Source organism: Francisella sciaenopsi (assembly GCF_045862875.1).
Classification (GTDB): Bacteria; Pseudomonadota; Gammaproteobacteria; order Francisellales; family Francisellaceae; genus Francisella; species Francisella sciaenopsi.
This window is the reverse complement of record NZ_BTHG01000005.1, coordinates 57,672-173,014: the sequence shown is the minus strand read 5'-3', so window position 1 is coordinate 173,014 and position 115,343 is coordinate 57,672. Positions and strand designations below refer to the sequence as shown.

Sequence of the window (115,343 nt, the reverse complement as noted above, 5' to 3'; positions counted from 1 at the left end):
ATAATAATATTTTTTATGGTAACAGCTCAAGAGCATGTTAATTATATGTGCAGCCACACTTCCCATGAAGTATAAATAAAATATAATTAAGCTCCTGGAAACTTATATTCATCATTTATTGCACTTGATTGCATAGTTATTAGCTCATTCGTTAACTCTTCTGTTATTGCAAAAACTGCATTCACAGAGGATGTAGTAAAATTATCTAATAACTCTTGTGCTTTAATCGGATTTTTTTTATAGATATCAATATAAGCTTGTTCAAAAATCTTTTGTTGATCTTGGATTTGTTTATTCAACAAGTCAAATCTCTCTTTAATAATTGGTGCATATTTAGGAAAGTTGAGCATTCCCATCATTTGAAGTTTTCTAAATTTCCAATATGCTGATATATTATCGGCTTTATTATTACCTATTTGATACTCCAATGGTATCTTAGCTCCTTGATAAAATGGTACATAGATACTCAGAGCACTCATTCCTAAACTCAAATACTCTACATTAGCTATAGGTAATGGTAATCCTTTTCTTAAAGATAAGATATGAGATTGCTGTGTACGATATACAGATATCGGTCTATCTGTTACTGTAGGGTTTTGTAGCTCATAAGGATCATATTCAGTCCCTTGAAAATGATTTTCTAAAGCATCTTCAATATTTGTTATAGATATCTTATTTTTGGGAGTCAGAAGTGTCGGAAAACTATTATCCTCATATTTTTTATTTTTTTCTGAAGGAGTAAATAGTTCTTGCAAGTATTTAACCCTAGGGTAATTATATCCAGCATCACTATTGTCATCCTTGCTATAAATTTTTCTAAAATTGAATTTGCCACTATCATATAGACCATTATCTTTTGCAAAAGATACTAAGTTTGCAGAACTCAAAACATTTTGCTTATCATTCAGATTTATAGTACCAATTCTACTTTGATTAGCTGATACAAAATATTTATCATCAGGAATCTTAACAGCAACCCACTCATGCCCTCCTGCATTTTCCATATACCAAGCTTCATCTTTATCTGCAAAAGCAACTCCAAAGCCCTCTGCAGCGCCATACTTCTCAATAATAGAACCTAATAACTCAACACCTTGTTTAGCTGAATTTATTTGAGGTAATATTATAGTTGTAATAGCCTCTTCTGATATTCCATCCTCAACATATGGATCAATCTCTAGAACCTTTGTATTGCTGAAAATGGTTTCTGTCGCCGAAATAGAAACTCCTAGGTCATTAAACCCAGACTCTTCATAACCTCTATTATCAGTTTGCCAATCAGGGAGACCTGAATAGCCAAGTAGATTATTAGGCATTTTATATTGAAACTTATTCTCTGGCTCTTCAAAATTCTGATAAATATAGCCTTGTGTTTTGGGAGGATGATATATAAATCTCACAGCAGCACTATCAGAAGGACCATCTACATTACGTGCTATTAAGATTGACCCATCTTTTGAAGCACCCTTACCAACAATAATCGTGGTGCATGAAAAACTTTGTATTGTGCTAAACATAGCAATTAAGGTTATAGAAATTTTTTTCAAATTCATTTTTAATACCATTGTTATAGATCTAATAATTTGAATCAAATTTTAACACATTATATGATTTTTTAATTTTTATGATAAAGAAATAGTTTTAGATATCTGATAATAATTAAAATGGTATATCATCATCAAAATTTGATGAATTAATCTCAGCAAAATCTGGCATTTTATCCTGCTTTGGTGCAGGCTGTTGATTATGTTGAGCGAAATTATTAGGCTGCTGATTAAAATTCGGGCTTGGATTATTTTGATAGTTTGAACTTCCCTGAGAATTACCTCCGGCAACAAACTGGAAGTTACTAGCAACAACTTCCGTTGTATATTGCATATTACCATTTTTGTCTTGCCATTTGTTAGTACGAAGTCTACCTTCTATAAAAAGTTGTGTACCTTTATTTGCATATCTTTGAATTGCCTCTGCAGACTTACCAAAAACAACTACTCTATGCCACTCTGTAGTTATATTTTCACCCATACCATCATTAGTAGCGATACTTAATGTTGCTACAGTAGTACCATTTTGCGTAGTTCTAACTTCTGGATCATTACCCAATCTACCTAACAAAATAACCTTATTAACTGTTCCTTTGGCCATTTCTAACTCCTATATTTTTAAACTTTCTAATACTAAATCTTACAGTAAAAAAGTTTGAGAATAAAACTTATCTACTTAAATTTCCCCACTAATTGCAAAATTTATCTCATCAAAATTAAAGCCGTTATATAAAAGATAATTAACTGCTTTTTGCTTTAACTTCAAATCTGATTGTAACTTATCTAAATCTTTATATTTTTTCTGCAAACACTTCTGACAGAGCTCAAACCAATCTATCTCTACCCCATGCAAAAAGCACTCCACTAATTCTTGTGGTAAGCCTTTTTGGTAAACAGCTGTATTTACAATTCTTCGCTTGCCTCGATATTTAGAAATTTCACTCATTATAAATACTCGTGCAAATCTCTCATCAGATAGCCATTTATGCTTCTCAAACTCATTCAAAAGTGTAACTATTTCGTCATTTGAAATATTCTCACGGTCTGTAAGTTTATCAAAAAGTTGTTTACGTGAATAATCTTGTTTAGCTAGTAGATATAATAGATAATTTTTTTCTTTAGATAAGCTCATCTTGAGTAGCTTGTTCTGAAGCTTGCTTTGATTTAGACTGCTTTGATTTAGATTCTGGTTGTACTTGCTCTTGTACAGCATATTTCTGAGGCAATAGAAGTTGCAATAACGCTTTTTCTATCTCATCACGCTCAAGAGTGTTTTCTTTTAGGTACTCTTTTGACTTTTCTTTACCTTGGCCAATTTTTTTACCTTTATAACTATACCAAGCCCCAGACTTCTCTATAATCTCATGTTTAGCACCAAGATCTATAAGTTCTGCCTCAAGAGATATTCCCTCTCCATAAATAAGTTCAAACTCTGCTTGCTTGAACGGAGGTGCTACTTTGTTTTTGACAATCTTAACTTTTATCTCATTACCACTAACATCAACACCATCTTTAATTGCACCACCTTTTCTAACTTCTAACCTTACAGAAGCATAGAATTTAAGAGCATTACCACCAGTAGTAGTTTCAGGATTACCAAACATTACTCCAATCTTCATACGTATTTGGTTAATAAACATTACCAAAGTATTTGAGCGTTTGATATTTGCTGTTAATTTTCTAAGAGCTTGTGACATAAGTCTTGCTTGAAGACCCATATGAGAATCACCCATATCACCTTCAATCTCCGCTTTAGGTGTAAGTGCAGCAACAGAGTCTATGACAACAATATCAACACCTCCTGAACGGACTAACATATCTGCAATCTCTAACGCTTGCTCACCAGTATCTGGTTGAGAAACTATTAGATTATCGACATCCACCCCCAAAAGTTTAGCGTATTTAGGGTCTAATGCATGCTCTGCATCAACAAATGCTGCTGTACCACCTTGCTTTTGACATTGAGCAATTGCTAAAAGAGTAAGAGTTGTCTTACCTGATGACTCATGTCCATATATTTCAATAATACGTCCCTTAGGGTATCCACCTATCCCTAATGCGACATCAAGAGCAATAATCCCTGAAGGAATAACATCTATATCATGAGCAGTTTCTTGGTCACCTAATCTCATGATAGAGCCTTTACCAAACTGCTTCTCAATTTGAGAGAGAGCAGATTCTAGAGCTTTTTCTTTACTCATAACTAACTAAAACTCCTATAAATCTTAGTGTTGCTTACCATCTACTGACTTTTCTAAAGAGTCTTGGTACATAGCATCAAAATTCACAGCTGATAGACACAATTGAGGAAAGCCTCCACTACTAACTAAGTCAGAAATTGCTTCGCGTGCATAATGATATAAAATGTTTGGACAGAACGCTTTTTTTGCATGCTCAATTTGAGCTTCTTGCATATTTGATACTGTAAAAATTCCAGCTTGCTTTACTTCTGCCTCGAAGGCAACTACACCCTCATTTTCAACCTTGACTTCAAGAGTTAGAACACTTTCATAAGTGTTTTCTTCAGGAAGGTCAATAGCTTCTATTTTTAAATCAGTATGTAGCTCTGGCTTCCATGCTGTAGTCCATATCTTATCTGAGTTAGGGATAGAGAAAGACATATCTTTCACATAAACTTTCTGAATTTGAAATTGAGGTTGTGCTTGCTGATCCATTCTATGATCCTTAATAATTTTTATAATTTTCTTATTTTGATAATGATTTAACAGGGTAACTTGCTTGTAACCATGCTGCTAAACCACCTTTTAGTACAAAAACTTGTTCAAAACCTTCTTTACGCAACGCTTGCATCGCTTTTTCTGGATTATCACCGTATATAACTATAGGTTTAGATTTATACTTAGCTAGCTTATTCTGTTTTTGAGCTATCTCTTCTAGCTTAATATTGTGTGCTCCGATAATATGCGCTTTAGCAAAATTTTCTTGATCTCTAGTATCTAGATATACTCCCTTACCTCTATTAACAGTGATCACAGCATCTGCCACTGACAAAGTATATTGAGCTTTCTTAGTTTGAGTAAGCTCAAAGACTATATAAATAGCTAATAATAATATAAACGACAAGCAAAACATTAAGTTCTGCGATACAAAATAGCCCAAATTTTCCATGATTTAAATTTTCTTTTTTTAATTAATTATTTATATCTAAGCTAAGATTATACATAGCTTTATAGTTAAAAAAAAGCGACTTTTAAATGTTAACAAGTTTAAAAGAGTTTTAGAAAAAAGATATTGAGTTTTAATTTGTAGAATCGAAATTATTGCATTTTAGCAATAACGTCTTTAGTAACATCGATACTATCAACGTTATACAAACTCATTTCAGCAGGTAAAATAGCATCTAATTGCTTATCTTTAGCTACTTGAGCAGAAGCTTTAGTTAAAGCATCTTTGAATGCATCAGCATCATCAGAAGCCATCTTCTGAACTTGATTCATTAGATCTTGATATTCTCTCATTGCTTTTTCAAGATCTGCTTGAGCTTGCTGCTTATCCTGAGCTTCTACTTTATCAGCTGCTTGAGCATCTTTAGTATCCCCTTTAGCATCGTCTGCTTGAACATCGTCTCTTTCTTCAGTATAAGCATTAACTTTTTGCTGTAAAGCTGTGATGTTTTGCTTAAGCTGATCCATCTGTGGCTTAAGTTTCTTCTCATCTGCAGTAACTTTTGCCTTACCTAGAGGTGAAGTCTCGAATATATCTTGAACGTTAGCGAAACCTACACCACCAGCCATAGCAGTAGTTGCAGATACCATTAGACCACCAGCAATCATTGCACCTAATATAGTCTTTTTCATAATTTCCATTCCTTAGTTATGTTTAGTTTAGAAACTTAGTTTAATATCGATTATAATCATGGTTATTATATGTTTCAACACTTAATGTATTTATTTTAGACTAAAACTTGTTTCCGAAAGCGCTTTATAGTAAACACTATTACCAAGCTTATTTGACACTGCTGTCAAAAAATCTAATGGCTGCGTGTAATCGACGATATCTAAATTATTAAACTTATCACGCTTAAGTTGATTAACCGAAGCAAAACCATCAATTAGTCCCATCCTTTCTGCTTGAATACCACTAAAAGGCTCTCCTGAGAATGTTGTATCCATAGCTTTATCTTTCAATCTGTCACCTCTTGATTGCTCAATAGCCGCTATAAACACTTGATGCGTTTCATCTAAGAGCTTATTAAATTGTGCTGTTTGCCCTGGTCTTTCTGGAGAAAAAGGATCTAGAAAGTCCTTATTAGAGCCTGATGTGTATGTTCTACGTTCTATACCTAGTTTATCCATAAGCCCAGTAAAGCCAAAACCACTTCCTATAACACCTATTGAACCAACAATTGTCATTTTATTAGCATAGATATCTTTTGCACCAGCGGCAATATAGTATCCTCCGCTAGCACAAACATCTGTACATACAGCATACATAGGGATATTTGGATATTTTTTCTGCAAATATCTCATATGAGAATATATCTCATCAGATTGTACAGGTGAACCTCCAGGGCTATTTATCTCAACAATCACACCTTTAACTGCCTTGCTGGCATAAGCATCATCCAAACTTTTATTAATTCTTTCTGCATTTGCTTCTGCATCTTCGGCTATTACACCATCAACTTTGACTAACCCTATGTGTGATGTAAGCTCCTTTGATGAACTAAATAAGCCAGGGATAATTATGACTAAGACAATTAAGATAATTATAGATCTAGTAAAAAATTTCCAACGTCTCTTACTTTTAATATCCTTTAGATAAGCTTGAGCTAGCTTTTCTAATGTTTCTTTGGAAATGTTATTTTCCATTTTATCTCCATATTTGTTAATATTTTCTCAACAATTTTAAATCTATTTATAATAAAATTACACTGTTTAAATTTAAGGGTAACTAAAATGTCAACATCACTCGAAACCAAAGCAAAAAAACTAGGCCTAGATAATATTGAAAAACACATATTCCTATGTTGTGATCAAGAAAGACAAAAATGTTGTGCTGGTGATGTCTCATTAAAGTCATGGGAATACCTAAAAAAGAGACTCCAAGAGCTAAAATTATCACAAAATGGTCATATTTATAGATCAAAGACATACTGTCTAAGAGTTTGTCAAAATGGTCCAATAGCAGTAGTACAGCCTGATAATGTTTGGTATCACTCATGTACTCCAGAAGTTTTAGAAAAAATCATTCAAAAACATCTAATTGGTGGCAAAATAGTTAAGAAATACGCTTTTGCAAAAAGAGAATCTTAAAATACCAAATTCCTCTTTTGACAACACATTGCACAAAAATCTCTCTAAAATAACTTCTTAATTTAAGTTATCTTTTTTTAAAAAATATAGTTATCAAATTATTGCTATACCTATAAACAAAGGATATGCTGAAAGTGATTTTAAAATTTATTTTAACTAAAAGAGGGATTTATGAGTAAGAATATTAATGGTAAAAAAATTTTCGATACCGCTAAAGATACTACTAATGTAGCTGAATATGTAGTATCAAGATTAGTCGATTTAGGAATAGATCATTCATTCTCAGTACCTGGTGATTTTGCATTTGCATTAGATCACGCACTTATCAATAATCCAAAACTTAATAATATCGTAAATGCTAATGAGCTTAATGCTAGCTATGCTGCAGATGGTTTTGCCAGAGTTAATGGAGCTGCTATCTTATGTACTACTTATGCTGTTGGTGAGTTAAGTGCATTAAATGGAGTTATGGGCTCAAAAGCAGAGAACTTAGTTGTTTTTCACCTGGTTGGTAGCCCAAATGATGCAGCGGTTGGAAAGAAAAAGCAAGTTCACCATACATTAGGTGATGGCGTTTTTGGAAACTTTTTTGATCTATCAGCCTCCGCAGCTTGTGTTTCAGCTGTTATTACTCCAGAAAATGCTCGCAGAGAAATGAATAGAGTCATCGCAGAGGCATTCAAGTATCGTAAACCAGCTTATATAAGTGTATCTTTAGATGGTGGAAATCGCCCTGTAACAGATATAACACCTGATAATATAGATTGTAGTTACCTAAAGAGTGATTCATATCAGCTTGAATTAGCTGTGAATTTAGTATTAGAGCGTTTAAGTAAGGCTAAGAAAATTGTAGCTATTCCTGCTGTAAAATTAGATAGATTTGGGGTGACTGAGAAGGCTATTAAACTTATAGAAAAGTTAAACATACCTTTTGCTATTATGCCTCATGATAAAAGCGTTATATCTGAAGCTCATCCTAACTACGTAGGTTTTTATGCAGGTTTACTATCAGATCCAAATACTGCTGAGATAGTTGAAGGAGCAGACCTTGTAATTAATTTGGGCGATGCTTTATGGTCGGATTTTAATACATCTGGATTTACTAATAATTTAGATCTTAATAAAGTATTAAATTTAGGACCTTTATTTGTTGAGGATAAAAAGAATTACCTGGCAGATGTTTATCTATCAGAGTTATTAGATGTTTTGTTACAAAAAGTAGAAAGTATAGATTATCATCCTGATTCTTCTAGAATGAAGATACAAGATTTACCAATAACAAAAGAAAATCTAACTTTAAGAGTATTTTATAATCAAGTTTTAAAATTCTTAAAAAGTACGGACAGCCTTGTAGTAGAAACTGGTTCTTCATCGCTTAATATGCCGAAGCTACCATTACCAGAAGGTGTGAAGTATTATAATCAAACTTTATGGGGTTCTATTGGATGGGCTACTCCTGCTGCTTTTGGGGTAGCACTAGCTAATCCAGATTCTAGAACTATATTGATAACAGGTGAAGGATCACATCAGCTTACACTTAATGAGTTAGGAGTGATGGGAAGATATAAAGTAAATCCTATTATTTTATGTATAAATAATGATGGGTTTATGGTTGAAAGAGCATTAGAAATAGATCCTGATCCAAGCTATGATGACCTTGCTCAGCTAAACTATAAAGATTTGCCTAAAGCCTTTGGGTGTAACGATTGGTTAACAGTAAAAGTTAAAACAGGTGAAGAATTAGCTGAAGCACTTAAAAAAGCTAGAGAGCATACAAGTGGCGTTTATATAGAGGTCATCACTGGGAAATATGACTATTCTGATACATTAGAATTCTTTAATAAGCATCTTAAAGAAATGTATGGTTAAAACTAACTATTATTTCTTCATTCACTTCTTTTCTAAACGAAACTCTCTTTATAAAGTTAGTCTAACCTAAATGAATCATTGAATTAAAAAATATTTTAGCCAATATACCCCTACTAAAATTATTAGATTTAATTTTGTACTAGTAACTAATAATATCTACCTCACTAACGATAGAGTTATTCAATGAATCTACAACTTTAGATTTACAAGTTAATGACCTAACGATTAAATCAGCTATTAAAAAAACTATTTGAAATTAATCTTAGTGTAATGTCCTAGTTGATTATAACTCTTAACTTCGCATATTTTATTTAAAAACTTTATTACTATATAAAGTTTTTAAATGTTATAATTTCAAAATAATCTTCAGGGCAGGGCGAAATTCCCTACCGGCGGTAACTGTCTAATCACAGAAGCCCGCGAGCGCTTTTTAGATACTAAAAAGGTCTAGCAGATTTGGTGTAACTCCAAAGCCGACAGTATAGTCTGGATGAAAGAAGGTTGAAGAAATTCAAAAGCGGAACCTGGTAATAGCAACTCCTCTTGTAGCGGGTTTTGCATATTATCATGTTTCGACTATCCCTGCCCTAAATGTAACTAAAGATTTTAGATGGGCAAATGAAAAATATTGAAAACTACTATATGCAACAAGCACTCACTCTAGCAAATAGAGGTAGGCTATCAGTATCACCAAATCCTATGGTTGGATGCATAATAGTAAAGAATGGAGCCATTATTTCAGAAGGTTGGCATGAAGCTGTAGGAGAAGCTCATGCAGAGATTCATGCACTGAAAAAAGCTGGAGACAAAACAAAAGGCGCTACTGCATATGTAACTTTAGAGCCATGTTGCCACCATGGAAGGACTCCGCCCTGTACAGATGCATTAATTAAAGCGGGCATACAAAAAGTAGTAGTCGCAACACTTGATCCTAATCCTTTAGTTGCTGGTAAAGGCATACAAAAACTCAAAGATGCTGGAATAGAAGTCAAAGTTGGAGTCTTAGAAAAACAAGCTCAAGAACAAAATAAAATATTTTTCCACTACCAAAAAACTCAAAGACCTTTTGTCTATGCAAAATGGGCAATGTCTCTTGATGGCAAAATAGCTGTAAATGGTAATGATTCAAAAAAAATCAGCTCTAAAGAAGCATTTGTAGATACTCACCAACTACGTAATATCTGTGATGCGATATTAATTGGAAAGCAAACTCTAATTGATGATAACCCAGGTCTTGATGTAAGAATACAGCTAGGCAAAAAGAAACACCCTGTTAGATTTATTATTTCTAATAATCTTTCCGAAATAGATAATAGTTGGAAAGTTCTAAATCAAAATCATGCAAAAACTATTTTTATATGTTCAAAAATTTCTGCTCAAGTTGCCAACGAACTAGATAATATTGGTATCGAGTACTGGCTACTACCAACATCCAAAGGACAAGTGTGTTTAGATAGCCTTCTAAACAAGATGGGGCAAACTGGGATAACAAGCCTTTTGGTTGAAGGTGGTAAAAAGACTCTAGAAAATTTTATAAATCAAAAACTAATTAATGAATTTGCAACATATTTATCACCTGTTGTAATATCAGGATGCAATCCTAAAGAGAAACTCATATTTCAAGACGTATCTTTTTTAGGCGAAGATTTACTAATAAACTCATATTTTAAGGAAACTACTAATGTTTAGTGGCATTGTCCAAGAACTAGGGACAGTAGAAGGTATAATAGATAAAGATAATATAAAAACTTTTTGTATAAAGTTTAACAATAGTATAAATTGCAATATTGGTGATAGCGTTGCTATTAATGGTACTTGCCTTACAGTAACTGAGATTAATAAACAAAATTCAACAGCTAATTTTGATGCTGTTCCAGAAACTTTACAAAAAACTAATCTTAATATTCTAGTAAAAAATCAGTTAGTGAATACTGAGCTTGCTATGCGCTATGGCGATCATGTCGGTGGACATATGGTACAAGGTCATATTGATGAAACTGGACAAATTATAAGCATAACAAATGTCGATGGGGCATGGCTAGTTGAAATTTCAGCATCTAAAGAATTACTTAAATATCTAGTCACAAAAGGATTTGTGACTATAGATGGTATGAGCATAACTGTAATCGATACATTTGAAGACTCATTTACAGTAACTTTAATACCACATACTATTGAGGTCACTATTGCAAAGAACTATACTAAGGGCTCTATTGTGAATCTTGAAGCTGATGCAACGGGTAAGTATATCTACAAATATATACAAGGATTTAAAGAAAATGTTTAAGCAAATAAAAGAAAATATTGAAAATGCAATACAAGCTCTCAAGCAAGGTAAGCCTGTGGTTGTACTTGATGATTACGATAGAGAAAATGAGGGAGACTTAATTCTCCCAGGTGAGAAAGCTACAGAAGCCAATATTGCTTTTATGCTTGAATATACAAGTGGTATTGTTTGCTTAGCAATGGATTCAAAAAAAGCAAAAAAATTAAATCTGACACCAATGGTAGCAGCTGATCAAAACAATAGCACGTTTACAACTCCATTTACTATAACGATAGAAGCTAAAGAAGGTGTAACTACGGGAGTATCTGCGAAAGATAGAGCACATACAATACAAGTAGCCTCAAAAGCTAATGCAAAAGCTGAGGAGTTAGCTAGACCAGGACATATATTTCCGCTTATAGCAAATGATAAAGGTGTACTTGGTAGAAATGGTCATACTGAAGCAACTGTGGACCTTATGAGGCTAAGTAGTTTCAATAGCGCTGGTGTTCTATGTGAGCTGATGAACAAAGATGGCACGATGATGAAAGCTCCTGAATTAGAAGCATTTGCCAAAAAGTATAACCTACCTCTTTTAACTATTGCTGAACTTTATCAGTACCGTTTAGCAACTGAAATTTTTGTCACAAAAATGGCAAGCTCTACAATACCATTTAAAAAGATTGGTGAATTAGAAATGAGCGTCTACAAAGATAATTTTAGTGATGATGAAGTTGTTGTTTTATCTAAGCCTTACACTGGCAATAATCCTCTGGTTAGAATGCACTCATCTTGCATAACAGGGGATATTTTTGGATCACTACGTTGTGACTGCCAAGATCAGCTACATAAAGGAATCGAAATGATTAGTGAAGAGGGAGGTTTTTTTATATACCTTGATCAAGAAGGTAGAGGTATAGGCCTGACGAATAAGCTCAAAGCATATAATCTACAGATGAATGAGAATATGGATACTATTGAAGCAAATTTAGCTCTTGGATTACCTGCAGATGCTAGAAAATATGATTTAGCCGTACAAGTTCTAAAATATAATCATGTAGATCAGTGTAGATTGATATCAAATAATCCTGAAAAATTAGCGGCTCTTAGAAATGTCAATATACACGCCGAGCCTGTATATTGTGAAGCATTTGTAAACTCACATAACAGAAACTACTTAATAACCAAGAAAAATAAAGCAAAACATACAATCAAAGGAATATAGAGCATGAGAAAACTAGCTATTGTCGTAAGTGAATTTAACTCATTAATAACAGATAAAATGCTCGAAGGAGCCCTAGAAGAAGCATATGCTCAAGGTCTAAAAGATAGTCAAATATATATCAAAAAAGTTCCTGGTGCAGTAGAGCTGCCTTATGCTGCCAAACTATTAGCAGAGACTAACCAAATTGACGCTGTTGTACTTCTTGGTTGTGTGATTAGAGGTGAGACAGACCACTATGATTATGTTTGTGACCAAGTAAGCTATGGCACGCAAAGAGTTATGCATGAGTATAATCTTCCTGTGATTTTTGGTATATTGACTACACACAATAAAGAACAAGCATTAGAAAGAGTTGGTGGTAAAAAGGGTCACAAAGGTAAATACTGTGTCCAAGCTGCTCTGACTATGGCAAAAATGAAAAAAGATATATTAGAACAAGGAGTATAAAATATGTCTTTAGAGATTCTAAAATATCCTCATCCTATACTCAAAGAAATTGCGCAAGACGTCTTACTAGAAGAAATCAATGATGATTTTCGAGCAACAATAGCTGAAATGACTGAGTTAATGATAGAAGCAAATGGTGTGGGATTAGCTGCAATACAAGTTGGTATCAAAAAGAGATTTTTCATAATGTATGACAGCTTAGAGAGTGAGACTCCTGAGATAACTACAATCATCAATCCTAAGATAATCGACCAAAGTGGTAAGATTGTTGATGAAGAAGGCTGTTTATCATTTCCTGGAGTTTCTGCTAAAGTAAATAGAGCAACTAAAGTTAAAATCAAAGCGCTTAATGAATTTGGTGAAGAGATTGAAGTTGAAAAAGATGGATTCTTAGCCAGATGCATCCAACATGAAATAGATCATCTTGATGGTGTTACTTTTTTTGATCATCTTGGTTCGCTTAAGCGAAAAATGATTGAGAAAAAATATAAAAAATTGATGCAAGAAAATGCCAATGCTTAATTTTTAGTATTTTCCTATAATCAAGGCTTTACTTTTCAGCGTCACTAAGCAAGAATTATGTCTTGAAACTGTTGTTAAATCATGGAATTTAAAATATGCGTAAAATACTCAGTAAAATATCACTATTACTATTAATTTTAGCTGTTGCCTCATGTGGAATGCTATCTAATGACCAGTTCGTTTATCTAGGTCATGGCGATAACACCCCTGATTATCAATTATATTATGATAAAACTAGAAAACTTTTCGTTCTAATAGATAAGAGAAATGGCTGTTTCCAAAAAGATGGTACAGGAACATGTCTTGCGTTTGATCTAAAACAAACTAGAGAGTTTAGAGAAAGAGTGCTTGCTAAAATGATTGAAATCGATCTTAGACTAGCCAAGGATAATTATGGTGATCAAGCTATGGCAGAACTTCAAAAGGCAGGTATTACAACTGTTAGTAAACCAATAAAAACTGAGAATGTATATGCAACTCCTGTCAGACAAATAGTGTTAGATAGAAAACAACAATATCACCTAGTTAGAAAGGACTATAAAATAGACGCCGATCTTGTTGCGATGCTAATAACAGATAGTAACGGCAGAAAACGTATCAAAGTAGCATATACCATTAATTTCCCAGAGCTAGAGAAGGAGTACAACACTTCGCTTAGACCTTATATTATTGATCCTGAATATCTATACACACACATGACTATTGATACCGTTCATGAAGCTCAGTTTATGCAGAGAGACGTTCTGAAAAGTCAAAAAGATGTTAAAAAAGAAGTTGGAGTTTATTTGAATGATGTAGTTGATACTACTACTAGCAAATCTAGCTATACGCACCAAGAGATCTCTAGTGATGCTGCAACATTAGATCATGAGTTAATTACAAAAGCAGATCAGGATCAAGATGCTGATGATATTATCGCTAATAGTGGTAGTTCTTTAGAGACAGCTACAAGTGGTAGCTCTGTCGCTAGCCCAACTCAAGAAAAACAAGGTGACATCACAAACACTCAAAAAACAACTCTGGCAAGTGACAACAATTAATAACAAATATTAATAGAAATCTAAATAATTATACCCCCTCCTAAACAAACATCATTGTCATAAAAGACCACAGATTGCCCAGGAGTGATTGCTCTTTGTGGTTCATCAAAAACCACATTAACAGAACCATCATGATTTACATCTACGCTACAAGTCTGATCTTTTTGTCTATAGCGAACTTTAGCACTACATCTAAAACTATCTGCTGGAGTTTTACCTGCTACCCAGCTAAGATCTATAGCTTGTAATGTATCTTTGAATAGCATTGGGTGATCATGACCCTGAACAGCAATCAAAACATTGTTTTCTAAGTCTTTTTTGGCTGCAAACCATGGTATTTCAGGACGATTTTTTACACCACCAATACCAAGACCCTGTCTTTGTCCAATCGTATAGTACATAAGCCCATCATGCATACCAATTTTGATACCATTTTCATCATGTATCTCTCCTTTTTGAGCTGGCAAAAATTTCGATAAAAAATCTTTAAACTTACGCTCGCCTATGAAACATATCCCAGTACTATCTTTCTTATCGAATGTTACTAGGTTATTCTCTTTGGCTATCTCACGTACTCTAGATTTTTCAATATCACCAATAGGAAACATCGTCTGTTTTAACTGCTCTTGACCAAGCGTATATAAGAAGTATGTCTGATCCTTACTATCATCAAGACCTTTGACTAACTGTACCGAACCATCATCATCCACTCTAATACGAGCATAATGCCCTGTAGCAATATAATCGCCCCCTAATAGGTGTACATAGCTCAAAAAAGCTTTAAACTTAATCTCTTTATTGCATAAGATATCTGGATTAGGTGTTCTACCAGCTTTATATTCTGTTAGAAAGTGTTCAAAAACATTATCCCAATATTCTGCAGCAAAGTTTATTTTCTTAAAAGGTATACCGATAGAATCACAGACTGCTTGAGCATCAGCAATATCTTGTTCCGCTGAGCAAAACTCATCGGTATCATCTTCTTCCCAGTTTTTCATAAATACACCAGTTACATCATAGCCTTGCTGTTTTAAAAGCAGAGCTGAAACAGATGAATCTACTCCTCCTGAAATCCCTACTATTATTTTTTTATTTTGCATATTTTAAATATCTATACCCTTTTGTAGTCACAGCACAACGTGCTGTCTTACGGTAGAATTAATATAAGCTAACAGATCAAAGATCTGTTACTACAAATAGTAATAACTATAAATATTACTTCTTCAAAACTGATAAGAAAGCCTCTTGAGGAATCTCAACAGAACCTATATTTTTCATTCTCTTTTTACCCTCTTTTTGCTTCTCTAGCAGTTTTTTCTTACGCGAAACATCACCACCATAGCATTTTGCTAAAACATTCTTACGCAATGCTTTAACTGTACTTCTTGCAACAATAGTTCCACCTATAGCTGCTTGAATAGCAACTTCAAACATTTGTCTTGGGATTAGTTCTTTAAGACGCTCAACCAGTTCTCTACCTTTATACTTAGCTTGATCTTTATGCACAATACTTGCTAGAGCATCAACTTTATCGCCATTGATAAGCACATCTAAACGAACCATATCTGCCGCTTCATAGCGAATTAACTCGTAGTCTAAAGATCCGTAACCTTTTGTAACAGATTTAAGGGTATCAAAAAAGTCCGACACCACTTCAATCATAGGTAAATCATAAGTTATAGAAACTTGACTACCAACATAGTTAAGGTCAACCTGTACACCTCTTTTCTCAACACATATTGTAATTACACTACCAACATAATCTTTTGGTACAAGAATATTTGCTCTTACAATTGGCTCTTGTATCTCTGCTATTGCACCTGGTTCTGGCAATTTTGATGGGTTATCAACATCTATAGTCTCACCATCTTTTTTGATAGCCTTATAAACAACTGTCGGAGCTGAAGTAATTAAATCAAGGTTATACTCTCTCTCTAATCTTTCTTGGATAATCTCCATATGTAGCATACCTAAGAAACCACATCTAAAGCCAAAACCTAGAGCTTGCGAAACTTCTGGCTCGAAAAATAATGAGGCATCATTTAAACTTAGCTTATCTAAAGCTTCTCTAAAATCAGGATAATCATCGGAGCTTATAGTAAACATCCCTGCATAAACTTGTGGCTGGACTTTTTTAAATCCAGGAACAGGCTTATCAGTTGGATTATGCGTATGAGTTAGAGTATCACCTACAGGAGCTCCATGAATATCCTTAATACCCGCGACAATAAAACCAACCTCACCTGCTTTTAAATGATCTAGGTCTTTCATCTTCGGTGTAAATACCCCAACTCTATCAACTTGATATGAAATCCCCGTTGACATAACCTTGAATTTCTCACCTTTTTTGAGAGTACCATTTTTGATTCTTACAAGAGAAACAACTCCAAGATAATTATCAAACCATGAGTCTATTATTAAAGCTTGTAGTTTTGCATTAACATCACCCTCTGGCGCTGGAACTTTAGCAACAATCGTTTCTAAAACATCCTCAACACCTATACCTGTTTTAGCACTACATGTAGTTGCTCCAGTGGCATCGATACCAATAATTTCTTCAATCTCTTCTGCGACTCTATCAGGCTCTGCAGATGGTAAATCAATTTTATTTAAAATTGGTATCACCTCTAGATTCTGATCAATAGCAGTATAACAATTAGCCACTGTCTGAGCTTCGACACCTTGCGCGGCATCTACAACCAGCAGAGCACCCTCACAAGCTGCTAATGAACGCGATACCTCATAAGAGAAATCCACATGTCCAGGAGTGTCAATAAAATTAAGCTGATATGTTTGACCATCTCTAGCCACATAATCTAAAGTTACAGACTGTGCCTTGATTGTGATTCCACGCTCTCTTTCTATATCCATTGAGTCTAAGACTTGCTCTTTCATTTCACGCTCACTAAGACCATTACACACCTGTATAAATCTATCTGACAAAGTCGACTTACCATGGTCAATATGTGCAATTATCGAAAAGTTTCTAATGTTTTTCATAATATTTAAGCTCTTTTTGCTACTAAAAAGTAATTTTTTATTTAATAAATCTAGATACCTATTATGCTATAAAATGAGTCTAAAATGTAGTGATTGCGATATTTAAATAATGAAATATTCATTAATAATATTACAAATTCTGTTGACAAAAATGTACAATATATGCAAAATACTTTAGCTATTAAATTTATATATTTGTGTTTCTCACGTATCCCCCTAGAGAAGCCTAAGGTTATAAAAAGTTAAAAAATTAAAACTGGAGAATTAAATTGGCTAACTCAAAACAAGCAAAAAAGAGAATTATTCAAGCTGAAAGAAATCGTCAACATAACGTTGCGCGTCGTTCTATGATGAGAACTTTCCTAAAGAAAGCTGCTTATGCGATCGAGAAAGGTGATGTTGAAGCTGCTAAAGAGAACTTCGCAAAAGTAGTTCCTATTTTAGACAAATACGCTTCTAAAGGTCTAATCCACAAGAACAAGGCTGCTAGACATAAGTCTCGTTTAAGTGCTAAAATCAAAGCTCTTTCTACAGCTGCTTAATTATTTCTTTTTTATCAAGTTTCTTCTATAATATATATTCCTTTCACTTGTGTTATTATTTTCTATACTAACAGAAGATTGGTTATTTTATGCCTACAATTAAAATTCACTATACAGATAATATTAAAATCTCGGATAAATTAGATGACTTTTGTAGAGACCTACACTCTACACTTGTTGAAGTTATTAATACAGATATACATACATGTAGAACTCTTATATACCCATGTAAGAATTATTTAATTGGTAATGATTTAAGTAATTTTGATGCTTTTATTCAAATTGAGGCAAACATTCTTCCTGGTAGAAGCTCAGTGCTACGAAAAAAATTAGGACAAATTCTATTGAATGATTTGAAATCTTTATGTAATGATTCTGATGTGTCTATAGATTATCGTGTAATCGTAAATGAAACCAATACTGAGTTTTATTTTGGTTTAGAATAATAATTAAAACACAGGTTCATCAGTTGGTGGAGCGTAGTTACCAGATATACCTATTAGCCTATCTTGGTTATTAAAGGTGAGTATAAGCTTTGACTCACTAAAATCAGTATCTGTCATGTGTTTTTTATATGTATTTATATAAATGTACTGGTTTGGATTAAAAGTATCGATAATATCTGGCGAACCTAATATATAAACAACCTCGCCTTTAGTCATATTAGGCTTGATATCAAAAAGTTTTTTATTCTTGATCTCTTTACCTTGAGGTACAGGCGCTGTATAAGGCTCAATAAAAACTCCACAAGCAGATAGGCTTAGGAAAAATGAAACAATACACAAATTCTTTAATACAGATTTCAATATCATTATAATTAATCTTCTAAGCCTACGAATAATTTCTGATCTATAATATCACACAAGCAATGAATTATAAGGAAATGATTCTCTTGAATATTTGCTACATTATCAGAAGGAACTCTTAACTCGATATCGTCTGGATTATACATAGTTTGTAACCTACCACCATTTGCACCGGTTAATGCTACAACTTTCATGTCTAGATCATGAGCTTCTTCAACAGCATTTATAATATTCTGTGAATCACCATTAGCTGAGATTACCAATAAGATATCATCCTCATTACCTAGCGCCGCTACTTGTTTAGAAAAAACATGAGCAAAACCATAGTGATCTCCAATAGCTGTAATAGTTGCAACATCAGCTGTTAATGCTATCGCAGGAAGAGGAGGCCTCTCCATGTCAAAATGATTCAAAAGTTTAGATGTGAAATGCTGGGCTATAGCAGCTGAACCGCCATTGCCACACACCAAGATCTTACCACCGTTTTCTAGGCAAGATACCATAGCTTTTGCAGCCTGTGCAATAGCTGGAGGCAGCACATTAGCTGTTTCAATTTTTGCTTGGATGCTACTTTCAAAATAACTATTAATCTTATCTAAAGAAGTCATGACTTTCACTGAGCTTATCTATTAAAGAAAATTTTACTATATTAGATTTTTGATAGCTAGAGAATAGCTACAATTTTATTTTTTATGCAGACTTCGAGACAGTTGCGAAAATCAATAACAGACAAACTAATGGTAATACCAAACAAATTAATATAAAGCTCCACATATATGCAAGAGGAATATATCCCATAATTGTAACACCTATCACAGCAGTTAACATATTTACAAAATTCATTGCGCTAGAAGCATTTGCTCGACATTCTATGGCATTAGATGCTAAATGAGATGCAGCTGGGTAAATAAAGTTAGCGACAAAATACATCAATGTTGCTAACCCAAAAAACACAATTGGTGTAACAGCTCCCAAAAAATATAGTAGAGCAAGCAATATAAACAACACAATAAGTACTATTAGAGCAATTATAAGTATACTTTCACTAGTGTATTTATTAATAATTCTAGCAACCATAAAAGAGCCTACTAAAATACCCACTATAGTCATAGTATTCCATAAACCATATTGAGCACTACTAAAACCAAACATTTGATGTGTAATAAATGGGCTAGCTGTAGAATAACAGTAACTAAACACTGTCATAACACCAATGGTAAGAGCAAAAATTATCAATTTTTTATTGCTAAGAGCATCACTATAGCCCTTTAAAATATTAGTAATATTTAGTATATAACCGAGATCTTTATTATTTTGATACATAAAGCTACAACCTAACATAACCAATCCATGGATAAGCAATACATAAAAACAATAATTCCAATTAGTATAAGTACTAATTACTCCTCCAATTAAGACAGCTAAACTTACAGATAATGCAAAAGATATCGTTGCAAAAGATAATGCTATCTTAGCCCTACTAGACTCAACAGAATTATTTAATATGATAAAGGTACAAACCAAACCCGCAGAGGATCCTATTGCCGTTATAAACCTACCCACTAGTAATATAGACATTGATAATATATATCCACCAAACAAACATATTATGATACCAACTATATTTATTAGAAGACCTATCCTTAGAGTATTAACATCTCCATAACGCTTAGCTAATGGACCATATATTATCTGGCCCATTACATAGCCGACTAAAAATATACTTACTAACCACTCAACCGTTCCAGCAGCTAAGTCTAGTTGTGTAGCAATATAAGGTAAAGCAGGATTTATAATTACCGCCGATGCACTTGCGATACTTATATAACTAAGCAAGAGTATGACTTTATAGTTTTTCATAACCAATCCTTTTTTATTAAAAAATTTAACTACGACTATAGTAAATCAAAAAATATATTTTACAATATAATCACCAGTAAACTTATGTTTAGTAAAATTTGACAATTAAGAATAAGAAAAATATACCCATCAATTTTTTTGAAATATTTTATAAGTTGGTAACTTATGGAAGCTTTACAAATACCGCGAATGCTCTTGGCATAACAAAAGCTGCTGTAAGTCATACTATTAAACAGTTAGAAAAAGAACTCAAAGTTGATCTACTCATTAGAACAACCCGTAGACTTTCTTTGACACATGAAGGTAAGCTCTTATTTGAATATTGTAAAACACTGCAAAATGAAATTGAAAACATTCGTGATTTAGCAGAATCTTTTCATAGCGAACCATCAGGCACCCTAAAAATAAATACTTCCTCATTTTTTGCTAAGAGTGTTCTAATAGGTCTTATCAAAGAATACTCTGAGAGATTTAGTAAGGTTAAAATTGAAGTAAATATTGAAGAGAGAATGCCTAACTTTAAGACTCAAGAAACGGATATAACTCTAGGTGTTAATTGGACTCCTCCTGAAGATATTATTGCTCGTAAAATAGCTACAACAAGATATGTATTATGTGCAAGCCCTATATATTTACAACTTAATGGCATCCCTTCTAGCCTATCTGATTTAACAAACCATAAATATATTCCCCATAAATCTAGAACAACTGCACTTGTAAATATTAAAAAAAACAAGGTAAATCCTCAAATACTACCTTCTGATTTATCTGCAAATAACATGGAGTTTATGAAAGAGTGTGTCTTAAATGATCTTGGAATCGCTCAGTTTCATGAATATATTGTAAAAGATGAAATACAAAATGGTAAACTTGTTGAACTACTCAAAGATGAATTTTTGGATCATCAAGATATTTATATTTACTATCCTAAAAATAAATTTGTTCAGCCCAAAGTTAAAGAATTTGTAAATTTAGTAGTATCAAAACAAATACTATAATACGAATTAATCTTATTTTCTAATACCAAAAAGGCTACTCCCAATCCTAACATCTGTACTGCAATACTGTATAGCTAATTTATAATCAGCACTCATTCCCATTGACAGTCTCGATAATTTTAACTCATTAGCTAAACTAGCATTAATAATGTCAAAAAATACCTTCATTTTTGCAAAGCTCTTTTCTGGAGAGTTTGATTTTGCAGGTATACACATTAGTCCAACCACCTTTAGATTACTGAATTTTTTCGCTTTAACTATAACTTCAATAACATCATCTAACTGAGTTGATTTAAAACCAGATTTATTAAAATCATCATCTATATTTATCTGTAAAAAAACATCTATATGCTTATTTTCATTAATAGCGGCTTTACTTATTTTCTCAAGATGCTCTATTTTCTCTACACTTTGAATCGAATCAGCATACCTGACAATATGCTTTATTTTACGTGATTGCAGTGAACCAATAAAGTGCCATTTTAGATCTGGTAATTGCTGAGCCTTCTGCTCTAACTCTTGAAAATAATTTTCGCCAAAATCTAACTGTCCAAGACTTGCTAAATATTCTATTTTCTCGATAGACTGATACTTACTTACAGCTAGTAATCTAGCTCTTGAATCTATATTTTTGATGATATTAGTATATGAGTTTTTAATAAATTCTTTATCAATCATTATTTTTTTCTCATTACAATAAGGTTTCTCTCAGCATCCAAAAAAGGAACTTTTATACTATGCTTTTCAATATCCAACGGCAAAGATACTAAGTTCTGCTCTTCTAGATCCGGACCTTTCATAGCTAACATTTGATTATCTCTAGTTAAGAAATGCTTACACAATTCATAAAATGTATCAACTGAGCTAAATGCACGTGAAATAATATTATCAAAACTCCCATCTAAGTTTTCAATGCGTATATTTAATGGATTAATATTATCCAAGCCCAAGCTTTTTTTGACATTTTTGAGAAACATGATTTTTTTGCCAACACTATCAACCAGAGTAAACTGATGTTGCGGATATAGTATCGCCAAAACCACTCCTGGTAATCCTCCTCCAGTACCAACATCGACCGTTGAGCTACCTTTGATATACTTGGCTACAGCGAGACTATCGAATAAGTGCTTAACTAACATATCATCAATCTTCTTAATAGCAGTCATATTATAAACCTTATTCCACTTCTCAAGAAGTTTTAAATACTCTAGCCATTGCTCAATCTGCTCTTCTGTTGCTAGAATATCGAGCTCAACCAAAGCTTGCCTAATTTTATCCTTCATACTATCCATTTTGTAGAAATAACAATCTTATCGGCTATAATAAATATATTATAAGCTTTAAATGGTAGAGTTGGGATTTAAAATTCCAGTTTTTTATACAATCTAATATGTTTTTATCAAGAAAATTTGGCGCAGCAATGATTATATCCGGCACATGTATTGGTGCTGGGATGTTAGCAATTCCTGCAACTGTAGCGAGCTGTGGCTTTTTTATAGGTTCTATTTTAATTATTTGTATCTGGGCTTTGATGACTTTTACGGCTCTAATATTGGCAGAAGTTAACCTAAAAATGGAAGATGGCGCTAATTTTGTAGAAATGACAAAACAAACCTTAGGTCCTGTTGGTGTTGGTATAGTTTGGATTTGTTATATCTTATTGCTGTATTCTCTAGTAGCTGCATATACTGTCGGTGGCGGATATTTAATTTCAACAACCCTAGGAAGTCTAGGCTTTAATATTTCAGAAAAACTCACTGGGATTATTTTTATATTGATACTAGGTGTGTTTATATACGTTAGTACAAGACTAGTTGATCATGTAAACAAAATTATGTTTACAGGCAAGCTTTTAGCATTTTTACTACTAGTTGCGGTTCTTATCCCACATATTTCTGTTGATCATCTAAGTTATCAGATCAAAAATCCTAATTTTATTTGGGCAGCATTTCCCATACTTCTAACTTCATTTGGATTTCATCATATAATCCCTACGTTGAGAACCTATGTAGGATCAAATAGAAGATCTCTACGCCAAGCTATTATAATTGGTAGCACAATACCGTTGATAGTTTATCTATTATGGATTTTTGCTACCCTTGGTTCACTTCCTGTTGCAACACCTACTGGCATTCTAGGTAAGCAATCTGGTGAAATCACATCCGTTATTATTGATCACTTCAGTACTAGCTCTGGATATATCTCGACAATATCTTTTTTATTTGGCTTCTTTGCCTTAGCAACATCTTTTCTTGGAGTTGCGTTAGGACTTTTTGATTTTAATAGAAATACTTACAGAATAGCTGAGAATTTACACAAACATAAAATCCTTGCCTTTGTGATAACATTCTTACCAGCTTATATCTATGCAATCGCTTATCCAGACGGCTTTAAAACCGCTCTTGGCTATGCAAGTATTTTTGTTGCTGTACTTCAGGTTGCTTTACCTGTTATGATGCTATGGGTTATAAACTATCGTAAGCAAAAAGCTCTAGCTAGTTCTTCTATAATAGCTATATTAATCGTGCTTATTGCAATTGCAATTATCGCTCTACAGATTCTGAGCTCTTTTAATTTGCTACCAACGTTAAACTAAAGACTATGATTTTTAACCTTCATATTATAGGTTAGTAGAATCACGATACCTACAAAAATTGGTAATATAACTGAAGGGAAAAGCATCAAAGTAAAATACTCTCCTGTAATCTCAACCCAAATAACACCTACAGCATTGCCGACCACGAACATTGTCATACATACAGCAAAAAATGGTATTTTCCATAAATTATCTGTTTTGCCTCGTAAAGCCCTACCAATTTCAATACCCAAGTCAGTAGTTGTACCTGTCATATGAGTTGTTCGAGCAAAACCTCCAAAAAACAGCGTAGTGAAACTATTCTGCATACCCATTGCCATAGCCAAAAATAAATCATCAATAACACGATGATTACTAAAGATATCTATCAGTAATGTACCTGTAAGCATTACTGCACTTTGTAGGACTAGTGTCTTAGTATGATCCTCTGAGATAACATAAGCATCAGTTTTCATAATGACACCATTTATAGCCGCGCCAACTATAAAGCCAAAAACGAGTATCGCAACCTTGTACATAAATACCCAGTCAGATCCAGCAATACTATGTCCTAAAATCCTCAAGTTACCAGACATAACCGCCACACTGGCACCAAAAGAGTTGTAAAGAACTATACTGTCAATCCAGCCAGAATTAAAAATCAATATAACTGTAATAAAATAAGTGAAAGCCATTTTCTTCGTAAACACTTTCTTATCTCCTTTTCTAGTGCTTAGGAACTATTATATAGCTTTGATAGTAAAAATCATTTTTTAATTTTCTTTTCTTCGACACTCTTTGGGGTAGCTTGAAAACCTTGAGGTTTCGAACTAAGAGTTTTAGCTAAAGAAACTTTTTTTGCAAATACTTGCGCTAATTTCATATTTACCCTCCTTTTTTATTAAAACTACTATTTTATCCAGACTCAAAAATAGAGAGTTTGATAATATACAAATAAGACTATTATTTGTCAAGCTCTTATCAGCTTAACTTGGTTAATAAGTTTGACTTTGTAAGAACAAAAAAATAAAGTATTATCCACATAGATACGAATCTAAATTTGTAACGGTCAGAATTTATGCAAACATTACAAGCTATTAAAAATCGTAAATGCGTTAGAGAATTTCTTGATATTCCTATAGATAAAAAGATATTAGAAAAGCTTTTTGAGGCCGTAAGATGGACACCATCAAGTAAAAACACCCAACCATGGAAAATTGCTATAGTAAGCGGTGAAAAGAAGAAAGACTTGATGAATAAGATACTCTCTGCATGCGATAATCGCGAACCTCCAAGGATGGAGTATGGGTATGATGGTAATAGTCCATTAGAAGGAGAACTCAAAGAACGTGCTGTTAAATGTGGCCATGATTTATACAATGCTCTAGGTATCGCTAGAGAGGATAAAGAAAGACGTATCGAACAATGGAAAAAAAACTATTTATCATTTGATTCACCTTCAGCTATATTTATATTTAAACATCCGGATACAGGGATTAGTGGCTATATGGACTGCGGAATGCTTATCCAATCAATATTATTAGCTGCTATTGACCTAGGACTTGCCACATGTCCACAAGCATCTTTAGGACACTATCCAGATATAGTCAAAAAAGAACTACAAGGATTTGATGATTATACTTTACTATGCGGTATAGCAATTGGTTATGAAGATACTAGCGCAGCCGTAAATAACTATCGTACGGAAAGAGAATCTCCCGAAAGTTTTGTCACCTCCTTTTAATACTTCTGTAATACTACTCATAGTGATATTATAACTATAACCTTATTATTAATTTTTTATACATAAGATGAGTGGTATTAACAAAGATATAATAGAAGCAACGCGTTACTTTCTTAAATTAGTGGAATTAGGGTCTTATAGTTCTGTTAAAAAATATTATTCTGTAGAATTAAACACTATAAAGAATAAAATAGATGCTCTAGAAAAATACCTTGATCTAAAATTAATTCGAAATGTACAAAATCGTATATCTCCAACTAGTGATGGGATGAAATATTTTCATTCTTGTAACAAACTGGTTACAGATCTAGAGAATACTATTCATAATGTTAAACAAAGTGGTTTTAGACAACGTCAATCTATCAAGGTTCTTGGTACTCCACTATTTATCAAGATAATAATTGATCTAGCATTGCCACAGATACAACAAATTAACAATGATGCATTTAACTTTGCTTTAGATAGCTATCAAGCAGATAATATTAATGGTAGTCAGTTTCAATTTGACTCTTACAATGTTATACAGATATTTAATAAACATCTTGAGTTTCTTGATTTAGATGATTGGATAGTTTGTACATCTGTAGATGCTGTAAAATTACCTGCATACTTATACGGAAATAAAGAGTTTGTAAAAGATCTACATAATAATCCAGAGAAGGTTCTTGAAGCTCCTCTAGTATTTAACAGATATGACTTTTCTCAAGGTACAAATGAATTTAAGCATGATAATAAAAGCTACAAATTTAATCTTGATAAAATTAAGTTTACAGTTGATAACGAGATCCAAAAAGCTAACTTATTGATGAGTGAAAATACTATTGGCTTTATGCCAAAATTTTATTATGATGCTGTCCTTAAGGAATGTGAAGATGTTGTCAAAATAGAGGGCTTTGAAATAGATTTTCCTTTAGAGTCTCATTTGATACTTATATACAAGCACTCTAAATATAAAGACGAGCTTCTAAAAATTGTTAGAGAAGGTATCAAAAAAATACAAGTCCAATATCAGTAGATTTTAAGCTTTTCTACTACGAATGATATAATGCTCTGTAATTGCTACTGTTGCATGAATAAATATTACAGCTAACCCAATATATGCAAAAACTTCATGGATTTCTTTGAGCCTAACTATACTATCTCTTGAGAGTACATCTGTAATAGCTGGTAAACCAAAAGGAATAACATAGGTTCCTTTTGCACTTATCAAACACCAACCTAATATTGGCATAATAATTAACCAAAAATATAAAAATGAGTGTACTAAATTAGCTACTACAGCCCTAAATCTATTATACTCAAGTCGTTGTCCTATAAATGGAAAACTTACAAATTTTCTGATAGCTAACCTTAAAATAGTGATAAACAGAACCAAAAAACCAATATATAAGTGAGATGTTTTCATAACATCATGAAATACAGAGTGTTTACCCAATATACTTCTAAACTCTATTGATAAAAAAGCTAGAAATATCAAGATAACCGTGGTCCAATGAAGATAAACCATAAACTTATTGATCTTTGTTTGCATTTAAGTATTAGGTAGTAAGTTTAATTGCTTTGAATTATAGGCTTTTTATTTATTAAAAAAAGATATTTATAGTAATTAGCTCTTAGAAAGATCCAAAAATTTTAAAAAGAATCATGTATATAACACTAGTGACAACTATACAAGCAGGGATTGTCAAAATCCAAGCTGTTGCCATTTTTCTAACAACTTTCCAATTCACACCAGCATCGGCATATCCTGCACCCATAATAGAACCTGATGCCACTTGAGTAGTACTGACTGGCAAACCGATATGTGAAGCTCCCAAAACCAATATACCTGAGCTTAGTTCTGCAGAAACAGCGTTAACAGGCTCTAGTTTTGATAACTTTGCACTTAGAGTCTTAATTATCTTTTTACCTCCTGATAGCGTTCCTAAGCCCATCGCAACACCACATAAGATAATAACCCAATTAGGAACCTGCGTAGTTTGTACAATCCCTGCGCTCAATAATGCTAGAGTTATTATAGACATGGTTTTCTGAGCATCGTTAGAACCATGAGAAAAAGACAATAAGCTAGTAGATAGTACCTGCATTTCTCTTATGTATTTATTTGTAGTTCTAACCATAAAAAATCGCATGAAAATATTCAGCAAAATAATACATATTATCAAAGCTAAAAAGAATGCCATAATAGGTGAACTTATCATTGGAATCAATACTTTATGAACTACAGTAACATAATTAACATCCTGATAACTTGCGCTAATAATCACCGCACCAACCAATGATCCTATCAAAGCATGTGATGAACTTGATGGAATACCAAAGCTCCAAGTAAAGAAGTTCCAGCTAATTGCACCAAGTAATGCTGATATTAGAACAATATCAGTAACAACACTTGTATCAACTAAACCTTTTGATATTGTTGCAGCAACAGCTGTTCCAAAAAAAGCACCTAAAAAATTAAAAAATGCTGCTAGTCCAATTGCTTGATAAGGTGTTAATGATTTTGTTGCAATTGGTGTTGCAACCACATTTGCTGCATCATGAAAACCATTTGTAAACTCAAAAAACAATGCTATTACGATGATGGCTATAAGCACTGATGTAATCATCTTTATATTTACCCTTGTTCGTTAGACTTCTTTTACATACAATCTCATAATTGACTCTGCTACAGACGTACATGTAGATATAGCACTTTCTATAGCTTTATAAATATCTTTAACTTTCATGATAAATATTATATCTCCCTCATCATAATGAGAGAATTTCTTAAGCGCATGGCCTAACTCTTCAAGCACATTTTCATCCAATGCTGTAATTCTAATATAAAAATTTTTAAGTTCTTTATTATCGCCACTAACAAAAGCTTTCATCATATCATCAAGTACTTTTGTCATTTTACGTAATGTCTCAACACTATTAGCTAAATATATATTTACATTACCGCGCTCTTCTTCCATCAATATCTGCATATATCTATGAATTTTGACAATTCTTCTATTTAATTTTAGAAGTAAAGTAGTAATGTTGTGTAGTTCCACCCTATCCACAGGAGTTACAAAATAGCGAGCTAGCTCATGGTCCATTTTGTTAGCTACTTCAACAGTTACAGTTCTTGTCAATCTTAGCTCTTCTGATAGCTCAGATATCGTTAAGTTATCTTCCTCTTTAACAAGTTTGTCAAGAATTCTAGCGGAGTCTTCTACAGCCTCAGTCGCTTCTATCATCAAATCAAAAAAAATCTTATCCTGACTAGGAATCAAACTTTTAACAAGTTTACGTAGCATTTATATAATCTCCCTAACTACTTATTCAATATTTATTTTAACACTCAAAGTCTACAACAAAAAAATAAAGAATAGCAACAAGAAATCACTTTAAAAAATATATCTAAAAAAGCATTGCTTTTGCGGCAGCCCTAAAATATAATGTCGAACCCTTGATTCTAAAAGCCAAGCTTTTTTTATAAAAAAAGCTAATACTCTATAATAAATATGCAAAAAAATAAATACTTTATTTATTAAACTTTTGTACAACTCTAATAATAAAAATTCAGATAAATAATCATAATCCAAACAATTAGCTCTATTACAAAAGATACAAAAACCAAAGCTGAACCTGCATCTTTAGCTTTCTTTGCTAGTATGTGATAGTCAGTTGTAACTAAATCAACTACTCTTTCAATAGCACTATTTATAATCTCTGCATAAATTGGCAACATTGATACAATCTGTAAAATAAACTTTGAAACTATACTAAAAGGCAATACCCAAATAGTCACTGTCAAAATTATAAAAAGAAGTAACTGCAGACGAAAAGATCTTTCACTTTTGAAAATATCTACTAAGCCACTTAGTGCATATGAAGTATTTTTAAAAAGTGTATATTTAGGCTTATTTAACATCTAATCTACCCACTATCTCCATAGTTTACAAAAATATTTAGCCTTGGACTATATACTACTGTCTTGATATTCATAAGTCCTAAGAATGAGTCAAAAACATTATCTTAAAGTGTCTTCTCTCTCAGCTTCTTTAACTAAACAAGCTTTATCAAGCTTATTATCTTTTAAGAAGTCTTTAGAGAACTACATAATCCATTGCTATCATATATTTAGTAGTAACTTCTTTGCTATCTAAAGTATCAATAACTTTTGATAATATACAGTCAATATACAGTATAGTATTATCCGTAAGTATTTACTAATTTTTCTCTACTACAAGCATTTATATCACCCTGATCACATGTTGGAGTAAACTGTTTGAACTCTGTAGGATAACGCTGATAATAAGTTGGTCCATGGCTCCCAACTAAATGTAAAACAATTACCTTACTTTTACCATCATCATTTTTTGCAAGATTCTCTTTTAGCTCTTTTAGTAATACTGAGTCATAACAGAATCCACCAGCACTATTACCTTTACAGTCACTAGTATTTATATAGATATTTTCTATTCGCTTACATACTCCGGTATATCTACAATCATATCCATTATTATACCAAGTAACATCTAGACCTGCTTTTTTCATGATATCTAATACATCTCTAGCAGTAACTTGTCTTGCATTGTAGTCAACTCTTAGCATATTAGATAGCATACAAGGTACAGATAATGCTGTATAAGTGCCACATGATGCTACATCTTGTAATGCAATAACTCCAAGATCTTTAGTGTAAGAGTTTGTATCTCTATCATATCCATTATACTGATAATTCTGCATTCTCGCTGTCTCGCCTAAGACAAATACCATTAGATTTAGTTTATCGGCATTTCTAACTTCTTTTGCACCATCACCAATTGGCTGGTACGGTAAAGGCGGAATAAACTTCTCTGCAATAATTGCTGAAGAAATACCCACATATATTATTGGATTTGGATAGTCACCTAACTCATTATGATTTCTAAAGAATAGAAAAGTAGTTTTTACATTTGTAATTAAAATCATTACAACTAATATTAAAGTCCATATGATATTAGCAATTCTAATCAAAGCACTCTTACTAAACTTTGGATATATTATTTTCGCTCTAAGAAGTATAGCTATCGGCAAAACATCCAAAAATATAAAACTAGCAATACTTCCAATAGATAAATAGGATGGTGCCTCATGAGTATTTGTATCAAAAATACTCTCAACCACACCATAAGTAAAAGTAATTCCAACATCTCAGAGTAAAAAACAATTGCTCTAATTACAATTAGAATAATCATTAGTGGTTTAAATATATAGTGAAAGTTAATCAGATTAAAAATCAGAAAAAAAGCTATGAAACAAACTGCAAAACAGCTAATACAAACTATAAGCTAAATGTACTATCTTGAGCAACATCTTGGAAAAATTTTATAATAAGTGGGATATTATATACATAGCCCAAAAGAATACTTAGAATAACTGTAGCTTTATAAACTCGTACTTGCTTCGGGAATATTTTTTTATCACGAGCACAATACCTTACATTTTTTGATTTCTCTGAGAATAATATACTTAATTACAAAGCATTTAAAGAGTAGTAATATCAGCTGATATTTTGATTGAGAAGTCTTTTAAGTATAAAGTTCTCTTCATAAGCCTCTTCTAGCAAAACTAACTTAAACCTTATTTTAGATCCTGGTATATATTGTGATAATTTATTAATATCTGCTTCAATAACATTTGCAATCCGTGGATATCCCCCTACTGTTTGTCGGTGTCGTAACAACACTATCGGACCACTTGGAGCTAGCTGTACTGTACCATCCGTCACAGGTTGAGAGATCATTTCAATTTTTTGTGTATCAAGAGAAGCTCCCTCTAAAGGTAACCCCATCTGACTTGAGTTTGTTGAAATAGTCCAGGTATTTTCAAAAAAAACACTATCTTTTAAAATATCATACTCAGGTCCTTTGATTACTCTTATGAAACTATGACGATAATTTTGGTTTATATAACCTTCCAATCCTGATGATCTCTGTTTGCCAATCAACTCAATGGTTTGTGATTGTTTTTTTACTGCAAAAACTATTGTGCGAAAACCTTTCTTTGAACCTTTGAACTCTAACTTTTGTCCTCTATTAAGCTCAAAGACTTGATTATAATTTACACATAAATTTTCATCGATAAAAGTATCTTGATAGCTAGCCCCACACAGATAAATCAATATATCATCAACTGCCACAATCTCGGTGGGATAAATCATTTCAGTAGCTTGAAAATCTGTAGGCTTGTTAAAGATATTATAAGCTGTCATAAAGCTTAATTGATCTTGAGCACCTTTGGGAGATACTCCTTTGTCTTGGTTGCCACACTCTCGCAATGAAACAGCAAAAAACAATCCTCCTTTAGTCGAAAAGATATTCTCCATAACTTTAGTCTCTACTCTTATGTAATTGCTGTGCTAATTCTAAAGCTATCTTACTATCAGAATGTATACATATAGTTTGTGACTCAAACAAAATATTTTGATCATCTATAGTAATAAATCCTTGTTTAAGCTGATTATATTGCTTAATTGCCTCTACCACATCATGAATCTCTGCATTTGGCTGACCTCGTGGTATTAGCATAGGATTATTAATACTATCTAGCATATACCCTCTCTCTGCAAAGCTTTCTTTAATAGTTTTTATACTCTTTTCTTTAGCATACTCTGCAACTATACCAAAAGGACTAACCACCAACTCTTTGATATCATTCTTAAGACACCATTCAACAAAGATTTTTGCTAGCTCGTGATTAACATTTAGCTCATTATATAATGCTCCATGCGGTTTAATAGCTTTAATCTCTCCATCAAAAAGTGCAAACTGCTCATCAAAAGACGAACATAAAGTATCATAATCAATGTCTATAACTTTTCTACCAAAGTTTTCCCTATCAGGGTAGGAAATATGTGCTGTAATTTTGACATTGCAATCTCGGCATAGCTTCACATAATAATCAACACTTTCTTTATTACCCGCATGACCGCCACAAGCGATATTTGCAATATCTATATATCCGACTAACTTATCATCAATAGGATGAGCAACGCCTCTCTCTCCTAAGTCACAATTTATCAAAAGCATCACTTCTCCCTAAAAATTATCTTATCACCAGCACTAAAGTTAGAAAAATCTCTAAAATCAGATGCTCCTATAATATTCCAACCACTCGGCGACTGCTCAGGAAAAATTGTTGTTTGAGAGCCCCCAATTGCAACAGACCCCGCAGCTATTCTATTTCGTGGAGTCGCTAAACGAGGCACACTTAAACTTTTATCAAGGCCAAGTAAGTATGGGAAATATGGTTTAAAGCCTAACATCGCAATATGATATTCAACTTGAGTATGTCTTTTGATAATCTCAGCAATATCTAACTCTAACACTTGCGATACTTTAGATAAGTCTTCACCATTATAATCTACGTCTATATAATGAGTTTTTGAATCTATAGCTTCATTGAGATCTATAGATTCAATTCTAGCTAAAATAGTATTTTGTAAATAATCAATATCCATATAGTCAAAATGAAAAGCTATTGAATTATAAGTCGGAACAATATCATAGATACTATATTTATGACAAAAAGCTCTATCTCTAATAAAAGACTTATAGATATTTAAAATTTTGAGATTATCATCTAATGATAATTTATTACTGATATTGTAAATAAAACAGTTTTCACTCAAAAAATAATAATTCATTAGCAACTACCTTAAAGAAACTCTTTGAGTACTAGTTATTGTTTATTATAGACTTTTTAAGATTTTCTGGCTCAAATTTATATAGCGTTATCAAACCAACAATCGCACTTATACAAATCATACCCACAGCCATATAATCAGATATAGAGTAAGCTAAGAAGAAACATAAGAATGGCAATAAACCACCAAACACCCCAAAACCAATATTATAAGCTAAAGCAAATCCAGTATAACGAATCTCTCTAGGCAAACATTCTGTAAACAACACCATAATATTGCCATAGAATATTCCAAATATTGCTCCCATAGTCACAAAGAAGACAATCAATAAATCACTATTAGCCTTATATAGCGCATACATTGGTAATGACAATATAAGCATCAAAACAAGACCAAATGCAGTAATCGTTTTTATTTTAAAATACTTAGTAAGTCTAGCAGCAATATTACATGTAATAATAAACATGATAATACTAATAGTTGTCAATACTGCGACATTAACATCCGTATGACCTAATATTTTCTTAATAATATTCGGTAGGATTGTAATCTGGAAATAAGCAACAACAGCACCAGGAAAGCATAATAAAATCATATATATTAAGCTTTTATAATTTTTGAGTATTACTTTTGTTAAACTCACATTTGATTTTTCAGGTTCTTTTTCATCACCACTATGCTTGATAAAGAATGATAGTACAACAAGTATAATCGCTATCCCAAAAAGTATTCTCCAGCCACCATTTGCCATAGTCTCATCTGGAATTAGGTACCTAATAACTTGAAAAGTTACGATCGCTAACAATATTCCGCCAAAAGCACTAGTTATAACATTTACACCAGCTTTAGCCTTACCAAATAATGTTGACTCTGCCTCAACAAGAATAACAACTGAACCACTATACTGTCCGCCTATTGCTATACCTTGCAAAACTCTAAAAGCAACTAATAGTAAAGGAGCCAAAATACCTATAGTTGCATACGATGGTAACAATGCCATTCCAACAGTAGGAACCCCCATAAAAAATGCCGCTAATGCCAAAGCAGTAGAGCGACTTTTTTTATCTCCGATATAGCCAAATATTATACCACCAAGAGGTCTCGCTAAAAATCCTGCAGCAAATGCCCCGAAGGCAGCTAAGAACTTTATAAAATGATCACCTGGGAAAAATGCTGCACCAATATATGCTGCGCAGAATGAATATACAGTAAACTCATACCACTCTGCTGAGCTTGCTAAAAGCACTAATAGTTTTTTCATAAAAATAATATTATTTTTTACATGATTCTTTAATTTAAGTATATTTTTCAAAAAAAATACACTTTTTTGAGTCTTTTTATGAATTTTTTTAGAATTTAACTGTAACGAAAAAAAGAGAAAATAGTAATTATTTAAGTCTAACTACTAAAACATCGACATTAGCTTCATGCAAGATGCTATTTGCTGTAGAGCCTAAGAAAAATCTACCAATAGCACTTCTTCTGTGACTTCCCACAACGATCAAGTCATTTTTATTCTCAGCTGCTTTTTCTAATAAACTATTAGCGATACCACCTATCATTACTGACTTCTCTCCAGTGATACCATTTTTCTCAGCAAATTTCTCTATTGCATGTTCAACTTTCTCAGTTTCATACGTCATTAGCGAAATGCTATCATTAGGTATAACAAAAGCAGTATCAATCTTTGAACCATAAAGTTTTGCTATATCTTTTGCTTTTTCAACCACTACACATGAGTCATTTTCAAGATCAGTAGGTACAAGCAATCTTTGATAGTTATGCGCTTTACTTGCTTCTTTTTCATTCTCACTAACTCTCACAGTTAGCACATCACATTTTGCTTTATGTAGAACAGCATTCGCCACTGAACCTAGAAGTAAATTTATACCATGAGTTGCATGAGAACCTAAAACGATCACATCACAGTCACTCTCTTCAGCATAATCAACAATCTCAACAGCCGGATTACCAACCAGTACTTCGTGTTCAACATTGATATCTGAAATCTTAGCTACAAGCTTATCTAGAGCTTCTTTTGCTTCTTGCTCTATCGAATGCTGAAAATCAACTATAGATGGTGCAAATGGAGCTACACAATCAATAACTGTAACAACCTTTAAAACTTCTGTATTGTTCTTTTTAGCGAAATCTACCGCAGAGTTAATAACGATGTCTGCATTTTCATAAACATTCACAGCTAATAAAACTTTTTTGTATGCCATTAGGATTCTCCAAATTTGTTCTTCCTTCAATTTCCATTATAACAAACAAAAATAAAAAATCATTTAATTACGCATCAAATCTTGGTTTTATAAACAGCTTTAAAATAATGCCAAATTTCATTTGTTAAAGGCTTTTCTAACTCAAAGATATACTCAACAAACTTTTTTTCAGCAATTATTTCTTTAGCAACTAGACACTTAGCAACTATACCAAGATAAATATAACTATTATCTTTATTTACTCGTGCAAAAACATAGCTTTTATATTGATTTTGACTAAGTGCCTTTTCTAAACGATCATCAAGAGTCTTACCTTTTTTTGAGTAATACGAAAAAGTCTGTTTTGAGAGAAACTTATTATCATATATATCAAATTTTTTATTCTCATCAAATGTCATAAACAGTAGTACTTTATCTTCAAAAGATCTATATCCAGCAAGATTAACCCCTCCATTGGCATAATCTTGATTAAATAGATGAGCAATCTCTTTTTTAGAATATTTTGCGTATAACGATAGTCCATGAGACTTATTTAGACTATATTTTTCAAAAAAAACTTTTTTATTATAGTCTATTAAATCTTTAACTTGCTCATACAAAAATCTACTCTCATCAATAACATCTGATATCAATAGCTTAATCTCTTGCCCATCTACAGATATTAGAGGCTCATAATCTGCTCTACCTGCATTTACTGTGAATATTCTCAAAGACAAATGCTCTAGTGCATTTGCAAAACTTATAATATCAAAATCAACTAAACTATCACGTAACACTGCTTCTAAACAAGTTTTACTCATAGTTTTAGATTTCAAAAGCTCCTCTAAAGTTAAAATCTCATAAAGCCTTTTTGCTGGAGTAAACTCTTTAGAAATAAATTTTAGAATATTGTATTGTCGTTGATCTAAACTCACCACATCTTCTTTAAAAGCTTGCAAAATATCGTAGTAAGTATCTTTAGTAGATAAAATAACCTCTGGTGAGATAAAGTTATACTGCTGAAACTCTACTAATCTAGGAATTCTGCCTAGTTCCTTCTTTAACTGAACATAATCTTTTTTTATATTCTTTAGTTGTGAGAAGTTTGTCCTTTGGATATTTTTATAGATTATTTCCTTAGCAATATTACTAAAGGTAATTGTGCTTTCACCAGCTAAATAGTTATTTGGTGAAACTACAAACTTTTTAAGCTCGTCCTTGTCATAACTATTATCTCCACTTAATGCCACAGGAATAAGAAAATTGTTGTTATAATTTGCAATAAAATCAAGAATCACAACAAAGTCTTTAGATTTATACTTACGCAGTCCACGCCCTAATTGCTGTATATAGACTATAGCGCTTTGAGTAGGTCTTAGAAGGATAACCTGATTAACACATGGAATATCAATACCCTCATTAAAAATATCAACTGTAACAATAATCTCAAGTAACCTACTCTCAAGCTCACTGATAGTTTCTTGCCTTACACGCTCTGAGTCTTGACTTGATAAAGCTTTAGCCTTGATACCTCTTTGACTAAGCTTAGTCGCAAGTTGTACTGCCTCATCAACATTACTAACAAACATTAAAGCTGATCGCGATTTGCCACTATAACCATAGAAACTAGCTTTATCAATAATATGCTCAACTCGTTGGTCACTAATTAATTTAGAAAAATCCTTCGCAAAAACCTGTTCTGATTCTAAATAAAAATCCTCTATAGCAAAATAGTGAAATGGACAAAGAAAATTATACTCTAACGCCTGATGAAGCCTAATTTCATAAGCAATGTTATAATCAAAAAGCTTGAAGATATCAGCATTATCACTCCGCTCTGGAGTAGCAGTCATCCCAAGTAAAAATTTTGGCTTAAAGTGTGATAAAACTTTTTTATAACTTTGTGCTTCTGCATGATGAACTTCATCAACTATAATATAGTCAAACTCATTTGTCTCAAAACTTGCTAATGTTTTAGGGTTTTTTAGCGTTTGCACCGTAGCAAATAGATAATCTGCAGGATCTTTAACTTCTCCTGTATACAGACCAAGTGTCTTATCTCTTATTACTTTTTCAAAAGTCTCTTTTGCCTTTATTGCAATATTTGTACGATGCACTATAAATAAACATCTTTTCGGCTTTACTTTTGCCACATCAAAAGCACTTAAAAAAGTTTTTCCAGTCCCAGTAGCGCTAATTATTAATGCTTTATTTTTGCCTTGCTGTCTTAATCGATCTAAATTCTCAAGTGCATCTTGTTGAACCTTATTAGGAGATATTTTAGTCTCTATAAACCTATAGGTAGCAATACTACTACTTATTTGTTGATGTATTTGGCTATATTCCTGAATAATATCCCTCGCATATTTGGCTTTAGCAAAAAGATAATCAAACTCTGCTAAAACTTGCTCCGTTGTTGAGTCATTATTAGAAGTTTCAAAAAGCAGATTCCATTCGTTATTTACTGTAAGTGCTGACTGAGTAAGGTTTGAGCTACCTAGAATTATTCGCCAACTATCCTTATTACGAAAAAAGAAACCTTTGGCATGAAAATTATCATCACTAAGAACTTTTAACTCGATATTATTAAATTCCATGAGCTTCTCAAGAGCTTTAGGTTCTGTAAAATTTAGATAACATCCTGTTAAGATTTTTCCCTTTACTCCTTGAGTATTTAATTGACGTAAAGTCTCTAAAATGCAAATGACTCCACCTAAAGTCACAAAAGCAACACTTATAACAAACTCTTCACAACCTTCAAGTTGACTAATAATTTCAGTAAGTATCTTAGAACTTTTAGAATTTGTAAGAAATCGCTTTGTATCGTGAGGCATTTATAGTTACATTTTTACAGGTACAGTTGAATCGAGATTTCTTTGACCATTTTGACTTTTACCCCAACAATATAGATTATTTGTATCTTTTTCAATACCACAGGTATAGGTAGTTGCCATGCTTAATCTACTAAACTCGATATCCGTCTTAACTTTTTGAGGCTTATCAAAAAGACCTTTCTCACCATTACCAACTTCACCACTACTACCATCACCCCAACAGTATGCATGACCTTCTTCATCTAATGCGCACGCATAGTGAGCTTTTGTATATACTTTCTTGAAGTTAATACTATTATCTATATCTACTCTTAAAGGCTTTTTGACTTTTTTGGCATTAGTATCACTACCTAATTGTCCTCTTTTATTACTACCCCAGCAATAGACATCTTTTTTATCATCAAGCGCACAATTAAAATCATCGCCTTTACTTACATCTTTAACATCTTTTAACTTCTTGTAGTGTCGCGATATTTTTTTTGCTGCATCTTTATCGGTATGCTTAGAGCTAGTATTTATATTATAATTTCCACACTTTAACTCCCCAGCGCCATCAAATCTACAGTTGTAACTATTAGAGTCATCTTTAGAGAATTTATTGTTATACTTCTGTATTTTTCCATCATCTCTATAGTTATTATTTTCATATGCAAAACTACTATCAGTTGAATGATCATAGTCTCCAAAAAAAGATTGCGTAAACGTACTATTAGCAAAAGCCATGCACAAAAATGACATCAAAACTGTCGAAATAACAATTCTCTTCATAAATAAATTTTAATTTAAAGCTACTAATATAATATTAAGTAATAATCAAATAAAATACTAGTGATTACGCTTTAGGTGGAAATGTTTTTTGCTCACAATAGCGAAGAAAACCAAAGAATCTCTCTTCTTTTGTGTAATTATCTCTATCAACATAAGGCCTTGTTATCAGTATCGGGTAACAACCTGCTATCAAACAAGCAAGACATCCGGTTAACAACCTATCATCAACAAGTGCTAACTCACTAGGCAGGCAACCAAGCAGATTAATTATTTTTTCTAGACCATCTGGATATGGTTTTTTTGCAACACCTGATATAAATCTTATCTTAGGGAATTTTTTTTTAAAGTACTCTAGTCGCTCTTGAGTAGGTTTATTAGAAAGAATGAAAACTCTATCTTCTGAAAAACTAGTAACAAATTTTGTAAGCCAACCCATAACTTCAGGATGCATCTCAGCCTTACCATGACTTGCCAGAACTCCATCGAAATCTAGAGCAAGATATTTTACTTGATTCTTGGTCAGCATCTCTGGAGTTAAATTTATTATAGTCTCTAAATGATTAGTATCAGATAACCTTAGAGCTTTTCGATACTTAAACATCTTCCCTATAGTATAAAACGCGCGCTGTAGCATAATATTTTATTTTTATAGTTTTATATTTATAGTATAGCAACAAAACAATCTATTAGCACAAATGTGTTTTTGAATTTATGCTAACTAAAATTCTCAAAAAATTATATATCCCTCTAATTTGTCTACTAAGCATATCTTTGGGTATCAGCTCACAAATAGTAAATACAAACTCTCAAAGCTACTACAATAACGCTGTAATTTTTGCAAAAGAACTCAAAGATAAAAATATCTGTGGTACGGATGAAAAATACTCTTTAGAGGACTTCTATAAAGGTCTAAAAGATAAAATAAATAATCAAGATAACTTTTTCCTAAAAAAACATGATAATAAAAAAATTAGCTTCTCGATAGGATATAAAACCGGAATGAGTAGCCTTAAGAAAGGCTTTCTTTTTAGTCCAAATCCAACCAAACTATACAACCCAAAAATAGTTTTAGCTGGGATTTCTGATCATTACAGTAATACTACACCTAAATTTAAGCTCATAGAAAGCACTAAACTTAGAGAAATTCTCAATAGTGATTCTCAGACTCTTCCTAAAGATATTAGCGCTGATCAGTTTAACTATAGTTTAGGTTTTAATTTATTTGAAATACCAAAAAACTATAGTTCATCAAATATTGTAGACAAAAAATCTTTCATTGAAGGTATGAAAGCAGGTCTAAACAATGAGAAATATAATCTTTCAAAGCAACAAGTAGCTGAATTTAGTTACATCATGGGCACTTTCTATAGCAATAACCTAGAGAGAGAACAAGATAAAAATGCTTTTTTAGAGGGATTTGAGAGTGAACTACCCAAACAACCACAGAAGTTCGAAAAGTTTGAAGCCTAGAAAGTAACTATTAAATATCTTTTTTGACGGCCAAAGCCCTCTCATAAATGTCATTTTTTTTCGCTCCTGTGAGCTTAACCACTAACTTAACTGCTTTTTTAACTGGCATATCGTCGAGCAAATCTTTTAGTAAATCATCAATATCAACATTTAGGTTACTCTGATCACTAATATCATTGGCATTATTACAGTCAATAACAACAACAAACTCTCCTCTTATAATGTCGGGATTACTTTTAAAAAAATCACAGACCTCTTCCACAGAACCAGCAACAAATTTCTCAAACTGCTTTGTAAGCTCCTTGGCAACAACAATATTGTTATGAGGCATAATCTCTAACAAATCATCTAAAAGATATGTAATTCTATGTACAGATTCATATATTATTACTGTTGCATTTGCCAGTTGCAGGTCACGAATTTGCTGTTGTCTTTTAGCCTGTTTCGCTGATAAAAATCCTTTAAACAGAAAACTATCCGAAGGTAAGCCCGCCGCAGATAATGCCGTTATTAATGCACTAACACCTGGTACAGGTACAACCTTATATCCACCGTTACGTAAGCTTGCAACTATCTTATAACCTGGATCTGAAATTAATGGTGTCCCTGCATCACTTACCAAAGCTATGCTATTATCGTTGCCTAAAAGCTCTTTGACATACTCAACTCGTGACTCCTCATTAAAATCATGACATGAGATCAACTTCTGATCACCACGAATATTGAGATTCGTCAATAGCTTGGCAGTCATACGCGTATCCTCTGCTAGAATCACATCCGCACTACTTAGAATACTCACAGCTCTATAGGTTATATCTTGCAAATTCCCAATAGGCGTTGCTACGACATAAAGAGTTCCTTTTTCTATACTATTCACCTATCATACCCACCAAATTTGTAATATCTCCGGCTCCTTGAATTAACACAACCGTATTATCATCCACAAGTTTCTCTAAAAAATAGAGCACATGATCAAAACTATCGGCCAAAAGTGCTTGGGGAATATTTTTGATAAGATCTTGACTCTCAGCCCCTTGTATAACATGTTCTCCTGCTGAATATGTAGGAAGTATTATTAGCTGGTCCGCTAAGGATAATGCCTTTGGCCAATCTATAAGCAAGTCTCTATTGCGTGTGTATCTATGTGGCTGAAAGACATGTATTATTTTTTTATTAGGATACTTATCTCTAACAGCTCCAAGACTGCTTGTAACTTCTACAGGATGATGCCCATAGTCATCAATAACAGAGATTCTATGACTTGATATCTGCTTATCATAAATATCAAACCTTCTTGCAACACCTTTTACAGTAGCTAGTGCATTATAGATATCTTCATATCCAAAACCCAAGTCCAAACACGCTACTACACATGCTGTAGCATTTTGAACATTATATTTACCAGGTAATTCTAATTCAAAATCATACTTGCCCGATTTGTACTCAACAGTGAAAGTAGTTAAATTATCACTCACTCTATAATTATATATTCGAGCATCTGAATTTATCGCAAAACCATAAGATACAATATTTCCTACTACTCGCGAACGATATTTTTCTAGCAAATCATTACAACCATGATCATCAACGCACAAATATATATTTTCGATACTCTCTTTCATCAAAAAATTTGCAAAGTTCTCAAGTAAATTGTCATAGCTATTTTTATATGTCGACATGTGATCAAGATCAATATTCGTAACTATTGCAACATTTGGATTTAAATATAAAAATGAAGCATCACTTTCATCTGCTTCTATAACCAATTTATCTGTGCCATTTACCTGAATATTTGAGTCAGTATATTTGACCACACCACCAACAACAAAACTACTAGTTGTATCAAGCTTACATAACAATGTCGCTAAAATACTTGATGTTGTAGTCTTACCATGAGTTCCCGTGACTGCAACACTATATCTAAAATCTTTCATTAATAATGCTAGAAACATAGCTCTTTGTAAGCTCTGCACTCCCAAAACACGCGCTTTTGATAACAAAGGATGGTTATCAAGTATAGCACTTGAGTACACTACCATATCGTAATCTGAAACATCAACACTATTAGGACTGGAGAATATTGAAATACCCAAAGACTCTAGTTTAATAGTTAATTTATTTGGAATACTATCATAACCAGCAACATCAGCACCAAGTCTTTTAGCTGCAATAGCTAACGCCGAGACACCAATACCGCCAACACCAAGGAACAATATTTTTTTCTTCAATCTAACTCTCAGAAGCAGTTATGCTAGTAGCTACTATTTATGAATATTTTAGCACAACGACTATTTTAGTCATAATCCTCGCCAATACTTAAATACTGCAAGACTAAGCTCTTTTAACATCCCTTTACCATCTGCAGCCTCAATACCATTATCTTTGCACCATTTTGTAAAAATAGTCCCACCATCTGAACTATACATTAAATCATAAGCAAATGCGCTTTTATTGAAGTTTGTTTTTTTTAAAGGAAGTAATTCACCATAAATACTTGATGATGTTGAATTAATCACGATATCAAATGACTCTTTGATATTATCAAAATCAATCACATTTATTTTAGCTTCTGATTTGAATAAATCTCTTATCACATCTGCTTTTGATTTAGTTCTATTAGTAATACTTACAGATAATGGTGACTCTTTAATAACCGCAGCAACAACCGCTTTAGCAGCTCCTCCAGCTCCTACTACAAGAACTTTTTTAACCCTAAAATCTATTTTATAGTTATTCTTGATATCATTAACTATACCCAAACCATCATAGTTTAGAGCTATCATTTTACGATCATCAGTAAAAACAACATTGCTAGCAGCTTTAACAGCCTTGGCAGTATCATCGGCATCATCTGCCAATTCATATACTTTTTCTTTATGCGGAACAGTTACACTTAACCCTTTAATTTGAGAATTATCACGGAACTCCTGAATCTTTGTCTCTAAATCTTCTGGATTAACTTCAATAGCTGTAAAAAGTATATCTTGATTGTATTGCTCTGCTAATTCCATTTGAATTTTAGGAGATAAGCTATGCTTAACCGGATAACCGATTACGTGATATAAATCTATCATACAACAAAAAACTATTTATAAAATTTATCGAAATTATACCATAGTAACTATCATTAGCTTGAATACTGAAATGAAAATAAATATTATAGAAGAACATAATTAAATATACTTATTATCAAAAATGAAAAGAATATCTATGCTGCTTGTCTGTGGTTTCTGCTTTGCTAATAGTTTTGGTGCAAACATAACTGATACTAACTCAACAAACTCAGTAGTAAGTGGATCTACAATAATAATGAACTCTGCAACTGATACAAAAAAAAGTAGCACTACACCTATGCCAATGAACGCAACACCTTCTCCTTTAAGTAAAGAAGCTAAAGAAGGTACTATACCAGCTATAGATCAACCAAAGCAACAAGAGCAACTAGTCGGCTCAAACTCAGCAACTTGGACACCAGCATACTTAAGTGTTAAAAAATTCAAAAAGTGCTTGGCTGTTGAAAACTATAGAGGCTGGCAAGGCTACTGCCTACCGTCTGAGAAACCTAAAAAATGTCCTGATGAATCTTGGGATCAATTGTCAGAAATGAACCTAATACCCTGCACCAACCCTAGCAATTAGTATTTGACTAATCTAGGTTTTTTCTATAGAATACCGAAACTATTTCTGTAATGTATTAAATAAAGATTAGAATTTTAAAGAGGAAACTAAAATGAAAAGAACATTCCAACCTTCAAACTTAAAAAGAAAAAGAACTCATGGCTTCCGTGCTCGTATGAAGACACTAAGCGGAAGAAAAGTTATTAGAAACAGAAGAGCTAAAGGTAGAGCTAAGCTTGCAGCGTAATTTTTGCTTAACAAAGCAAAATATACTAGATAAAAGTGAGATTAAGCAAGCCTTTGACAATGTAGATACAAAACTTGGAACTCTGCATTTCACATTCCTTTTAAGTCATAGAACTCATAAAGAACCTGGCATGTGTGCAATCTTACCCAAAAAAAGCATTAAGAAAGCTACTAAAAGAAATCTTTGTAGAAGAATTATTAAAGAATCTTTTCGCTTACACAAAGATCTCTTAGAACACAAAAGCTTGATAGTTTTAAGTAAAAAAACAGCATCTCAAGCTACTAAGGAAGAATTGTGGCAATCGATAAAAAATTTAGAAAATTTTTTAAGAGAATTACACTAGCTCCTTTTATAGCTATAATCAATCTATATCGCTATTGTATAAGTCCCTTTATACCTGCTAGATGCAGATATTATCCTACTTGTTCAGAATATGCTCTAGAAGCTCTAAAAACTCATGGTATACTAAAGGGATTATATTTAAGTACCCGTAGGCTCTTGAGATGTCATCCATTTGCAAAAAGAGACTACTACGATCCGGTTCCTTGTAAAAATAAAAAGGTTAATAATAAACAATGAAAGCTAATCATATAAGAATACTACTGTTAGTCACGATAGCTATAATGCTTATCTCATTGATGGGTAGATGGGAGCAAACTTTCCCATCAAACAGCAGTCAATCACAAACGACTCAGACTCAACAAGATAATAGTCACTATAATAGTGATACTCCTGCTACAACAAATGTATCAACATCTGATGCAAAAGCATCACTAACGAAAACCACAAGTTTCTCAAAATATGATGATGCTAAAAGCGTGACTATTAATACAGATGTATTCAAAAATCTTAAGATCAGCTTACTTGATGGTGCTATCATATCTGCATCATTAGAGGATTATAGTGTAAGTCTTGATGATAAGACACCAATGGCTTTACTTACTGACGAACAAGGTTCAGAATATATTGCCAAAAGCACAATTGTTATCAACAAAAAGCCTGTTGATGTCAATTTTGAAAGCCAAGGAATCAAAAAAGAAAATGGTAAACAGGTACTAACTCTTACTGGAAGTGTTGATGGTCTAGAAATAACTAGAACATACACTTTTGATGATGCTAAATACAATATTTCTGTATCTCAGAATATTAAAAACACCACATCAGAGCCTGTAAATGTTATTATTGATGATTCATTAGCAAGGGACTTTAATCCAGCTGGTGATAGCTTTAGTCTATTAAATGCTCACAGTTACACTTTTACTGGTGTTGCTTACTCTACAGCTAATGATTCTTTCAGAAAAGAATCTTTCAAAGATATTTCAAAGACTAACGGTCAACCTACAGTTATAAATAGCCAAGGCCTAGGTTGGGTTGCATTTATACAGCATTACTTCGTAAGTGCTTGGATTCCACAATCAAATGACTCAAAAATATACTATAAAAATCTAAACAATGATGTCTTTGAAGCTGGGGCTTACACTGGATTTTCGATCGCATCTGGTCAATCAGAAAATATAAATTCAGTACTATATAGCGGACCAATCATCAAAGCTAACTTAGTAGATTTAGCTCCTAATCTAGAAAAAACTCTAGATTACGGAATGTTATCATTTTTCTCAGAAATAATCTTCTGGGTGATGAATCAAATACATTCACTTGTAGGTAACTGGGGCTTAGCAATTATTCTAGTTACTTGCTTAATCAAACTTATATTCTACCCTCTTTCTGCTAAGAGTTATCGCTCTATGGCAAAAATGAGAATGCTACAACCTAGAATCAAACGCTTACAAGAAACATATAAAGATGATCGTCAAGCTCTAGGCAAGAAAATGATGGAGATGTATAAAGAAGAGAAGGTGAACCCTCTAAGTGGTTGTTTACCTATGCTTATACAGATTCCTATTTTCATTTCACTATACTGGGTATTACTTGAATCTGTAGAGTTAAGACAAGCTCCATTTATCTTCTGGATTCATGACTTATCAATGAAGGATCCTTACTTTGTATTACCTATACTTATGGGTATATCAATGTTCTTACAGCAAAAATTATCTCCAGCACCTGCAGATCCTATGCAAGCGAAGATAATGATGTTCTTACCTGTGATATTTACATTCTTATTTGCTTCATTCCCATCTGGTCTAGTACTATACTGGTTAACTAACAACGTAATTAGTATCTTACAACAATGGATTATCACAAGACACTACCAAGCTACTCATAAAAAATAATATGGATAAATCTCTACTTAAACCAAAATATTGGGGTTTATGGGTTGTAATCTGGACAGCTAAAATTTTAGTAAATATACTCCCGTATAAGATACTAATGCATCTTGCTGTAGGTATCGGATTTTTGATGAAACCACTAATGAAAAGACGTCTAGAGATCACAAAGATAAATCTTAAAATAGCTTTCCCAAATAAATCAGATCGAGAGATAGAAAACCTTACAAAAGAATGTTATAAATCTGCAAGCATGGCTGGATTTGAGAGTCTAATATCATGGTTTATGACAGATAAAAATTTTCAAAAAATTCCTGTAGATACTTCAGAATTTGAAACATTTATGGAGGTTCATAACAATAAAAATAAAACATTGTTAGCTTTAGGGTTTCATTTTCATTGTTTAGAAATAGCAGGTAGATACTGCGGTAGTAATTTAAAAAAAATATCTATCATGTATCAAAAACATAAAAATCCTTTAATGGAGCATATAATAACTTCTTCACGAAAAAAGCACATTGATGTATGTTTCCAGCGTAAAAATATTGTATCGGCAATTAAAAGTTTAAAAAAAGGTTATACATTATGGTATGCTCCAGACCAAGATTTTAAAGAACATTCTGTTTTCGCTCCTTTTTTCAATAAAAAATGCTCTACTTTAACAGTAACTCCATGGCTTGCTAAAAAAACAGGTGCAACAGTCATTCCGTTATTTTATGTTAGAAAAAATGATTTATCTGGGTATAAACTTATTTCAGGTGAGCCCGTGGAATTTACTGGAGATGAGTACAACGATGCAGCGCTAACAAATAAAACTCTAGAAAAGTTTATATTAAGATATCCTGAACAGTATTTATGGCAACACCGTCGTTATAAGACAAGACCACCAGGAGAAGAAAAGATTTATTAATGTTTATGATTAAAAAAGTGTATGTTAAAATAGATTTAACATTTTAATTTAAAGATACTAATGAAAAATAACAAGCTTGAACCTAAAAACTGGGGCATTTGGGTTATCGTAGGGATAATGAATTTTGGCTCCAAGTTACCGCTTTTTACTCATAAGTATATAGTGCTTGCTATTGGTATTATTATTAAGCCGTTCTTAAAAAGTAGAAATCGAATCGCAAGAGAGAATCTTAAAATCGCCTTTCCTGAAAAATCTAACAAAGAAATTAATAAACTAGTTAATAAAAGTTATTACTCAATGGTTTTATCAGGAGCTGAAACTACAGCTGCTTGGTTTTTATCAAAAAAAAGGTTCAATAAAATAAAATTTGAATGGGAAGGAGATTCATTAGGTATATTCAAAAAATATCATAAAAATCCAAATACAAATGTTATCTTCTTAGGGTTTCACTTTCATTGTATCGAAATAGTTGGTCGTTATGTTGCTGAGAATCACCCTCCTCTAACTGTTATGTATCAGAAAAACAACAATGAGCTTCTTGAAGAATTAATTAAAAAATATCGTGAAAAAAACATATATAGATGTCTTGATAGTAAAAATTTAATAAGTGTTATAAAAAGTATAAAAAGGGGGTACTCAATGTGGTATGCGCCTGATCAGGATTTCGGCTTAGAAAGCACTGGTCTTGAGAATTCAGTATTCGCTCCTTTTTTTGGAACTCTGTGCTCAACATTAACAGTAACTCCATGGTTAGCTGAAAAAACAAATTCGATAGTGTTACCTGTCTATTATGTTAGAGAAAAATGTCTAAAAAAGTATAAAATAGTTTTCGGAGAGCCACTAGAGTTCACAGGGGATGCGTATAAAGATGCAGAGATGACAAATAAATTCCTTGAAGATGCTATAAGAAAATATCCAGAGCAATATTTGTGGCAGCATCGTCGTTATAGAACTAGACCAAATGGCGAACCTCAAATATATTAAGAGTACCATTAGTATGCTAGCAGATAAGAAAAATGGATTTTCGTTAGTTGAATTAATGGTTGTGATTGCAATAATAGCAATTCTCGCCTCTATAGGCCTACCAATGTATAACAACTATATACTAAGAAATCACCGAACAGAAGCAACATCTGAACTGCTTTCAGCAGCAAGTGCCGCGGATAATTTTGAGATCCGTTTTGGCTCATTTCCTTCTGGTAGTAGCATAAATAACTTCTATCATGAGAATACTGCAAATAATTACTATCTACTTTCATATTGTTCTGGGGAACCTGAATGTCCTGATGTAAGCTATGTAATAACAGCAACAGCACAGAACTCACAAACAGCTGATACCCCGTGTAGAAATATAGAGCTTGAAGTTGATGGTGGTATCGTAAATAAAACTCCCACCGAATGTTGGAATTAAAATATTACATCAAACTAAATAAGGATTAAAAATGGCTAGTTATAGTACAAATGAGTTTAAAGGTGGCTTAAAGATTCTAATTGATGGTAACCCAATGGTTATTGTTGAGAACGAGTTTGTAAAGCCAGGAAAGGGACAAGCATTTAATAGAGTTAAATTAAAAAACCTATTAAATGACAGAGTAGTTGAAAAAACTTTTAAATCTGGAGAATCTGTTGAGGCTGCTGATGTTGAAGAATTAAATGCTGTTTACTCTTACTTTGATGGGGATAGCTATGTTTTTATGCATCCAGAAACTTTTGAGCAATATATGGTTTCTCAAGAAGCTCTTGGTGAAACAAAGAAATGGCTCAAAGACCAAGATGAATATCAGATAATACTATTCAATGGGCAACCTATTTCAATAGTTGCTCCTAACTTTGTTAATCTTGAAATTGTTGAAACAGATCCAGGTCTTAAAGGTGATACAGCAGGTACAGGTGGTAAACCAGCAACATTATCAACAGGTGCTGTAGTACGCGTACCTCTTTTTGTACAAACTGGGGAAATTATAAAAGTTGATACTAGAACTTCAACTTATGTATCTAGAGTAAAGGATTAGGCACATGCAATCTACAGATAATCTAGTCTGGATTGATCTTGAGATGACAGGTTTAGATGTTGATAGTTGTAGAATTATTGAAATAGCTGCAATTATCACAGATAAAAATCTAAATATAATTGCTGAAGCTGAACCAATTGCAATTCATCAGCCTGATGAAATTTTAAACTCAATGAATGAATGGTGTATAAAAGTTCACGGTGAAACTGGTCTAACTCAAAAAGTCAAAGATAGTAAAACCTCTTTGAAGCAAGCTGAGCAAAAAATTCTTGAGTTTATAAAAGAGTATGTACCATTCCAAAGTTCTCCTTTATGTGGTAACTCGATATGGCAGGATAGAAGATTCTTAGCAAAATATATGCCTGATATTGATAACTATTGTCATTACAGAATGCTTGATGTTACAAGCTTGAAGCTTCTCAATGAGTATTGGGGTGATGGCGAAAGTTTCTATAAAAAATCTACACATAAAGCTCTAGATGATATACGTGAGTCTATAAATGAATTAAAATTCTATAGACAAAAACTTCTGTTCAAATAAATTGCCTTTGTTACAAACATCTCAAAAAACTCTAACAATAAGTGATAGTAATTATCATTATCTAAACTAGATGTATATTTTATGTTGTGCTATGATAAATACACCCCTTTCTAGATGAGATGGTTTATCTAATAAAAATGAGGAATAAAAATATGAATAAGAAATTAGCAATACTTAGTATAACTATTAGTATCTTAGCCTGTAGTTTCTCATATGCAAATCTAAAACAACGTCAATCAACTCATAACAGTAGAGCTGATGCAAAACAATCTGCTTACCGTATGCCAACAAGTCAAAGATTAGACTCTCCTCGAAGCAGCACTTCTCCTACTTCTAGTGTTGGACCTGAGGATATGGTTATATCTAAATTACATGCAAGAGGATAGCCTAAACCATTTTTAGTAATGGTAATATTACAAATCTATAGATATACTGAAACTTCTAAACTAAAAGTATTCATATTACTTCCATCATAAAACTTTTGATATGCCCACTCTGGACCAAATATAACATCTTCATCGAAATATGCACTTTGTGCTGAAAATATCAGCTGCTTCTGAATACCATACATAGATAGTCCATCTTGAATAGGATTTCCAGATATCAACATTGGAATTGCAGCAGCATTATAAGTTTGCCCATATGACACACCAAAATTTGTACTTCGCCCTCTAAACATCAAGCTATAATTAAATGCAGTATACCAAGCACCTGTATAAACATTATTGCCTGTAGCATTAAAATCAAAAACGTCTGTCGATGTTGCCCATCCCGTATTAAATTGAAAAATCCCACCATATAACTCATATGCAAGGGTTGTATCTATGTTATAAACACCTATAACTTTATCAGGCGCAATTAAAGATATGTTTCTATTATCTGCTCCATTTAAGTTATATACGTATCCAGTATTAAAACCTAATGTTATATCTTTTGTTAAAGAATCAGCATAAAAAAGTCCCGCTGAAAAGTCTGCTTTTTTTTCATCACTTCCAAATACAGCCACACTTAAATTTAACGCTTGAGTTTTATAATTTAAAGATATATTAGAGGTCTTTCCAACACTAAGATAGTTAGCAATACTTGCAGTTGAGGGTCCTCCACCACCAAATGAGGAAACGCTAAGCTGACTACGTCCTGCTGTCACAAAAAAAGGAGAAAAGGTTGGGTTACCAAAAATAACAAATGCATTATTGAGAGAAAACTCTTCATCCTCTCCAGAGCTAATATCATATGATGCTGTAACGTAGTCTCCAATATTTGCTAGTATATGAAGAGCAGCATCCATCAAATAGATATTCTGCCCAGTATTAGAAAAATTTGAAATACGTTCATTCTCAAAATTTACTCTTTTAATACTATCTCCAAACCAAGTCTGTGCATTAAAAGTGATTAATCCTCCAAAAAATATCTCATACTCATCAAACTTATCTCTTTGACCAATAACAGTACTCGCAAATAAATTTGATGGAATTTGTCCAATAGGAATACTATTATTCCCAGAATAAGATCCTATAAATGCAGCTTGACCTTGACTTGTTATAACAGGAGCTTCTCCAACATTAATCCCTTTTCTTGTATCAAAAACACCCTCCAATGATTTTTCTTCTGAACTTATTTCTTTACTACTTAAATTTAGAGTATCTATTGAACTTTGTTCATAATTATAATTACTTCTAACTAAAAGTTTCTCTTTTGCTTCATCATCCATTAATACTTTTGATGAATATGTGGAGAAAGATGATTTTTTTTGCATGCTTTTCTGTTTCTCTAAATTACTTATTTCAGACTGTAAACTTTTTATTTGCTCCTGTAGTTGTAATATGGAATCTAAAGTGATTTTTTTTGTATCTGCATGTAAGTAATTAAAACTAGATATGAATAGAATATATAAGACTGTACCTTTAAAAATACCCTTCACATTAATTACCTTATTAAGAAATTTAATTATTTTTATTGCTTAAAATAAATCTTGATATGTTGATTCAACAAATGGACTTCTCCCTTGCTCCTAAAAGAAATACATTTATTAAATTTAGAAAATTTTCTGCAACTCTTCTTATTAAGTAATTATGCTTCTTACATAAGCTAAACTTAAATCTATAGTATTGATACTACTTATAAATTTACTTGATAAACCTATATCATTTTTTATTACAAAGGTTTAATTATATTTTTTCGTAAAAATTTATTTTTATATTTTTTTAAAATTTATTATCCATAATTTCTATTAATTATGTTAAGATCACAACTAGGTATGCTCGAGAGTATGCTTAGTTTCAAATTAATTTTATGAAAAACTTGAGAGGAGTTTTTATGTCGAAGTTTGTCTATGCCTTCAGTGAAGGTAATAAATCTATGCGTGATTTGTTAGGTGGTAAAGGAGCTAATCTTAGTGAAATGCTTAACAGTGGATTGCCTGTACCAGACGGTTTTACAGTAACTACAGAAGCATGCCTGAAATACTATGATGATCGTCAAAACCTAAACGATCAAGTTAAAGAGCAAATTTTTGCAAATGTTGCAGATTTAGAAAAAAGAACTGGCAAAACTTTTGGTGGTGGAAGTAATCCGCTACTTGTATCTGTGCGTTCTGGTGCTAGAGTTTCTATGCCAGGTATGATGGATACAGTTCTAAACCTTGGTCTAAATGATGAAGTTGCAAGAGCGATGGTAGCAAAGACAAATAATGAGCAATTCGTTTACGACAGCTATAGAAGATTCATAATGATGTTTGCAGATGTTGTTATGGACTGTGAGAAAAAACCTTTCGATAAAATACTCGATGATAAAAAAGAAAAAAGAAATGTCAAAAATGACTGTGATCTAAGTGCTCAAGACTACAAAGATATTGTTGCCGAATATAAGAAAATCTACAAAAATCTAGTTGGTAAAGAATTCCCAACAAACCCTGTTGAGCAACTTTTAGCAGCTGTCGAAGCTGTATTTAGATCATGGAATGCTGAAAGAGCAATCATATATAGAGAAATCAATAATATCTCGAATAACTGGGGTACAGCTGTTAATGTCCAAGAAATGGTTTACGGTAACTCTGGTAATAATTCTGGCACAGGTGTTGCTTTTACAAGAAACCCTTCTACTGGTGAGAATGAACTTTTTGGTGAATACCTAATTAATGCCCAAGGTGAGGATGTAGTTGCAGGAACAAGAACACCTGCACATATCTCAACTTTGAAAGATAAAATGCCAGAAGTTTTTAATGATTTTGTAAAAATTGCTAAAAACTTAGAAAAAGTATACAAAGATATGCAAGATATGGAGTTTACTATCGAGGATGGTAAGCTTTTCATGTTACAAACAAGAAATGGTAAAAGAACTGCAAAAGCAGCTTTGAAAATAGCTGTTGATATGGCTAAAGAAGGTCTAATCACAAATCAAGAAGCTGTGATGATGGTTGAGCCTCATTTATTAGAGCAATTATTACATCCTAAATTTGATGAGAAAGCTCTAGCTTCTAAGCGCCCTCTTGGTTCTGCATTAGGTGCTTCACCAGGTGCTGCAAGTGGTAGAATATATTTTGATGTTGAATCACTGCTAGCTGCAAAAGCTCGTGGTGAAGAAAAAACGATCCTAGTAAGAATCGAAACATCTCCTGAAGATATAGCGGGTATGAATGCTTGTCATGGTATCTTAACTCTACGTGGTGGTATGACATCTCACGCTGCTGTAGTAGCTCGTGGCATGGGTAAATGTTGTGTATCTGGACTAGAGACAGCAAGAATCGACGAAGATAAAAAAACTATTACATTCGAGAGAGGTCAAGTATTCTCTGAAGGTGATTATTTATCACTTGATGGGACAAAGGGTACTGTATACAGAGGTATTATCAAAACTGTTGATCCTGAAGTTACTCAAGACTTTGAAGAGTTTATGAAGTTCGTTGATAACGTGCGTAAACTTCGTGTAAGATGTAATGCTGATACTTATAAAGATGCATCTATTGCAAGAGCATTTGGTGCTGAAGGTATTGGCTTATGCCGTACAGAGCATATGTTCTTTGAAGAAGATCGTATATCTTATGTTAGACAAATGATCCTAGCTAAAGATAAAAAAGAAAGACAAAGAGCTTTAGACAAGCTACTTCCTGTACAGCAACAAGATTTTGAAGAGCTTTTTGAAGCTATGGATAATTTAGCTGTGACTATCAGATTTATAGATCCTCCTTTACATGAGTTTTTACCTCATGAAACTGATGAGATTGATGATTTGGCTCGTGAGTTCAATATTAGCTATAGTGAGTTGGAAGCTCGTATAGAAGCTCTAAGCGAGATGAACCCTATGATGGGGCATAGAGGTTGTAGACTTGCTGTAACATATCCAGAAATCATCGAAATGCAAACTAAAGCTATCATTTATGCCGCGATATCAAGTAAACGTATGGGAATTGAAGTTAAACCTGAGCTTATGATTCCACTAGTTAGTACTCTTGGTGAGTTTAAATTACTAAGTGGTATTGTTAGAGAAGTTGCTGATACAATTCTTAAGCGTGAAAAAATCGACATTGACTATAAAGTCGGTGTAATGCTAGAAACTCCACGTGGTGCTATTGGTGCTGGTATGCTTGCTGAAGCTGGTAGTGAGTTCTTCTCATTTGGTACAAATGACTTAACTCAGATGACTTTTGGTTTCAGTAGAGACGATGCTAACAAGTTTATTAAAGACTATCTTGAGAAAGGTATTTTAAGCTTTGATCCATTTGCTAGACTAGATCCTAAAGGTGTAGGTAAACTGATGGAAATCGCTAAAGAAGGTGTCAAAGCTGTTAACCCTAATGCTAAAATGGGTATATGTGGTGAGCATGGTGGTGAACCATATTCTGTTGGTTTCTGTCATGACTTAGATCTTGATTATGTATCTTGTTCTCCTTTTAGAGTTCCTATAGCAAGACTATCTGCTGCTCAAGCAAAAATTTATGCTGACCGTAGATAATTAACTATCTTTTAAATTCTTCTCTTTCAAAAAATTTCACTAGTAAAGCTAAATCAAGGTTTACTCTAAAATATTATATGGCTACAATAACTGTATTGAGTTTTATATAGTGATATTTTAAATGAAATATCCTTTAATCAAAAGCTAAGGGAAAATGCATAAAAAAGTAGATTCATGTATGCAGATACGAAGACAAAAAGGGAATAATTTCTCTACTGTCGAAGCATTCGGCAGTGGTAGTTTAGCCACTGCTATGTTTTCTCAAAAAATCAAGTCTCAAAGTAATTCTTCTCAAGCACTCCTCTCCCTCAGCACAAAACTCCTCTGTCTATAATTTTAGACATTGTTGCATAAAAATATATTTTAAATAATTACAAAATATCGAGGGTCAATATGATAGATAAAATTTGGAAAAATGGCGAGATAATCTCCTATGAAGATGCAAAAGTTGGTATAAACACTCATTCTTTGCACTACGGTTCATCTGTATTTGAAGGCATACGAGCTTATGATACTCCTAATGGTGTAGGTGTCTTGAAGCTAAAAGAACATATGCAAAGATTCATGTACTCGATGAATGTACTAGGTATGACATGCAAATATACTCTTGATGAGCTATGTCAAGCTGTATTAGATACTGTCAAAGCTAGCGGCAAAAAATCTTGCTATATAAGACCTTTAGCATATTTTGCTGAGGGAGGAGTTAGTGTTTTACCTGCGAAAGACCATCCTGTTGATATTACTATCTATTGTATTGATATGGGTAAATATATGGCTGCTGATAAAGTAGATATCAAAGTTAGTAAATATATTAGAATTCATCCACGCTCTACTGTCTGTGATGCAAAAATTGGTGGTCACTATGTCAATAGTATATTAGCTTCTAGGGAAACTCTTGGTACACATTATCATGAGTCTCTACTTCTAGATGCTGATGGCAATGTGGCTGAAGGTGCAGCAATGAATGTCTTTTTTATAAAAGATAATGAAGTTATAACAACTCCTTTGGGAACTATATTAGATGGGATAACTCGCAAGCTTATAATCCAAATTGCTAAAGATCTAGGTTATAAAATCACAGAACGCTTATTTAAAGTTGATGAGCTAATAAATGCAGATGAAGTGTTTTTCTGTGGAACTGCTGCTGAAATCACCCCTGTGGCAAGTATTGATGACAACAAATTAAGACGCTCAGATTACACGATAACAAAACAAATAAAAGAAGTGTTTGAGAAGTTAAAACAAGGACAAGTTTACAAGGAAGCTCTAACTTATATATAAGGAGTCCACTATGGATAAGCAAAAAATTTATATTTTTGATACAACTCTTAGAGATGGGCAACAGTCTCCTGGAGCTGGTATGTCTTTTGAAGATAATATTGCGTATGCAGATCTTGCAGATAAGCTAAATATCGATGTCCTAGAAGCAGGCTTCCCTTCAGCAAGTAATACAGATTTTGAAATAGTAAATACTATCTCAAAAAGAATGGCTGAGAAAAATTCTAATATGGTTGTTGCTGGACTATGTCAACTTAGAAAAAACCAAGTTGAAATTACTATGGATGCATTACGTCCATCATTGGCAATAGGTAAAGCTAGAGTACATATGTATTTGCCTGTAGATCCAAATCTAGCTCAAGCTAGTCTTGGTAGCAAAAATGATAACGAGCAAAATATCAAAAATGTTTATGAGTTAATTAAACTAGCTAGTGATCAAGGCTTTGAAGTAGAGTTTAGTGCAGAAGGATATTCAAGACTAGGCGATACTTTTGACTATGTTACTGATGTTTTTAGAGCTGCGGTATCTGCTGGAGTTACAGTTATCAACTGTCCTGATACTATTGGTGGCGCATGTGAACGTGAAAATGATAACTACTTTGTCAAAAATATGACTAAACATGCTGAAATCATCAAAAAAGAATTCCCTAATAAAAATATAATTTGGTCAGCGCACTGTCATAATGATTTGGGATTAGCTTTAGAGAACTCAATGAACGCTGTATTTGATGGTCCCGCAACACAAGTAGAGGGCTGTATCAATGGTGTTGGTGAAAGAGCTGGTAACGCATCATTAGAGCAGTGTGTAATGTTTATAAACCTTTTTGGTAAACAAAAGGATTGTCATTATTATAATGATATTAATATTGCTAATTTTAAAACTATTTCAGATTTTATTGGCAAGAGAATGTTATCAAGACAACCTCACCACCCTATCACAGGTCTAAACTCAGCACGACACACTTCTGGTGGGCATACAAATGCTATATTGAATAATCCTTTAGCATATCAGCCATTCCATCCAGAATCTGTAGGTAATGAAATTAGCTTTATTTTTGGTCCATTATCAGGTGGTAATCATGCCAAGAAAATTATCGAAGAGAATGGTTATATTTGTGATGATAAAGAAAAAGCAGCTATCGCTCAGCAGATAAAAGATATTTATCATGAGCGTAGAAAAGGCATCACCGATGAAGAGCTAATACAAGCTTATAAACAGATTAAATCGCCAATTAACGTATCAGCTATAGATTATGGTAAATCTAATGGTGAAACCTATGTTGAGCTTAAAGGAAGGTTCTTTGGTAATACCGACTATAGAATTACAGATCGTGGCGAAAACTCTGCTCTTTCAGCATTACTAAAAGGTATTCAAGAATATATCCCAGAAGTAAATATTTCAGATTACTTCTCTAGATCATTAAAAGATGCTGGAATTAACTCTAAATCTGAAACAACTATTATAATCAAAACAGGTGAAAATAGTCCTGTTGTTGAAGGGATTGCTGTAGATCAAGATATTGAGATATCTTCACTTAAAGCATTAATAACAGCAACTAATAGACTATATATAGAAACAAACTATAGGAAATAAAATGGCAAAAAATATTATTGATAAAATCTGGGATGCTCATGTTGTAAAACAAATACCTGATTTTCCAGATATTTTATATATAGATAGAATGCTTATGCATGAGGTAACTTCTGCACAAGCCTTCGATAGAATTAGAGAACTAAATATCCCTATAAATAATCCGAAATCAATAATTGCGACTGTAGATCATAGCATCTCAACATCACCTATCAATCGTCTGGAAATGAAGGATAAAGTCGCTCAAGCTCAAGTAGAAAAGCTACGTAGTAATGTTAAAGAGTTTGGTATTGATTTTTATGATTTTGAAAGCCAACACCAAGGAATTGTCCATGTCATAGGCCCTGAACTTGGCTTCACACTACCTGCCTCAACTCTTGTGTGTGGAGATTCTCATACATCTACGCATGGTGCATTTGGAGCTTTAGCATTCGGTGTCGGAACATCTGAAGTTGGACACGTACTCGCTACTAACTGTATTTTGCAATACAGACCTAAGACAATGAAAGTAGAGTTTGTTGGTAAGCCTTCAAAGTCAGCTACAGCTAAAGATATTATCATGAAGCTAATCTCTAATATTGGTATTGGTGGTGCTGGTGGTTATGTCATCGAGTATGTCGGTCAAGCGATCAAAGATATGACTATGGAAGAGCGTATGACGCTATGCAATATGTCGATAGAATGTGGTGCAAGAGCTGGTTTAGTTTCTCCTGATGAGAAAACTTTTAGCTATCTAAAAGGTAAAAAATATGCGCCTCAAGGCAATGATTTTGACAAGTCTGTAGAATATTGGAATAGCTTCATCAGTGATGAAAATGCTCACTATGACAAAACTATCAAGGTCGACATTGAAGGACTTGAGCCAATGGTTACATGGGGAATAAACCCTCAACATGCTATCAGTATCTCAGCTAAGATTCCAAGCTTGAAGGATATACCTACTCATCAACACAAGCTAGCTCAACAAGCTTATGATTATACTAAATTTAATGCCGATGAAAATATCTTTGGTAAAGAGATTCAATGGGCATTTGTTGGTAGTTGTACCAATGGCCGCATTGAAGATATGCGTGCTGTAGCTAATGTTCTAAAAGGCAGACAAGTTGCTAAAAATGTAACTATGTATATAGTTCCCGGCTCAGAACAAGTGCGAAATATCGCCATAGCCGAGGGTCTAGATAAGATCTTTACTGATGCTGGTGCTGAATTCAGAATGCCTGGTTGCTCAATGTGCTTGGCAATGAATGATGATAAAGTTCCTGAAGGTCAAAGGTGTATTAGTACTTCAAATAGAAACTTCATCGGTCGTCAAGGTAAAGGAAGTATAACCCATCTTGCTTCACCACAAACAGTTGCTGCTAGTGCTGTTATGGGTAAGATTTGCAGTGTTGATAAACTATAAGGAGTCGTAAGAAATGCAAGCTTTTAAAAAACTAACATCTAGCGCAATTCCTTTATGGCTAAGCGATATTGATACAGATATGATTATTCCTGCTAACTTTCTAACTCAAACGACGAAAGATGGTTATGGTAAAAGTTTATTCCATAACTTAAAGGAAAAAGATAGTAGTTTTGTTTTTAATAACCCTGACTACACTAATTCTGAAATATTAATTGCTGGAGATAATTTTGGCTGTGGTTCATCAAGAGAGCATGCTGTTTGGGCGCTAACTCAAGCGGGTATCAAAGTTATAATTGCACCATCATTTTCTGACATATTCTTCAATAATGCTGCTAAAAATGGCTTATTGTTAATCTCATTAGACAAAGATACTGTCAAAGAATTATGTGATAAGGCAGAAGATCCAAAATTTAGTATGACTGTTGATCTACAAGAACAAACGGTAAATGTTGATGGCAGTATTTATAGTTTTGATTACGATCCTTTCCGTAAAGATTGCCTGATTAGAGGACTTGATGACATGACTTACCTTATTGAGCATCTAGATATAATCAAACAATTTGAACAATCACAAAGAGGCTAAAATGGAAAAAAATATTGCTATATTGGCAGGTGATGGAATCGGACCTGAAGTAATGGAATCAGCAATCAAAGTTCTTAATGCTATTGCTAAAGAATACAATCATAAATTTAGCTACACAGAGGCTCTTGTTGGTGGTGCAGCTTATGATAAGTATAAGAGTCACTGTCCAGAAGAAACATTAGAGATATGTAAAAACTCTGATGCAATACTTTTTGGCTCTGTTGGTGGGCCTGTTGAAGCTCAAAATGAAGAAAAATGGCAAGGCTGTGAGGCTAATAGTATTCTAGCTCTTAGAAAACACTTTGGTTTTAATATAAACATCCGCCCTAGCCAAATATTCCCAGCTCTTAAAGAAGCTTGTCCATTAAAAGATAGTCGTATTGCAAATGGTGCAGATATTGAAATCTTTAGAGAGCTATCTAGAGATATTTATTTTGGTGAGCATAGAACTTTTACAGATGAGAATGGCGTAAGATGTGCGACTGATATTGCTGAGTATGATGAACATACGATTAGAAATATTGTCGTACAAGCATTTGAAAGAGCCACTCAACGCTCAAATAGACTTACATCTGTAGATAAGGCTAATGTCTTAGATACATCTCGACTATGGAGAAATATTGTCAATGAAGTAGCTAAAGATTATCCAAGTGTAAAAGTTAATCATATGTATGTTGATAATTGTGCGATGCAAATGGTACTTAATCCTAGTCAATTTGATGTAATGGTTACTGGTAACCTTTTCGGTGATATTATTTCTGATTTAGCATCTGTATTACCAGGCTCTATTGGCTTAGTACCATCTATAAGCCTAAACAAAGATGGCTTTGGACTATATGAGCCTTCTGGTGGTTCTGCTTATGATATCAAAGGTCAGGGTAAAGCTAATCCAATTGCGCAGATCTTGTCTGCCTCTTTGATGCTTTCTTATTCATTTGGATTGGTAACAGAGGCAGAAACCATTGCAAGTGCTATCAATAAGACTCTTGAAGATGGCTTTAGAACTTCAGATATATACACTCAAGGAACTAATTTAGCTTCTACAATAGAGTTTACTGATGAGATTATAAATAGACTATAAAACTCTTATTATATTATCCTAAAGAAATGTTATTCTTCTTGGCTATACTAGTAGCTAGTCTAGCTACCAAAGCATATACTATACCTAAAATAATAGTTATTACACCTAACCATAAAAAGTAATTTTGATAGATATTTAAACTCATAATAGGATCAATTTTACCTTCTGGCATAGCTACAAGCTGACCTAGTTTACCAGATAATGCGCCGCCAAAAGCTAATGCAAGCATAAAAAAGCCCATGCCTAACGTAACTATCTCTTTTCTAAAATAAATCGCTATCAAAGAAAAACCTAAAGCAGCAACCAACAACTCTGCTAATGCTCCAAAGAAAAAATAGATAATCATCCAATTACCATCAATAAAACCATTTTTCTGCGTTAGCATAATCACTAAATATAATGTTAATGGAGCTATTCCAGCTATCACGGTACCTATAGAATATTTATAAGGGATTGATAAATGACTCACACTCTTCTTATAAAGTATTGCCAAAATAGGACTTAGAACAACTAACCAAAAAGAGTCTAGTGCCGCATAAGTTGCTGGAGAAACATTAAATCCAATCAGATTAAGATTTACATTATGGTCAGCAAACAAAACTAGTGTAGAAAACATTTGGTTATAAATAATAAAATAGATAACTGCTTCAATTACTAAAATCACACCTATTATCTGTAGTATTTTTTCTTTTTTACTCGAAGTATTCTTTGCATCATTCAGCATGTACAAAAAAGTTAATAAACATACAACTATTATCAAATACAGAGATATATCTGTCATCTGAAATAAAGCATAGCAAATAGCTATTTGTAATAAACATAGCAATGAGACTAAGGCTTTAGTTTTATTGGTTATTTTTTTATTCGCTGGTTCAATATCTTTTAATAATCTTGCACGCCAAGCATAATTTGATAGTGCTAAAATCATACCTATAACACAAATTATAAAAGCATATGAATAACTAGTATATTTTGCAATAATAGGAGTAAATGCTATTGCTAAAAAACTCCCAATATTTACTCCCATATAATAAAGTGTAAATGCTGAATGCGATTGTGCAGGATTATCATTAAAAATCTTTGAAATTAAAGCTGTTGGAGCAGGTTTAAATAAACCATTACCAACAATAATTAATGATAAAGCCCAACTGATATGCTTAAGATCATTAGACATTGCTAACACAACATAACCTAATAACAGTAATATCGCACCAATAACTAGAGCATTTTTTATGCCGATAACTTTATCAGATATATATCCACCTATGGTTGGCGTAATATAAATTAATGAAGCAAATATCCCAAAAATTAGATATCCTTGTGACTCACTAATATTACTAGCTGTTATAAAAAGCATAAATAAAGCTTGGAAGCTATAAAAAGCATATCTCTCCCATAACTCTATAAACCACAATACCGAAAACTGCCTTACCTTTATATCTTTTATCAAAATCAATTCTCTTTACTAAATTTATAACAATATAATCTATAATAGATTGTGCAAAATAGTAAGCCTAATTTTGTTTTAATGATTATAAATTGACTATAGATATGTAGTCACTTAAACTTTTCTTATATACCTCTTTACTGTTTTGAAAATGCTTATAACAAAACTCGATGAAAATTCTTTTAGCCTGAATGTCAAAACTAACTGTGTAATATCTTTTGACTATAACACCAATCAGCATGGGCAATTTAAGCTCTATCACAATGATATAGTTGTAGAATGTCATCCAATCCAAACTACCATATTAAAAACTAAGTATTATCATATTGAGTGGTTACTAGAAGCTCATAAAGAATATATCTTAAAGATTGTTTGCGATACTCAAAATGTAAGTATACAAAATGGTTGGCTATATGATGATTCTTTGCTTGAGCAAGGAGGTATCTGCTTTAGTCTGAAACATGGTAAATGGCAGTCATATTATTCTCATGATAATTCAAATATAAGAAATACTGAACGTCTACAATATCACTTTACTGCAAAAGAAGCTTGGTTAAACGATCCTAATGGATTAGTTTACTTCAATGGTAAATATCACATGTTTTATCAGCACTACCCTTATGGTAAGCATACGGCAATGCTACACTGGGGACATGCTGTATCTGAAGATATGGTACACTGGCAACATCTACCTATTGCTATTTACCCACAAAACGATCTTGATGATAGATATATTGGTGGCGCCTTCTCAGGAAGTGCTACAGTTGTCAATAATGAGCTTTTTCTAACTTATACAGAGCATTTTGAAGATTTAGACAACACTCCAAATGTTTTTATAGAAAAACAAAATCTCATCAAAAGCAAAGATGCTATTCACTTCTCAAAACCAAAAACTGTAATAAATCATAAGCCAGATTTTTGTTCTTATGATTTTAGAGATACTAAAGTGTGGTTTGATGAAAATTTTGACTGTTATTACCTAGTTATTGGTACCTATGCAAGTGGATACCCAAGCGTTGTACTGTATAGATCTGATGATGCTGAAAACTGGATTTATCATAGTATCTTATTTCAAGAAAAAACTCTCTCAGGTAGAACATTAGAGTGTCCAGATCTATTTTACCTTGATGGTAAATATGTTCTTATTTTGTCAATATTTGAAACCAAAGATAAAAAAGATTTTAATTATCAATCGTATTACTATATTGGTGATTTTAATGGTAAACACTTTATCCCAGAGACTCCTCTTAGATATATAGATTCAGCAAAGGAGTTTTATGCTCCACAAACTTTCGAAGCTAATGGTAATAGGTATGCAATAGGCTGGATGAACTGTTGGGAAGATTTTAAAAATCGAGCAAAAGAAGATTCTGCAGGCGCTATGAGCTTAATGAGACAGCTTAAAATAAACAAAGATAAGCTTTTATCTTATCCCGTAAATAATTATAAAAACCTTAGAAATAAAACTATAGAAATTAGAAACTTCGATCAAGATATTACTTTGCCCTCAAATCTAATAGAACTAAATTTAGATTTTAACTCTAAAGAGCAATGGCAACTAAATCTTCTAAAAACCAATCAAAATCATGTCTTTAATATTAGCTATCAAAATAATCAATTAACTGTAAAAAACAACTCCTCGCATGTTATAACTGAAGCTTCTATAGCAGATATATCATCTCAAAATGTAAGTATGGATATTTTCTTAGATACAACTAGTATAGAGCTTTTTGTTAATAAAGGTGAAGAGTCTATTACGATGAGATTTGATCCGTCTAATATAATAGAAAATACATTACAGATAAGTGTAGCTAATAAAAGTGATATAACTGTCAAGCTACATGAGCTTAGTTCAATATGGGAATAAAAAAACAGAGAGTATAGTAATGGCATCAATTAACACAAGTAATCAAGTATCTACTTTTATAGTCCCAGAAAACTTAAAAATAAAAGCCGTAACTATTTGTTTTATAGCTGCTTTTATTACTGGTGGTTTTGGAGCTATATTAGGACTAGTATCACCTCAAATTTCTAGTCATTATCATGTAAATGTATCACATATTGTCTATATTGATGTGTTGAATATATTAGGTCTCTTGATAGGTAACGCCTTAAGCTCAAAAACAATGAGTTCTCTAGGCTGTAGAAATACATTATTAATCGCTTTAGTAATAGGTCTTATCGCTCAATTTACTATAGCAGCTGGATTCCCTTTATATATCTATGCTTTGTGTGCTCTTTTAAATGGTACTTGTGTAGGCTTTTTAGTTCCTGCTGTTAGTCAGACTATTCATGCAGCATACGCTAAAAGTGGTAAGAGTGAATCACGCTTAAATGTTCTAAATTTCTTCTTTGGCGCAGGATCTGCATTTGTACCTTTTATTGGTGGTCATATTGTTGAACACTTCTCATGGCGTGCAGTATTTATAGGTATGGGATGCTTATACTTAGTCTTATTAGTAATTATTTTTTTGACTAAATTTGAAGATAAAAGTTCTATCGAAATAGATAATATAGACAATCAGCTCAAACCATCTAAACCAAAACTTCTAAATCTTAGTGTAGTGTTGATTGCGTTAGCGATAATGATTTATGTATACATCGAATATATTGTTTCATATTGGTTCTCACCATATTTACAAGAAGCTAAGCATCTAAAAGTCACAGATGTCGGTCTTATTATTGGCTTATTTTGGGGTATTATTGCCATTTCAAGACTGATTGTAGGACTATTCGTACTCACAAGAATTAAGCCTGCTGTTTATATTATGATAAGTTCATTTATTACCCTAATAGGATTTATAATATTCTTGATTGCTGAGAGTCTTTATGGGTTTATATTAGGTGGTGTAGTGTTAGGGTTTGGATGTGCGGCGATGTTCCCTACACTTTTGGGCTATGGTATAAATAATGCTAATTACTCAAGTCCTAAAATATCTTCTTTCTTGATAATGTCTGGTTCTATCGGCGCTTCAATCTGCTTGTTTATTTCTGGATTCTTAGGTCAACATATAGACAAACAGGTTCCCATTATACTTGGACCAATTTTATGTGTGATTATTATAGTTATAATTTTTATGGTATATATAAGAAAGTCTACTTCTCAACAAAATAGAACGTAAAAGGTTTCTCTTGAGGTTTTATTTTATCTATTAATTGTACATTTTGGCATTTCTTATATATCACAGTATAGCCTAGTGTTTTAATATCATTATCTATATAAGCATATTCACCACCACAACCAGGGAAAACCATAACCATAGAACCTTTAGAATCTAACTTATACCATTGTCTTACAAACTTAGGATGCTCTCTCATAAAGACAGTCAAATAAAGTCCATAATCCCAACTTCCTGATGCATACTCTGGGTAAGCTAAGTGATTATCTTTAATTAAATTATCGGCTACTACGGCAATATCATTCCCAATATTATTATGCTCTATCTTATTATTTGTGAAAGTACTGATATTAAATGCAATAAAATAAATTAAATTCACAATCAAACCAAGTACTACTACTTTATATAGAGAAATATTTGAGACTTTTAGTCTAAATAATATGTATATAGCAGGAATAAATAATGTTGTTGCACACACTAACCATTCTGTTGGTAAGGTCCCGTTGAACATCTCTAATAAACAAAAGATTATATATGGAACTATTCCTATATAAATTATAGCTTTTTGGTTATTGGATAGTTTAGAGTGTATTCTTATTATATTTTTTCTAAAAGCTAAATATATAAGAATAACTATAGCAACAGCAAAGTTAAGTAGCTGAAATATACTATCAAATAAGCCATTAAATATATTAAAGAGCATACTAGAATTAGGTTCTGCAACTCTAGCTGCTGCATAATGTATAGTGATAAAGTTAAGCTCATACAAAGAAACCATACCTGGTATTAGTAATACAAAACCAAATACAGCTGATAACAAAATATTCTTAGTGTAACAAGCTTTATAATTAAATATTAAATATGCCAGCATTGCTACTGCTACTATAGCTATTTGAAACTTAGCATACACTGCTAAAGCAACTATTAAAGCCGTTAAAAGCCAATAGATAGTTCTATTTGTATTTATAGCTTTTATAAAGTAATAAGCACTTGCCGTCCAAAATGGTAGCAGTATTATATTTTGATTATATTGAAGAAAAAATTCTCCCATATAAAAAAAGCTTAATAATGATAGTAGCGTGACAAAGATAGCTTCTTTATGCTCAGAATATAGCCTCATTATCTTGTATACATAGAGCCAAGTAACTACTATACAGATAGATGTTGCTAGTAGATTCGCTAATAATGGCGAAAAAAGTAATATAAATGGTTTTAGGAACAATGCTCCTAAACCAGGATGCTTATCATACATTAAACTTGGATGCATACCCCACATAATATTTTCTACAGTGTCAGGAGAAATACTATTAGGAGAGTGAATCAAAAGAGTTAGCCCATCCCATATCAAAAGATACAAAATGACAAAAAGAACTAGAGGAAATATTTTTTTCATTTAGAGATTTTATTTAACAAATATTTTTGTAAGAGTATACAGATGTTTTTGATACAATTTAAGGATTGATTTAACAAAAACAATATATTGATATGCTTAGTATCATACAAAGAGTAAACTGTGCAAATGTAGTAGTTGATGGTCAAAAAGTTGCTGATATAAATAAAGGTATCTTAGCACTAGTATGTGTTGAGAAAGAAGACACCCACCAAAACTTCGAAAAAATGGCTGATAAAATCATCAAGTATCGTATATTTGAAGATGATGCAGGCAAGATGAACTTATCTCTAGCAGATATTGATGGAGAGATAATTCTTGTACCACAATTCACACTTGCTGCTGATACAAAAAAAGGTAATAGGCCAAGCTTTAGTAGCGGTTGTCCTCCGGAAATAGCAAAAGAAAAATTCAAAGAATTTGAAGGCATATTTAAGAATAAACATGATAAAGTCCAAACTGGAATATTTGGTGCTGATATGAAAGTATCTCTGACAAATGATGGGCCTGTAACTTTTAGTTTTAAGGTATAAAATGCAAAAAAGAATTTGTATAATTGGTGGTAGTGGTGAAATGGGTCAAATGACTCAAAACATCTTTGGTAAATTTTTACCTGAATATACTCTAACTATTTTCGGTCATAGTGATTGGCAAAATCCTGAGCAAAAACTTGCTAATCAAGACATTGTAATACTATCTGTACCAATATATATGACGGATGAAATCATTAAAAAGACTATTCCTTATCTTTCTAAAGGGACAATATTAGCTGACTATACCAGTATTAAAAAAGATCCTCTAGATAGTATGTTAGCTAACTATGATGGACCTGTTGTTGGTCTACATCCTATTTTTGGCCCAACTATTAGCTCTCCTGACAATCAAGTAATTGTAGTATGTGATGGTAAGCAACAGGATAAGTATCAATATTTTATCGATGATCTAGCAAGAATTGGCTTTAGTATTGAGAAAATGACTGCCGAAGAGCATGATGAAGCTATGACTTTTATCCAAGGAATTGAGCATTTTAGTGTGTATTGTCTAGGACTATTTCTTAAGCACAAAAATGTTGATATTCAAAAAATGTTAAAACTAGCTAGCCCAGTATATAAGATGGAACTCAACATTGTTGGTAGACTTTTTAGCCAAGGTCCAGGATTATATGCTGATATTATTATGTCAGATAAGCAAAGACAACAAACTATCGCGGAGTTCGCTGAATTTGTAAGCTCTAATGCTGAGAAAGTATCTGATGGTGATAAACAAACATTTATCGAAAACTTCAAAGCAGTTAAAGAATGGATGGGAGATTTCGCACCACAATCATATAAGAATACAGATAAACTATTACTTAAAAAGAAAGGTTATTAATCTCTTTAACTAATTTTTTACCTTTAATTGGATTAAACATTATAGAGCTTAGCGATAAATGATCCGCTCCAGCTTCGATATATTTTTTAGCATCTTCAACAGTATAAATACCTCCACCACCAATTATAGTAATGCTATCGCCAAACTCTTCTCTAGCTTTTTTGATAGCTGGCAAACTATACTCATGTAATGGATAACCTGAGATACCACCCTTAGCTGTAGGTATAGTATTACACAAATGAAAAGTTGTAATACCTACTGCAAGGTATTCTCTAATCTTAGCATTATGATCTACAGTTGGTGGCATCTTGATACTGATATTTCTATCTTCAAATAAAGATGCTAATTCAGCTGGAAAATCAACAATACTAGCATTAGGACAACCTATATTTATCTCAATATTTTTATGGTTTGCAAACTTTGATAACTTTAATGTCTCTGCAAAACTATACCAGTCTGACATCTCTAATGCTGCTAGAGATATTATATCCTGAGCTCTTTTGGGTGGGTTTGCATTTGCTAATCCTGGATTACGTAAACCAATCTTATTACGCCAAGCGTTTTTTTCTACTTTACGAATAGTTTTTATCGCTTGCTTGATAAGTCCCCAACGTCTATTAACTGTAAAAGAACCATAAACATTCGAAGTTTCTGTAAATTTAAGATATTTGCCAAACGGTGGCGAAATTATTATTCTTTTAAGATCTTGATTTTGCATCTTAACACTCAAACTCTTTTAACTTCTCAACAATATCATCAGCACGAAGTAGAGGTCTACCTACGATAATGTAGTCAACACCTAGCTCTTTAGCCTTTTTAGGTGTCAAAGCATTAAAGTGATCATCACTTAAGTCACTCTCGAGTCTCACACCAGGTACATATAATTTAATTTTATCCCCAAATTTAGCTCTAACATCTGCAACTAAATGTGGATGACATATAAAGTTTTCCACACCTAAATTCACACATCTTTCAAATTTAGCTAGGCTATCTGCTTTATCAAAGTTAGCATCACTACTAAGAGTAATCACAGCTAATGGTATTGCTTGAGTATCTGCTGTAAGTGCTGCTTTGACCATTTCATCACTAGCAGTACCATGAAATGTGAAGTATTTAAAATTTGGAATAGCTTTTGAGTAGTTTTCTATTGCGGTTTTAACTGTATTAGGAATATCGTGTAACTTAAAATCCAAAAAAATATCTTTATCGCCAACTAATTGATGAATTTCTTTAAAGGATAGCGTTGAACACAGAATATGACCAATTTTAACACAGTCAACATACTTTGAAACAGTGGCTGTTTTCTCTAAATCAGACTTAGAGATACCATCTGCTGAGAACATTATTTTCATTAAGTTTCTCAAATGATTAATCGATGTTGAAACTATATATTAGTTTAATTTATGGAGATAGTAAACTATATTTTTAGCTTCTCATTTTGATCTATGTCAAATTATGATAACTGTGTCTAATAGTCTTTGGTTGATTTAGTTTTTTCCAATTTTTAACTTTATATTTTTGAAAAATTTTTAACTCAAGATCTAACTTACTTTTTATAAAATCCTTAAAATTATGTATTATTAGATTATATAGATAATTATTTTTATCTATATATCTCATTATAGAAGCATAAAAGGTAGGTTTATTATGGCTTTAAAAGTAGTTATTTCTCATAGAACTCAATATAAGTACGATAAGAAAATTTCATTATCTCCTCATATAATAAGATTAAGACCTGCTCCACATAGCAGAACACCAATAGAATCTTATTCACTCAAGATTAAGCCAGAGAATCATTTTATTAACTGGCAACAAGATCCATTTGGAAACTATTTAGCTAGATTAGTCTTCCCTGAACGAACTGATGAGTTTAGTATTGATGTTGAAATTATTGCTGACATGATTACTATTAATCCTTTTGATTTTTTTGTTGAAGAAGGAGCAAAGGACTATCCTTTTCAATACAAAAAAGATTTGAAAAAAGAGTTAGCACCATATCTGGAGTTAGAAGATGACTCAAAAGAGTTAAGAGACTTCGTCGCTTCTATAGATAAATCTAAAAAACCCATAATAGACTTCTTAGTAGAGATAAATCAGAAAATATATAACACGCTTAACTATACTATCCGACTTGAACCAGGTGTTCAGACTCCTAAAGAAACTCTTGATAAAAAACTAGGAAGTTGTAGAGACTTCTCTTGGCTATTTGTACAAGTTTTAAGACATCTTGGTCTTGCAGCAAGATTCGTATCAGGCTATTTGGTACAATTAAAAGCTGATGTTGAGTCATTAGATGGGCCTAATGGACCAGAAGAAGATTTTACAGACTTGCATGCTTGGACGGAGGTTTATGTACCTGGAGCTGGCTGGATTGGTCTTGATTCTACTAGTGGGCTTTTTGCTGGAGAGGGTCATATACCTCTAGCTTGTACTCCTCACTATAATAGTGCTCATGCTATTGAAGGTGCTACTGATGTCTGTGAAACAGAATTTTTCTACGAGAACAAGGTCACAAGAATATTTGAGTCTCCAAGAGTTACCAAACCATATACAGAAAAGCAATGGCAAGATATTTATAACTTAGGATTTAAAGTTGATAGAGATCTAGTTGAAAATGATGTCCGACTAACAATGGGTGGGGAACCAACTTTTGTATCTATAGATGACATGGAGTCAGCTCAATGGAATACAGAAGCTGATGGACCACATAAAAGGGTGTTAGCTAATAAGCTATCTAGAAAATTATTATCATCTACAACTAATGGTGGATTGTTACATCATGCTCAGGGTAAATGGTATCCTGGTGAACCTCTTCCAAGATGGCAGACTACTGTTTATTGGAGAAAAGACGGTAATCCTGTATGGAAAAATCCTGAATTATTGGCAGATATGAATAAATCATATCCATACAAAACTGCTGATGCTAAAAGATTCTTATCTACACTATCATTGGTTTTAGGAGTTAGTGATCAGAATATCGTAGCTGCTTATGAAGATCCTATCTACTACATAATGAAAGAGGCTGAGCTTCCAATAGATGTTGATCCGATGAAATATAATCTCAAAGATCCTTTAGAAAGACGCACTATAGCTGAGAAGTTAAGCCTTGGATTAGATGAAGAAGTGGGTTATGCATTACCTTTAGATTTCGGTAAAACAAAATGGATAAGCTCTAAATGGGAATTTAGAAGAGGAAACCTGTTCTTGCTAGCAGGTAACTCTCCTCTTGGCTTTAGACTTCCTTTAGACTCATTAATTCTTAAGCCACATGTCGAGATTGAGAAATCTGTCGAAACGGATTTATTTGCATCATATCCTAACCTTGGCGACTATATAACGCCAGTTGAGCAAAGAGCAAAAGAGATTAACTCAAATACGACACCTCATAACACTTATAGTGCATTTGTAAGAACTGCTATTTCTACAGAAATTAGAAATAATAAGCTATGTATATTCTTACCACCTATAAATGATACTGAAGTATTCTTAGATCTAATAGCTTCTATAGAAGCAACGGCTAAAAAGCTAAATATGGCTGTTATTATAGAAGGTTATGAGCCTCCTCAAGATAATAGAACAGATAGAATAAAAGTAACCCCTGACCCAGGTGTTATCGAAGTAAATATCCAACCAGCACACTCATGGAAAGAGCTAAGTGATAATATACTTGGATTATATGAAGATGCTAGACAGTGTAGACTTGGCACTGAGAAGTTTGCTATTGATGGCAAGCACACTGGTACTGGTGGTGGTAACCATGTTACTCTAGGTGCTGCTAAGCCAAGTGACTCACCACTATTAAGAAGACCTAATTTGCTTAGAAGTTTGATAACTTTTTGGCAACATCATCCTGGTTTATCATACCTATTTAGTGGCGCATTTATTGGTCCTACTTCTCAAGCACCAAGAGTTGATGAGGGAAGACTAGAAAATCTATACGAATTAGAAATAGCATTCTCACAAATACCAGATGATGATACAAATGTACCATTCTGGTTGGTTGATAGATTATTTAGACATATGCTGACTGATATTACTGGTAACACACACAGAAGTGAGTTCTGTATCGACAAACTTTACTCTCCAGATAGTAGCTCAGGCAGACTAGGTATTTTAGAGCTTAGAGCATTTGATATGCCTCCTCACTCTCAGATGGCGCTACTACAAATGCTATTAGTAAGAGCATTGGTCTCTTGTTTTTGGAAAAAACCATACAAGCATGACCTAGTACGTTGGGGGACAAGACTACATGATAAATTCTTATTAGAGCATTATGTAAAAGAAGATATTAGAGAAGTTGTACAGTTCCTAAATGATGAAGGCTATGAGTTTAAACTTGAATGGTTTGATCCATTCTTTGAATTTAGATTCCCTCTATACGGTATGACTACTATCAACAATATGCACTGCGAAATAAGAGCTGCGATAGAACCATGGCATGTATTAGGTGAAGAATCTAGCTCTCAAGGAACTGCAAGATATGTTGACTCTTCTGTAGAGAGATTACAGCTAAAAATCCAAAACTTTAACGATGAAAGATATGCAGTAGCATGTAATGGTGTACAAATTCCATTATCAAAGACAAATATCGAGGGCGAGTATGTCAGTGGTCTTCGATATAAAGCGTGGCAACCTTGGTCAGCATTACATCCAACTATTGGCGTTGATACTCCATTAACTTTTGATATCGTTGATAAATGGAATAATAGATCTATAGGCGGCTTTAACTACTTTGTTTCTCATCCAGGTGGAAGAAGTTATGAGACATTCCCTGTTAACTCATACGAAGCTGAATCACGTAGAATTAATAGATACTGGGATTTCAATCATTCACAAGGCGATCTTGTTGAAAATGATCTTGTTGTATCAGCTACTGGTAATACTGCTTACAGTAATGAGACTAATAGAGTTATTGTAGATAAAAAAGGTAGCTCTAAGCAGTTTAACTACCATCAAATGCCTAAGAATAAAGAATATCCATTTACTCTGGATTTAAGACAAAAGTGGATAAAAAATAACTAATATCTTAAGATTTTTTCTTTTAAATTATTCAAATCAACTTATTGAGCTTTTAATACTTTGCAAACTATTTGCTAGTAATCTTATATAGTTTGGATCTTGAGGGATACCTTTGATATTTTGTTTTTTTACAAGCTTACCAAGCTTTTTAGTTAAGTCTTTATCTTTATTAATTTCATTGATATTTTGACTTATCGCTGGATAGAGTTGCTCATCAACTTTTTTAATCTTATCTCGATATATAGATAGACAATCTGAGCTTTGTTGCTCGAGCTGTTGCTGAGTTGCATTTTTTGCATAATAATCTTCTATTTGTTTAGATAAATCCATTTGTAATTGGATAAAAATCAGAAACGAGTTGGGCTCTAAGTGATTCTTTTTTGCTAAAGCTTGAGCATTTTGTAGTACTCTAAGCTCTTGATCTGCATCATATAGAGGACTATTAAGCTTATGCTTACAGACTCCTACACCCTGCATTAATGCAGCTCTTTCTACCAAAAGATTAAGTGACTTTTCAACTGAAGCATAAGAGGCTCCTACCATAACAGCAAGTAGCGCTATTATTTTGAGTAATTTAGTCATATTTAAACCTTATTTTATTTATGTTTTGCACAATTATAACAACTTAACCTTACAAAACTTTAACTCTTAGATAACCATATTGTGATTTATAATGATAAGTATAGATATCTTTTACAGCAATTCCTAAGGAGTGTGAGGTATGTTAAAAAAATCTTTATCGGTACTATCCGCTTTAGCATTATCATCTTGTAGCATAGTTGGAATCAATAATACTCCTCAAGCTAAATATACAAATATTAAAAAAGATGATAATTTTTATGTTAGAGTTTATGCTCCTCTTACTGAAGCTCAAGTAACTGTCGAAGACTCTGACTATAAATCTGCTGTCAACAAAGGTTTTGGCTACTTGTTTAGATACATAACTGGTGCAAACATTGCTAAACAAGATATACAAATGACCGCTCCTGTCAAAATAGAACAATCTTCACAAAAAATTCAGATGACAGCTCCAGTAATGATAGCTGGAGACGATAAATCATGGACTATAGCTTTTGTATTACCGGCTCAATATACTCTACAAAATGCTCCAAAACCAACTAGTGATAAAATCAAATTGGTTGAGAAACCTGAAACTAAAATGGCGGTAATTACATTTAGTGGTTTCCTAGACAAAGACTCTATAGATAGCAATACTACTAAACTTAAAACATGGATAAAAGCCAACAATTACGAGATAGTCGGTCAACCTGAGGCAGCTGGGTATAATCCGCCATGGACAATACCATTTTTACGTACTAATGAAATTATGATACCGATAAAATAACATCTCTATTTCAAATATCAAAACATGATTTCAATAAAGCTTTAACCTTATCTAATCCTAGCTCATTCATCAAATCAATATTTCTTTGAGGTATATCATCAGGATTTGGATAGTTTGCTATTACTCTCTCAAGAGACTCTTCACGAATCAAGTGCAACATCGGATAAGGCGAACGGTTTGTATAATTCTCAACATCATTTAAGTCTACCCCTTCAAACTGATAGTCAGGATGAAAACTTGCTATCTGATAAACTCCTTCTAATGACATATCAATCAAAAGGTTATCTGTATCATATAGAAAGTCATTGTAGTCGTAGAAGTCTTGTAAAATATACGGATGAATAACTAAAGTTGTCTCAATATTCGTGTCACTCTCTAATTGCTCTAGTTCTGTCTGTACTTCTGCTAATAATTGATCTGTATTTGTTGCTTCTGAGACAAAATAACGAACTCTATTTTTAACAACTTCACGCTTAGCGAATGGGCAAAGATTCATTCCGACAACAAATGTCTTGACCCAATTTTGTGTAGCAGTAATTATTTGCTGTTTACCCATGTCCAATATCAATAATAAGATTTACTTACCATTATACTCTTTTGTCATAATAAGTTTGTATATAAAAATCTCTTCAGTAAGTTACATAGCTTAATTTCTGCTAAAATAAAGTTACAAATATATAACTAGCAACTAGAAGAAATATGGAAAAAGTAAACTTCACATCTCATGGATGTAATATATCAGCACAGCTATACAAGCCTGAAAACTTTGATCAAAATAGTAAATATCCTGCGATAGTTTTATGTCATGGTTTTGCCGGTTTCAAGGAAGTATTACTACCTGCGTATGCAGAAGCTTTTGCAAAGGCTGGATATGTTGTACTTAACTTTGACTATAGAGGTTTTGGCGAGAGCGAAGGCGAAAGAGGTCGACTAGTACCAAAACTACAAATCGAAGATATTCATTCTGCGATTAATTATATAGCTGGTCTTGATTTTGTTGACTCTAATAAGATCGGGCTTTGGGGTACTTCTTATGGTGGTGCTAATGCTATCACAGCAGCTGCACAAAATGACCTTGTCAAATGTTTATCAGTTCAGCTGACTTTTGCTAATGGTGAGAGAGTAATAACAGGTAATATGTCTGATGAAGAAAAAGAAAAATTCATTGGCATGATAGATAAAATGCTAGCTAAGAAAGAAAAAACTGGCAAAGAAATGATGGTGCCATTACATAAGGTACTAACAGATGAGCAATCTAAAGGCTTCTATGAAAGATATAGTAAAGAGTATGATGCTTTTGATATTAAGATTCCATTTCTGACAGTTAATGAAACTATGTCGCATAAACCTGAGAACTATATTGGCGATCTAAAAATCCCTGTACTAATAGTTGCCTCTGATACTGACTCTGTAAATCCAGTTGAAGAGTCGCATATTTTATATGAAAAAGCTAATGAACCAAAAGAGCTAATGATTCTAGAGGGTATTAGTCATTATGAATGTTATGAGGGCGAACCTCTACAAAAGATATTAGCTAAGCAAATTGCTTGGTTTGATGAGTATGTAAAATAACTCGTTTTGTCACTCTACGACTAGATCGTAGAATCTAATTCTTATTTTCAGTTTAAACTCTCAAGTGGATCCTATGGTCAAGCCATAGGATGACTAAAAACTACCCCGTCTTGCTTCGCAAGCCACCCCTTCAATATTTGAAGGGGAATCAGCACATTAGCGGTTAGTAGTGTCAAAAGCAAATGATTAGAAAATAAAACTGTTTAAACGAAGTGAGTTTTTTATTTTCCATTTGATTTTGACTACGATAGCGTAGTGCTAGGCAGTTTTGCATACTTTTTCTGCCATGAAAAAAGTATGTCGCTATAACTTACGCAGTAAGTAGCGAAATATTTTATAAATCGTTGTTTGATCTCTTAATTTCAAAACCTTTAGGTTCTAAATATTTATTTAACTTATTAAAGTATCTATCATTTTCTTTAGTGTTGACTATCGGTAATAATTCTTTTCCTACTTTACTAAGTTGTACTCCATAGATTTTTAAATTACTATCTACATTATCTTTTTTATCTAAAATATAATTACTCAAACAACTAGTTATACTACAGTCTATATCCGTAGCTTCTGCTGAGTAACGAAACTCTCTCCAACAATTATAATCTGATGTTATAAGTCCATATTCTTCTAATAAATTTAGATCAGTAAATCCTAGTCCAAAATTAATTAATGAATTATTACCCGCTGTTCCATCTAGGGAGCAAACTTTAGCATCAATTATTTCCTTATCAACCCTAAATACAAGACAACATGAACATAGTCTATTAAACAAGTTAGCTATAGCTTTATCTAGTTCTTCTAATATTTTTAATGCCTTAATAGAAAAAGAGCCCGGAGTTTCAGCTTCTCTTGCTAATATCTCTGACCACATTTTTTGCATTTCTTCGCTAGATATATCCTCTGAAATCCTAGTAAATTTATTAAACCATTCTTGATCAATATCTAAAATTTTATTTGGATCAGCATTATTATCTTTTAGTTTATGGCAAGCTTCATAAAAACATACTAACCTATTATACTTTCTAGCAGCTAAAATGGGATCTTCTTGTCCATCCATTACTTCTTTAGCTAATTGGCTTTTATATGTTTTTTTATTATAAACATCTAATTTTTTAATACTGTTAGCTATACCATCATATATTTTAAGCTGAAGATTTTTACAGATTGGATTTTTAACTTTAATATCAAAACTCATGATTAAACTCTAAGCACTGTCCTCTTTGATCACTCACAACCTTACCTTTATGATATTTCACTACACCATTTACAATTGTTGTCTGGACTTTTGATTGGAAAGTAACACCATCAAATGGAGTCCAACCACATTTATAATGACAGCATTCATCTGTCACAGTATGTGGATCATTAAGATCTACTAATACTAGATCGGCATGATACCCTTCACGGATAAAACCACGATCTTTTACTTTGTAGACAATTGCTGGAGCATGAGCTGTCTTTTGTACGACCTGCTCAAGAGTTAAGAAACCATTGTGATAATGCTCTAATACTGAGATAAGAGCCTGCTCAACAAGTGGCAAGCCTGCCGGAGCTTTGAAATAAGTACCTTGTTTCTCTTCCCAAGTATGAGGTGCGTGATCTGTAGCAATCACATCGATAGTGTCATTAGCAACACATTCAAGAAGCTTCAAACGATCGCTCTCTTCTTTGATTGCTGGGTTACATTTGATACGTGAACCCTTATCAGCATAATCTTTACGTGAGAAGAATAAATGATGAGCACAAACTTCCGCAGTGATTCTCTTTTCCTCAAGAGGAATAGTATTATCAAAATGTACCATCTCTTCAGCTGTAGTTAGATGTAGCACATGTAATCTTGAGTTATATTTCTTTGCTAAACCAACTGCAAGCTCAGATGATTTAAAACATGCCTCACGCGAGCGAATCTCTGGATGTAAGTCAAAAGGTACATTTTCACCATATTTCTCACGTGCCTTATTTTCATTCTCAGTAATTATTGGTGTATCTTCACAGTGCGTCACGATAAGTAACGGACTATCTTTGAAAAAGCCTTCTAAAGTCTCAGGATTATTCACTAGCATATTACCAGTTGAAGCACCCATAAAGATCTTAATAGCACAAGCATCATTTGGCTTTAGTCGTTTTAGTTCTTCGACATTATCATTTGTCGCACCTAGATAAAAAGCATAGTTTGCATGTGATCTAGCTGCAGCACGCTCTTTTTTCTCATCTAAACGCTCTACAACTGTAGTAGCGGGATTCACATTTGGCATCTCCATATATGATGTAATTCCACCCATTACAGCAGCACGAGATTCTGACTCAATATCTCCCTTATGCATAAGACCAGGCTCTCTAAAATGTACCTGATCATCTATCATACCTGGTAGTAGATGAAGACCTGTCGCATCTATAATTTTATCTGCTGATTTGTCTATATTTGCGGCAACTTGAGAGATCTTGCCATTCTCTACTAAAACATCAGATTTAAATGTTTTGCCTTCATTTACAACTGTAGCATTTTTGATAAGTAAACTTTGTTTTGACATTTTTTCCTCCTTTATAATCTATCAAAATTATAAAGAACCATAGTATAAATCGCCATATTTAAAAGTAATATTTATCTAATCGTTCATGTTAATATGTCTAATAGGTTAATCACTACCAATTAGAGATAGTATGAATAAAGTTGAGCCTAATAATAATCAATACTGGTTAGATAGATGGCAAAATAATGATGTCGATTTTTGTCAAGAAGCTCCTAATGAATTCTTGGTTAAACACTTTTCTAGATTAAATATAAACAGCTCTTCAGTATGTCTGGTGCCAATGTGTGGCTGTAGTATAGATATGCTGTACTTTTTGTCTAAGGATGTTAAAGTAGTCGGTATCGAACTTTCAGAAAAAGCTGTTTTAGCATTTTTTAGCCAAAATAATATCAAATATAAAATTACCGAAGAGAGTGACTATAAGTGTTACAAAGGTAATGATATTGAGATATATGTAACAGATATTTTTAACTTACCTAAAATAATCAAAAATTTACTAACTTTTGATATTTGGTACGACCGAGGTGCTTATATTGCTTTGCCAGAAGATATAAGAACTAGATACGCAAAGATGATGCTACAAGTATGCTCTAAGAATACTCAAGTACTCCTATTGGTAATGGAGCATGACAAAAAATCTCGGACTCCTCCATATAGTGTTACTCAAGCTGAGCTAATAAAGAACTTCTCTCCAAATATTGAATTTGAGCTAATTGATAGTAAGCCAAGAGAATGTATTCCTGACTATAGAAAGGCCGAAGGAATGACAGAGCAATATTACACCGCTTATTTAAAAAAATGAAAACCATGATGAATTAGATTTTTCTGGCTTTTGGGTGAATTTATCGTTGATGTTTTGCATATATTTATTTAGAACATCTAGTGTACAACTGCCATCCTCATCCATAATTGGTAATTTAACATATTCACCATCATATCTAAGTTTAACTTTGTAAGTATCGCCATCTTTGAAAAGCTCAAACTGTAGATTGCTTGCATAGCCTGGTGCTTCTTGTAGAGGTACTCCTAGAGCTCCCATAACCTCCAAAAGAGTCAAATCATGACCTGAGTAATAAGTCATTTTATATTTAGATTTACCATCAGCAGCATTATTTAAATCTTCAATTATTCTATTAGTAAGTTCACCGCCCATAATATAGGCAACTTTTTGTGATTTGAACTGTTGTGCTAAACCCCAATCTGTAAGAGCAATTATCTGATTAGCATCTTCTTGAGATAATCCTTTTGGTAGAGGTTTACCATGCGCTTTGGCAACTATCAAAACATCTCCTACTGTAATAACATCATTTAAACCTGATATTTTATTACCTAATATTTGCTGCCATTTTGCAAAGTTAGGTTCTGCTTCTTTAGTCTTATCTTGCCATACTTTAGAGTTATAGATATATTCTCTCAACACAGCTAGATACTGCTCATAAGGAAACTGTATAAGCTTAGATTCAGCTGATAAAGTCATAATTGGAATCGGTTGAAAACCTCCATTAATAGCATACTGTCCGTTATCTAAAGCTGGACCAGTACCTGCTGGATATAGCCCCATTAATAAACTTTGCGCACTCTCTACAGTGCGATTAGTATGGCTAGATAATACAAAAATACTCTGATTTTGATATTCAGTAGAAAGTAATTTAAAGTTTTTGATATATCTTTGTCTTAGCTGACTACCTAGATTAAACTCTTGATTCATACCAATCGGAGTAAGCTCAGACAGTCCTGTTCCCCAATCATATTCAGCATTTTTAATATTTGCAAAAGGCGCTCTATCACCATGGCGTGTAATCATCGATACAAAAACTAGCTTACCCTCTGAGTAACCTAGTGGTATTAACAAAAATAGTAATGTGAAAGTCGCAATAATTTTTTTCATAACTTTGTTGAGAAGTCTTTTTAAATAATTCACATATATTAACATTTTAAAAAATGAAAACTATGATTTTATAGGTTGATACAATTATTTGTCAGATCGACTTAGATAAATTGTTGCATATCAGAATATCTTATATATAAAATCAAAATAACATATTTTTATTTATAACAAAACTCTGTAATAATAGTCACATCTTAATACAGAACATATTTTAAAAGGTAATTAGAAATGAAAAAAGCAGTCTTAGTAATCACAATTAGTTTAGCAACTTTAAATTTTGGTTTTAGCTTATATCAAGTTGGTGGTACGAACTCTAGCTCTTTCCCACCTCCTGTTATGCAATTAGCATAGTTTTTTACACTAAATTTCCCAAAAACTCTCCTACAAATATCTAGCACAAGCATAAACCAAATATCACAATTCCTACAGCAGATATTTAAATGTGCATTTCTATAATAGGTGTTTTTAAACTATGAAAGTGAAAAATCAAAAGAGATAAAAATTAATTGTAGTATAAAAATAGCTTTAAAACTAGACCAAAATCAACTTTAGTCAAAACTTGAGAAAACAGCCTTTACATATAGGTCTCGAATGCCTACAATACTTTCAATTTGCCTATTAACTTTGTAAAAAGTAATGACAGAAAAGTTTTTCAAATATTTTTTCTTCCAATTCAATTCATCACAAAAAGGTTGTTTTTATTATGATATTAGCTAACGATATGACTAATGCTATATTGGTTTTCCCAGATGGTACATACTATCTTGGTAGATCAATAGGAGTTCGTGGTTGGACAGACGGCGAAATTTGTTTCAATACATCAATGACAGGTTATCAAGAAACTCTTACAGACCCTTCTTATGCTGGTCAGATAATCACATTTACATTCCCTCACATAGGTAATGTAGGTATCAATAACGAAGATAACGAATCACTAGGTGTATTTGCTAAGGGTCTAATTGTTAGAGAAAATCTAACTAGCCCATCAAACTTTAGATCAAAAAAACATATAGATACATGGCTAAAAAATAGAAATATAGTAGGTATCTGTGGTGTTGATACGCGTGCTATAGTACGTAAAGTGCGTAAAGAAGGTGCGGTAAGAGTTGCTATACTTTCAGTCAAACCAGGTGAGTTTCTAGATGCAAACTATGTCAGATCGCGTATCAAAAACAAATCAAACCTAAATGGTAGAGACCTTGCAATCAGTGTAACTACAAATAGAGAATATGATTGGAATGAGCATACATTCTCACTAGGCCAACAAGTATACAAACAACAAGAAAGCTATAAGTATAGTGTTGTAGTTATCGATTATGGCGTCAAATACAATATTCTGAGAAACCTAGTAGATGCTGGTTTTAAGGTAACTGTAGTACCTGCTGATAGTACTTATGAAGATATTATGAAACACAATCCTGATGGGGTGTTTTTATCAAATGGTCCTGGAGATCCATTTGCTACTTCTGATTACACTATGCCTGTAATCAAAAAACTTCTAGAAGTTAAGATGCCAATATTTGGTATCTGTTTAGGTAACCAACTATTAGCTCTAGCTGCCGGCCTAAAAACTAAAAAAATGCACAAAGGTCATCGTGGTGTAAACCAACCAGTACTCGATGCTGATACTAAGAAAGTTCTTATCACCAGCCAAAACCATGGTTTCGTGGTATGTGATGATGTAGTACCAGATAATATTGAGATTCATATGAGCTCACTATTTGATGGCACAGTTGAGGGATTGAGATTCAAAGACAGACCAGCTTTTGCGGTACAGTATCACCCAGAGAGCTCACCTGGTCCGCATGACTGTAAATATCTATTTAATGAATTTGCCGAGATGATAGCAGATAGTGAAAAAGGGAATTAATAAAATGCCAAAAAGAACAGATATAAAAAGTATTTTAGTTTTAGGTGCTGGTCCAATTGTTATTGGTCAAGCATGTGAGTTTGATTACTCAGGGACTCAAGCATGTAAGGTCTTAAAAGAAGATGGTTACACCGTCTATCTAGTAAACTCAAATCCTGCGACAATCATGACAGATCCTACAACGGCAGATAAGATCTTCATCGAACCGATTACAGTCGAGAGTGTTGGCAAAATCATAGCTAGAGAAAAACCAGATGCAATCTTACCTACAGTAGGTGGTCAGACAGCGCTTAATTGCGCTCTAGAATTAGATAAAGCTGGTATCCTAGAAAAATATAATGTCGAAATGCTTGGAGCAAAAGCTGACTCTATCGATAAAGCAGAAAATAGAGAAAGATTTAACAAAGCTATGGCAAAAATTGGTCTTGAAGTACCTAGAAACGTTGTAGTACAAACTATGGAGCAAGCTTATAAAGCTCTAGAAGATATCGGTTTACCAGCTATTATCAGACCATCATTTACACTTGGTGGTAGTGGTGGTGGTATCGCTTATACAAAAGAAGAATTTGAAAAAATTGTCAAAAATGGTCTAAGCCTATCGCCAACAAATGAAGTACTAATAGATGAGTCAATATTAGGTTGGAAAGAGTATGAAATGGAAGTCATCCGTGATAAAGCTGATAATTCTATTATTATATGCTCAATTGAAAACATTGACCCAATGGGTATCCATACTGGTGATAGTATCACAGTAGCACCAGCACTTACTTTGACAGATAAAGAATACCAAATCATGCGTGATGCTTCTATCGCTGTACTTAGAGAGATAGGTGTCGAAACAGGTGGCTCAAATGTACAATTTGCAGTAAACCCAGAGACTGGAAAGCTTGTTGTAATCGAGATGAACCCAAGAGTATCTAGATCATCAGCATTAGCATCAAAAGCTACTGGTTATCCTATTGCAAAAGTTGCAGCAAGATTAGCGGTTGGTTATACACTTGATGAAATTGATAACGATATAACAAAAGTTACTCCAGCATCATTTGAGCCAACTATTGACTATATCGTTACCAAAATTCCTAGATTTACATTTGAGAAATTCCCTACTACACCGTCAAACTTATCTTCACAGATGAAGTCTGTTGGTGAAGCTATGGCAATTGGTAGATCTTTCACAGAAAGTTTACAAAAAGCTCTTGTATCACTTGAAACTGGTTTAACAGGTCTTGATCAAGTTGAAATAGCAGGTGTAAGTGAATCAAATACTAAACAAGAAAACCAAGCAGCTATCTTAAAATCATTAGAAGAGTTATCTCCTATGAGAATACTAAGAGTAGCTCAGGCTCTTAGATACGGTATATCTCAACAAGAAATTTATAATGCTTGTAAAATAGACCCTTGGTTTATTGAGCAAATCGCTATCATAGTAGATGCTGAAGAGAAACTTAAAAAAACAGGTCTACCAAATAGCAAAGAAGAATTCTCTATTTATAAAAATCTAGGATTCTCTGATGCAAAAATTGCTGAACTTGTTGGCAGAACTGAAAGATATATTAGAAACTTTAGATTTGGTAAAGAAATCTACCCTACTTTTAAAAGAGTAGATACTTGTGCTGCTGAGTTTGACTCTAAATCATCTTATTTATATTCAACTTATGAGCACTATAGCTACGAAGAAATCGTTCGCGACTGTGAATCAGAAATATCTGATAAGAAAAAAGTTATAATTCTCGGTGGTGGACCTAACCGTATTGGTCAAGGTATTGAGTTTGATTATGCTTGTGTTCATGCTGCTAAATCTCTCAAAGAAGAAGGTATCGAAACTATCATGATTAACTGTAACCCTGAGACAGTTTCTACAGATTACGATACTTCTGATAAATTATACTTTGAACCATTGATGGCTGAAAATGTTCTTGATATTATCAAAAATGAAATGCGTAAAGGCGAAGTGCTAGGTGTAATTGTACAGTTTGGTGGTCAAACTCCTTTGAAACTTGTATCAGCTCTTCATGAAAACAACATCCCTATACTAGGTACAGATCCAGATAAAATTGATCTAGCAGAAGATAGAGAAAGATTCAAAGAACTACTAGATATAGTTGGGTTGAAACAACCTCTAAATACTATTGCCTATACAATTAATGAACTTAAGAAAAAAATTGTAAATGTTGGCTACCCTGTTGTTGTAAGACCTTCTAATGTATTAGGTGGCAGAGCAATGGAGATTGTTCATTCAAAAGAAGAACTTGATGCATATATTAAGACTAATGCTAAATGTATTCTTGAAGGTCCTATTTTGATTGACAAATTCCTAGAAAATGCAACTGAACTAGATGTCGATGCTTTAGCTGATGGTGGTGATCGCGTATTTGTTGCGGGTATTATGGAGCATATTGAAGAGGCAGGTATTCACTCTGGAGATTCGGCTTGTTCTATCCCTACTCGCTCATTATCAGATGAACAAATCGAAGAGGTTAAGCAGGCAACTATCAAGTTAGCTAGAGAGCTAAATGTCATAGGTCTAATGAATGTCCAATTTGCATATCAAAATGGTGAGCTATATGTAATCGAGGTAAACCCTAGAGCATCAAGAACTGTACCATTTGTAGCCAAAGCTACTGGTAATAGTATCGCAAATATCGCTACTAAGCTTATGCTTGGTAAGAAGCTATCTGAATTTATCTTAAACAACCCTATACCTAGACATTTCTCTGTCAAAGAGGCAGTATTCCCATTTGGCAGATTTGCTGATGTAGACTGCTATTTAGGCCCTGAAATGAAATCTACAGGTGAGGCAATGGGTATGGATAGATCTTTTGGAGTAGCATTCTATAAGGCTCAAGAAATGTCTTTTAATAAACTACCATTAAAGGGCAATATTCTAATATCTGTAAGTGATGCTGATAAACCAAAAATAATAGGACCTGTTAAAGAGCTGATAGAACTAGAATTTAACATCTTTGCGACAAAAGGTACTGAGCGCTTCTTAAAAGAAAATGATATTGAGTGTAAGCTTTTTGATAAGGCTTCAGATAATATCGGCAATAATCAAGTACACAGTACTGTCAAAGCTATTGAAGCAGGCGAAGTCGATCTGCTTGTTAATACATCAATTAGACAAGAACTAAACATCAGTTTAGCTCTAAGAAGAGCTGCTATTATGAGTAGAGTTTCTTATGTTACAACAATTGGTGCTTTTGAAGCTTTTGTTACCGCTGTTAGAGATATGCGCAAAATCAATAATGATTTTGATGTTAAAACTGTTAAAGAGTGGATTAATAGTTAAAGTGTGTCATCCTATGGCTTGACCATAGGATCGATTGCTTTTTTAAAAACTACCACGTCAGTCTTCGACTGTCACCCCTTCGTACCAAAGGGGAATAATCTTCTGGAGTATCAAAATGCTATCATTTCAAAAGCTTCTGCGAGGCGATCAAATTACCAAAGATGATTTATATAAACTATTTCATCAAGCTGATATTTATAAAGATAAACTAACCCATTCAGAACCTATCAGAGATTTAGAAGGCAAAATATTAGCATCTCTTTTCTTTGAACCAAGCACTAGAACTAGATTCTCTTTTGAGTCTGCTATGAATAGACTTGGTGGCAAAGTTATATCACTAGAAAATGGTGCTTCTAGCTCTACTCAAAAAGGTGAAACTCTTGATGACACAGGTAGAATGATGGATCAGTATGCAGATATTATAGTGATGCGCCATCCTAAACCACACAGTGTTGAAGAGTTCTCAAAATATGTCAGCTCTCCTGTGATAAATGCTGGCGATGGCGAGAATGAACATCCTACCCAGTCATTAGTTGATTTATACACTATCTACTCTGAGAAAGGCTCTCTTGATAACCTAAAAATTGGATTTTTAGGAGATCTAAAATATGGTCGTACAGTTCATTCATTAACCAACATTCTAGCTAAATATAATGCTACATTTAAATTCATATCTTCAAAAGAACTACAAATCCCAGAGAAACTTAGAGATTTTGTTGAGAAAAATGGCAATTCTTTCACAGAATTAGAGCAAGTAAATTGTGATGCCTTAGAAGATTTAGATGTACTATATGTAACTCGTGTTCAAAGAGAGAGATTTCCAAATGAAGAGAGTTATTTAGAAAATAAAGATTTATGCTACTTAGATAGAAAGCATATTTCCACTACTAGTAACTTTATAATCCTTCATCCTCTACCTAGAGTTGATGAGATGGATAGATCTATAGATGAACTTGAGTGTGCAAAATACTTTGAGCAAATCAAATATAGTGTTCCTATCAGAATGTCTCTATTATCATTACTTCTAAAATCACAAAACTAAATTTAATTAAATATTTATCACTTTGTTTTTTGACAATCTCTTCTTTTTACATTAAATTTTATTAATTATTTTTGAACATGACTTATAGATTGTTAATTATTAGCTTTCTGTAAGTTTTTTTATTTTTAACTAGATATTTACTATGAAAAGAAATGAAGACTTTATGTGGTCTCTTAGCCTCTTTGGTACGGCTATTGGGGCTGGCATACTTTTTTTACCGATTCAAACAGGAATTTCAGGAATTATACCAATACTTATAGTATTAGTTTTTATTTTTCCAATGGTGTTTTTGTCACATCGTGCATTATGTAGATTTGTTATATCTAACCCAAATACTGATTCTGATATTACCGTAGTCGCCGATGACTATTTTGGTAAATTTGGTGGTATTATTTTTAATATTTTATATCTATTTGCTATATTGCCTATACTATTAGTTTATAGCGTTGGTATTACAAATACTCTAGCTAGTTTTTTCAAATATCAGCTTCACTATGATATACAAAATAGATTCCTTTTAAGCTTTTTCACGATACTTTCGTTAATCTTTATAATTAACTTTGGTCAGAAACTAATTATTCGCGTGATGAGCTTTTTGGTTTTCCCATTTATCATAGCATTATTAGTGCTTTCACTATGGATGATTCCATACTGGAATATTAATATTTTACGCAATAGCTTTGAATATAATCATACTTTTTCGGGTGTTTTATTAGCTATTTGGATAATCATGCCAATACTAATATTCTCATTTAATCACTCGCCAATTATTTCATCGTTAGCTGTTTATTCAAAAACAAAATATAAACAAGATGCTGATAAAAAAGCATCGAGAATTATTGCTTTTAGTAATATTCTAATGATTGTTACCGTAGTCATATTTGTATTTAGTTCAATGCTAACTCTGTCTCCTGATGACTTAATAGCCGCAAAAGAAGAGAATGTTTCTATATTATCGTATCTAGCAAGCCATTTTGATGACTACTCCCTAGATTATATAGCTCCATTAGTTGCTATAGTAGCTATGAGCAAGTCTTTTTTTGGTCATTATTTAGGCTCAAAAGAAGGTATAGACGGTATAGTTTGCAAAATCTCAAAAAACTCAATCAGTCAAAAAACTATAAAACCAATTACACTATCTATAGTATTTTTGTCATGTTGGTTAGTTGCTTACTTAAACCCAAATATATTAGATATGATATCTAGTATTGGAGGTCTTGTTTTAGCTGTAATACTATTTATTATGCCTATCTATAGCATTTATAAAATCAAATATCTAAAGCAATATAAAAATCTACTTGCTGATAGTTTCATACTTTTTGTTGGTATTGTTGCATTATCTTCAGCTATCTATGTTTTATTTTAGAATCATACTTAAGATTTGACATTTATCATAATAAAGTATAAATTGTATCCACCCAAATGGGGGCGAATATGGTTTCGACATGAATGTCAAAATCTAAGGTGCATGTCGAGGAAGTACCGTAACCTCGTTAATAACAGTACAAATGCCAATAATAACTGGCAACAAAAAAGCAAACCGCGTAGCGGCTAACGACAGCAACTTTGCTGCTGTTGCTAAAGCTGCCTAGTCTAGCTTAATAACCTAGAGACGCACGGATATGATAGTCTTTCTTATGACACTATCTTTACATCCGTTCATATTCCGCATAAGACGGTCTTTGCTTTTTGTCTGGGAGTTAAGGCTGTATTTAACAGACTCGCTAACTATTACCCTGGCTAATTGGGGAGTAGTCAAGCTAAACTCAAATAGATTAGCCTAAACATGTAGATCCAAGGATAGAGAGTTTGTGGACGCGGGTTCAAGTCCCGCCGCCTCCACCAGTTATATTCAATTTTTTTGAGTAGTAATTTTTAAATAGTTATTATTTAAATATAGGAACTCAGGTATAGATTTTAATGAAAAATATATTAACTTTTGCTCTCATTATTACATTATTAGGCAGCTGTACTTTAATAAATGATAGAAATGTAACTTCTAGCACAACTCCTCTTGTACAGAGACAACAAAGTTCATTACTTACTAATAAAACCCAAGGTAACAAACCATTTTTTGATTCTCTCAAGTATGCCTAACTACTAACTTTGTCATTAAAAAGTTGCTGTGATTGATTAGATACCTTTTGTTTATTTTCACTACTACTTTGTTCTGTATTCTGATTTGCATTTTCAATATTTTGTCGCATAAGCTCTAAATTTTTAGCGTATATTGAATTAAATGACAATATGACGATAAGAGTAATCAAAAATTTTTTCATATTGGTTATCCTTTTTATAAAACTGTTAAATAATAACTCTAACCAAGAAAATATAAACATGCAACTGATATTTTTTACAATAAAAAGTTTATTCTTTTTGAAAATATTTTATAGAATAGTCATCAATTATTAATTTAAGATATTTATAAAAATGATTAAAAAATATTCTTTACTATTTGCTATAGGACTTATTTGGGGCTCACAATTTATCTTTCAAAAAGAAGCTATTGAACATTTCCCTCCAATTTTGATTGCTTTTGCTAGATCATTTATTGGTTGTTTGATTCTTTGTTTTGTTTGTTATTTTTTAGGTTTAAAATCTAAATCATTCAAAAAAGATTTTGCTATTTACTCCTTAATTGCTTTTCTTGAAGCTACAATGCCTTTTATGCTAATACCATGGGGTCAAAAATTCACTAGTCCATCCATTACCGCTATTTTGACAGGGACAGTACCATTTTTTGTTGTTTTACTCGGACCATTAGTAGTTAACTCTAGAATAACTTTTGCTAATATTTTAAGTATTTCAGTCGGATTTATTGGTTTATTAGTATTATTTTATCCAAATTTAGTAGCTGATAATCATTCAATAAATATATATGGGATATTAGCAATACTATTAGCAACTACATCCTTTGCTCTAGCTTTATTACTTTTAAGTAAATCTTGTTTCCACGATAATCCTATTATTGTTTCAAGAAATATTCTTATTGCTTCAACCTTACAGTTATCTATCTTATTGATTATATTTAAACCAAGCTATGCTAGCATTCATTCTTCTACTTTTGCACTATCTTCTTTAGTATATTTAGGTATATTTTGTGCTGGTATTGTATATTTTCTTTATGCTTCTTTGATAAAAGTTGCAGGTCCAGTTTTTACCTCTTTTACTAACTATTTAGTACCTTTGTTTGGAGTTATCTTTGGTATATTAATCAACCATGATCCTTCTAACATAACTGTTTGGATATCTTTAATCATCATCCTATCTGCTGTTAGTCTTAACTACATAACTAAACACTAATCATTATTTATCATTTATTATTTTCTATGCTAGATCTCTACTTCTTTGATAAAATATAAATGCCATTAAAAATCTTAGGAGAATAGAAATGAAATGTCCATTTAAAGAAAATGATTCTTGCTGTAAGCAATTTTGGTTTTGTGCGTTAGCTGTTTTTTTAACAGTTTTAGGAGTTGCTGTCGCTTTGAAAATTATAACGCTGATTTTATGTATATTTCCTGGTTCTGTACACGAAAATACATGGCTTGTAGTTATATCTATCGTTTTAGTATTATTTGCCGCTAAATACCATAAAAAAGGCTGTGGTTCTAAATGTGACTGTCCTTGTAACAAAAATCAGGCTAATAAATGTTGTGATTCAAATAAAGAAAATTCTGCTGAATAAACCTTTGGGAATCTATTTTTTATAACTAATTATTCTATTTATGTCTTATAATATTTATATATTCAAATTCTTTTTTCTAAAATTTTTCAATGCAATATTTAGAACAAAACTGTAAATTAACATTAAGTGAGAGTTTAGAAGAATATAATAAAAATTATTCTTTTTTAAACTCAAATGATGGTCATGATGAAGCTAGCAAATGGTTTAGAAATCATGATATCACACATATTTTATTTGGGACCGTTCCTTTTGAGATTAGAGGTGAAGCTATAAATGATACTTGGACTTTAGTAGGTACTAATGTCACACTCAAGGGTTACAAAAAATTTTTTAATTTTGTTGATTATAAAACTGTTATAAATAGTTATCTCAAAAAATATAAATATAAGTTTATTGTCTACTTAGCAATGATTAAACATATTCCAGTATATTTATTAACAGTGTTTAGGGCTTATAGAATGTCAAAAAAATGGGATTGGTATAATTATGACAAATATCTAAATACTCCTCTATCAGACATAAGAAAAGAGTTTAATATAAAGGTAATAAAACCTTAGTTTTAAAACCATTTTAATTTCTTAAACAAATATACTTGTAATATTACAATAAATAACAAGATAGCTAAAAATATCCAAAAAGCATATTCATTTTGTGATCCTGGTATTCCAGCAACATTTATTCCTAATAATCCTGTTAAAAAACTTAAAGGCAAAAATATAGCAGCAATAATAGATAGAAAATACATTTTTTTATTAAGTTTATCACTTAATGTATTACTGATTTGATCTTTTACTACTTGTAATCGATCACGTGCTTCATCTAAATCCTCTACGTACCTCATTACATAATTATATATTTCAACTAAATAGCGTTTATGTGAGTTCGATAACCAACTTAAATTACTTAAACGTAATTGCTCAATTACATCTCTTTGTGGAACTATATACCGCCTAAAAATTATTGTCTGTTTTCGTAAATCTGCTATAGATTCTCTTAGGTCTATATCAATTATATCTACACTTTGCTCTTCTATATCTATGAGTTTATCATCAATATCAGCTAAGATAGACTCCATACGAATCGATAATTTTGCTACTAATACAGATATAAAATCAGCTGAATTTTTAGGACCTGTCTTATCTTCAAAGCTTTTTTTAATATCATCAAATAAATTTAAAGATCTAAATCGTGTACTAATTATACGATTTTTATCCATCCATAATCTTATTGAAATCATATCTTCCGGAGACTCATTTTTATTAGGATTCATTCCTCTTAAAATAATTAACATACCATCATTTATCTGCGTAAATCTAGGTCTTGTTTCTTCAGCAAGCAGCGCATCGGTAATAAAAGGATCTAAAGAATATAATTCTTTATTTAACCATTCTCTACTCTGAGGATTTTTAGCATCTAAATGCGTCCAAATAATTTTTTGATTTGTATTATTTAGTTGATTTGTATGTGGTTCTAATAAAGCTGCTCCACCTTGACCATCTAAAGCATAAGAAAACAAAATATGATCCATAGTTGTACATAAAATATATTAACTCTACATATTATAAATTTTAGCAGTATAAATTGGTGTCTATAAAGATATATTAACTTTTTGATAAGTAACTTTTTTGATTTATCAATAAAACGTATAAAACAGCAGATATAACTACAAATACTAGCGTAAATAAGTTATAAGAGGATATATTTTCATATATATACCCAAATACTAATTCAGATACTAAATATGCAAAAATAACCCATGATGAAGCAAATGCTTTTGTGATTTTAGAAAAATCTCCTTTGCTATCTATATATGCATATATTACGAAAAATACTATATGTAGAACTAGAGCAACTGCTAAATTAAGCACTCCTGCAATCATCAACAAATATGTCAAAAACATATATACTAAAAAGGCAATAGTTCTAGAAAAAGGTAGATAACTCAAAGGTAAAGGATCTGCTTTGTTAGCTTTAATTTTTGCGTATGCAATAGGTAGAGCTATGCATGATACTAATATAAAAGTCGTTGTTAAAGAAGCTATCATCTGCCAGTTTCTAAAGAAAAATATCAAAATCAAAGAGCAGATAAATGAAAAAATTAATGAAGTACGCGAAACGTTTACACCCTCAGTTACTCTAGCAAAATAACCAGGCATTTGTTTTGCCTTTGACATTTCATTTAACATACGAGTACTAGCGCCTAGATAGATAATACCTGTTCCTGATGGACTAATTAGAGCATCTGCATAAAGTACCAAAGCTAAAGCATTTAAACCTAATATTCCTGTTAATTGAGCTAAAGGAGATTCAAAATTTAAGCCACCCCAACCATTTTCTAGCATTTTTTCAGGTACACCACCAATAAATGATATTTGTAATAATAGGTATATGAATAATACTATCAATACACTACTAACTAATGCTATTGGAATATTTTTTCTAGGATTATCTAGCTCTGCTGAGAAACTAGCTGCCATCTGAAATCCAAAAAATGAGTAAAATATACCACAAGTAACAATAGCATTAAAAATACCACTAACTCCATCTGGCATAAAACGAACATTTTCACCACCAAAGTTACTTGAATGAAATGCTGCTATCATTATTATCACAGATGTGGCTATGGGTATGATTATCTTCAGAGATGTTAGTGAATTATTAATTTTTGATAGAGATTTGATACCCCAATAATTTATCAAAGTATACAGTAACATAAACACTGCGACTACTAAAACTCCTACAAAAGTAAGTTCACCATTACTAAATACATAAGGAGTAATTGGCTCATATATAGAAGAAATATATTGTGTGGTAGCCATAGCTTCTGAAGGTACAATTATAAGCCCTAGCATCCAGTTTGATAATCCTGTTACAAAACCAAAATGCTGATTATGCGATATAGTTACTAATCGCGTAAATAATCCATTTGTAGGATATTTGACAGCTAGTTCTGATAATAAGAAAGCCATTAAAAGAACTACAAAAGCTCCTATAATCCATGAGAAAATTGATGAAGCTCCAGTTGCTTGTGAGGCATAATAAGAAGCATATAACCATCCACTACCAAGCATAGTACCTACACTTAATGCTATAGCAGTAAATAGGCTTGGTTTTTTTGTATTTTTCATATTTTTATTTCACCTATTTTTTAAGATTTGTATTCAAAAACAAATATATTATTCTTAATAAATAAATTTTAATCAATAAAATTATTTTGTGATGCGATAGGAGAAAAATTAAGAAGATTACTAAAATATTAGATTTTCATTGGCATAATAATAAATAAACTATTATCTTTTTCATCTTTAACTAAAGCACTCATATTAGGATTATCAAGATAAATAGTCATAGTTTCTTCACTTAAAACATTAATAATGTCTAGAAGATATTTGTAATTAAAACATATTTCCATATCATTATCATTATATTGAACTTCTACTTTATCCTCTGCCTTCTCATTATCAGGGTTATTTGCAGATAAAAGCACTTGTCCTTGAGATATATTTAAACGTACACCTTTGTATTTATCATTAGCTAGTATAGATGTTCTTAATAATGAATTTTTCAAAACTTGTTTATCTACAGCAAGAAGCTTAGTGTTATTTTTAGGGATTACTTTTTGATAATCTGGATAACGTCCATCTATAAGTTTTGATATAAATGCATAATTACCAAATTCTGCTTTAAGATAGTTCTTACCTAAACATATTTTGATATTTTCTTCTGTTTTGCCAACTATCTTTTTAAGCTCTAAAATAGCCTTTTTAGGAATTATTGACTGCGAATCACTATCTAAAACTTTACTATCTATTATAGCTTCTGTAATAGACATTCTGTGTCCATCTGTAGATACTGCTCTTAGTAAATTTGAATTAATTTCCCAAAACATCCCATTTAAGAAATATCTAGTATCATCATTAGCCATAGAAAAATCTACTTTTGATATTATATGATGAAAGTCTTGTTGAGAAAGATCAAAGCTCGCTTGCTCATTAATATTACTGTCAATTAAAGGATAATTATCAGCATTTAGCGATATAAGGTTAAATGTACTATTATTAGAAATAATTGTAACTTTATTATCATCGATTCTAAAATCGATCATAGAGTTATCATTTAAACTTCTAACAATGTTGTATATTTTGTCAGCATTTAACGCTAACTTTATGTTTGTATTACAACTAACAGCTATACTACATGATATCTCTGTATCAAGATCCGAAGCTGTAATTTTAAGATTATTGTTATCTATATCAAACAATATGCATGATAATAAAGGCATTGTACTTTTACTATTAGCCACTGATAACATTGACTGTAAAGGCTTTAGTAAGTCATCTCTATTTAGTACAAAATTCATTTTTAAAAACCCCTTTGATAATAGTTCCTATTTTTATTTAACGAGAAATCTTGTCTAAAAGCAACTCATAATCATCAGATATTGAAGTATTGCTTTGTCTTAATTTAGTTATAGCTTTGACAGCGTGCATGACAGTAGTGTGATCTCTACCTCCAAAGGCATTACCTATTTCTGGTAAGCTATGTGATGTCAGCTCACGTGCTAAACTCATTGCTATTTGTCTTGGTCTAGCTATATTTCTACTTCTTTGATTAGAAGTTAAGTCTTTTACCCTTATTCTATAAAAATCAGCGACAACTTTTTGGATATTATCTATTTTTACTTTCTTTTCTTGTATTTTTATAACATCTCTTAAACAAGCTTGCGCTACTTCTATAGTAGGATCTTTATGATTAAACTTAGAGGTTGTTAGTACTCTATTTAAAGCGCCCTCCAACTCTCTAACATTTGTACGTACATTTTCAGCAATAAAAGCTGCTGTTTCATTAGGTAATTTTTGTCCTAAATCATGTGCTTTTTTGAGCAAAATAGCTATTCTAGTTTCTAAATCTGGCATATCTACAGAAACTGTTAGACCATATCCAAAGCGTGATACTAATCTTTCTTCCAAACCTTCTATTTCATTTGGATACTTATCACTAGTCAAGATAATCTGCTTACCATTTTCATACAAAGCATTAAACGTATGGAAAAACTCTTGAGCTGTACCTTCTTTACCTGCAATAAATTGAATATCATCTATAAGAAGAATATCTGCAGATCTATACACTCTTTGAAACTCATCTTGATCTTGTAATCTAATTGAATTTACATAATCTTTAATAAATTGTTCAGAGTTTGTGTATATTATTCGAGCATTTGGATTAACTTCTCTAGCATGATTACCAATAGCCTGCATCAAGTGAGTTTTACCAAGTCCGCTACCACCGTATATAAATAATGGATTGTGCAATTTACCAGGATTAATAGATACTTGCATAGCCGCTGCTCTAGCTATTTTATTTGCATCACCAACGACAAAACTATCAAAAACATATTTTTCTTTTAATGGTAAACCAAAAGAATACTCCTGATCATCTTTATCTGTGATAAGCATAGCTTCATCAAAACCAAACAACTCTTGAGAAGCCGTTTTTTTAGAAGATGTTTTTTTTTGATTCTTCTTAGGTTCTTGATTTAGACTTATTTCTTCAGAATCATCTTTTATTTCAACATTTTTCTGATTAAAAAAGTTTGCTTGTGGCCCAACCGAAGCTACTCCCGAAGCTTTTTCTCCAGAAAACTTTTTATTAGAATATTCTATAAGCAAATCACCATTATGAAACTCTTCTATTGTAGATGAAATAAGATCTCCATACTTAGATTTTATATGTTTTTTAAAATATTCATTATTACAATAAATTGTGAATAAGTTACTATTTTGCTCTACATGAATAGGTTTAATCCACGTTTTATATTCAAACGTAGAAAGGTTTTTTTTTATCTTTTTTAAACACTTATCCCATGTAGTCATAATGAAAAAACGTCCCAATAACCTTTAGTTTAAAAGGATAGCCAATAATTGGCATAACAAATTAATTGAATGTGTAAGATTTTATTGCAATAAAAAAAAATAAGCAAACATAATTACTTAAGCCTGTGGATAATTATGTTAATTAATTTGTTTATTTTTTAAGAAGAAGCTTGTTAAATAACTTATTCACAAATATGTTGATACTTCTGTTGATAAATTTGATAATTATTTATCCACATTTTTGTCCAGATCATTTAATCCACTTTTTTACATACTTATACATTCTTTTTAAACCACTTTAATTCTTTGATTTATCTAGCTTTTAGCGAGTTATCAACAGGAAAATATCCACATAATAAATAATAATATAAAGAAAAAGAAATTAAGTTATATATAAATAAGTAAAAGAAAAATAATCAAAAATATAAAAAAAAATTTTTTTCTTTATAATTGATGTTAATAAAATAAAAAATACTTTTTCTAATGTCATCAAATACAGAAATATTTTTAAACATAAATAAATATGAACAAAGAATAGCTATAAAAGAAAATAATATACTCAAAGAAATTCTAATTGAAAGAGATAACCAAAAAAGAATAGTTGGAAATATTTATAAAGGTAAAATCATAAGAGTACTTCCTGGTATGCAAGCAGCCTTTGTAGATATTGGACTAGAAAAAGCTGGTTTTTTACATTTATCAGAAGTTATACCTTTAGAAAGGGATGATGATGAATCTGATGAAAATTTTAAAATTAATAAACTAAATACTGAAGATATCAATAAATGGTTACGTGAAGGTCAAGAAGTATTGGTTCAAGTAGTCAAAGAAAGTATTGGCAATAAAGGTGTAAAACTAACTTCACACTTATCTGTATCATCTCGTTTTTTAGTTTTTTTACCTGATCTAGATCATATTGGTATATCTCTTAAAATAAACAAAGAAGAAGAAAAACAAAGATTATTAGATTCAATTAAAAAAATTACCCAAAGTGAAAATCCTCGTGGATATATTTTAAGGACTGCTGCAGAGGGTGCTAGTTATGAAGAGTTAGAAAATGATATCAAATTTTTGAATAATTTATGGCAAGATATTTTGGATATTTCTAGCACTATAATCAAACCAGGAGTTGTTTATGAAGATTTTAGTTTGATAATAAAAACAATTAATATTTTTGCTAATGATAATCCTGATAAAATCCATGTTGATGATATAGATTCATATAAAGAAATTTGCCAATTTGCTGATAAATATATTCCTGGTTTAAGAGATAAAATAGAACTTTATCAAAAACATAATATTTTTGAAGAATATGATATTGATGTTGAAATAAATAAAGCTTTGGATAAAACAGTATATCTCAAATCAGGTGGTTATTTGGTTATTGAGCAAACTGAAGCAATGATAACTATTGATATAAACACAGGTGGTTTTATAGGAACAAAAAATCTAGAAGAAACTATATTTAAGACAAATCTAGAAGCTACAAAAGAGATAGCAAGGCAACTAAGATTGAGAAATTTAGGTGGCATAATAATCATAGATTTCATAGATATGATGGATGAGTCACACAAAAATCAAGTTTTAGAGGCTTTAAAGAAGGAATTAGAGCTTGATAAGGCTAAGACTAGTGTAAGTGATATTTCAGAGCTAGGATTGGTTGAAATGACACGTAAAAGGGTACATGAGAGTTTATTAAGGACATTATGCCAACCATGTGAACATTGTAATGGTAAAGGAAGTGTCAAAACACTACAAACAATTTGTTATGACATCTTTAGAGAGATTAAGTCAGAATCAAAAAATTATCCAAATTATAATAATTTCTTACTAATGTCTTCGAAAAAAATTATTGATTATATAGAAAAAGAAGAATCTATATGGTTAGCAGAGCTAGAATTAGAAATTGAAAAAAATATATATTTAAAAGCTGAAAGTAACCATATATACAATCAATATGACATAATTCCATTAAATTAAAAGAAATTTACAAAACATTGTTGACAGCTTAATAAAAAGAGCTATAATACATACTCATAGTCGCCGACTTAGCTCAATAGGTAGAGCAACTGACTTGTAATCAGTAGGTCGCCAGTTCGATTCCGGCAGTCGGCACCATAAATACGGAGTGGTAGTTCAGTTGGTTAGAATACCTGCCTGTCACGCAGGGGGTCGCGGGTTCGAGTCCCGTCCATTCCGCCATATTCTCATTAAGGTCTAGTTCTTAAAACTCAGTTTTCCCCTTTTTACTTCTGATATCTTGATCTAGACCTTAATTTTTTACTTTTTCTTTTAAAATAAATGAATAAATAAGACAGTTTATTTAATCAGTATGCACCATAAAAAAAGTAGTCATCCTTCTGCTTGATATGGGGATCTTTTAAATATTGTAGAGATTCCTATCTTCGTGAGAATGACTTGATATTAAATCAGTGGTCTTTAAATCTATGTGTCTAAAAGTTATTTAAATAGATTCAACGATTTTTAGTATTTAATGTTTTTCTTTATAGAAGAAGATAAGTTGTTATATTTTATGTAATGGTATACCATTACATAAATACATTAAAAATTATGCTTATATGAGTTCAATTAATGGATGGCAACAATTTATAAATATCTTATCTGAAACTTCAGATCCTCAAGATATTAATATTATTTGTGATTTTTTGTTAACTAAAGAAGAAAAAGAACAATTAAGTAAAAGGGTATTATTAACCAAAGAACTGATAAAAAAAACTAAATCACAAAGAGAAATATCTAAAGAAATAGGTATAAGTATTTGTACAGTTACAAGGTGTTCTAATGCTCTAAAAGATTGCTCTACAAGAGTAAAAGAAATATTCTCTGATAATAAAAAAGGTGATTAAATGTCAGTAAAAGAGCCAGAAAAATTTTTAGCTTCGCATATCTATAATTTAGATTATCAAGAAGATTTAAATAGATGTTTTGCTAATTTATGTACTAACAAAAAAAATACTATATTGTTAGAATCAGCAGAAATAGATACAAAAGATAAACTCAAAAGTATTTTGGTACTAAATAGTGCCTTGCGTATAGCCTGTATTGAAAACAAAATTTTTATGAAACCATTATCCAAAAATGGCGAATATGCTCTAAAAGAGATACAAAAAAACATCAAAGATGATATTGAATATATATATGATAATAAACAATTAATATTAACTTTTAAATCAATAAAAGATTATCAACTCAATGAACATCAAAAATTAAAAAAACAGTCAGTTTTTGATGCTTTAAGAATTATAAAAGATAGTTTTGAAATATATAATGAATTCAGTATTTTTTTGGCTGGTTTATTTGCTTATGATGTAGTTGGTAGTTTTGAAGAAATAGGTCAAGTAAAGCGTAAGAATAAATGTCCAGATTATGTATTTTATCTTGCAGATACAATACTTGTAAGTGATCATCAAGAAAAAAATACATTTATACAAGTTAATAGTTTTGGACATAAAACAATAGCAGATCTAGAGGATAGTATTGCTGTAATTAAGCAAAATATAAATAATGATATAGAATTAAAAGTTGAAAAATTTAGCAACTTAGAACCTAAAGAATCAATAAATGATAGGGATTTTTGTAGTGTAGTAGATAAACTAAAATCACATATTATAGATGGTGATATATTCCAAGTTGTACCTTCACGAAGTTTCTTTTTGCCATGTCAAAATTCTTTGGAAGTTTATAAAGAGCTTAAGCGTACAAACCCTAGTCCATATATGTTTTATATGCAAGATGAAGATTTTATTATCTTTGGAGCATCGCCAGAAAGTGCCTTAAAATATCAAAAATCTACAAATCAAGTAGAGATATATCCTATAGCAGGCACACGCAGAAGAGCAAAAAATTCAGATGGTAGTATTAATACAGATTTAGATAGTAGGATTGAGTTAGAGCTTAGATTAGATGCTAAAGAAAATGCGGAACATATGATGTTAGTAGATTTGGCTCGTAATGATGTTGCAAGAATATCAAAAACTGGTACTCGCTATGTTGCTGATCTTTTAAAGGTTGATAGATATAGTCATGTTATGCACTTAGTCTCTAGAGTAGTAGGTCAACTTGCTGATGACTTGGATGCTTTACATGCTTATCAGGCTTCCATGAATATGGGTACATTAACAGGTGCACCAAAGATAAAAGCTATGCAATTAATATCAGAAGTCGAAAAACAGACTAGAGGTGGATATGGTGGAGCTATAGGTTATTTTAATGGTTATGGTGATTTAGATAGTTGTATAGTTATACGTTCTGCTTATGTTGAAGATGGGGTAGCAGAGGTTCAAGCAGGTGCAGGTGTGGTGTTGGATTCTATACCTATAGCAGAAGCTGATGAAACTAGAACAAAAGCACAAGCTGTAATATCAGCTATCAAAAATGTACATGGAGTGTAGTAAATGGCTAATATTATATTTATAGATAATTTTGATTCATTTTCTTATAACTTAGTGGATGAATTTAGAGTTCTAGGAAATAATGTCGAAGTATTTAGAAATAACTTATATCTAGAAGTTCTTTTGGATAAAATTAATTCAACTGATAATCCTATAGTTGTGATATCGCCTGGTCCTGGTAATCCTGCAAGTGCAGGATGTATAGTTGATCTTATATCAGTTATTAAAGGTAAGGTACCAATTATAGGAATATGTTTAGGTCATCAAGCTATAGTTGAAGCTTATGGTGGTATAGTATCTCATGCTAATGAAATTGTTCATGGTAAAACTGCTAAAGTTAAATTTATAAAGCATGGTATTTTTGAGGGTTTGGAATCACCATTGAGTGTGGCTAGGTATCATTCTTTAGTAGCTATAAAAGTACCAACTGGCCTCGAAACTGTAGCGGAAGTTAATGACTTGGTAATGGCTGTAGTAGATGATAAAAATAAGGTCTGTGGTTTACAATTTCATCCTGAGTCAATAATGACTATACATGGTTCTAAACTCTTAGATAATATAGTTAAATGGGTACAGCAATGATTAGTTTAAGAGATATTGCAGAAAAATTATTTAATTCAGAGGATCTTAATTATAAAGAAAGTTATCAGCTTTTTGATTACTTTATAAAAGGTCAAATAGAGTTACCTTTACAAACTAGTATATTAATAGCTCTTAAACTAAAACAAGAAACTTCGACAGAAATAGCAGCTGCCGTAGAAGCTCTACTTGATAATACAAAAGAGTTCCCAAAAATAAATGGAGATTTAGCTGGAATAGTTGGTACTGGTGGAGATGGGTTTAATACTATTAATATTTCTACAACAGCTGCTATTGTTGCAGCGGCAGCTGGTTATAAAGTTGCTAAACATGGTGGTCGTAGCATATCGAGTAAATCAGGTTCTTTTGATCTTTTAGAATCTTTTGGTGTTAATATAGAGTTATCACCACAGCAAACAAAAGAATGTTTAGAATTGTATAATCTTGGGTTTTTATTTGCTCCATTTTATAGTGAGGGATTTAGGTATATAAAAGAGGCTAGAACTATCTTAAAAACTAGAACTATTTTTAATATTTTAGGACCTTTGATAAATCCAGCTAGACCAAATAAGGTTGTGATAGGAGTTTATTCAAAAGATTTAATTTTGCCAATGGCAAAAACTCTAATTAATCTTGGGATAGACAGAGCCGTAGTGGTATATGGAAGTGGTTTAGATGAGGTAGCAATACATGATGATACTTATATTGCTGAAATACAAAATAGTCAGATAATCGAATACAAAGTTTCTCCTGTAGATTTTGGTATAGATACTTATGCAATCAAAGATCTTGAGGGTGGCTTACCAGAGCAGAATAGAGAGATTATAAAGCAAATACTTCAAGGTAAGGGTAAACAAGCGCATAATGCTGCTGTAGCTGTAAATGTCGCTATGCTTATGAAGCTTTATGGTAAAGATAATCTAAAACAAAATACACAAGAAATAGTAGAACTTATAAAATCAGGTAAGTGTTATCAAACTCTTCAAAATGTAATATCATTTGGTTAAAAAATAGTCTTATTTTTCAATGTATGATAATTTAAAACTTATAAGTATTTAGGTAGTTATACAAATGAAAAAAAGAAAAATCATAATTTTAGGTAGTTTATTATTTGCAAGTAGCTTTGTATTTGCAGCTAATGATTCAGAAAGTAAATATCAAAAAGCTGTATTTGCAGGTGGTTGCTTTTGGTGTTTAGAGTCAGATTTTGAATATATGCAAAAACATCAAGATTTAAGTCATGATGGTATTATAAAGGTTATTTCTGGTTATGATGGTGGTTTGCAAAAAGATCCTACTTACAAAACAGTATCTGCAGGCATTACAAACTATAAAGAATCAGTAGAAGTGGTATATGATCCTACTAAAATTAGTTATCAAGATTTAGTAGAGTATTTTTATCGTCGTATAGATCCTACAGATTCTAAAGGACAGTTTTGTGATAAAGGCGAGCAATATCAATCAGCTATATATTATAGCGATGATAAACAAAAACAGGTTGCTGAAGAGATTACTAAAAAATTAAAAGCAGAATTTAAAAAACATAACCAACCTGTATATACCCAAATTTTACCATCTACACATTTTTATAAAGCCGAAAGTTATCATCAAGATTATCATCATAAAAACCCTAAAAGATATTGTTACTATCGTACAGGATGTGGGCGTGATGTAACAGTAAATAAAGTTTGGCAAAATATGGATTGGAAATATAGTAATGTAGCACCTTTTGATATACCATCTAGCTATGCAGAATGTTTAACAAGATAGTAAAATGAAAGTAATAGGTGTAGCATCTAAAGTTTCTAATGATAGAGAAGATTTGCTTGAAGAAGCTTGGGAGCTTTTCTTTAATAGTGAGGTATTAGAATATCTCAATGGTCAAAATATATCTCAAGATATAATATCTGTTTATTATGAGTATGAAGGCGATCATACCGCTCCATACACTCTTTTGATAGGTTATGAGGTGGCAGAGTCTTTTGAAGTACCAACAGGGTTAAATTCAGTGCAAATTGAGCTTAACCATCAAACGTACCGTGTTGAAGGCGAGCTACCTGATGCTATCATTGATAAATGGCAACAAATTTGGGCAGATAACTCTAAAAAGAGAGCTTATAAAGCAGATTTTGATAGATATAATCCTATTGAAGATTATGCTGAAGTTAATGTCGAATATCTAAAATAAATAATCTTCAAATCAACAAAGTACAGAAAAATTCAACTTTTATTCTTTTTTCGTTTAAAATACTTCATAAAATCATATAAATAATAAGTATTATGGAAACTATATTAGCTAAAATAGTTGAAGCAAAAAGAAATTGGCTTTTTGCAAAAAAAAGGTTATTTCCACTAGATGTATTCAAAAAAGAAGTTATCAAAACAGATAGAGATTTTTATCAGGCTTTGGAGTCAGACAAAGCAGTATTTATTCTAGAGTGTAAAAAAGGCTCTCCTTCTAAAGGAGTTATCCGTAAAAAGTTTGATCTAAATGAAATAGCAGCAGTATATAAAAATTATGCAAATGTGATATCTGTACTTACAGATGAAGAGTTTTTTATGGGTAGTTTTGCAAATTTAGAGATTGTTAGAAAGCAAGTAGCTCAACCTATACTTTGTAAAGATTTCATTATAGATGAATATCAAATATATTTAGCTAGACATTATCAAGCTGATGCAGTGTTATTGATGCTTTCGGTATTAGATGATAATGAGTATAAGAAACTAGCAAAAGTAGCTAATCGTCTAGGTATGGGTATCTTAACTGAAGTTAGTAATGAAGAAGAGCTTGAAAGAGCTATCAAACTCAAAGCAAAAGTTATAGGTATTAATAATCGTAATCTAAGAGATCTTTCTATTGATCTAAACACTACGCGTCTTTTAGCGCCAAAAATACCTAAAGGAATAATTATTATTTCAGAATCAGGTATTTATAAAAATCAAGAAATCCGTGATTTAAGAAATTATGTTAATGGCTTTTTGATAGGTAGTTCTATTATGAGTGAACGTAATCTAGAACTTGCAGTTAGAAAACTTGTATATGGCTTTAATAAAGTTTGTGGCCTTACCTCTGTAGAAAATGCTCAAAAAGCCTATAATGCAGGAGCGGTGTATGGAGGATTTATATTTGTAGAAAAATCTCCTCGCTGTGTAGATTTTGCCATGGCAAAACAAATAGCTAAAAAAGTTAGATTAAACTATGTAGGTGTATTTGCTAATGCTAGCATCGAAGATGTTGTAAATACTGCCTATGGTTTGAAACTTAGTGCAGTACAGTTACATGGTGACGAAAATCAAGAATATATAGATGCACTAAAATCAAAACTACACAGAAACTGTCAGATATGGAAAGCTTATGGGATTGATAAAACTGTCCCAGAGTTTTTTGCTAATGTGGATTATCACTTATTGGATGCTCAAGTAGATGGTAAATCAGGTGGTACTGGTAAAGCTTTTGATTGGAGTCTTATCAAAGATAGAAAAAATATAATACTTGCTGGTGGTCTGAATGCTAAAAATATAGCAAAAGCAATAGAGTTAAGATGTTCTGCTTATGACATTAATTCAGGTGTAGAATCTGAGCCAGGACAAAAAGATCAGCAGAAGTTAAAAGAAGTTTTTGAGGTTATAAGAGACTATTAGTATCTTATTTCACACTTTATTTTAACTTATAAGTATTAAAAGTAATTCATAGTTAGTGTATATAATTGCAACAATATTTAGCTACTGCTATTCTAAATAAAAATATCTAATATCACCTTAACTATGAATCAACCAGAAATTAAATATTTAAAAGACTACAAGCCAAGTAATTATCTTATAAATGAAACACATCTAAAATTTGAACTTGATGAGTCAAAAACTAGAGTGACAGCAAATTTACATATAGTAGCTAATCCAGCGAATCGTGAAAATAACACACTGGTTTTAGATGGTAATAATCTAAAACTGTTATCTATAAAAATAGATAATAAAGAGCTATCAAATACAGATTTTATAGTTAATGAAAACCAATTAATTATAGATGATGCTCCAGAAAAGTTTGTATTAGAAACAGTGGTAGAGATTAACCCTGAGGCTAATACTTCTTTGGAAGGTTTATACAAATCTGGAGAGGTGTTTTGCACTCAATGTGAGGCAACTGGATTTAGAAAAATTACTTACTATCTAGATAGACCAGATGTGATGTCTTCTTATACAGTCAAAATAATAGCTGATAAAAAAAGATATCCTGTAATATTGTCAAATGGAGATAAAGTTGAATCTGGAGATATTTCAGGTACTCAGCACTTTGCAGTATGGAAAGATCCTTTCAAGAAACCTTGCTATTTATTTGCTCTTGTAGCTGGAGATCTAGCAAGTATCAAAGATACTTATATTACAAAATCTCAGCGTAAAATTAGTTTAGAAATATACGCTTTTAAACAAGATATAGATAAATGTCACTACGCAATGCAAGCCGTCAAAGACTCAATGAAATGGGATGAAGATAGGTTTGGTTTAGAGTATGACTTAGATACTTTTATGATTGTGGCGGTGCCTGATTTTAATGCTGGTGCAATGGAGAATAAAGGTCTAAATATTTTTAATACTAAATATATTATGGCTAGTGATAAGACTGCTACAGATAAAGATTTTGAGCTAGTGCAAAGTGTTGTAGGACATGAGTATTTTCATAATTGGACAGGCGATAGAGTTACTTGTAGAGATTGGTTTCAGCTTAGCTTAAAAGAAGGCCTGACTGTATTTAGAGATCAAGAGTTTACTTCTGATTTAAACTCTAGAGATGTTAAACGTATAGACGATGTACGTATTATAAGAAGTGCTCAATTTGCTGAAGATGCTAGTCCGATGTCTCATCCTATCCGCCCTGAGTCGTATATTGAGATGAATAATTTCTATACTGTAACGGTTTATCATAAAGGTGCTGAGATAATTCGTATGATTCATACTTTGCTAGGTGAAGAAGGTTTCCAAAAAGGGATGAAACTTTATTTTGAAAGACATGATGGACAAGCTGTTACATGTGATGATTTTGTAAATGCTATGGCAGATGCAAATAATCGTGATTTTAGTTTATTTAAAAGATGGTATGCTCAATCAGGTACACCAAGTATTAAAGTTACAGAAAACTACGATGCAGAAAATCAAATTTATAGTCTAACACTAGAGCAAACTACGCCACCAACTGCTGATCAAAAAGAAAAACAAGTTCTTCATATATCAGTTAGTATGGGACTTATAACTCCAAATGGAGAAAATATTGCTGAGCAAGTTGTTGAGCTGAAAGAGCAAAAACAAATCTATACTTTTGAAAATATTACTGCAAAACCAGTAGCTTCTTTATTTAGAGATTTTTCGGCACCTGTGAAAGTTGAGCATAAGCGTTCTGAAGATGAATTATTACATATTGTTAAATATGATAATAATGCTTTTAATCGTTGGGACTCTTTACAGCAATTAGCTACTAATATGATCTTGGCTAACTCTGATATAAGTGATGAGTTTTTAAATGCTTTTAAATCAATCTTACATGATAAAGATTTAGATAAAGCCTTAATTAGTGATGCTCTAATGATACCAACTGAGTCTACAATTGCTGAGGCTATGCCAACGATTATGGTTGATGAGATTGTGAAGTCTCGTAAAAAAGTCATGAATCAGCTAGCAGATAAATTAAAAGATGATTGGCTGGCAGTATATCAAGAGTGTAATGATAATAAGCTATATAGCCTATCAGCTAAGCAAATTGCTAAAAGAAAGCTAAAAGGTGTCTGCTTGAGTTATCTGATGAATGCTAGTGATCAAAGTCAGGGTACAGATTTAGCACAACAGTTATTTGATACTGCTGATAATATGACAGATCAGCAAACAGCGTTTTCAGCGCTGTTAAAATCTAATGATAAACAAATTCGTGATAATGTTATTAATGAATTTTATAAGCGTTGGAAGCATGAAGACTTAGTTGTAAATAAATGGCTACTATCTCAAGCTCAAATATCCCATGAATCAGCTTTAGATATAGTTAAAGGCTTAGTTAATCATCCTGCATACAATGCAAAAAACCCTAATAAAGTTTACTCACTTATTGGTGGTTTTGGAGCTAACTTCTCGCAATACCATCGTAAAGATGGTTTAGGATATGCTTTCATGGCTGATACAGTATTAGAGCTTGATAAGATTAACCATCAAGTTGCAGCAAGAATGGCTCGTAACTTAATGAGTTGGAAACGCTATGATGCAACTAGACAAGCTTTGATGAAAAAAGAACTTGAAAGAATCAAAGCTTCAAACCCTAGTAAAAATGTCTTTGAAATTGTTAGTAAGAGTTTGGAGCTATAAATAAATATTTTTAGATGTTTTGTTAGGATTAATATTAACATACTCCTTTGATATCAGGATAAGTAGAATAAGATGTAGAGGTTGCACCTTTTTTACTTGTTCCATCTGAAACAAGAATATAGTATTTATATTGATTAAGAGTTGTAGAACCACTACAGTGATGCCAAGTGGCTCCTGTGGCAACTCCTTCAAAACTTGTTTGGTCAACTTTAGATGTAACCATATACTTATAATTACTGTTTGAATCAGGACCACTTACTTTTGTTGTTTGTGTTGATATAACATTAGCTATAGCACCACAAGGATACCATTTACCACCGCTAAGTTGGCAATTATTTCCACCATTATATGATTGAGGTGTAACACTTACCGAAAAATCTTCCATTTGATCTGGAGTATTAGCTGAAGTGAATATACCTGTTAACGTACATTCTCCATTGCTACATTCATCAGTAGATCCAGAAATAACATTAGGTGTACTTACTTTTAGATCAGGTTTAGGAGGAGCTCCAGGATTTGTTTTTGGATATCCTTGCATATCATTAATAGTTACAGAGATAGTACTATCATTAGCTGTTGTATTACTAGTAAGAGTACCATCTTGAGCTAAGAAATCATCAAAAGCAAAAGTGTATACTATAGGATATTTTCTATTAGTGGCTGATGTTGATGTTGTACAACCTGCTTTAGTAGCACTATCATAGCAAATAGAGTGTACTACTTTAGAGTATTGGCTAAACCAAGGACCTTTATCCTCTAATTGACCATTTGCTGAGTTATCCTTATATAGAATATCATCGTTAGAGTTAACAAGTTTGTTTAAAGATGATTTGCTTATAGCTGTTTTTTCTATATCTGAGTTTGATACAGGTAGTAAGCCAGCTGAGAAAAGAGCAGATAAACCTTCTGCTATAAGTCCTTTTGCTGGGTGATTATCTTGTATAGTATCAACGGTTGTATACACTTTTGGTAGTATATTATTATTATCAAAAGGCCACTGACCAGGACTAAAGAAATCAAATGAACTAACATAATCCATAGGGATATATTCATTTTGTAACTTAGCTTGATCTCCTATTGTCGGAGTTTTACACGTTAATAAATTACTTAAATCACTACAAACTTTTGGTATAAACTCCCAACAACTACTACTATCAGCATAAGCACCATATATTGGTCTACCTTCTCCATCATAGCTACTTATTTGCTGACTACATTGATTGTTATTTGATATTCCATCAGCGAAATAAACAACATTTTTAAAAATATCTGTTTGAGGATATTTAGAATCATATAATTGACCTACATCAAAAGCTAATTGGTGTTTACTAGCATCTTCATAATAACTAATTAAATTTTGTAAATAAGAACTGTCGCCACTAGGAGTTGTTATTTTATTTAATAAATAGCTAGGTTCAGAAGAAGCTGGTTTATTTGCTAAATTTTTTAATGATCCTAAAGAGTTATTAGCATTAGGTGATGTAGCTATCCCAGAAGGACTTATAATACGTATTGTTGATCCAGAAGGACTATTGAATATTAGTTTATTCAATGTATCTGAATTTTCAGAAGAAACACCTTCAGGAAAAGCATTTTTAGCTTGATCAATAATTTCTTTCCAACTCATTCCTAAAGGATATCCCGATTCAGTTAGATCTGTAGCTTTTATAGGAGAAGGGTTTTGTATTGTTAGAGGTATTCCAAAAAAATCCACACTAGTTGGATCTATATATAATATGCCATCTTTCCATGTAAGTTCAAATTTATCGTACACAACTTGTGACATATAAAAACTATTATCTGTAGATGAAGTACTATAGAAAGGAGCGTCAGTTGCAACACCACCTAAAGGATGTCCTATAGAAACATATATTCTACCAGAAACAAAAGGATCAGGTAGTTTTATTGTAAAATCGCCTTTATTACCAATATTTTTACTATAATCTTGAAAATAAGCATTATTTAGTAGAGAACCTTTTGTTAGGCTACCATCATCAGCTACTGTATATATATTTGTTCCATCTATGACAGTTATATATGTATCTTCCGATACATTTGAATTATTTATTATCTTTAATGGATATGTATTAACAGAATCTGTAGTTGTAGTTTTTAAATCCATTGTTTGAGATGAATTTAAATCCGTATATTGATATGAGTCTATTTGTTGATTTTCTAAATTAAGAGAATTTTCATTTCTATGGTTAGATCCACAAGATGTTAATAATGTTGCAGATATTGCAACAGTTAATCCTAAAGGTACTTTTTTCATAAATGCTCCTTATGATTATGCCATATAAAAATATATGTATTTTCAGTTTATAATTAAAAAAGTATTAATACTATTTATTTTATATAACTATAGTAAATAAAGTCTTCTCGCAATACCATCGTAAAGATGGTTTAGGATATGCTTTCATGGCTGATACAGTATTAGAGCTTGATAAAATTAACCATCAAGTTGCAGCTAGAATGGCTCGTAATTTAATGAGTTGGAAGCGTTATGATAGTGCTAGACAAGCTTTGATGAAAAAAGAACTTGAAAGAATCAAAGTATCAAATCCAAGTAAAAATGTCTTTGAAATCGTTAGTAAGAGTTTAGAGTTGTAGTTGTTTGTATATCTATTATCAAACACTTTCTTAAAATGAATAATTAGATTATTTTTTTAGAGATAATCATTTCTTTTTCAATAATATTTAAAAATTTAATATTTTATTGTAAGTTCTTTATGTGCGATGTGTAGGGCACAATAAAATCAACTTTTCAGAACAACCAGAGAAAGAATACATACTAGTCGTATTAGACCAGAGTAACTTTATAGATTTACTTGTAAATAACACTTAGCCTTCTATGGGTTAAAGATTAAAAACATAACGTTAGACTTCACCAACAGCTTGCTGTTTGGTGCTAGGATTTGTTAGAAATTTAAATAATTTGAAACTCATCAGGATCAACTTTAAAAATATTTGAAAATGCATGTTTAGCCCATCTATTAACTTCCTCAGGAGTATATTTGCTTGTTAGCCATAGATAGTCATACTCAAACTTACCTTCTTTGGTAATCCATTGTCTTGTCAAGTCATAGGCGCTAATCCAAGTATAAAATGTAGTCATTGTATCTGTTAATTGTTTTTCTTCTTTATTTGGAAGTTTTCGAGGATAAATATCTCCATCAATATCATCAATGAATAAAGCTTCATGCTCAGCAAACATGTTAAAAGTTTGTTCACTAATATTTTCTGCGGTAAAGTGATAACCTGCCCAACAGAAGAAAGCTGGATTGATGTATTTATCCTTTTGAAAATTTACAAATTTAGAGAACATCAATCTAATAGGAAAGTTCTCTAAATTAAAAGTAAAAGTTTTCTCTTCCTCAACTAAATCTATTAATGAGGGAATGATTTTACTCCAGTCCAATATTTTCTTTGCCCCATCCAAGGGTGATTTATAATTCGCAGCTTTACAAAGTTTGTTAGATACTTCATAATATTCTTCCGAACTATATTTTTGTATGCTGTCTTTTACTTCAGGAAACTTGTCTTTAACAAGTTTACACAAAGTTATAAATCTGATTCCTGGATTAGTAGTATTGATGAAGTTTTCAAAATTCTCAATTTCAAAAGGAAAGCCTTCCATAGGGTTGATTGCAAGATCACAGATCAATAAGTATAATCCAACTAGTGGATCGTCTATACTTTCTGGAAATTGGCTATCTGTTAAAGTTAGGAAAGAATTGAATGCTTCAATATAGTCTCCTGATAGCATTCCTAAGTCATTAAAATCGTTCCAAGTTAATTTTTTTCCAATTCCAAAATATAAATATTGTATTTGTATAAATCGTGCTTGTCCTTCGTATATAGCCTTTAAACCAATTGGTGAGATATACACATCAGAACCGTGATAAAAACCAGTTGCTTTATTCTCATTTAATTTTCTGAATTGCTCATCCCAATTTTCAATTTTTGGAAAGTACTTTTGTTCTTTGTCAAAACATTCGGTAAGCAAATGGACAAACGCTGAATATGTTATATGGAATGTATGACCAACACTTTCAAAGAAAGGGTCATTGACTACCTGTTTGGCTTCTTTAGGAAAAATCACTAAATATTTAAAAAATTCAATATCACTAAAATTATTTATGATGTGATTTATAATTTGAAATTCTTCATCAACAGGTTGATATTCTTTGGCATTTAATTCGTTATATTTTTTGATTGATTTTACCGTGCCAGTTGTTTGTAAAAATCTGTCCAAAAACATTTTATTGACATGCATTTGCATCGGATGGATCAAACTCAATACAAGGCCTGATGTTGAACCCATGTGTTGCCACCAGTGAATTGTTTCATGTATATAAGTCGAGTAAGCTTGTATACCTTCAAAATCAATTTGTTTACTTGATACAATGCCGCTAGGTAAAGACTTTATTTTATTATGAATATCAGTTCTTAAACGTAACACAAATTGCATTGAATCATACAATCCAAGAGCATTATGGAATCCATTATATTGTTCATCGTATGTTTCTAAATATTTGGAATTTAATTTCATGTCATCCTGCTCAATGTATTTCTAACGCTGTGCTCTGCGGAAATTTAGTTGCGCTAGCGAGTAAATTTTCCGTAGCAGCACTTTGTTAGGGCTTGATGGTACGAATAAGTAGGTGGTCAAGGTTTTCAACCTCCCCATTGTAAACCTCGAACTCGCTTTCACCATTTTTAATGGTTTTAAGTTGTGGGTAAGTTCCATAGAAGAAACAATACTTTTCACCATTATCTTTAATTAATTCTCGGATTTCTTCTAGGAAGATCCGTTTCTTGCGATATGAATCAATAACGCTTTTTTTGATATAAAGACATATGCTTTTATCGTTGGCCCAATCAACAAAGTCAAATCTAAAGCTAAACTCGTAATTTTTGATTTGCTTAATTTTTCCCCAGTATATTAACCCTTCCCTATCCTGAAAGTATCTTATCTGTTTGAAGAAAGACCAATAGTTTAGTTTAAGATCACCAATTGCTAAGGGCATCGATTTAAGCGTGTCTTTGTCGTCTTTATTGGATACATAACATTCAACGATATGTTCTAGAACGCTAGTTCTGTTCGTGCTTTTTCCTCTGCTCGTATTTGATTGAGGTTTAGGCTTTGATGTTGTGACACTTTGATCGCAATGGCCTTCCGGCTTCTCTTTCTCAATCTTCTTGGTATACCTCTTTCTTACAGGAATAAATTCTGTAGGAAAGTGATGCTCCTTAACACCTTCTACATGTGTCGACTCGGGATCTTTACTGACTGATAGCTGAGCTGGATTACCATAAGGACAGCTTTCACGATGCTCTGTATTTGGAGTGTCCTTAAAGTGAGGTGTCTTTATGTATTTTCTTTTTTTCGCGTTTACAACTGCCAATTTAGATTTTTTACCAACCTCATCACGGCATTCATCATCAGGACAAAAAAACGTAGAATCATCGGAATCATATTCATCCGTTTCATCAAAGTTTAAATCTCGAACTTCGTATATGGTCAGCTTATCTTTAAGAAGACTGCAATAAGCTTCATCATATTTCATCGGTTTACTCCTTTGAGCCCTAACAACCACTTATGTATTAATTATAGCTATATATGAGAGACATAACAGTGTAATTAGATTAAAAATATAACATAAAAACCTATCAACTATTGATAGATGGATTGTAAACATAAATTTATATGTATTTTATTAGCTTTTACGACTCCATAATCAATCCTATAACAAGACAACTAATAAAGAAAACTTATTTCCGTAAGGTTAAATATATAAAAGTTCGAAGAGAATATAAGAGTTTATTATTTTTATAGTGCTATACCTTATAAATACTTATAATAGACTTATTAATTATTTAAAAGCAAGAATAAATATGTCAGTAGTTGTTGTAGGAAGTGCTAACAGGGATTTAGTTGTAAAAGTTGATCAACTTGCGCAAAAAGGTCAAACGATAATAAGCCAGAATTATGAAGAGTTTTGTGGTGGTAAAGGAGCTAATCAAGCTGTAGCTGCAAGAAGACTTAGCAAAAATGTAACTTTTATTACAAATCTTGGTAAAGATAGTTTTGGGGATAGGCTTTTAGAGTTTTATAAAAAAGAAGGTCTAGATAGTTCAACTATCAATCAAGATTCTAGTAGTAATACAGGTTTGGCTTTTATTTGTGTTGATAATCAGGGTCAAAATATAATTAATGTAGTAATGGGTGCTAATGCCAAGTTAGATAAGCAAATTTTGGACAAACATAATCAAAAAATCCAACAAGCTAATATCATATTAACCCAACTAGAAACTCCTTTAGAAACTATTGAATATTTAGCAAATAAAATCACTGACAAACAAACTTTTATACTAAACCCTGCCCCAGCAAGAGAGCTACCTCAAGAATTACTCAAAAAGGTAGATATTTTAACGCCAAATGAGACTGAGGCATCTATCCTTTCTGGTATACAAGTTAAAGATGTAAATACAGCTAAGCATGCAGCAAAAGAATTGCATAATAAAGGTGTATCTACAGTTATAATAACTTTGGGCGAGCAAGGTGCTCTATTATCAAAAAATAATGGACAAGAACAAAAACTATTTGCTACTAAAAAAGTAGATGTGGTAGACACTACTGCTGCAGGAGATACTTTTAATGGTGTTTTGGCATTTTGTCTAGACAAAGGACTATCTATAGAACAATCAATCGAGATAGCAAATACAGCAGCAGCTCTAGCAGTAACTGTAGAGGGAGCAGAAGATTCAGCACCTACTTTAGAGAAATTAAATACTTATTTAGAACAAAAAATATAATATATGGAGATTTAAAATGGTTGTATTACACTCGTACGGTGTTGCGGTATTTTTTTGCATAATTACGATGCTATGTTGGGGTTCTTGGGCAAATACACAAAAGCTCTCAACAAAAGAGTGGCCTTTTCAGCAGTATTATTGGGATTATGCTTTAGGGATTTTGATAGTATCTTTTGTCTTAGCTATAACTATGGGAAGTTTTGGTACAGAAGGTAGATCATTCTTTAGTGATATTTCTCAAGCCTCATCTGAGAGTTTTATTTATGCTTTTATGGGTGGTGTGGTTTTTAACTTAGCTAATATACTACTTGTAGCTGCTATTGATATTGCAGGGATGTCTGTAGCTTTTCCTTTAGCTATCGGTTTGGCTCTAGTCATAGGCGTGATTACAAACTATATAGCAACACCTCTAGGTCAGCCTGTAGTCTTGTTTTTAGGAGTTTTGAGCGTACTTGCAGCAATTATTATTGATGCTGTCATATATAAGCGTATTTCTGATAATAAAAACAAAAATATGCTTAAAGGATTTATAGTTTCGATTATTTCAGGTATCTTAATGGGCTTTTTCTACCCTTTAGTTATTAAATCGATCACAAATGATTTTGTAACACCTCAAGCTGGCTTAATGACACCATATACAGCAAGTTTTATATTTGCTG

General features: G+C 32.3%; 110 protein-coding genes, 2 tRNA genes, 1 other RNA gene and 1 riboswitch (1 of these 114 only partly in view). Of the genes, 63 read left to right on the top strand and 50 right to left on the bottom strand.

The window, feature by feature from the left end; translation table 11 throughout:
- Positions 1-86: 86 nt before the first annotated feature.
- From ACKTR7_RS07250 to ACKTR7_RS07215, 8 genes are all read right to left on the bottom strand, one after another.
- Positions 87-1,553, bottom strand: coding sequence for a C69 family dipeptidase (locus tag ACKTR7_RS07250; RefSeq protein WP_407877681.1), 1,467 nt, complete (start codon positions 1,551-1,553; stop codon positions 87-89).
- A gap of 106 nt (positions 1,554-1,659) precedes the next feature.
- Positions 1,660-2,145 carry a single-stranded DNA-binding protein gene (locus ACKTR7_RS07245; RefSeq protein ID WP_407877680.1) on the bottom strand — a complete coding sequence of 162 codons (486 nt, stop codon included), beginning with the start codon at positions 2,143-2,145 and terminating at the stop codon, positions 1,660-1,662.
- A gap of 75 nt (positions 2,146-2,220) precedes the next feature.
- On the bottom strand, positions 2,221-2,676 hold the full coding sequence (locus ACKTR7_RS07240; protein ID WP_407877679.1) for a regulatory protein RecX: 456 nt from the start codon (positions 2,674-2,676) through the stop codon (positions 2,221-2,223).
- A complete protein-coding gene (gene recA, locus ACKTR7_RS07235) occupies positions 2,663-3,745 on the bottom strand; it encodes a recombinase RecA (RefSeq protein WP_407877678.1) in 1,083 nt (360 codons plus the stop codon). Before recA ends, ACKTR7_RS07240 begins: the two co-directional genes overlap by 14 nt.
- Before the next feature lie 24 nt (positions 3,746-3,769).
- Positions 3,770-4,219, bottom strand: coding sequence for a protein-export chaperone SecB (gene secB, locus ACKTR7_RS07230; RefSeq protein ID WP_407877677.1), 450 nt, complete (start codon positions 4,217-4,219; stop codon positions 3,770-3,772).
- A 31-nt stretch (positions 4,220-4,250) separates the two neighbouring features.
- Positions 4,251-4,673 carry a rhodanese-like domain-containing protein gene (locus ACKTR7_RS07225; protein WP_044525407.1) on the bottom strand — a complete coding sequence of 141 codons (423 nt, stop codon included), beginning with the start codon at positions 4,671-4,673 and terminating at the stop codon, positions 4,251-4,253.
- A gap of 149 nt (positions 4,674-4,822) precedes the next feature.
- On the bottom strand, positions 4,823-5,362 hold the full coding sequence (locus ACKTR7_RS07220) for an OmpH family outer membrane protein (RefSeq protein ID WP_407877676.1): 540 nt from the start codon (positions 5,360-5,362) through the stop codon (positions 4,823-4,825).
- A 90-nt stretch (positions 5,363-5,452) separates the two neighbouring features.
- Positions 5,453-6,376: a S49 family peptidase gene (locus tag ACKTR7_RS07215; RefSeq protein WP_407877675.1), complete on the bottom strand. Its 924-nt coding sequence runs from the start codon at positions 6,374-6,376 to the stop codon at positions 5,453-5,455.
- An 87-nt stretch (positions 6,377-6,463) separates the two neighbouring features.
- Here ACKTR7_RS07215 and ACKTR7_RS07210 point away from each other — a divergent pair, with 87 nt between their 5' ends.
- The 8 genes from ACKTR7_RS07210 (at position 6,464) to ACKTR7_RS07175 (ending at position 14,189) form a co-directional block, all read left to right on the top strand.
- Complete coding sequence (locus ACKTR7_RS07210; protein WP_407877674.1) at positions 6,464-6,820, top strand: (2Fe-2S) ferredoxin domain-containing protein; 357 nt, start codon at positions 6,464-6,466, stop codon at positions 6,818-6,820.
- A gap of 171 nt (positions 6,821-6,991) precedes the next feature.
- Positions 6,992-8,689 (top strand): alpha-keto acid decarboxylase family protein, encoded by a 1,698-nt coding sequence (locus ACKTR7_RS07205; protein WP_407877673.1) that lies wholly within the window; start codon positions 6,992-6,994, stop codon positions 8,687-8,689.
- Positions 8,690-9,047: 358 nt separating this feature from the next.
- Positions 9,048-9,195: riboswitch (FMN riboswitch) on the top strand.
- A gap of 112 nt (positions 9,196-9,307) precedes the next feature.
- Positions 9,308-10,378, top strand: a complete 1,071-nt coding sequence (gene ribD / locus ACKTR7_RS07200) for a bifunctional diaminohydroxyphosphoribosylaminopyrimidine deaminase/5-amino-6-(5-phosphoribosylamino)uracil reductase RibD (RefSeq protein ID WP_407877672.1) — start codon at positions 9,308-9,310, stop codon at positions 10,376-10,378.
- Positions 10,371-10,976, top strand: coding sequence for a riboflavin synthase (locus tag ACKTR7_RS07195; RefSeq protein WP_407877671.1), 606 nt, complete (start codon positions 10,371-10,373; stop codon positions 10,974-10,976). The genes ribD and ACKTR7_RS07195 overlap by 8 nt, the downstream gene beginning before the upstream one ends.
- Entirely contained in the window at positions 10,969-12,180 is a 1,212-nt protein-coding gene (ribB, locus tag ACKTR7_RS07190; protein ID WP_407877670.1) for a 3,4-dihydroxy-2-butanone-4-phosphate synthase, read from the top strand. Before ACKTR7_RS07195 ends, ribB begins: the two co-directional genes overlap by 8 nt.
- Before the next feature lie 3 nt (positions 12,181-12,183).
- Entirely contained in the window at positions 12,184-12,627 is a 444-nt protein-coding gene (ribH, locus tag ACKTR7_RS07185) for a 6,7-dimethyl-8-ribityllumazine synthase (RefSeq protein WP_407877669.1), read from the top strand.
- Positions 12,628-12,630: 3 nt separating this feature from the next.
- The gene (def, locus tag ACKTR7_RS07180) at positions 12,631-13,149 is read left to right on the top strand and encodes a peptide deformylase (protein ID WP_407877668.1); all 519 of its coding nucleotides are present in this window, start codon (positions 12,631-12,633) and stop codon (positions 13,147-13,149) included.
- A gap of 95 nt (positions 13,150-13,244) precedes the next feature.
- Positions 13,245-14,189, top strand: coding sequence for an FTN_0109 family protein (locus tag ACKTR7_RS07175; protein WP_407877667.1), 945 nt, complete (start codon positions 13,245-13,247; stop codon positions 14,187-14,189).
- Between the two features lie 20 nt (positions 14,190-14,209).
- Here the strand turns inward: ACKTR7_RS07175 and mnmA are convergent, their stop codons facing one another.
- Together mnmA and lepA are read right to left on the bottom strand one after the other, a co-directional pair.
- On the bottom strand, positions 14,210-15,289 hold the full coding sequence (gene mnmA, locus ACKTR7_RS07170; RefSeq protein WP_407877666.1) for a tRNA 2-thiouridine(34) synthase MnmA: 1,080 nt from the start codon (positions 15,287-15,289) through the stop codon (positions 14,210-14,212).
- A gap of 115 nt (positions 15,290-15,404) precedes the next feature.
- The gene (gene lepA, locus ACKTR7_RS07165) at positions 15,405-17,189 is read right to left on the bottom strand and encodes a translation elongation factor 4 (protein ID WP_407877665.1); all 1,785 of its coding nucleotides are present in this window, start codon (positions 17,187-17,189) and stop codon (positions 15,405-15,407) included.
- 269 nt (positions 17,190-17,458) lie between these two features.
- On the opposite strand from lepA, the gene rpsT reads away from it, so the two are divergent.
- Positions 17,459-17,731, top strand: a complete 273-nt coding sequence (gene rpsT / locus ACKTR7_RS07160; protein WP_004286750.1) for a 30S ribosomal protein S20 — start codon at positions 17,459-17,461, stop codon at positions 17,729-17,731.
- An 89-nt stretch (positions 17,732-17,820) separates the two neighbouring features.
- Positions 17,821-18,177 (top strand): 5-carboxymethyl-2-hydroxymuconate Delta-isomerase, encoded by a 357-nt coding sequence (locus ACKTR7_RS07155; protein ID WP_407877663.1) that lies wholly within the window; start codon positions 17,821-17,823, stop codon positions 18,175-18,177.
- Positions 18,178-18,180: 3 nt separating this feature from the next.
- Here the strand turns inward: ACKTR7_RS07155 and ACKTR7_RS07150 are convergent, their stop codons facing one another.
- The 3 genes from ACKTR7_RS07150 to ACKTR7_RS07140 all read right to left on the bottom strand — a co-directional run bounded on the left by ACKTR7_RS07150 (position 18,181) and on the right by ACKTR7_RS07140 (position 20,397).
- A complete protein-coding gene (locus ACKTR7_RS07150; protein ID WP_407877662.1) occupies positions 18,181-18,543 on the bottom strand; it encodes an outer membrane protein assembly factor BamE in 363 nt (120 codons plus the stop codon).
- 5 nt (positions 18,544-18,548) lie between these two features.
- The gene (locus ACKTR7_RS07145) at positions 18,549-19,145 is read right to left on the bottom strand and encodes a D-sedoheptulose-7-phosphate isomerase (protein ID WP_044525391.1); all 597 of its coding nucleotides are present in this window, start codon (positions 19,143-19,145) and stop codon (positions 18,549-18,551) included.
- Between the two features lie 82 nt (positions 19,146-19,227).
- Positions 19,228-20,397, bottom strand: a complete 1,170-nt coding sequence (locus ACKTR7_RS07140; protein ID WP_407877661.1) for an MFS transporter — start codon at positions 20,395-20,397, stop codon at positions 19,228-19,230.
- Positions 20,398-20,501: 104 nt separating this feature from the next.
- On the opposite strand from ACKTR7_RS07140, the gene ACKTR7_RS07135 reads away from it, so the two are divergent.
- Positions 20,502-21,395 carry a LysR family transcriptional regulator gene (locus tag ACKTR7_RS07135; RefSeq protein ID WP_407877721.1) on the top strand — a complete coding sequence of 298 codons (894 nt, stop codon included), beginning with the start codon at positions 20,502-20,504 and terminating at the stop codon, positions 21,393-21,395.
- 12 nt (positions 21,396-21,407) lie between these two features.
- On the opposite strand, the gene ACKTR7_RS07130 is transcribed toward ACKTR7_RS07135, so the two are convergent.
- Positions 21,408-22,073, bottom strand: coding sequence for a YggS family pyridoxal phosphate-dependent enzyme (locus ACKTR7_RS07130; RefSeq protein WP_407877660.1), 666 nt, complete (start codon positions 22,071-22,073; stop codon positions 21,408-21,410).
- Positions 22,073-22,687, bottom strand: coding sequence for a 16S rRNA (guanine(527)-N(7))-methyltransferase RsmG (gene rsmG / locus ACKTR7_RS07125; protein WP_407877659.1), 615 nt, complete (start codon positions 22,685-22,687; stop codon positions 22,073-22,075). The genes ACKTR7_RS07130 and rsmG overlap by 1 nt, the downstream gene beginning before the upstream one ends.
- A 98-nt stretch (positions 22,688-22,785) precedes the next feature.
- On the opposite strand from rsmG, the gene ACKTR7_RS07120 reads away from it, so the two are divergent.
- Positions 22,786-23,991: an amino acid permease gene (locus ACKTR7_RS07120; RefSeq protein ID WP_407877658.1), complete on the top strand. Its 1,206-nt coding sequence runs from the start codon at positions 22,786-22,788 to the stop codon at positions 23,989-23,991.
- On the opposite strand, the gene ACKTR7_RS07115 is transcribed toward ACKTR7_RS07120, so the two are convergent.
- Entirely contained in the window at positions 23,988-24,680 is a 693-nt protein-coding gene (locus ACKTR7_RS07115; RefSeq protein WP_035737397.1) for a YoaK family protein, read from the bottom strand. The two genes, ACKTR7_RS07120 and ACKTR7_RS07115, sit on opposite strands and share 4 nt — an antisense overlap.
- A gap of 368 nt (positions 24,681-25,048) precedes the next feature.
- Here ACKTR7_RS07115 and ACKTR7_RS07110 point away from each other — a divergent pair, with 368 nt between their 5' ends.
- A complete protein-coding gene (locus ACKTR7_RS07110; RefSeq protein ID WP_407877657.1) occupies positions 25,049-25,714 on the top strand; it encodes a nitroreductase in 666 nt (221 codons plus the stop codon).
- A 67-nt stretch (positions 25,715-25,781) separates the two neighbouring features.
- Positions 25,782-26,729 (top strand): LysR family transcriptional regulator, encoded by a 948-nt coding sequence (locus ACKTR7_RS07105; protein ID WP_044525384.1) that lies wholly within the window; start codon positions 25,782-25,784, stop codon positions 26,727-26,729.
- A 3-nt stretch (positions 26,730-26,732) separates the two neighbouring features.
- Here ACKTR7_RS07105 and ACKTR7_RS07100 read toward each other — a convergent pair whose 3' ends face one another.
- The 13 genes from ACKTR7_RS07100 to ACKTR7_RS07040 all read right to left on the bottom strand — a co-directional run bounded on the left by ACKTR7_RS07100 (position 26,733) and on the right by ACKTR7_RS07040 (position 39,817).
- Positions 26,733-27,245 carry a cytochrome b gene (locus ACKTR7_RS07100; RefSeq protein WP_407877656.1) on the bottom strand — a complete coding sequence of 171 codons (513 nt, stop codon included), beginning with the start codon at positions 27,243-27,245 and terminating at the stop codon, positions 26,733-26,735.
- A gap of 82 nt (positions 27,246-27,327) precedes the next feature.
- Positions 27,328-28,323 carry an inorganic phosphate transporter gene (locus ACKTR7_RS07095; protein WP_407877655.1) on the bottom strand — a complete coding sequence of 332 codons (996 nt, stop codon included), beginning with the start codon at positions 28,321-28,323 and terminating at the stop codon, positions 27,328-27,330.
- 21 nt (positions 28,324-28,344) lie between these two features.
- On the bottom strand, positions 28,345-29,001 hold the full coding sequence (locus ACKTR7_RS07090) for a hypothetical protein (RefSeq protein WP_004286766.1): 657 nt from the start codon (positions 28,999-29,001) through the stop codon (positions 28,345-28,347).
- 251 nt (positions 29,002-29,252) lie between these two features.
- Positions 29,253-29,618 (bottom strand): diacylglycerol kinase, encoded by a 366-nt coding sequence (locus ACKTR7_RS07085; RefSeq protein WP_407877654.1) that lies wholly within the window; start codon positions 29,616-29,618, stop codon positions 29,253-29,255.
- A 281-nt stretch (positions 29,619-29,899) separates the two neighbouring features.
- On the bottom strand, positions 29,900-30,856 hold the full coding sequence (locus tag ACKTR7_RS07080; RefSeq protein ID WP_407877653.1) for a phosphoethanolamine transferase: 957 nt from the start codon (positions 30,854-30,856) through the stop codon (positions 29,900-29,902).
- Between the two features lie 376 nt (positions 30,857-31,232).
- On the bottom strand, positions 31,233-32,057 hold the full coding sequence (locus ACKTR7_RS07075; RefSeq protein WP_407877652.1) for a 5-oxoprolinase subunit C family protein: 825 nt from the start codon (positions 32,055-32,057) through the stop codon (positions 31,233-31,235).
- Between the two features lie 4 nt (positions 32,058-32,061).
- The gene (locus tag ACKTR7_RS07070) at positions 32,062-32,760 is read right to left on the bottom strand and encodes a 5-oxoprolinase subunit PxpA (protein WP_407877651.1); all 699 of its coding nucleotides are present in this window, start codon (positions 32,758-32,760) and stop codon (positions 32,062-32,064) included.
- Positions 32,760-33,377 (bottom strand): 5-oxoprolinase subunit B family protein, encoded by a 618-nt coding sequence (locus ACKTR7_RS07065; protein WP_407877650.1) that lies wholly within the window; start codon positions 33,375-33,377, stop codon positions 32,760-32,762. Before ACKTR7_RS07065 ends, ACKTR7_RS07070 begins: the two co-directional genes overlap by 1 nt.
- Before the next feature lie 31 nt (positions 33,378-33,408).
- A complete protein-coding gene (locus ACKTR7_RS07060; RefSeq protein ID WP_407877649.1) occupies positions 33,409-34,638 on the bottom strand; it encodes an MFS transporter in 1,230 nt (409 codons plus the stop codon).
- Positions 34,639-34,765: 127 nt separating this feature from the next.
- Positions 34,766-35,602: a universal stress protein gene (locus ACKTR7_RS07055; RefSeq protein ID WP_407877648.1), complete on the bottom strand. Its 837-nt coding sequence runs from the start codon at positions 35,600-35,602 to the stop codon at positions 34,766-34,768.
- Positions 35,603-35,676: 74 nt separating this feature from the next.
- Positions 35,677-38,415 carry a DUF3427 domain-containing protein gene (locus ACKTR7_RS07050; RefSeq protein WP_407877647.1) on the bottom strand — a complete coding sequence of 913 codons (2,739 nt, stop codon included), beginning with the start codon at positions 38,413-38,415 and terminating at the stop codon, positions 35,677-35,679.
- A gap of 6 nt (positions 38,416-38,421) precedes the next feature.
- The gene (locus ACKTR7_RS07045) at positions 38,422-39,183 is read right to left on the bottom strand and encodes an RCC1 domain-containing protein (RefSeq protein WP_407877646.1); all 762 of its coding nucleotides are present in this window, start codon (positions 39,181-39,183) and stop codon (positions 38,422-38,424) included.
- Between the two features lie 64 nt (positions 39,184-39,247).
- Complete coding sequence (locus ACKTR7_RS07040; protein WP_407877645.1) at positions 39,248-39,817, bottom strand: YqeG family HAD IIIA-type phosphatase; 570 nt, start codon at positions 39,815-39,817, stop codon at positions 39,248-39,250.
- A 77-nt stretch (positions 39,818-39,894) separates the two neighbouring features.
- Here ACKTR7_RS07040 and ACKTR7_RS07035 point away from each other — a divergent pair, with 77 nt between their 5' ends.
- Complete coding sequence (locus ACKTR7_RS07035; RefSeq protein ID WP_407877644.1) at positions 39,895-40,653, top strand: hypothetical protein; 759 nt, start codon at positions 39,895-39,897, stop codon at positions 40,651-40,653.
- Between the two features lie 10 nt (positions 40,654-40,663).
- On the opposite strand, the gene rsmI is transcribed toward ACKTR7_RS07035, so the two are convergent.
- The 3 genes from rsmI to aroE all read right to left on the bottom strand — a co-directional run bounded on the left by rsmI (position 40,664) and on the right by aroE (position 43,727).
- Positions 40,664-41,530 carry a 16S rRNA (cytidine(1402)-2'-O)-methyltransferase gene (gene rsmI, locus ACKTR7_RS07030; RefSeq protein ID WP_407877643.1) on the bottom strand — a complete coding sequence of 289 codons (867 nt, stop codon included), beginning with the start codon at positions 41,528-41,530 and terminating at the stop codon, positions 40,664-40,666.
- Positions 41,523-42,881: a UDP-N-acetylmuramate--L-alanine ligase gene (murC, locus tag ACKTR7_RS07025; RefSeq protein WP_407877642.1), complete on the bottom strand. Its 1,359-nt coding sequence runs from the start codon at positions 42,879-42,881 to the stop codon at positions 41,523-41,525. Before murC ends, rsmI begins: the two co-directional genes overlap by 8 nt.
- A 69-nt stretch (positions 42,882-42,950) precedes the next feature.
- Entirely contained in the window at positions 42,951-43,727 is a 777-nt protein-coding gene (gene aroE, locus ACKTR7_RS07020) for a shikimate dehydrogenase (RefSeq protein ID WP_407877641.1), read from the bottom strand.
- Between the two features lie 121 nt (positions 43,728-43,848).
- Between aroE and ACKTR7_RS07015 the strand changes: the two genes are divergently transcribed.
- The 11 genes from ACKTR7_RS07015 (at position 43,849) to ACKTR7_RS06965 (ending at position 50,592) form a co-directional block, all read left to right on the top strand.
- Positions 43,849-44,292: a hypothetical protein gene (locus ACKTR7_RS07015; RefSeq protein WP_407877640.1), complete on the top strand. Its 444-nt coding sequence runs from the start codon at positions 43,849-43,851 to the stop codon at positions 44,290-44,292.
- A gap of 91 nt (positions 44,293-44,383) precedes the next feature.
- On the top strand, positions 44,384-44,518 hold the full coding sequence (rpmH, locus tag ACKTR7_RS07010) for a 50S ribosomal protein L34 (RefSeq protein ID WP_003014180.1): 135 nt from the start codon (positions 44,384-44,386) through the stop codon (positions 44,516-44,518).
- Complete coding sequence (gene rnpA, locus ACKTR7_RS07005) at positions 44,508-44,861, top strand: ribonuclease P protein component (protein ID WP_407877639.1); 354 nt, start codon at positions 44,508-44,510, stop codon at positions 44,859-44,861. The genes rpmH and rnpA overlap by 11 nt, the downstream gene beginning before the upstream one ends.
- Positions 44,813-45,097 (top strand): membrane protein insertion efficiency factor YidD, encoded by a 285-nt coding sequence (yidD, locus tag ACKTR7_RS07000; protein ID WP_004286782.1) that lies wholly within the window; start codon positions 44,813-44,815, stop codon positions 45,095-45,097. The genes rnpA and yidD overlap by 49 nt, the downstream gene beginning before the upstream one ends.
- The gene (yidC, locus tag ACKTR7_RS06995; protein ID WP_407877638.1) at positions 45,094-46,749 is read left to right on the top strand and encodes a membrane protein insertase YidC; all 1,656 of its coding nucleotides are present in this window, start codon (positions 45,094-45,096) and stop codon (positions 46,747-46,749) included. The genes yidD and yidC overlap by 4 nt, the downstream gene beginning before the upstream one ends.
- 1 nt (position 46,750) lies before the next feature.
- Positions 46,751-47,653, top strand: a complete 903-nt coding sequence (locus tag ACKTR7_RS06990; RefSeq protein WP_407877637.1) for an LpxL/LpxP family acyltransferase — start codon at positions 46,751-46,753, stop codon at positions 47,651-47,653.
- A gap of 60 nt (positions 47,654-47,713) precedes the next feature.
- On the top strand, positions 47,714-48,637 hold the full coding sequence (locus ACKTR7_RS06985; protein WP_407877636.1) for a lysophospholipid acyltransferase family protein: 924 nt from the start codon (positions 47,714-47,716) through the stop codon (positions 48,635-48,637).
- Positions 48,638-48,650: 13 nt separating this feature from the next.
- Positions 48,651-49,064, top strand: a complete 414-nt coding sequence (locus ACKTR7_RS06980) for a type IV pilin protein (RefSeq protein ID WP_044525365.1) — start codon at positions 48,651-48,653, stop codon at positions 49,062-49,064.
- Positions 49,065-49,095: 31 nt separating this feature from the next.
- Positions 49,096-49,665, top strand: a complete 570-nt coding sequence (gene efp, locus ACKTR7_RS06975; RefSeq protein ID WP_044525364.1) for an elongation factor P — start codon at positions 49,096-49,098, stop codon at positions 49,663-49,665.
- Positions 49,666-49,669: 4 nt separating this feature from the next.
- Entirely contained in the window at positions 49,670-50,206 is a 537-nt protein-coding gene (orn, locus tag ACKTR7_RS06970) for an oligoribonuclease (protein ID WP_407877635.1), read from the top strand.
- Between the two features lie 152 nt (positions 50,207-50,358).
- Positions 50,359-50,592: a hypothetical protein gene (locus ACKTR7_RS06965; protein WP_407877634.1), complete on the top strand. Its 234-nt coding sequence runs from the start codon at positions 50,359-50,361 to the stop codon at positions 50,590-50,592.
- 35 nt (positions 50,593-50,627) lie between these two features.
- Here ACKTR7_RS06965 and ACKTR7_RS06960 read toward each other — a convergent pair whose 3' ends face one another.
- Positions 50,628-52,127 (bottom strand): DUF3573 domain-containing protein, encoded by a 1,500-nt coding sequence (locus ACKTR7_RS06960; protein WP_407877633.1) that lies wholly within the window; start codon positions 52,125-52,127, stop codon positions 50,628-50,630.
- Positions 52,128-52,522: 395 nt separating this feature from the next.
- On the opposite strand from ACKTR7_RS06960, the gene ppdK reads away from it, so the two are divergent.
- The 6 genes from ppdK (at position 52,523) to leuB (ending at position 61,091) form a co-directional block, all read left to right on the top strand.
- On the top strand, positions 52,523-55,156 hold the full coding sequence (gene ppdK, locus ACKTR7_RS06955) for a pyruvate, phosphate dikinase (RefSeq protein ID WP_407877632.1): 2,634 nt from the start codon (positions 52,523-52,525) through the stop codon (positions 55,154-55,156).
- 393 nt (positions 55,157-55,549) lie between these two features.
- Positions 55,550-56,437: a branched-chain amino acid transaminase gene (locus ACKTR7_RS06950; protein WP_407877631.1), complete on the top strand. Its 888-nt coding sequence runs from the start codon at positions 55,550-55,552 to the stop codon at positions 56,435-56,437.
- Positions 56,438-56,447: 10 nt separating this feature from the next.
- Positions 56,448-58,028: a homocitrate synthase/isopropylmalate synthase family protein gene (locus ACKTR7_RS06945; RefSeq protein ID WP_407877630.1), complete on the top strand. Its 1,581-nt coding sequence runs from the start codon at positions 56,448-56,450 to the stop codon at positions 58,026-58,028.
- 1 nt (position 58,029) lies between these two features.
- Positions 58,030-59,427, top strand: a complete 1,398-nt coding sequence (gene leuC / locus ACKTR7_RS06940) for a 3-isopropylmalate dehydratase large subunit (RefSeq protein WP_407877629.1) — start codon at positions 58,030-58,032, stop codon at positions 59,425-59,427.
- Positions 59,428-59,440: 13 nt separating this feature from the next.
- On the top strand, positions 59,441-60,010 hold the full coding sequence (leuD, locus tag ACKTR7_RS06935; RefSeq protein WP_407877628.1) for a 3-isopropylmalate dehydratase small subunit: 570 nt from the start codon (positions 59,441-59,443) through the stop codon (positions 60,008-60,010).
- 1 nt (position 60,011) lies between these two features.
- Positions 60,012-61,091 (top strand): 3-isopropylmalate dehydrogenase, encoded by a 1,080-nt coding sequence (gene leuB, locus ACKTR7_RS06930; protein WP_407877627.1) that lies wholly within the window; start codon positions 60,012-60,014, stop codon positions 61,089-61,091.
- Between the two features lie 13 nt (positions 61,092-61,104).
- Here leuB and ACKTR7_RS06925 read toward each other — a convergent pair whose 3' ends face one another.
- Positions 61,105-62,541, bottom strand: a complete 1,437-nt coding sequence (locus tag ACKTR7_RS06925; RefSeq protein WP_407877626.1) for a peptide MFS transporter — start codon at positions 62,539-62,541, stop codon at positions 61,105-61,107.
- Between the two features lie 148 nt (positions 62,542-62,689).
- On the opposite strand from ACKTR7_RS06925, the gene ACKTR7_RS06920 reads away from it, so the two are divergent.
- Positions 62,690-64,405, top strand: coding sequence for a GH32 C-terminal domain-containing protein (locus tag ACKTR7_RS06920; protein ID WP_407877625.1), 1,716 nt, complete (start codon positions 62,690-62,692; stop codon positions 64,403-64,405).
- A gap of 19 nt (positions 64,406-64,424) precedes the next feature.
- Positions 64,425-65,660: an MFS transporter gene (locus ACKTR7_RS06915; protein WP_407877624.1), complete on the top strand. Its 1,236-nt coding sequence runs from the start codon at positions 64,425-64,427 to the stop codon at positions 65,658-65,660.
- On the opposite strand, the gene ACKTR7_RS06910 is transcribed toward ACKTR7_RS06915, so the two are convergent.
- Positions 65,635-67,050 (bottom strand): glycosyltransferase family 39 protein, encoded by a 1,416-nt coding sequence (locus ACKTR7_RS06910; RefSeq protein WP_407877623.1) that lies wholly within the window; start codon positions 67,048-67,050, stop codon positions 65,635-65,637. The two genes, ACKTR7_RS06915 and ACKTR7_RS06910, sit on opposite strands and share 26 nt — an antisense overlap.
- Before the next feature lie 92 nt (positions 67,051-67,142).
- Between ACKTR7_RS06910 and dtd the strand changes: the two genes are divergently transcribed.
- Complete coding sequence (dtd, locus tag ACKTR7_RS06905) at positions 67,143-67,580, top strand: D-aminoacyl-tRNA deacylase (RefSeq protein ID WP_407877622.1); 438 nt, start codon at positions 67,143-67,145, stop codon at positions 67,578-67,580.
- 1 nt (position 67,581) lies between these two features.
- Positions 67,582-68,418 carry a bifunctional chorismate mutase/prephenate dehydrogenase gene (gene tyrA, locus ACKTR7_RS06900; protein WP_407877621.1) on the top strand — a complete coding sequence of 279 codons (837 nt, stop codon included), beginning with the start codon at positions 67,582-67,584 and terminating at the stop codon, positions 68,416-68,418.
- Here the strand turns inward: tyrA and ACKTR7_RS06895 are convergent.
- Complete coding sequence (locus ACKTR7_RS06895) at positions 68,399-69,136, bottom strand: diguanylate cyclase (protein WP_407877620.1); 738 nt, start codon at positions 69,134-69,136, stop codon at positions 68,399-68,401. The genes tyrA and ACKTR7_RS06895 overlap by 20 nt on opposite strands.
- A 1-nt stretch (position 69,137) precedes the next feature.
- Positions 69,138-69,770: an orotidine-5'-phosphate decarboxylase gene (gene pyrF, locus ACKTR7_RS06890; protein ID WP_407877619.1), complete on the bottom strand. Its 633-nt coding sequence runs from the start codon at positions 69,768-69,770 to the stop codon at positions 69,138-69,140.
- A 295-nt stretch (positions 69,771-70,065) separates the two neighbouring features.
- Here pyrF and ACKTR7_RS06885 point away from each other — a divergent pair, with 295 nt between their 5' ends.
- Positions 70,066-73,440 (top strand): transglutaminase family protein, encoded by a 3,375-nt coding sequence (locus ACKTR7_RS06885; RefSeq protein ID WP_407877618.1) that lies wholly within the window; start codon positions 70,066-70,068, stop codon positions 73,438-73,440.
- 33 nt (positions 73,441-73,473) lie between these two features.
- Here ACKTR7_RS06885 and ACKTR7_RS06880 read toward each other — a convergent pair whose 3' ends face one another.
- A complete protein-coding gene (locus ACKTR7_RS06880; RefSeq protein ID WP_407877617.1) occupies positions 73,474-74,019 on the bottom strand; it encodes a chorismate mutase in 546 nt (181 codons plus the stop codon).
- A gap of 139 nt (positions 74,020-74,158) precedes the next feature.
- Between ACKTR7_RS06880 and ACKTR7_RS06875 the strand changes: the two genes are divergently transcribed.
- Positions 74,159-74,782 carry an SOUL family heme-binding protein gene (locus tag ACKTR7_RS06875; protein WP_407877616.1) on the top strand — a complete coding sequence of 208 codons (624 nt, stop codon included), beginning with the start codon at positions 74,159-74,161 and terminating at the stop codon, positions 74,780-74,782.
- 10 nt (positions 74,783-74,792) lie between these two features.
- Here ACKTR7_RS06875 and ACKTR7_RS06870 read toward each other — a convergent pair whose 3' ends face one another.
- Positions 74,793-75,338, bottom strand: coding sequence for a DUF1415 domain-containing protein (locus tag ACKTR7_RS06870; RefSeq protein WP_407877615.1), 546 nt, complete (start codon positions 75,336-75,338; stop codon positions 74,793-74,795).
- Positions 75,339-75,481: 143 nt separating this feature from the next.
- Here ACKTR7_RS06870 and uilS point away from each other — a divergent pair, with 143 nt between their 5' ends.
- A complete protein-coding gene (gene uilS / locus ACKTR7_RS06865; protein WP_407877614.1) occupies positions 75,482-76,354 on the top strand; it encodes a UilS family quorum-quenching N-acyl-homoserine lactonase in 873 nt (290 codons plus the stop codon).
- A 334-nt stretch (positions 76,355-76,688) separates the two neighbouring features.
- On the opposite strand, the gene ACKTR7_RS06860 is transcribed toward uilS, so the two are convergent.
- Positions 76,689-77,546, bottom strand: a complete 858-nt coding sequence (locus tag ACKTR7_RS06860) for a DUF2806 domain-containing protein (protein WP_407877613.1) — start codon at positions 77,544-77,546, stop codon at positions 76,689-76,691.
- Positions 77,536-78,882, bottom strand: a complete 1,347-nt coding sequence (locus ACKTR7_RS06855) for a dihydroorotase (RefSeq protein WP_407877612.1) — start codon at positions 78,880-78,882, stop codon at positions 77,536-77,538. Before ACKTR7_RS06855 ends, ACKTR7_RS06860 begins: the two co-directional genes overlap by 11 nt.
- 130 nt (positions 78,883-79,012) lie before the next feature.
- Here ACKTR7_RS06855 and ACKTR7_RS06850 point away from each other — a divergent pair, with 130 nt between their 5' ends.
- Positions 79,013-79,684, top strand: coding sequence for a thiopurine S-methyltransferase (locus tag ACKTR7_RS06850; RefSeq protein ID WP_407877611.1), 672 nt, complete (start codon positions 79,013-79,015; stop codon positions 79,682-79,684).
- On the opposite strand, the gene ACKTR7_RS06845 is transcribed toward ACKTR7_RS06850, so the two are convergent.
- Positions 79,673-80,770, bottom strand: coding sequence for a histidine phosphatase family protein (locus ACKTR7_RS06845; RefSeq protein WP_407877610.1), 1,098 nt, complete (start codon positions 80,768-80,770; stop codon positions 79,673-79,675). The genes ACKTR7_RS06850 and ACKTR7_RS06845 overlap by 12 nt on opposite strands.
- Positions 80,771-80,998: 228 nt before the next feature.
- Here ACKTR7_RS06845 and ACKTR7_RS06840 point away from each other — a divergent pair, with 228 nt between their 5' ends.
- The 6 genes from ACKTR7_RS06840 (at position 80,999) to ssrA (ending at position 88,816) form a co-directional block, all read left to right on the top strand.
- Positions 80,999-81,121 carry a hypothetical protein gene (locus ACKTR7_RS06840; RefSeq protein ID WP_269077519.1) on the top strand — a complete coding sequence of 41 codons (123 nt, stop codon included), beginning with the start codon at positions 80,999-81,001 and terminating at the stop codon, positions 81,119-81,121.
- 352 nt (positions 81,122-81,473) lie between these two features.
- Positions 81,474-82,640 carry a glutamine-hydrolyzing carbamoyl-phosphate synthase small subunit gene (gene carA / locus ACKTR7_RS06835; protein ID WP_407877609.1) on the top strand — a complete coding sequence of 389 codons (1,167 nt, stop codon included), beginning with the start codon at positions 81,474-81,476 and terminating at the stop codon, positions 82,638-82,640.
- Between the two features lie 4 nt (positions 82,641-82,644).
- Positions 82,645-85,929: a carbamoyl-phosphate synthase large subunit gene (gene carB / locus ACKTR7_RS06830; protein ID WP_407877608.1), complete on the top strand. Its 3,285-nt coding sequence runs from the start codon at positions 82,645-82,647 to the stop codon at positions 85,927-85,929.
- 115 nt (positions 85,930-86,044) lie between these two features.
- Positions 86,045-86,971: an aspartate carbamoyltransferase gene (pyrB, locus tag ACKTR7_RS06825; protein ID WP_407877607.1), complete on the top strand. Its 927-nt coding sequence runs from the start codon at positions 86,045-86,047 to the stop codon at positions 86,969-86,971.
- A 142-nt stretch (positions 86,972-87,113) separates the two neighbouring features.
- Positions 87,114-88,337: an aromatic amino acid transport family protein gene (locus tag ACKTR7_RS06820; RefSeq protein ID WP_407877606.1), complete on the top strand. Its 1,224-nt coding sequence runs from the start codon at positions 87,114-87,116 to the stop codon at positions 88,335-88,337.
- Positions 88,338-88,395: 58 nt separating this feature from the next.
- Positions 88,396-88,816, top strand: a transfer-messenger RNA (tmRNA) gene (ssrA, locus tag ACKTR7_RS06815).
- 248 nt (positions 88,817-89,064) lie between these two features.
- On the opposite strand, the gene ACKTR7_RS06810 is transcribed toward ssrA, so the two are convergent.
- Positions 89,065-89,250 carry a hypothetical protein gene (locus ACKTR7_RS06810; RefSeq protein ID WP_407877605.1) on the bottom strand — a complete coding sequence of 62 codons (186 nt, stop codon included), beginning with the start codon at positions 89,248-89,250 and terminating at the stop codon, positions 89,065-89,067.
- A gap of 151 nt (positions 89,251-89,401) precedes the next feature.
- On the opposite strand from ACKTR7_RS06810, the gene ACKTR7_RS06805 reads away from it, so the two are divergent.
- The 3 genes from ACKTR7_RS06805 (at position 89,402) to ACKTR7_RS06795 (ending at position 91,216) form a co-directional block, all read left to right on the top strand.
- Positions 89,402-90,274 carry a DMT family transporter gene (locus ACKTR7_RS06805; RefSeq protein ID WP_407877604.1) on the top strand — a complete coding sequence of 291 codons (873 nt, stop codon included), beginning with the start codon at positions 89,402-89,404 and terminating at the stop codon, positions 90,272-90,274.
- A gap of 88 nt (positions 90,275-90,362) precedes the next feature.
- Complete coding sequence (locus ACKTR7_RS06800; RefSeq protein WP_407877603.1) at positions 90,363-90,659, top strand: hypothetical protein; 297 nt, start codon at positions 90,363-90,365, stop codon at positions 90,657-90,659.
- A gap of 89 nt (positions 90,660-90,748) precedes the next feature.
- Positions 90,749-91,216 (top strand): hypothetical protein, encoded by a 468-nt coding sequence (locus tag ACKTR7_RS06795; protein ID WP_407877602.1) that lies wholly within the window; start codon positions 90,749-90,751, stop codon positions 91,214-91,216.
- 2 nt (positions 91,217-91,218) lie between these two features.
- Here ACKTR7_RS06795 and ACKTR7_RS06790 read toward each other — a convergent pair whose 3' ends face one another.
- From ACKTR7_RS06790 to dnaA, 4 genes are all read right to left on the bottom strand, one after another.
- Positions 91,219-92,187, bottom strand: a complete 969-nt coding sequence (locus ACKTR7_RS06790) for a zinc transporter ZntB (protein WP_407877601.1) — start codon at positions 92,185-92,187, stop codon at positions 91,219-91,221.
- Positions 92,188-92,260: 73 nt separating this feature from the next.
- Positions 92,261-93,787: an APC family permease gene (locus tag ACKTR7_RS06785; protein ID WP_407877600.1), complete on the bottom strand. Its 1,527-nt coding sequence runs from the start codon at positions 93,785-93,787 to the stop codon at positions 92,261-92,263.
- 128 nt (positions 93,788-93,915) lie between these two features.
- On the bottom strand, positions 93,916-95,019 hold the full coding sequence (gene dnaN / locus ACKTR7_RS06780) for a DNA polymerase III subunit beta (protein WP_044525332.1): 1,104 nt from the start codon (positions 95,017-95,019) through the stop codon (positions 93,916-93,918).
- A gap of 37 nt (positions 95,020-95,056) precedes the next feature.
- A complete protein-coding gene (dnaA, locus tag ACKTR7_RS06775; RefSeq protein WP_407877599.1) occupies positions 95,057-96,532 on the bottom strand; it encodes a chromosomal replication initiator protein DnaA in 1,476 nt (491 codons plus the stop codon).
- 483 nt (positions 96,533-97,015) lie between these two features.
- Here dnaA and ACKTR7_RS06770 point away from each other — a divergent pair, with 483 nt between their 5' ends.
- The 11 genes from ACKTR7_RS06770 (at position 97,016) to pepN (ending at position 107,865) form a co-directional block, all read left to right on the top strand.
- Complete coding sequence (locus tag ACKTR7_RS06770) at positions 97,016-98,512, top strand: Rne/Rng family ribonuclease (RefSeq protein WP_407877598.1); 1,497 nt, start codon at positions 97,016-97,018, stop codon at positions 98,510-98,512.
- Between the two features lie 62 nt (positions 98,513-98,574).
- Positions 98,575-98,650, top strand: a tRNA-Thr gene (locus tag ACKTR7_RS06765).
- A 7-nt stretch (positions 98,651-98,657) separates the two neighbouring features.
- Positions 98,658-98,734: transfer RNA gene (locus ACKTR7_RS06760), tRNA-Asp, on the top strand.
- A 377-nt stretch (positions 98,735-99,111) separates the two neighbouring features.
- The gene (gene trpR, locus ACKTR7_RS06755) at positions 99,112-99,399 is read left to right on the top strand and encodes a trp operon repressor (RefSeq protein WP_044527075.1); all 288 of its coding nucleotides are present in this window, start codon (positions 99,112-99,114) and stop codon (positions 99,397-99,399) included.
- A complete protein-coding gene (locus ACKTR7_RS06750; protein ID WP_407877597.1) occupies positions 99,400-100,944 on the top strand; it encodes an anthranilate synthase component 1 in 1,545 nt (514 codons plus the stop codon).
- Between the two features lie 3 nt (positions 100,945-100,947).
- The gene (locus tag ACKTR7_RS06745; protein ID WP_013923726.1) at positions 100,948-101,526 is read left to right on the top strand and encodes an aminodeoxychorismate/anthranilate synthase component II; all 579 of its coding nucleotides are present in this window, start codon (positions 100,948-100,950) and stop codon (positions 101,524-101,526) included.
- Positions 101,523-102,530 carry an anthranilate phosphoribosyltransferase gene (gene trpD / locus ACKTR7_RS06740; protein ID WP_407877596.1) on the top strand — a complete coding sequence of 336 codons (1,008 nt, stop codon included), beginning with the start codon at positions 101,523-101,525 and terminating at the stop codon, positions 102,528-102,530. The genes ACKTR7_RS06745 and trpD overlap by 4 nt, the downstream gene beginning before the upstream one ends.
- Before the next feature lie 64 nt (positions 102,531-102,594).
- Positions 102,595-103,293, top strand: coding sequence for a peptide-methionine (S)-S-oxide reductase MsrA (gene msrA, locus ACKTR7_RS06735; protein ID WP_407877595.1), 699 nt, complete (start codon positions 102,595-102,597; stop codon positions 103,291-103,293).
- Between the two features lie 4 nt (positions 103,294-103,297).
- On the top strand, positions 103,298-103,711 hold the full coding sequence (locus ACKTR7_RS06730; RefSeq protein WP_044527071.1) for a GyrI-like domain-containing protein: 414 nt from the start codon (positions 103,298-103,300) through the stop codon (positions 103,709-103,711).
- Between the two features lie 92 nt (positions 103,712-103,803).
- Entirely contained in the window at positions 103,804-105,165 is a 1,362-nt protein-coding gene (trpCF, locus tag ACKTR7_RS06725; RefSeq protein WP_407877594.1) for a bifunctional indole-3-glycerol-phosphate synthase TrpC/phosphoribosylanthranilate isomerase TrpF, read from the top strand.
- A 123-nt stretch (positions 105,166-105,288) separates the two neighbouring features.
- Entirely contained in the window at positions 105,289-107,865 is a 2,577-nt protein-coding gene (gene pepN / locus ACKTR7_RS06720) for an aminopeptidase N (protein ID WP_407877593.1), read from the top strand.
- Positions 107,866-107,899: 34 nt separating this feature from the next.
- On the opposite strand, the gene ACKTR7_RS06715 is transcribed toward pepN, so the two are convergent.
- Complete coding sequence (locus tag ACKTR7_RS06715) at positions 107,900-110,137, bottom strand: beta-1,3-glucanase family protein (RefSeq protein ID WP_407877592.1); 2,238 nt, start codon at positions 110,135-110,137, stop codon at positions 107,900-107,902.
- 83 nt (positions 110,138-110,220) lie between these two features.
- Here ACKTR7_RS06715 and ACKTR7_RS06710 point away from each other — a divergent pair, with 83 nt between their 5' ends.
- Entirely contained in the window at positions 110,221-110,475 is a 255-nt protein-coding gene (locus ACKTR7_RS06710) for an aminopeptidase N C-terminal domain-containing protein (protein ID WP_407877720.1), read from the top strand.
- A 316-nt stretch (positions 110,476-110,791) separates the two neighbouring features.
- Here ACKTR7_RS06710 and ACKTR7_RS06705 read toward each other — a convergent pair whose 3' ends face one another.
- Positions 110,792-112,417 carry a hypothetical protein gene (locus tag ACKTR7_RS06705; protein ID WP_407877591.1) on the bottom strand — a complete coding sequence of 542 codons (1,626 nt, stop codon included), beginning with the start codon at positions 112,415-112,417 and terminating at the stop codon, positions 110,792-110,794.
- A gap of 85 nt (positions 112,418-112,502) precedes the next feature.
- Positions 112,503-113,435 (bottom strand): hypothetical protein, encoded by a 933-nt coding sequence (locus tag ACKTR7_RS06700; protein WP_407877590.1) that lies wholly within the window; start codon positions 113,433-113,435, stop codon positions 112,503-112,505.
- A gap of 328 nt (positions 113,436-113,763) precedes the next feature.
- Between ACKTR7_RS06700 and rbsK the strand changes: the two genes are divergently transcribed.
- Entirely contained in the window at positions 113,764-114,684 is a 921-nt protein-coding gene (rbsK, locus tag ACKTR7_RS06695; protein ID WP_407877589.1) for a ribokinase, read from the top strand.
- Positions 114,685-114,700: 16 nt separating this feature from the next.
- Positions 114,701-115,343, top strand: partial view of a GRP family sugar transporter gene (locus ACKTR7_RS06690; protein WP_044527066.1) — the 5' portion only. 362 nt of this gene lie beyond the right edge of the window; only the first 643 of its 1,005 coding nucleotides appear in the window; its start codon is at positions 114,701-114,703; its stop codon lies beyond the right edge, outside the window.

Bases quoted from the DNA above. Each gene is read 5' to 3' on its own strand.
- ACKTR7_RS07250 (WP_407877681.1), bottom strand. From the start codon at position 1,553: ATGAATTTGAAAAAAATTTCTATAACCTTAATTGCTATGTTTAGCACA.
- ACKTR7_RS07245 (WP_407877680.1), bottom strand. From the start codon at position 2,145: ATGGCCAAAGGAACAGTTAATAAGGTTATTTTGTTAGGTAGATTGGGT.
- ACKTR7_RS07240 (WP_407877679.1), bottom strand. From the start codon at position 2,676: ATGAGCTTATCTAAAGAAAAAAATTATCTATTATATCTACTAGCTAAA.
- recA (WP_407877678.1), bottom strand. From the start codon at position 3,745: ATGAGTAAAGAAAAAGCTCTAGAATCTGCTCTCTCTCAAATTGAGAAG.
- secB (WP_407877677.1), bottom strand. From the start codon at position 4,219: ATGGATCAGCAAGCACAACCTCAATTTCAAATTCAGAAAGTTTATGTG.
- ACKTR7_RS07225 (WP_044525407.1), bottom strand. From the start codon at position 4,673: ATGGAAAATTTGGGCTATTTTGTATCGCAGAACTTAATGTTTTGCTTG.
- ACKTR7_RS07220 (WP_407877676.1), bottom strand. From the start codon at position 5,362: ATGAAAAAGACTATATTAGGTGCAATGATTGCTGGTGGTCTAATGGTA.
- ACKTR7_RS07215 (WP_407877675.1), bottom strand. From the start codon at position 6,376: ATGGAAAATAACATTTCCAAAGAAACATTAGAAAAGCTAGCTCAAGCT.
- ACKTR7_RS07210 (WP_407877674.1), top strand. From the start codon at position 6,464: ATGTCAACATCACTCGAAACCAAAGCAAAAAAACTAGGCCTAGATAAT.
- ACKTR7_RS07205 (WP_407877673.1), top strand. From the start codon at position 6,992: ATGAGTAAGAATATTAATGGTAAAAAAATTTTCGATACCGCTAAAGAT.
- ribD (WP_407877672.1), top strand. From the start codon at position 9,308: ATGAAAAATATTGAAAACTACTATATGCAACAAGCACTCACTCTAGCA.
- ACKTR7_RS07195 (WP_407877671.1), top strand. From the start codon at position 10,371: ATGTTTAGTGGCATTGTCCAAGAACTAGGGACAGTAGAAGGTATAATA.
- ribB (WP_407877670.1), top strand. From the start codon at position 10,969: ATGTTTAAGCAAATAAAAGAAAATATTGAAAATGCAATACAAGCTCTC.
- ribH (WP_407877669.1), top strand. From the start codon at position 12,184: ATGAGAAAACTAGCTATTGTCGTAAGTGAATTTAACTCATTAATAACA.
- def (WP_407877668.1), top strand. From the start codon at position 12,631: ATGTCTTTAGAGATTCTAAAATATCCTCATCCTATACTCAAAGAAATT.
- ACKTR7_RS07175 (WP_407877667.1), top strand. From the start codon at position 13,245: ATGCGTAAAATACTCAGTAAAATATCACTATTACTATTAATTTTAGCT.
- mnmA (WP_407877666.1), bottom strand. From the start codon at position 15,289: ATGCAAAATAAAAAAATAATAGTAGGGATTTCAGGAGGAGTAGATTCA.
- lepA (WP_407877665.1), bottom strand. From the start codon at position 17,189: ATGAAAAACATTAGAAACTTTTCGATAATTGCACATATTGACCATGGT.
- ACKTR7_RS07155 (WP_407877663.1), top strand. From the start codon at position 17,821: ATGCCTACAATTAAAATTCACTATACAGATAATATTAAAATCTCGGAT.
- ACKTR7_RS07150 (WP_407877662.1), bottom strand. From the start codon at position 18,543: ATGATATTGAAATCTGTATTAAAGAATTTGTGTATTGTTTCATTTTTC.
- ACKTR7_RS07145 (WP_044525391.1), bottom strand. From the start codon at position 19,145: ATGACTTCTTTAGATAAGATTAATAGTTATTTTGAAAGTAGCATCCAA.
- ACKTR7_RS07140 (WP_407877661.1), bottom strand. From the start codon at position 20,397: ATGAAAAACTATAAAGTCATACTCTTGCTTAGTTATATAAGTATCGCA.
- ACKTR7_RS07130 (WP_407877660.1), bottom strand. From the start codon at position 22,073: ATGATTGATAAAGAATTTATTAAAAACTCATATACTAATATCATCAAA.
- rsmG (WP_407877659.1), bottom strand. From the start codon at position 22,687: ATGGATAGTATGAAGGATAAAATTAGGCAAGCTTTGGTTGAGCTCGAT.
- ACKTR7_RS07120 (WP_407877658.1), top strand. From the start codon at position 22,786: ATGTTTTTATCAAGAAAATTTGGCGCAGCAATGATTATATCCGGCACA.
- ACKTR7_RS07110 (WP_407877657.1), top strand. From the start codon at position 25,049: ATGCAAACATTACAAGCTATTAAAAATCGTAAATGCGTTAGAGAATTT.
- ACKTR7_RS07105 (WP_044525384.1), top strand. From the start codon at position 25,782: ATGAGTGGTATTAACAAAGATATAATAGAAGCAACGCGTTACTTTCTT.
- ACKTR7_RS07100 (WP_407877656.1), bottom strand. From the start codon at position 27,245: ATGCAAACAAAGATCAATAAGTTTATGGTTTATCTTCATTGGACCACG.
- ACKTR7_RS07095 (WP_407877655.1), bottom strand. From the start codon at position 28,323: ATGATTACATCAGTGCTTATAGCCATCATCGTAATAGCATTGTTTTTT.
- ACKTR7_RS07090 (WP_004286766.1), bottom strand. From the start codon at position 29,001: ATGCTACGTAAACTTGTTAAAAGTTTGATTCCTAGTCAGGATAAGATT.
- ACKTR7_RS07085 (WP_407877654.1), bottom strand. From the start codon at position 29,618: ATGTTAAATAAGCCTAAATATACACTTTTTAAAAATACTTCATATGCA.
- ACKTR7_RS07075 (WP_407877652.1), bottom strand. From the start codon at position 32,057: ATGGAGAATATCTTTTCGACTAAAGGAGGATTGTTTTTTGCTGTTTCA.
- ACKTR7_RS07070 (WP_407877651.1), bottom strand. From the start codon at position 32,760: ATGCTTTTGATAAATTGTGACTTAGGAGAGAGAGGCGTTGCTCATCCT.
- ACKTR7_RS07065 (WP_407877650.1), bottom strand. From the start codon at position 33,377: ATGAATTATTATTTTTTGAGTGAAAACTGTTTTATTTACAATATCAGT.
- ACKTR7_RS07060 (WP_407877649.1), bottom strand. From the start codon at position 34,638: ATGAAAAAACTATTAGTGCTTTTAGCAAGCTCAGCAGAGTGGTATGAG.
- ACKTR7_RS07055 (WP_407877648.1), bottom strand. From the start codon at position 35,602: ATGGCATACAAAAAAGTTTTATTAGCTGTGAATGTTTATGAAAATGCA.
- ACKTR7_RS07050 (WP_407877647.1), bottom strand. From the start codon at position 38,415: ATGCCTCACGATACAAAGCGATTTCTTACAAATTCTAAAAGTTCTAAG.
- ACKTR7_RS07045 (WP_407877646.1), bottom strand. From the start codon at position 39,183: ATGAAGAGAATTGTTATTTCGACAGTTTTGATGTCATTTTTGTGCATG.
- ACKTR7_RS07040 (WP_407877645.1), bottom strand. From the start codon at position 39,817: ATGCTACAGCGCGCGTTTTATACTATAGGGAAGATGTTTAAGTATCGA.
- ACKTR7_RS07035 (WP_407877644.1), top strand. From the start codon at position 39,895: ATGCTAACTAAAATTCTCAAAAAATTATATATCCCTCTAATTTGTCTA.
- aroE (WP_407877641.1), bottom strand. From the start codon at position 43,727: ATGATAGATTTATATCACGTAATCGGTTATCCGGTTAAGCATAGCTTA.
- ACKTR7_RS07015 (WP_407877640.1), top strand. From the start codon at position 43,849: ATGAAAAGAATATCTATGCTGCTTGTCTGTGGTTTCTGCTTTGCTAAT.
- rpmH (WP_003014180.1), top strand. From the start codon at position 44,384: ATGAAAAGAACATTCCAACCTTCAAACTTAAAAAGAAAAAGAACTCAT.
- yidC (WP_407877638.1), top strand. From the start codon at position 45,094: ATGAAAGCTAATCATATAAGAATACTACTGTTAGTCACGATAGCTATA.
- ACKTR7_RS06990 (WP_407877637.1), top strand. From the start codon at position 46,751: ATGGATAAATCTCTACTTAAACCAAAATATTGGGGTTTATGGGTTGTA.
- ACKTR7_RS06985 (WP_407877636.1), top strand. From the start codon at position 47,714: ATGAAAAATAACAAGCTTGAACCTAAAAACTGGGGCATTTGGGTTATC.
- ACKTR7_RS06980 (WP_044525365.1), top strand. From the start codon at position 48,651: ATGCTAGCAGATAAGAAAAATGGATTTTCGTTAGTTGAATTAATGGTT.
- efp (WP_044525364.1), top strand. From the start codon at position 49,096: ATGGCTAGTTATAGTACAAATGAGTTTAAAGGTGGCTTAAAGATTCTA.
- orn (WP_407877635.1), top strand. From the start codon at position 49,670: ATGCAATCTACAGATAATCTAGTCTGGATTGATCTTGAGATGACAGGT.
- ACKTR7_RS06965 (WP_407877634.1), top strand. From the start codon at position 50,359: ATGAATAAGAAATTAGCAATACTTAGTATAACTATTAGTATCTTAGCC.
- ppdK (WP_407877632.1), top strand. From the start codon at position 52,523: ATGTCGAAGTTTGTCTATGCCTTCAGTGAAGGTAATAAATCTATGCGT.
- ACKTR7_RS06950 (WP_407877631.1), top strand. From the start codon at position 55,550: ATGATAGATAAAATTTGGAAAAATGGCGAGATAATCTCCTATGAAGAT.
- ACKTR7_RS06945 (WP_407877630.1), top strand. From the start codon at position 56,448: ATGGATAAGCAAAAAATTTATATTTTTGATACAACTCTTAGAGATGGG.
- leuC (WP_407877629.1), top strand. From the start codon at position 58,030: ATGGCAAAAAATATTATTGATAAAATCTGGGATGCTCATGTTGTAAAA.
- leuD (WP_407877628.1), top strand. From the start codon at position 59,441: ATGCAAGCTTTTAAAAAACTAACATCTAGCGCAATTCCTTTATGGCTA.
- leuB (WP_407877627.1), top strand. From the start codon at position 60,012: ATGGAAAAAAATATTGCTATATTGGCAGGTGATGGAATCGGACCTGAA.
- ACKTR7_RS06920 (WP_407877625.1), top strand. From the start codon at position 62,690: ATGCTTATAACAAAACTCGATGAAAATTCTTTTAGCCTGAATGTCAAA.
- ACKTR7_RS06915 (WP_407877624.1), top strand. From the start codon at position 64,425: ATGGCATCAATTAACACAAGTAATCAAGTATCTACTTTTATAGTCCCA.
- ACKTR7_RS06910 (WP_407877623.1), bottom strand. From the start codon at position 67,050: ATGAAAAAAATATTTCCTCTAGTTCTTTTTGTCATTTTGTATCTTTTG.
- dtd (WP_407877622.1), top strand. From the start codon at position 67,143: ATGCTTAGTATCATACAAAGAGTAAACTGTGCAAATGTAGTAGTTGAT.
- tyrA (WP_407877621.1), top strand. From the start codon at position 67,582: ATGCAAAAAAGAATTTGTATAATTGGTGGTAGTGGTGAAATGGGTCAA.
- ACKTR7_RS06895 (WP_407877620.1), bottom strand. From the start codon at position 69,136: ATGCAAAATCAAGATCTTAAAAGAATAATAATTTCGCCACCGTTTGGC.
- pyrF (WP_407877619.1), bottom strand. From the start codon at position 69,770: ATGAAAATAATGTTCTCAGCAGATGGTATCTCTAAGTCTGATTTAGAG.
- ACKTR7_RS06885 (WP_407877618.1), top strand. From the start codon at position 70,066: ATGGCTTTAAAAGTAGTTATTTCTCATAGAACTCAATATAAGTACGAT.
- ACKTR7_RS06880 (WP_407877617.1), bottom strand. From the start codon at position 74,019: ATGACTAAATTACTCAAAATAATAGCGCTACTTGCTGTTATGGTAGGA.
- ACKTR7_RS06875 (WP_407877616.1), top strand. From the start codon at position 74,159: ATGTTAAAAAAATCTTTATCGGTACTATCCGCTTTAGCATTATCATCT.
- ACKTR7_RS06870 (WP_407877615.1), bottom strand. From the start codon at position 75,338: ATGGGTAAACAGCAAATAATTACTGCTACACAAAATTGGGTCAAGACA.
- uilS (WP_407877614.1), top strand. From the start codon at position 75,482: ATGGAAAAAGTAAACTTCACATCTCATGGATGTAATATATCAGCACAG.
- ACKTR7_RS06860 (WP_407877613.1), bottom strand. From the start codon at position 77,546: ATGAGTTTTGATATTAAAGTTAAAAATCCAATCTGTAAAAATCTTCAG.
- ACKTR7_RS06855 (WP_407877612.1), bottom strand. From the start codon at position 78,882: ATGTCAAAACAAAGTTTACTTATCAAAAATGCTACAGTTGTAAATGAA.
- ACKTR7_RS06850 (WP_407877611.1), top strand. From the start codon at position 79,013: ATGAATAAAGTTGAGCCTAATAATAATCAATACTGGTTAGATAGATGG.
- ACKTR7_RS06845 (WP_407877610.1), bottom strand. From the start codon at position 80,770: ATGAAAAAAATTATTGCGACTTTCACATTACTATTTTTGTTAATACCA.
- ACKTR7_RS06840 (WP_269077519.1), top strand. From the start codon at position 80,999: ATGAAAAAAGCAGTCTTAGTAATCACAATTAGTTTAGCAACTTTAAAT.
- carA (WP_407877609.1), top strand. From the start codon at position 81,474: ATGATATTAGCTAACGATATGACTAATGCTATATTGGTTTTCCCAGAT.
- carB (WP_407877608.1), top strand. From the start codon at position 82,645: ATGCCAAAAAGAACAGATATAAAAAGTATTTTAGTTTTAGGTGCTGGT.
- pyrB (WP_407877607.1), top strand. From the start codon at position 86,045: ATGCTATCATTTCAAAAGCTTCTGCGAGGCGATCAAATTACCAAAGAT.
- ACKTR7_RS06820 (WP_407877606.1), top strand. From the start codon at position 87,114: ATGAAAAGAAATGAAGACTTTATGTGGTCTCTTAGCCTCTTTGGTACG.
- ACKTR7_RS06810 (WP_407877605.1), bottom strand. From the start codon at position 89,250: ATGAAAAAATTTTTGATTACTCTTATCGTCATATTGTCATTTAATTCA.
- ACKTR7_RS06805 (WP_407877604.1), top strand. From the start codon at position 89,402: ATGATTAAAAAATATTCTTTACTATTTGCTATAGGACTTATTTGGGGC.
- ACKTR7_RS06800 (WP_407877603.1), top strand. From the start codon at position 90,363: ATGAAATGTCCATTTAAAGAAAATGATTCTTGCTGTAAGCAATTTTGG.
- ACKTR7_RS06795 (WP_407877602.1), top strand. From the start codon at position 90,749: ATGCAATATTTAGAACAAAACTGTAAATTAACATTAAGTGAGAGTTTA.
- ACKTR7_RS06790 (WP_407877601.1), bottom strand. From the start codon at position 92,187: ATGGATCATATTTTGTTTTCTTATGCTTTAGATGGTCAAGGTGGAGCA.
- ACKTR7_RS06785 (WP_407877600.1), bottom strand. From the start codon at position 93,787: ATGAAAAATACAAAAAAACCAAGCCTATTTACTGCTATAGCATTAAGT.
- dnaN (WP_044525332.1), bottom strand. From the start codon at position 95,019: ATGAATTTTGTACTAAATAGAGATGACTTACTAAAGCCTTTACAGTCA.
- dnaA (WP_407877599.1), bottom strand. From the start codon at position 96,532: ATGACTACATGGGATAAGTGTTTAAAAAAGATAAAAAAAAACCTTTCT.
- ACKTR7_RS06770 (WP_407877598.1), top strand. From the start codon at position 97,016: ATGTCATCAAATACAGAAATATTTTTAAACATAAATAAATATGAACAA.
- trpR (WP_044527075.1), top strand. From the start codon at position 99,112: ATGAGTTCAATTAATGGATGGCAACAATTTATAAATATCTTATCTGAA.
- ACKTR7_RS06750 (WP_407877597.1), top strand. From the start codon at position 99,400: ATGTCAGTAAAAGAGCCAGAAAAATTTTTAGCTTCGCATATCTATAAT.
- ACKTR7_RS06745 (WP_013923726.1), top strand. From the start codon at position 100,948: ATGGCTAATATTATATTTATAGATAATTTTGATTCATTTTCTTATAAC.
- trpD (WP_407877596.1), top strand. From the start codon at position 101,523: ATGATTAGTTTAAGAGATATTGCAGAAAAATTATTTAATTCAGAGGAT.
- msrA (WP_407877595.1), top strand. From the start codon at position 102,595: ATGAAAAAAAGAAAAATCATAATTTTAGGTAGTTTATTATTTGCAAGT.
- ACKTR7_RS06730 (WP_044527071.1), top strand. From the start codon at position 103,298: ATGAAAGTAATAGGTGTAGCATCTAAAGTTTCTAATGATAGAGAAGAT.
- trpCF (WP_407877594.1), top strand. From the start codon at position 103,804: ATGGAAACTATATTAGCTAAAATAGTTGAAGCAAAAAGAAATTGGCTT.
- pepN (WP_407877593.1), top strand. From the start codon at position 105,289: ATGAATCAACCAGAAATTAAATATTTAAAAGACTACAAGCCAAGTAAT.
- ACKTR7_RS06715 (WP_407877592.1), bottom strand. From the start codon at position 110,137: ATGAAAAAAGTACCTTTAGGATTAACTGTTGCAATATCTGCAACATTA.
- ACKTR7_RS06705 (WP_407877591.1), bottom strand. From the start codon at position 112,417: ATGAAATTAAATTCCAAATATTTAGAAACATACGATGAACAATATAAT.
- ACKTR7_RS06700 (WP_407877590.1), bottom strand. From the start codon at position 113,435: ATGAAATATGATGAAGCTTATTGCAGTCTTCTTAAAGATAAGCTGACC.
- rbsK (WP_407877589.1), top strand. From the start codon at position 113,764: ATGTCAGTAGTTGTTGTAGGAAGTGCTAACAGGGATTTAGTTGTAAAA.